Below are 115,343 nucleotides of genomic sequence, written 5' to 3' on the forward strand. Positions count from 1 at the left end.
CCAAAATAAAAGTGGACTATGAAAGTGCAGAGAACAGTGATAGCTATACAGGATATTTAAGCATTGCCAAAGACTCATTGATTTATATCAGAATCCGCGGCTCATTCCTGGGCATTTCTGCGGAGGGATTACAGGTAAAAATTACCAAAGACTCTGTGGTACTGGTGAAGAAAGTGGGAGAGAAATATGTACAATATCGCACCATCGATTACCTGAAGGAAGCTACTCAGATTCCCTTTGACTTTTCTACTTTACAAGACCTGTTGATTGGCAATCCCGTTTTCATGACCAACAATATTGTTTCCTACAGAGATGGTCCTACTACTTTGTCGGTATTGATGGTGGGTGAAATTTTTAAACACCTGATTTCTCTTTCGAACGAAGACTTTAAAGTGGTGCACAGCAAGCTCGACGACGTGGATATTCAGCGGAATCGTACTTGTGCCATCAGTTTCAGCAATTATCAGCCCATGGGAACGTATCAGTTTGCCACACAGCGTAAAATAGTGGTGGCTGAAAAGAGTAAACTCGATATCAACCTTGATTTTAAAGAGTTCTCCTTAAACGAACCGTTAAAATATGCTTTCGAAATTCCTAAAAATTACAAACGAAAGTAATTTAGGGATAGTTTTAACGTTTATTGTTTGAACTTGGGGCAGTGAGAATCTGGAATCATCAAAATCTTTACAAATCTTTTTTAATAAATAGCTATGTTGAAACAAGTCTTTTCTCTTTTGGTAGTGCTGCTGGTGAGTGGCTTTGCAGCCGTGGCGCAAAACAGAGAAGAATTGCAGAAACAAAAGCAGAGCATTGAAAGAGAACTGGCCGAACTCAACCAATTGTACCGCGAAACCCAGAAGAACACCAAATCTTCTGTGAAGCAACTGGCCATCATCAAAAGAAAAATCAATGCGCGTGAAGCCCTGATCAATGGTATCAACCGTGAAGTAAAGCAACTGGATGAAACCATTTATTTAAACGAGCGCGACATCTACAGACTCCGCAAGGAATTGGATACCCTGAAAGTGAAATACGCCAAGAGCATTGTATTCGCTTATAAAAACAGAAGTAGCTACGAATACCTGAATTTTCTTTTTTCTGCCAGCAATTTTAATGATGCTTTAAAGCGTGCTGCTTATTTGAAAAGTTATCGCCAGAACCGCGAAACCCAGGCCAGTGCCATTGTGCAGAGCGAGAAAATGTTGCAGGATAAAATTGGTGTATTGAGTGCCAATAAAAAAGAGCGTTTGAGCACGCTGGAAGTGCAGAACAAGCAATTGTTGGATCTGGAGCAGGATAAAAAAGAACAGGACCAGGTGGTTGCTCAATTAAAAGGAAAAGAGAAAGAACTGAATAAACAGATTCGCGATAAAGAGAACCAGCGTCAGAAAGTGGCCGTTGCCATCAATGCGGTGATCCGTCGTGAAATTGAAGAGGCTAAAAAGAGGGAAGAAGCCAAGCGTTTGAAAGCGTTGGAAGATGCCCGTAAATTAAAAGCGGCCCAGGATGCAGCAGCAGCGCAGGCTGCGGCCGATAAGAAAAGTGCTGCTGGCAAACCTGGGAGTGGCAATGCTGCTGGAAACAATGCCGCCAATACAGTGGCCGCCAACGGTTCAAGTGCAGGCAATAGCGGCAGTTCTAATCCCCCCAAACCAACTTTAAATGACGCTACTACAGGCGTTGCTTCTGCTTCCAAAGACAGAACCTATTCTCCGTTAGAATCTACGCCGGAGGGCATGGAGTTGTCGCTGAATTTTGAGAACAATAAAGGTCGCTTGCCCTGGCCGGTAAGCAATGGGGTTGTTACGGTTGGATTTGGAACGCAGAGTTATGCGGGCACCAAGTTGATGCAGAAATCGGATGGTTTAGAGATTGCCGTTCCAGTTGGTTCTGCGGTACGTTGTGTAGCTGACGGGGAAGTAGTTTATGCAGGAGAAGTGGCCGATGAAAATATTGTACTCGTTAAGCATGGTAAATATTTTACGGGCTATAAAAATTTATCTTCTGTTGCCGTATCCCGCGACCAGAAAGTAAAAGCGGGAACCGTATTGGGTAAGTCGGGTACTTCCATTGATGGAGAAGGCGGCATCTTATTCATGATCATGAACGATAAGAGTGTGGCACAGAATCCTGCGCCTTGGTTGCGGTCGAAGTAATTTCTGTATCTTGTTGCAAAGCTTTTTATGCAACAATATATTCTTTCTTTTGATCAGGGAACCACGAGTAGCCGTGCCATTTTATTTGATAAAAACGGTGCGATTTTTTCTACTGCACAAAAAGAATTTACGCAAATATTTCCGCAACCCGGTTGGGTAGAGCACGATGCCAATGAAATCTGGAGCACGCAAATTGGTGTGGCTGCGGAAGCCATTACCAAAGCGGGTTTGAGCATTCAGAATATCGCAGCCATTGGCATTACCAATCAGCGGGAGACCACTGTGGTTTGGAATAAAACAACAGGTGTGCCGGTGTACAATGCCATTGTGTGGCAGGACAGAAGAACAGCCAATTATTGTGATCAGCTCAAAGCAGCCGGACATGCGGCTACCATTCAGGAAAAAACAGGGTTGATTGTAGACGCCTATTTTTCTGCGACCAAAGTAAAATGGATTTTAGATAATGTAGTTGGTGCACGAGCCATGGCAGAGCAAGGCGAACTGATCATGGGTACGATTGATACCTGGCTGGTTTGGAAACTCACGAATGGTCAAGTGCATGTAACCGATGTGTCGAATGCATCACGCACCATGCTATACAATATTCATTCCCTGCAGTGGGATGCCGATTTGCTGAAGCTCTTCGATATTCCGGCAGCCATGCTCCCCCAGGTAAAAAGTTCCAGTGAAGTATACGGAGTTACCCAAAGCATTCTGACTTCGCATCCCGTACCCATTGCAGGCATTGCGGGCGATCAGCAGGCAGCTTTATTTGGTCAGCAATGCACCCAACCTGGTATGGTGAAGAATACTTACGGAACGGGTTGTTTTATGTTGATGAATACGGGAGAGAAGCCCGTTCGTTCCACCAATCAATTGCTTACGACCATTTCCTGGCAAGTGAATGGGGCGACGCAATACGCACTGGAAGGTTCGGTGTTTATTGCAGGGGCCGTGGTGCAATGGTTGCGCGATGGCTTACAGATTATTCGTTCTTCTTCGGAAGTGGAAACCCTTGCTTCGCAAGTATCTTCATCCGATGGCGTATATGTGGTTCCGGCTTTTGCGGGATTAGGAGCGCCCTATTGGAATCAACATGCACGCGGTACCATTGTGGGTATTACGCGTGGCACTACGCGTGCGCATATTGCCCGTGCTGCGGTGGATAGTATTGCTTATCAAACCATGGATGTGCTCAAAGCGATGGAAGCCGATGCAGGCATTTCAATTAAAGAATTACGTGTTGATGGCGGTGCTACGGTTAACAATAGCTTAATGCAGTTTCAAAGCGATTTATTGCAAACTTCGGTGGTGCGTCCTACTACGGTGGAAACCACTGCACTGGGTGCGGCTTATTTAGCCGGATTGGCTGTGGGCTACTGGGGCTCTGTTTCAGAGATTCAAAGCATCTGGGAGCGTGACCGTGTGTTTACGCCTGCCATGTCTTTGGCTTCACGCGACGAACTCGCGGCTGGCTGGGCCAAAGCGGTTGGGGCGGCGATGAATTATTGATAAATTATATGTAAATAGATATAAATTTGGATATTTTTATATAATTATATCTAAAAGCGTATAATTAAACTAAAATCACTAAATTTATATTCAAAAGCATATAGAATGAATCCCATTGCCGTATTTGTAAAGCAAAGAAGAAAGCAATTAAAACTGACACAGGAAGAATTTGCCTTGCGCGCAGGGGTGGCATTGGTGGTCATTAGAAAAATTGAACAAGGGAAGGATAACCTGAACTTATCTAAAGTAAATCAAGTATTGAAAATGTTTGGACATACTGTAGGTCCTGTAAGTGAGAAATAAATGAGACAAGCAATTATTAAATACAACGATGCTGAATGTGGTACACTAAAAGAGTTGGATAATGGTGAATACGAATTTACCTACAGTGAAATGCATGTAAAAAATCATCCAGATTTATTTGTCAGTTTTACTATGCCTGTTCGCAAACAACCCTATGTAAGTAAGAGGTTGTTCCCTTTTTTTGATGGACTGATTCCTGAGGGTTGGTTGTTGAATATTGCATCAGAAAGTTGGAAAATTAATAAGTTAGACCGCATGGGACTATTATTGGCCTGCTGTCAAAATACGATTGGTGCAGTGAGTGTTCATCCAATAAATGAATCAGTTGATGCGTAAATGTTTGTATTGTTATGCTGAATTAGAGGATACAGTAGTAGGCGATTATCATGCCGCCTGTAGTAAAAAATTTTACGGAATAGCTGTTGCGCCCAAGCTTCCATACCAATTAGATGAAATGGAAAAATTGGCAAAAGATATTGTTGATTTATCCATTACAGTTCCTGGGGTTCAGCCCAAATTGTCCTTGGGTTCATTAAAAGAGAAATTGGAAAATGGTCAGGTAAATCGGTTGACCATTTTGAATGCGTTGGATGGTAGCTATATTTTAAAACCTCCGAATACATTGTATAGTGAAATGCCAGAGAATGAACATCTGTCGATGAAACTGGCGGAGCTATTTAAAATAACTGTTGTTCCTTCAAGCTTAATCAGACTGGCTTCTGGCGAATTGTGTTATATCACCAAACGAATTGATCGGAAAGCCAATGGTGCAAAAGTGCATATGATTGACTTTTTGCAAATATTTGAATTAGAAGATAAATACCTGGGAACAATGGAAATGCTGGGTAAAAAAATTGGCGAATTATCCGTGAATACTTTAATGGATAAACTACGCTTTTTTGAACTGGCTGTTTTCAATTTTATCATTGGAAACAACGATATGCACTTGAAAAACTTTTCTATGATTTTAAGTGAGTATGGGTGGACCTTATCTCCAGCTTATGATTTGATCAATGTTAAAATAATACTACCTAAAGATCAAGAGGATACTGCTTTAAAATTGGGCGGTAAAAAGAAGAATTTCAACAGAGGTTATTTTGATCGATTGGGGAAAGTGCTAGAACTGAATGATAAACAGATTGGATCTGTTTATCAAAAATCACAAACCTGGTTGCCAGATGCTGTCCATTTAATTGAGCAATCATTTTTAGAGAAAGCTGCTAAGAAAGGATATATTGATTTGATTGAGAAAAGGGTTTTAACCTTCGAAGTATGAATTTGAAAATGGAGCTCCTAAGGGTGCTTAAGATTTACTCAATATGTTGAGTAATTTTACTCAGTACATTGAGTAAAAACGGTGGCCTGCTCCAACTATATGATAATCAATTTCTTATAAACATGCTTCTATTTTATCAATCAATAGAATTCAATTTATCGATCATAAAGAACTTCTATTGATTGATAAATGATAGTTTTATGAGCGATAAATTAGAATATTGGATACTATATATGATATTGTGATTATTGGCGGCGGCGCAACGGGTTGCGGCGCCGCGGTAGATGCAGCTTCGCGCGGATACAAAACTTTACTCGTTGAACAATACGACTTTGGGAAAGGCACTTCCAGCCGCTCCACTAAGTTGGTGCATGGGGGAGTGCGGTATTTGGCGCAGGGGAATATTAAATTGGTGCGCGAGGCGTTAGCCGAGCGCGGTAGGTTACTCAAAAATGCGCCGCATGTGACCGGTACACAACCCTTTGTGGTGCCGGTTTTCAGCCTCTGGGAAAAATTCTATTATAGTGTTGGATTAAAAGTGTACGATATTCTTTCGGGTAAATTATCGCTGGGCAAAACCCAATTGCTATCAAAGAAAAAAACTTTGGAACTATTGCCCGCGTTGAATCCTACAAAATTGGTGGGCGGTATTTTATATTACGATGGTCAATTCAACGATGCAGAACTTTGCATTGATTTGGTGCATACGGCCGTGCGTCATGGTGCGGAAGTAATCAATTATACCAAGGCCGTTGGGTTTGTTAAAGAGAAGGGCGTGATTGTAGGGGTGGAGTTGGAAGACACGCTGGGTGGGGCGCGACGGGTGGTGCGCTGTAAAACGGTGATTAACGCAACGGGTGTTTTTACTGATGCGGTTTTACAAATGGATGATCCGCATGCCGATACGCTTGTATATCCTTCGCAGGGCATTCACTTAGTAATTGATGCCAAACATTTTAAGGGAACCAATGCCCTCATGATTCCCAAGACCGATGATGGAAGAGTATTGTTCGCGGTTCCCTGGCAGGGCAAAGTGGTGGTGGGTACCACCGATACCCATGTAGATCATATTGACGCCGAGCCACTGCCGCTCGCAGAAGAAATTATTTTTTTACTCGATCATTTCAATCGCTATTGCAATGCACAACTCACCAAAGCAGATGTGCTTAGTGTTTTTGTGGGATTAAGACCGCTCGTAAAAGCAGCGGGCACAACGGTTTCGTCCATGCTCTCTCGCGATCATACTTTGGTGGTTTCTCCGAGTAAAATGGTGACCATCACGGGCGGCAAGTGGACCACCTACCGAAAAATGGCGGAAGATGCAGTGAACAATGCGGTGTTTGTGGGGAAACTCGATGGCGCCGGATGCGTGACCAAAGAGTTGCCGATTGGGGATATGGGTGCGGCAAAGAAATTGGCGGAGCAATTGGTGGCGGCGGATCCTGCGATGGACGTGCAACTAGCCTCCGCAATTCGTGTAGTGGATGTGGTGGTTGCGGCGCGCTGCAACTATGTTAAAACCGTGGAAGATTTTCTAGCGCGCCGCAATAGACTGCTCTTCCTAGATGCCAGAGCCGCCATTGAATTAGCTCCTGCTGTCGCCAAAATTTTACAGAAAGAATTGGGCTGGTCCGATGCACAAACAGAAGCACAGGTTCAATCCTTTATTCAATTGGCCCAACAGTATATCGTCCATTAAAATGCGACGCACCGCAATAGAATAATCGCTAAATTCAAACCATGAATGCATTCATCGCTGAACTTTTAGGAACGGCCATCATCATTGCTTTTGGTAATGGGGTGGTGGCCAATGTGGTTTTACAAAAAACCAAAGGAAACAATGGAGGGTTAATTGCCATTACTTTTGGCTGGAGCATGGCCGTTTTTATTGGGGTGTATATAGCAGCTGCTTCCAGCGGAGCACACTTGAATTCGGCTGTTACCATTGGGTTAGCGGCTTTGGGAAAATTTGAATGGTCCCTGGTGCCAACTTATTTGTTGGCGCAATTGTTGGGTGCTATGCTCGGCCAGTTAGTGGTCTTCATTATGTACAAAGATCATTTTAATAGCAGCGAAGGATTGGCTCAAAGAGTTTGCTTCTGCACCGATCCTGCGATTCGCAATCCAACCCAAAATTTTATCACCGAATTTTTAGCTACGATGATTTTCATGATCGCCGTTTTGTTTATCACAAAAGGAGAACATGCACTGGGGTCTTTTGATGCACTGCCCGTTGCGTTGGTGGTATTGGGAATCGGCTTAAGTTTTGGCGGCCCTACGGGTTATGCCATCAATCCCGCCAGAGACCTGGGTCCTCGTATCATGCACGCCATTTTGCCCATGAAAAATAAAGCAGACACCGATTGGGGCTATGCTTGGGTTCCTATAGCGGGCCCTATTCTTGGCGCATTGGCAGCAGGTTTTATTTTTAGTGCTATTTAATGAAAGGCAACTTAAACTGCATCTTGCTCACTTTCTTTTTCTTGATTACGGTTGGATGGTGTTGAAATTCCTGGTAATAGATTTTCAATAGTATCAGAAAGTAAGAAATAATTAAGGGGCCGAAGATTAATCCCGTTATGCCAAAATATTGCAAGCCCATGATTACCCCCAACAGGGTAACCAATGGATGAACGTCTGCCATTTTTTTAGCCAGTACAAATCTTACTACATTGTCCATTACGCCCATTACCAGTGAACCCCAGGCGATTAATCCAATGCCCAATCCTAGATCGATATTGGCCATGATATATATACTTACCGGTACCCAAATTACACCCGCACCTACAATGGGAATTACCGATGCCAAGCCAGTGAGTACACCCCAGAAACCAGGCTCTGGTAATCCCACCCATAAATAATACAACCAGGCTAAACCTCCTTGTATCAAAGCAATAAGCGGAACTCCAATGGCATTGCTCACGGTCTGCGCCCTGAGTTCGTTGGCAAACAACATGATTTTCTCGCGCTTGAAGGGCAAATAAAATACAATGGCGGCTTCCATTCTGTTCAGATTCGTAATCATAAAGAACAAAATAAAATACATCATGCCCATGGCACTTAACAAGTGCAGCCCCTGATTTAAAATACTACTAATAAAATCGGTAAAATAGTTTTGGATTCCACTTAGGTTTTTTTCGGACAAGAGTTCAAATTGGTATTCTACTTTTAGTTTTTCATCCAGCTGTTTCAAAGGAGCTAAAAATGCATCGGTATTTCCCACAATCAACAATGCTTTTTGATACAACATGCCCGCTAAAAAAGACAATGGGAGTAGGATGATAAAAAAGGAGATCACAATGACTAAAATGGCGGCAGCTGTTTTGCTCCAGTTTCTTTTCTTCACCAAAATTTCTACACTGGGCTTACTCAATACGTAGAAAATAACAGCAGCAAGGAATGCAGTGAAAAATTGCTTCAGCGTATAAAACAAAAACGCAGCGAACAACAACATGACGCCGAGAAAAATATAGCGGTTTATTTTATGGTCTTGGAGCATTTTTCGTAACTTGTATCAAATGTATTATTTATGAGCGAGAACAATAAATTCATTTCTGGTTTATTACTGGGAGTGTTGGCGGGTTCAGCATTGGCTTTGTACCTGAGTTCCGATAAAGGAAAAGAGTTATTGGCGAATATGAATATTGATACGGACGAAATAAAAGAAGATATGCAGGAAACCTATGGTAAAGCCAAGGAGAATGTGGAAGAGCTGCTGGCCAAAGCCAAACAGCTGGTGAAAGAATTAGAAAATAAAGTTTCAGAAGCCTAATCTTTTATATGTCCGACAATCAAAATTTTTTTAACGAAGCCAAACAGGAACTGGAAGATTATATTCAGAACCGGATCCTGCTTGCGAAAATGCAGGTGGCCGATAAAGTCAGTGATAAAGTGGCGGCTGGCGCCCTCATGACCATTCTGGGTGTTTTGCTTGTCTTTGCCCTTATTTTCGGGGGGATCATGACTGCCTACTATCTAACGGACCTTACGGGCAGCCTGGTGAAGGGCTTCGGGTATGTGGCTGCTTTTTTCCTGGGATTGGCCTTATTAGTGCTGATTTTCCGGAAAGCCATTGCTGGAGGGGTCCGCAATTCCATCATCAAGAATCTTTTTAAGTAACCAACCTCATTGCAATAACATGCCTGTTTTTACGCCTCCGACCATCAGCAACCAGGAAGAACTCCGGAAAGCCATCGCCCAGCTAAAAGGGCACCTGGCCAGTCAGGAGAAGGACCTGGGTGAGCGGGCAGCTAAAATCCCTCAGCAACTCTTTAAAAAAGCTGCCGGAGCCATTGTTCCTGCGGTTTTAACCACTGCCAGCCTGGCCGGGGCATGGAATATTTTAAAACTGGTTCCTGTGGCCCAGTCCATCTTTTCAATTTTCAAGAAAAAAAGGGCTAGTTCCTTCGCCTTTTTTGTGGCTTACCCTTACCTTTGCGGCCAAATCAACCATTTATGGCAACAACAGGGAAGATTAAACAAATCATTGGTGCGGTTGTAGACGTTCATTTTCAGGACAGTACATTGCCTGAAATCTACAATGCCTTAGAGATAACCAAGGAAAACGGTGATAAGCTGGTACTTGAGGTACAGCAGCACCTTGGAGAAGATAGTGTACGTACCATTGCGATGGACGGTACCGAAGGTTTAGTAAGAGGTATGGCTGTAGTGGATACAGGAAAAGCCATTGCTATGCCAATTGGAGAAGGCATCAACGGTCGTTTGTTTAATGTAACTGGAGATGCTATCGATGGTCTTCCTCAATTGGATAAGAGCAACGGTCGTCCAATCCACGCTAAGCCTCCAACCTTTGAAAACCTAAGTACGGCAACAGAAGTGTTGTTTACCGGTATTAAAGTAATCGACCTTATTGAACCTTATGCAAAGGGTGGTAAGATTGGTTTGTTCGGTGGTGCGGGTGTAGGTAAAACCGTATTGATTCAGGAATTGATCAACAATATCGCGAAAGGTCACGGTGGTCTTTCTGTATTCGCTGGTGTGGGTGAGCGTACTCGTGAGGGTAACGACTTATTGCGTGAGATGATTGAAGCGGGTATCATGAAATATGGTGATAGCTTTAAGCATAGCATGGAAGAAGGTGGATGGGATCTTTCTAAGGTTGACTTAGAAGGATTGAAAGATTCAAAAGCTACTTTCGTATTCGGTCAGATGAACGAACCTCCAGGAGCTCGTGCTCGTGTGGCTTTAAGTGGTTTAACTATTGCGGAATACTTCCGTGATGGAGATGGTACAGGAAAAGGTAAGGACATCTTGTTCTTCGTTGATAATATCTTCCGTTTCACTCAGGCAGGATCTGAAGTATCTGCGTTGTTAGGTCGTATGCCTTCAGCGGTAGGTTACCAGCCAACCCTTGCAACTGAAATGGGATTGATGCAAGAGCGTATCACTTCTACTAAGAATGGTTCTATCACTTCTGTACAGGCGGTTTACGTACCTGCGGATGACTTGACTGACCCTGCTCCTGCAACTACTTTTGCTCACCTGGATGCAACTACGGTATTAAGCCGTAAGATTGCCGACTTAGGTATCTATCCTGCGGTGGATCCATTGGATTCTACTTCTCGTATCCTTACACCTGCGATCGTGGGTGAAGCGCACTACGAGTGTGCCAACCGTGTGAAGTTGATTCTTCAGCGTTACAAGGAACTACAGGATATCATTGCCATCCTTGGTATGGATGAATTGAGCGAAGAAGATAAAATGACCGTACAGCGTGCTCGTAAAGTACAGCGTTTCTTATCTCAGCCTTTCCACGTAGCTGAACAGTTCACTGGTTTGAAAGGTGTATTCGTAAGCATCGATGATACCATCAAAGGTTTCAACGCCATCATGGACGGTGAAGTAGATGAGTATCCTGAAGCAGCCTTCAACTTAGTAGGTACTTTGGATGATGCTATTGAGAAGGGTAAGAAAATGATCGAAGCAGCAAAAGGATAATTTATGATTCTAGAAATATTAACGCCTGAAAAAAAATTATACAGTGGTGAAGTGTACGGTGTACAGTTGCCAGGTATAAGTGGTTTATTCGAAATCCTTGATAAGCACGCGCCATTGGTGAGTGCCTTGGGTAAGGGTAACCTGAAAATTTTAAAGGATAAGAAAGAAATAGAGAAGTATTCTATCCAAAGCGGTTTTGTTGAGGTTTTGAACAACAAAGTAACCGTGCTGGTAGAAGGTGCAGTGGCCATATAATTGCTGCGGCCCTCATTGCTGAAACACAGTAAGTTTTCTAATAAAGTTTGAACAGTCCCGAATTTATTCGGGACTGTTTTTTTGTGGGGTACTTTCTGTGGCGGGGAGAGTGGGTTTGCCAGTTTGAAAATGGCGAAAAAATGTACTGAAAATGTTTTTACGATTTATTGTACAAAATAACGTACATTTGAGTGTACAATATCAAAACCATGCAAGCAGTTTCAATATCTCAGCTAAGAAATAACATGAAGAAGTATTTAGATGAAGTCACTAATTCTTCAGATACCCTTATCGTGTCTAGAACTGTTGAAGAAGAGGCGGTTGTAATCATTTCTTTAAAAGAATACAATGCACTTACAGAAACAGGCCACTTATTGTCTACTGCAGCAAATAGAAACAGGCTTAGAGAATCAATAGATCAATTAGAAAGTGGACGTACAGGAAAATTTGATTTATAGAGTATGAATTTTGAGTTTACTGATAATGGATGGGATGATTTTCAATTCTGGATTGAGACAGATAATGATGTTGTGCTAAAAATTACAGACCTACTTCAAGAGATTAAAAAAACACCATTCAAAGGAACTGGAAAACCAGAGCCTCTTAGATACGACTTAAAAGGATATTGGTCCAGACGAATTACTGGAGAACATCGGCTTGTGTATAAAGTGGAAGGTAAAAAAGGGGTTGATCAGAAATGTATAATCATTCAATGTCGCTTCCACTACGATTAAGTTTTCGCGTAACAGTATTTTAAGCTGCTTCTTTCATGACTATTCCGGGTGTTAATGAAAGAATGGCTTTGTTAATTAAGTTATTAAAAGATGATCCTGAAAGACTTCTTATGGTTAAAGAAGTCGAGTCAAGATTTAGCATATCTAATTTTACTGCCAGGTCTGATTTGAAAGCATTAGTGCAGTTAGGACTACTTAATGTTATTCAGGTTAACAAAAAAATCAAAGTTTTATCAGGTCAAATAATTTCGAGACAGTTTTGAAAAAACTCTCCGTTAATAAACTATAATTCATCTACCGTGAAATAACGATGTAAATTCAGTATAAACACGCTTTGAAATCTCTGTAATTTTTTATTTATTGGCTCTAAGTATCTATCCTATGAGTCAAGTAGCACCGTTAAATAACCCCTTTTTTAGGTTACAACTGCCTTTTCGTTTGTTGGATCTTATGGGTTCCTTCGTACTGTTCAGAACAAAACCTTGTTGCAACAAGTACAAAACCCGAGTTCACGGTAGCGGGACTTCTGCGTGACGCTGAAATTACCATGGCGAAAGACAGGTCTACTAAATTTTATAAAAATGAAAAAAGTATCATTAGACCAACTTGGACTAAAGAGTCTAAGTATGGAGGAATCACTGGAGATTAATGGTGGAGATTTTTCAGCCTTCCTGAAGAAAGCAGGTTTAGCTGGACTAGTGTATGATGTGATTGACAATTGGAGTACCATTAAGAAAGGTTTTTCCAATGGATGGAATTCATTAAAATAACCAAGAAAACTTTCAACTATGAAATCAAATGCTATCGACCTTTCAAACTTTAAAGGTCTTCAGGAATTGTCAATTGATCAAATGCAATCAATTGATGGTGGCGGTGAATTTTGGGATATAGTTTCCTATGCTGCTGGAGTAACTGCAAAAGTTATTTACACATTTGCTAAGGATGCAATTACCTATCAACAATCCTTACCTCCGAATTTGAAAAAATAGAATAATGGGGAGGGATTTAACCTTCCCCATTATTTGAAGTACTCAATTTGTTTTTTGAAAATTAATTAAAAACATATGAAATGCTTTATCAGTTAAATCGCCTGAATAATTTGTATGAGAATTGGTTAATTCAATTTTCTAAATTGAGTATTAGTAAGCTTATTATATTGACTGTCGTAGTTGAAATTACGGTAACACTAATTTTCTCACATTTGCTTTTCCCAAATCATTCGGCAGGTCCATCATTCGAAAATAAAATAGAAGAATTCTTTACAGCTGTTGTCTTTGCCCCTTTAATAGAAACTTTAATTTTTCAATATGCATTTATATCATACATACTTGGTAAATGGTCAAATGCATATTTGGTTAGCTGTTTCGTAACAGCTTCTCTTTTTGGATTATCACATTTCTATTCGCCAGAATATGTATTTAAAACATTTATCTCTGGGTTGTTATTTGGAACACTTTACTTGGTGATAGTTAAAAAGAATCGAAATGCATTTATCGTCGTTGCGATTGCACATTCTCTTTATAATTTCATCGGATTTTGTATTCGAAATTTATTATAATCCCATGCTCCCCCCAATAGATCATATTATATACTTCCGCCAAAGGCCATTACTTTACTGGATTATTATGACTATGGTTATAGGCGCTGTTTTAGCTTTGCCATTTATAAAAACCACTGTTTCAATCAGGGCATCTGGACTTATTCGTCCAGCTAATGAGCGAACGGAAGTGAAATCTGTAATGAGTGGTTATATTCATTATTTGTATGTTAAGGAAGGCGACACCGTTAAACAAGGACAGTTGATTGCAGCTATCAGAGACAATACGAATCAGCCTAAAGCCGACCTCAATCAAATTGAATACCAACAAAAAAATGCTTTTGTAAAAGATCTTCTTTTACTTACTAAATCTGATACTTCAAGTATAAAATCTTCATTAGGAATTGATGATTTATCTACGCCACTTTACAAAGAGCAATTAAGTAAATATCAATACCAGTTAGCCGATCAGAAAGCGTCATTAAGAAAAGTGGCAAATGAGCTTAAAACCTATACTTCGCTTTTTAAAGACAAAGTAATTTCAAGTAAGGAATTCTTTGATAAGGAAATTGAATTTGAAAAGTTACAAGCTTCTTTCAATGCTTTTAAAAATAATCAGTTGGTTTCATGGCAGCATGATTTGCAGGAATTTCAGTTGAATATTTCTCAATTCAATGCTCAAAGAAGGCAAATTGAAGCAGATCAGTCGAATCATTTTATTCATGCACCTGTTTCGGGTGTTATTCAGAATGTGAGTGCAAGATATAAAGGGAATATCCTTTCAGCTGGTGAATCTGTCTGTTTAATTTCTCCGCTCACTGAATTATTGGCCGAGTGTTATCTTTCTACAAAAGATGTTGGTTTGCTCACAGTGGGTCATTCTGTTAAGTTTCAGATTGATGCTTTTGATTACCAGTATTTTGGTGTACTTACTGGTAAAGTCAATCGCATCGATAATGATTATTCTATAATTGACAATAAGCCTGTTTTTAAAGTACAATGTTATTTTGACCGAGCTCAGTTGTCTCTCAAAAATGGATTCAAAGGGTCATTGAAAAAAGGGTTAAGCCTTCAAGCCCGTTTTGTAGTGGCTGAAAGAACACTCTGGAACTTGCTTTACGATACCATGGATGATTGGTTTAATCCAAATGCGCATGTTAAAAGCTAAACTAAAGGTTAAACAAAGAGATATTACGGATTGTGGTGCTGCCTGCCTCGCATCAGTGGCATTGCATTTTAATTTATCAATTCCGGTTAGCCGAATCAGACAATATGCAGGTACAGATAAAAAGGGAACCAATGTTTTGGGTTTGATTGAAGCTGCTGAGAAATTGGGTTTCCAGGCTAAGGGCGCCAGAGGCTCGATTCAAAGCCTTTCTAATATTCCAATCCCAGCTATTGTTCATCTGGTTCTAAAGAATGGTCTCCATCATTATGTGGTGCTTTATAAAGTTAAATCTAAAGCTATTGTTTATATGGATCCTGGTGATGGGCAGTTTCATTCCATATCCAATAAAGAATTTACAGATCGTTGGTCAGGTGTAATTGTTTTATTGTTACCAGGGGATAGTTTTGTAACTGGTTCTCAAAAAACATCCAATTTGCTAAGATTCTGGCAATTGATGTTACCCCATTCTTCTTTTTTACTGCAGGCTTTATTGGGGGCCTTGGTCTATACCATTTTAGGCCTTTCTACTTCTATTTACATGCAAAAGTTAATTGATTTTGTTCTGGTAGAAGGGAACCTACAACTCTTGAACCTGATGAGCATTGGAATGATTTTTATACTAATTTTTCAAATGGTTATTGGAGCCTACAAATCGGTGTTGGGTATGCAAACCGGGCAAATGATTGATGCCCGATTAATTCTTGGGTATTACAAACATTTATTGCAGTTGCCGCAAAGATTTTTCGATACTATGAGAGTAGGCGAAATAATGAGTAGAATAAATGATGCGGTTAAAATCAGGGAATTTATCAATACAGTTGCCCTGAATTTAGTAGTCAATTTATTTATCGTCCTTTTTAGTATTGGTGTTATGTTTCTTTACTATTGGAAGCTAGCAATCATTATGCTTTGCTTAATTCCAATTTATGTTTTATTGTATTGGATTAGTAATAGAATCAATCAAAAGTGGCAGCGTAAATTAATGGAAGAAAGTGCTGATTTAGAAAGCCATTTAGTGGAAAGTCTGAATGCGGTTGGTACAGTTAAACGATTTGGATTAGAATCCTATTCAAATGAAAAAACAGAATCCAGGTTTGTTCATTTATTGCGAACAATTTACAGAACCAGTATTTATGCATTGTCAATTGGAAACAGTGTTGAATTTTTTACACGCCTCTTTACTATTTTGTTATTATGGTTGGGAGCTTATTTTGTAATTCAACGGGAACTTACTCCTGGTGAATTATTGTCTTTTTATGCGTTGGTTGGTTATTTTACAGGTCCTGCTTCTTCACTAATCGGTGCCAATAAATCTATTCAGGAAGCCTTGATTGCCGCAGACCGTTTGTTTGAAATTATAGATTTAGAAACCGAAACCAATACTGATTCAAAAGTTGAGCTCACAACTGAATTAGTAGGAGATATACTATTGCAGAATATACATTTTAGATATGGAACCAGAGCTACTGTTTTCGAGAACCTGAATTTATTAATTGAGAAAGGTAAGAGTACTGCACTGGTGGGGGAGAGCGGTAGTGGAAAGTCAACGCTTCTTTCTCTTTTGCAGAACCTTTACCCTTTAAACAAAGGTAATATCACCATAGGTGGGTTAGATTTACAATACATCTGCAATAAAAGTTTGCGTAAGAGAATTAGCGTAGTGCCTCAGCAAATTGATTTGTTTTCCGGAACGGTTATTGAAAATATTGCATTGGGCGACTATCAACCTGATATGCAGAGAATCTTATTTCTGTCAAAACTATTGGGTATTGATGAGTTTATTGAACAGTTGCCCAATTCTTATCATAGTATTGTAAATGAGCAGGGCTCTAATTTTTCTGGTGGACAGAAACAACGAATTGCAATTGCCCGAGCTTTATACAGAGATCCCGATATTTTAATATTAGACGAAGCAACCAGCAGTTTAGATCCTGCCAATGAGAAAAAAGTGAAAGAAGCTCTCGACTGGTTTAAGCATCAAATTAAAACCATTATCATCATTGCTCATAGATTAACAACTATTCAATATTGTGATAATATAGTTGTGTTGAATAAAGGGCAATTAATAGAGCAGGGTTCTCATGCGCATTTATTAAGCTTAAATGGTCACTATGCCAATCTTTGGAATTATAATCGTTCATCAATTTAAACAGTATTAATGTCTAACAGTAAAAATCCTATTGTAATCCTCCTTATGCTCCAGGGCATTGTATTTAATTTAATACTACTTCCCATAGCTATCCTATTCCCTGATTTAACTTCTTCAATATTTGTTTCGAAGCAATTTTATTTTCAGGATTGGGTTAATTCAGTTTGCATCAATTTATTAGCTTGGCAGCTTTTATATACAGTTTTTAAAAGCAAGTTATTCTTTAAAACACCCAGACGTTTAAGAGACGAATTAAAAAAGTTTGATTGGATCGTACGAATTGAAAGTTGGCTCTATAAACAAATCAAAGATTTTCCAGCAAAGAATAAAGCACTCCTTTATTTAATTGGGCTTGTAATTCTTGTAAATATTATTGTTCCAATCATTTTCAGCACCATATTCGGACATAAACTTGCCTATCGTTCACTCGGATTATCCTTTATTAGCATTCAGTTCATCTCTTTTATTGCATTTTATTGTTACAATAAATTTCCTGAGGAAACAATTGGAAAAGATGAACCCATTCCGTCACCATGGTTACTAGAAATCCTTTTTAGTAAAAATCAGAAAAAAGCCAAGCCTAATTCAACTGCGGATCAATAGGGTAGTTGGTCATTTGCGCATATTCGCCGCCCAGCTGTTGTAGGCTGCGCTTCCATATTTGATGTGGCTCGTCTATAAAGAGTATGCCTGGATCTGCCTGTGTTAGAATCCAGCTTTTCTCCTCAATCTCTTCCTGTAGTTGACCACTGCTCCATCCGCTATAGCCGATGAAAAAGCGAATCTGGTTTTCTGTGATTTCTTTATTGTGTAGTGCAGCTACAGCTACATCAAAATCGCCACCCCAATAAATACCTTTGGTGATTTCTATCCCTTCATGAATAATATCGGGTCTGCGATGAATAAAGTGCAGGGTATGTTGTTCTACCGGACCGCCTTCGAATACCGGCAATGCTATTCCCTCTGCCATTTCTACCAGATCTCCCAGGTATTGATTGGTTTTTTTGTTGAGAATAAATCCAACATCGCCCTCTTCATTGTGTTCACAGATTAACACGGCGGTTCTGATAAAATTTGGATCCTTTAAAAATGGGTCCGACAATAATAGTATTCCTTTGTTTAATTCCATAGGTATACAAAAGATAAGAATTTTATTTATTTTTCGGAGCAATTGTTAAAAATTCTCGTTAAAAAAGTCTGCCTTTGGATAGATAGCCCCGGGTCTGGTCTTTTTCAATTTATATTTGCTCCGCATGAAGAGAACCTTCCCCATAATCGTTATACTCATTTCACTTTCGCTCTGCGGCTTGTTTCTGTTACAGGCTTCCTGGTTTGATAACCTGATGGAAGTAACAAAGAATCAGTTGGTTGAGAAAATAAATATGGTAGGAGTGAATGTAGCTACAGATATTGGGAAGTCGACCCGATCATCTCAGCCGCTGCGTTTAAACAGACGGGGTGGCCTTTTACTGGGTACAGAATTACAAATCAAACTCTTTCGTCAGCCTACTGTTGAAGAGCGCTTCACCATGGAAGAAGTACGGGAGAAAATTTCCAAGGAATTCCAGCGGGTTAAACTAAGTAACCTGAAGTTTGAATTTGCCATCTCAGATGTGGAAGGAGACTATGAATTTTATTCTAACGGCTATGAGCAGGAGTTCTGGGATACGGTTAACAACAAGCGAAATTATTATCCGATTCTGCGGGAAACAGATAACCTGGCTTTGAATGAAACCAACGAGTTGTTGATTATTATTGTTCCTGATGTTGATAAGCAGGTTTGGTATTCGCTTCGCTGGATCCTGGTTGGCGCCATTACTTTCTTCCTGATTATTTTGGCCGCTTTCTATGTAACGGTAAAGACCTTATTGAATCAGAAAAGATTATCACAAATTAAAAGTGATTTCATCAACAATATGACCCATGAGTTCAAGACGCCGCTGGCAACTATTTCGCTGGCAGTGGATGCACTCAGGAGTCCTAAAGTGCAATCCAATCCTGAAAAGGGGGCCTACTTTACCAATATTATTAAGGAAGAAAACATCCGCATGAACAAACATGTGGAGACCATTCTGCAGGCTGCATTTTTAGAGAAGCAAGAACTGAATCTGAATCTTTCTAAAGTATCTGTTCATGAAATGGTGCAAGAAGTGGCTGGTACTTTTGAACTGCAATTGCAGGATAAAAATGGTCAGATTGATTTTCTGCTGAATGCTTCCAATGATAGCATCAGTGCCGATGATACGCATTTCAGAAACATGCTTTCTAATTTGATTGACAATGCTATTAAATATTCTCAGGATCCGGTTCGCATTGTGATCTCTTCGCATAGCACCCGTAATCATTTTGTTATGCGCATTCAGGACAATGGAATTGGCATGAACAAAGAATCTGTGAAAAGGATTTTTGAGAAATTCTATCGCGCACATACCGGTAACCTGCACAATGTAAAAGGATTTGGTCTAGGCATGAGTTATGTGAAAACAGTGATTGATGCCCACAAGGGAAAAATCAAAGTGGACAGTGCAGTAGGAAAGGGAACTTCCTTTACCATTGAAGTGCCGCTCATGCAGGATTAATATTGTAAGCAGTAAATTTTCTTTTACTTGTTAACCCAAAGAATGGATCCATCCCCATAAGAAAGGAAACGATAGTCATGTGTTAATGCATACTCGTAGATTCTTCTCCAATCGTCTCCCACAATAGCTGAAATCAATAACAGCAATGTGCTTTGTGGTTGATGAAAATTAGTTACCAATGCACGGATCATTCTGAATGTATATCCTGGAGCAATGATGATTTGTGTTTTCGTAATGATGCGTTCTGCATTGTTTTTGTCCATCCATTGCAAAAGTGCAGTCAGCGATTCTTCGGCAGAATATTCTTTTTTCTTACCAGAATTTTCTGCAGCATTTTCATAAGGCTCCCACTGTGAAACAGCTAAGTCTGCGGATGCCAAAGAAGGATTATGAATGGTCTTAACGCCAATCCAGTAAAGGCTTTCCAGTGTACGCAGCGATGTTGTTCCCACCGCTATAATGCCTTTGGATACATGCGCAAGCAACTGTTCTATGGTTGATTTTTTTACATCAATAAATTCTGCATGCATTTCATGATCCTTCATCTGCGCTGCTTTCACGGGTTTGAATGTGCCGGCACCTACATGCAACGTAACGTATCCTTTTTGAATTTGCTTTTGCTCTAATTGCGCAAACACGTTTTCTGTAAAATGCAGACCCGCTGTGGGTGCTGCAACAGAGCCATCGTGCTTTGCATAAATGGTCTGGTATCTTTCCTTATCCGCTTCTTCTGTTTCTCTGTTTAAATAGGGAGGAAGTGGAATGTCTCCTGCCATATGCAATACCTCCGCGAAGCTTAACCCAGCTGGCTCCCAGCTGAATTCAATTAAGAAACAATCGGGCAGTATTTCTACTTTATTCGCAAGAATTTTTAACCCTTCTACCTCGAGAACAACCGCCCCTTCCTTCCACTTTTTTGCTCCCCCTACCAAACACTTCCATTGCACAGAACCCTTTTGCAGCATGGCTGAAGTGATATCTGCATACTGGTCTGCGGGCTCTAAACAAAAGAGTTCAATAGCTCCACCCGTAGGTTTCTGAAACAACAATCTGGCTTCTACCACTTTGGTATCATTGAATACCAGCAGGCTACCCTGGGGGAGTTCATCCGCTATGTTCGCATAGATCGACTCCCGGATTGGGGTTTGATTGGTTGAATTAAGACCGGAATCTGACGTTTGCGGTTCCAATCCCCCCGAAAAACCTGGTCCCCCGTAGATCAGGAGCTTGCTCTGATCCCGCTGTTCCAGCGGATATTTGGCAATTTTCTCGTTCGGGAGCTCGTAATTGAAATCTTCTATATGCAGGTTTGACGGGTGTTTCATGCGATTTTCATTGTTATTCACGGCTTATCCACAGCAATTCACAGGTTATACAGTGCCTTTAATGCCATTTCTTCTGGAACGCAAGATAGGAAAGGATTGTAGCCGCTTTAATCTTGTGGATAAATACAAGACCCCCATTTTTGGGTTAAAAGTGGGAAAAAGTGTTATTTTGTGTCAACAAGTGGTAAACTTGGAAATATTTATTCACTTATGATCGGATTTCACGGAGAATATGAAGCAACGGTAGACGCCAAAGGGCGTTTCCTCCTTCCGGGCGGGCTGAGAAAGCAATTGCCTGAAGGAGAGTCGCGCTTTATTCTGGGTCGTGGGTTCGAAAAATGTCTCACGCTGTATCCGATCAAAAGTTGGGAACTCATTATTTCTAAGATTAGCCAGTTAAATGATTTTGATCCAAAAGTACGTCAATTCAGACGTCAGTTTTTGGGAGGTGCTACCGAGATTGAACTGGATGCGGCCGGCAGAATGTTATTGCCTGCTTCATTAAAAGAATTCGCGGGCCTTTCCAAAGACATTGTACTTGCTGCCGCCATGGACCGTTTTGAAATCTGGGATGCAGCGAAGTACAAACAGCTCTTTGAGGATTTCTCAGCGGAGGCTTTTAGTAGCCTGGCGCAGGAAGTGATGGCAGAGGCAGATAAAAAACAAGATAAATAATAGCATGGAAAAAATACCTGCTAACGATTATCATGTTCCGGTGCTCTACCACGAAACCCTGGATGCGTTGCATATTGTTCCGGATGGAATTTATGTTGACTGCACTTTTGGTGGGGGTGGTCATAGCAGGGGGATTCTGGAAAAGCTGGGGCCCAATGGCAGACTGATTGCATTTGATCAGGATGCAGATGCGCAACAGAATATTCAGAACGAACCTCGTCTCTTATTCATTCCGCAAAACTTTCGTCACCTGCATCGCTTTCTGCGTTTGCATGGAATAGATCAGGTAGATGGCGTATTGGCGGATCTGGGTGTAAGTTCTCACCAGTTTGATGAAGGGGAGCGTGGTTTTTCTATTCGCTTCGAAGGTCCGATGGACATGCGGATGGATAGAAGACAAACCCTTACAGCTGCCGACATTATTAAAACCTATTCTGAACAACAGTTGCACAAATTGTTTGAACAGTATGGGGAAGTAACCAACGCCAAAACCCTTGCTGCGCATATTGTTCAGCAGAGAGTCCGCTTACCGTTTGCAACGATTGATCAATTCAAAGCATTGATTAGTGCAGTGGTAAAAGGAAATCCCAATAAATATTTAGCCCAAGTTTTTCAGGCGCTCAGGATTGAAGTGAACGATGAGATGGGAGCGCTGAAAGAAATGTTGGAGCAGCTAACCAAAGTGTTGAAACCCGGAGGAATTGCTGCCATCATTACTTTCCATTCACTGGAAGACAGATTGGTGAAAAACTTTTTCAAGCAGGGAACTTTTGAAGAAGTAGTTGATCATCCACTCTTGTCGATTGAGAAACCAAAGCATTTTCAACTGGTGAATAAGAAGCCAATTACGGCTGGTGCTGAAGAGTTGAAAAGAAATAGCAGAAGTAGAAGCGCAAAGCTGAGAGCAGCAGCGCGCTTGTAATATATATACCGTGCCCGAAAACAAAACAAACCCTAAGAACCCAATTAAGGGGTTGCTCAACTATGAGTGGATAGTGAAGAACATTGGTTTCTTCCTTTTTCTATCCCTTTTAGCAGTACTGTATATAGCCAACGGACATATGGCTGATAAAACCATACGTCGTATCAATAGCATCAATAACGAATTAAAAGAATTGCAGTTTACCTACAAGACTTTAAAGAGTGAGTTGATGTACAAAACCGAAGAGTCGCAGATTGTGAAACTGGTAGAACCCATGGGGTTAAAAATAAGTAAGGAAATGCCTGAGCGCATTCAGAAATAATGGAAGTAAAACGCGACATACTATGGAGAGTGTACCTCAGTTATATACTGATGGTAGCTGCCTGTATCGCCATCTTTGGCAAAGCGGTTTACATTCAACAGGTAGAGGGTGCCAAGTGGAGAAGCATGAGTGATAGTTTGCATCAGCGCATTGATGAAATTGAAGCAGAGCGTGGTACCATCTATTCCGAAGACGGTCAGATGTTAAGTACTTCTATTCCGCAGTTTGATATTTTCATTGATTTCCGCGTTGCGGGATTAAGAGAGAAGAACGGACAGCGGTTCAGAGAGAATATAGATTCTTTGAGTTATTGTTTGGCACAACTCTTCAAGGATATGAGTCCGGTGGAATACAAAAGAGTATTGCAGCAGGCGTACAAAGCGCAGGAAGGATATTTTCCACTGAAGAAAAAAATCAGTTTTACGCAGTACGATTCTTTACGCAAATTTCCTTTGTTTAAACTGGGTCGTTACAAAAGCGGTATGATTGCCAATGAGCGCACGGTTCGCCTGAATCCTTATCAGATGCTGGCTTTCAGAACCATTGGTCTGGCCCGTGATTCTAATAAAGTGGGTTTGGAAAAAACCTACGATGCAGTTTTAAAAGGAAGAAACGGTAAGCAGACTGTTCGTTCCATTGCAGGTGGAGTTGGCGTTCCTGTGGATGATACTTACCTGGTAGAACCAGAGACGGGTAAAGATATTGTGAGCACCATTGATGTATTTATTCAGGACATTGCTGAAGCAGCTTTGATGAAAATGATGGTGAAGAACGAAGCGGAAAATGGTTGTGTAATTGTAATGGAAACCAAGACCGGAAAAGTAAAAGCCATTGCCAATCTGGGCAGAATGCCCGATGGCTCTTACTGGGAAAATTTAAACCATGCGATTACACCCAGCGAACCCGGATCTACTTTTAAGCTGGCCACATTAATGGCTTTGCTGGAAGACAAGAAAGTAAACCTGAATCAAACCATTAACCTGGAGAACGGTGCATGGAGAATTGCAGGTCAAACCGTGTATGATTCTGAAAGACATGCTGAGAATATTGTAACCGTAAAGCAGGCTTTTGAATTGAGTTCGAATGTAGCCATGGCTAAAATGGCGGTTACGCATTACCTGAATAATCCGCAGCAGTACCTGAAGCATTTGCGTAAGATGCGCATGGATACCATTACAGGAATTGATTTGGTAGGAGAGCGCAGGCCGGTGATTCATCGTCCGGGTTCTAAATTATATGGTCCTACCACTTTGCCCTGGATGAGCTTTGGATATAACCTTGCCATCAGTCCATTGCATACGGCTATGTTATACAATGCGGTTGCGAATAACGGAGTAATGATGCGTCCTTATTTGGTTAGCAGCATTAAAGAAGAAGGGGTGTTGTTGAAAGAAATTCCACCAGTGGTTTTAGATACGCAAATCTGCAGCCCAACAACACTTGCAATGTTGAAAGCCAGTCTGGAAGGGGTTTGTATTTCAGGTACGGCCAAGTCTTTGTTTGCTGGCACACCTTATAAAGTAGCGGGTAAAACAGGAACGGCGTTGGTGGCAGATGGCAACAGAGGATACAGCAGTAAAATTTATCAGAGTTCATTTGCCGGATATTTTCCTGCTGATAATCCGCAATACACTTGTGTAGTAGTAATTAAGAACAAACCTTTTGCTCCTGTATTCTATGGCGCTGCTGTGGCAGGGCCGGTGTTCAAGGAAATTTCGGATCGTTTGTATGGCACTTATATCAAGACCAATAAAACCCTGATTGCAGGATCCAATAAAAAGGACAGCAGCTTCTTTGCCTATAACGGATACAAGGCAGATTTGATGTACCTGACTGAAAAATTAAAAATTGGTTTTTCAGATTCTACCGGAAGAGCAGATGAGTGGACCCGTGTAAATAAGAACAGTGCGAAAGCAGTACTACAAAAAATGCCGGTGAATAAAAATGCCATGCCTCCGTTGAAAGGCCTGGGATTAAAAGACGCTATTTATCTCTGCGAAGAAATGGGATTGATGGTGCAGGTGAAAGGAAGAGGAAAAGTAACAGAGCAGTCGATTGTTCCAGGACAGCCGATTGCAAAAGGACAACTGGTGCAACTTTACCTGAATTAGACAAAGAAAATAATACGCGACACAAACAAAACAAACTAACTGAAATAAAACAAACCCAATGAAAACGCTACAGCAACTTCTTATTCAAACCAAAACGCAGCAGGTAACTGGTGCCTTGAATAAGGACATTACTGCCATTGAGATCGACTCAAGGAAAGTGAAAGCTGGTGCTGTATTTGTTGCCATTACAGGAGCACAGAGCGATGGCCATGCTTTTATTGGTAAAGCTATTGAGTTGGGTGCGGTTGCCATTGTTTGCGAAAGCCTTCCTGCTGAGCTTGATGCTGCGGTTACTTATATTAAAGTGGCCAGCAGTGGAGAAGCAGCTGCGCGCATGGCAGTTGAGTTTTATAATCATCCTTCTGCAGAAGTAAAGCTGGTGGGTGTTACGGGTACCAACGGTAAAACCACCATTGCTACTTTATTATTCAAGTTGTTCCGTCAGTTAGGGTATAGTTGTGGCTTAATCAGTACGGTTCAGAATCAGATTGATGATACTATTATTCCGGCTACGCATACCACACCCGATGCCATCAGCCTGAATGCCTTGTTGCGCAAAATGGTGGACGAGGGTTGCTCTTATGTTTTTATGGAGTGCAGCAGTCATGCCATTCATCAGCACCGCATTACCGGATTGCAGTTCAACGGTGCTTTGTTCAGTAATATCACACACGATCATTTAGACTATCACAAAACTTTTGATGAGTATATCCGTGTAAAGAAAAAATTCTTTGATGATTTATCTGCTGATGCATTTGCCATCTCTAATGCTGATGATAAACGCGGAGAAGTGATGTTGCAGAATACCAACGCTACTAAATACTTGTACAGCCTTAAAACCATGGCTGCTTTCAAGGGAAAAATATTAGAAAATGCATTGACAGGTTTGGTGATGACCATCAATGACCAGGAAGTGCATTTTCGTCTAATTGGAACATTCAATGCCTACAACTTACTGGCGGTGTATGGTGCGGCCGTTTGTTTGGGTGTTGAAAGTTCAGAAGTACTAACTGCATTAAGCATGCTTACCGGTGCAGAAGGCCGCTTCGATTATATCATCAGTGCCAACAATATCATTGGTATTGTAGACTATGCACATACCCCCGATGCATTGGAAAATGTATTGAGCACCATTAAAAAATTGCGCAAGGGCTACGAGCAAATCATCACAGTGGTAGGTTGTGGTGGAGACAGAGACAAAACAAAACGTCCTGTAATGGCGCAGGCAGCCTGCGACTGGAGCGACCGCGTGATTTTAACCAGTGATAATCCCCGCACGGAAGACCCTGAAGCTATTCTGCGCGATATGGAAGAAGGACTGAGCAGTGCGGCAAAAAGAAAGTATATCACCCTGGTAGATCGCAAGCAGGCAATTGAAGAAGCAGTAAGAATGGCCAAGCCGGAAGACATTATTCTGGTGGCCGGAAAAGGACACGAGAAATACCAGGACATCAATGGAGTGAAACATCCTTTTGACGATAAAGAAGTTTTACAAAAAGCATTTACCACCATTACCCAATAAACCCATACTATGTTATATCAATTATTTAACTGGCTAAAACAAAGCTTCGATATTCCCGGAGCCGGGCTGTTTCAGTTCCTGACTTTCAGGATTGCAATGGCGATTGTATTGAGCTTGGTAATTGCAACAGTGTATGGAAAACGCATCATTCTGTTTTTACAGAAAAAGCAAATTGGGGAGTCGGTAAGAGATTTAGGATTGGCGGGTCAGGAGCAGAAGAAAGGAACTCCTACCATGGGCGGTATCATTATTTTGCTGAGCATTCTTATTCCAACCTTATTGTTTGCCAATTTAGATAAAGTATATGTGCGACTGATGGTACTTTGTACGGTTTGGTTGGGTATCATTGGCTTTCTGGACGACCTGTTTAAAATTCGCGCCAGAAAAGCAGCACAACAAAAAGGCGAAACCTATAAGAAAAAAGATTCTGATGGATTGGCCGGTATCTCTAAAATTATTGGTCAGGTAGGATTGGGAATCATCATTGGTACTACCCTTTATTTCAGCAATGCCGTAACGGTAGAAAGAGAAATTATTGGTTCTGCGCGTAAAGTTTCTATGTTGCAGGAAGGAGAAAGATTTGCGAAAGATTCAACCATTATTGTTCGTCAAATAAATGGATTGGAAAGAAAATTCGTGAAAGTAAAAACGCCCATCACTACCATTCCTTTTGTAAAGAACCATGAGTTCAATTACAGCAAGCTGATCAGCTGGATGGGAGAGGGTGCAGAGAAATATACCTGGATTGTGTACATCCTGATTGTGACCCTGATTATTACTGCTGTTAGTAACGGTGCCAACCTTACAGATGGATTGGATGGATTGGCTGCCGGTGTGAGTGCCATTATTGGTGCGGGTTTGCTGGTATTCATCTATGTAAGTTCCAACTACATTTTTGCCGATTACCTGAACATCATGTATATCCCGAACCTGGGTGAGCTCACCATTTTTGTGGGTGCATTCGTAGGGGCTTGTATTGGATTCTTATGGTACAATGCATTTCCTGCTCAGGTATTCATGGGCGATACGGGCAGCCTTGCACTGGGTGGCATTATTGCTTCCTTAGCCATCATTGTAAGAAAAGAATGGTTGATTCCTATTTTCTGTGGCGTGTTCCTGGTAGAAAATTTAAGTGTGATGATTCAGGTAGGATACTTTAAGTACACTAAGAAGAAATACGGTGAAGGAAGAAGAGTGTTTTTAATGAGTCCATTGCATCATCACTATCAGAAGAAAGGATTTCATGAAAGCAAGATTGCGGTTCGTTTCTGGATTGTAACCATCATGCTGGTGGTAATGAGTGTAGTATCCTTAAAAATCAGATAAAAGAAAGTGAGTAATAATATTATCATATTAGGCGGAGGCGAAAGCGGAGTAGGTGCGGCTGTATTGGCCAAGCACAAGGGGCTGAACGTATTCCTGTCCGACGGTGGCTCACTCAAGGAAATTTACAAAGCGGAACTGCGCGCGAACGGAATTGAATTTGAGGAAGGCGGTCATAGCGAAGAGAGAATTTTAGCGGCAGACGAAGTGGTTAAGAGTCCAGGCATTCCGGAAAAGAATGAATTGGTGAAATCCATTCGTGCCAAAGGTATTCCGGTGATCAGTGAAATTGAATTGGCTTATCGTTACAAAGGGGATAGCAAAATTATTGCCATCACTGGCAGCAATGGCAAAAGCACCACTACGGCTTTAATTTATCATATCTGCAGAACGGCAGAACTGGATTGTGCCATGGTGGGGAATATTGGTTATTCATTTGCCCGTCAGGTGGCAGAAGACCCCAAACCGCTCTACATTATTGAAATCAGTTCTTTTCAATTAGATGATATTAAAACCTTCCGACCCAATGTAAGCGTATTGCTCAATATTACGGAAGACCATTTAGACCGTTACAATTATGTGTTCGACAATTATATACGGTCTAAGTTTCGCATCATCGAAAACCAGACCGATGAGGATTTCTTCATCTTCTGTTTAGACGACGAAGTGATTCAGCAAAAACTCCCATTACTAACTATCCATACTAACCCACTACCATTCTCTATGAAACAAGAAGTAAAAAAAGGCGGCTACATCAAGGGCGACCAGATGATGCTGCGCATCCAGGAAGAAAGAGTAAGCATGAGCATTTATGATTTTGCCCTGAAGGGTAAGCACAACCAGTACAACACAATGGCAGCGGGTATTGCAGCAGCAACCATTGGCATCCGAAAAGAAAAGATCAGGGATGCTGTAAAGAACTTCCATAGCCTGGAGCATCGCATGGAGTTTGTTGCAATGGTTCGCGGCGTTGAATTTATCAACGACAGCAAAGCCACCAATGTAAACAGTACCTGGTACGCGTTGGAGAGTATGAATAAGCCAACGGTTTTAATTCTGGGTGGTGTTGACAAAGGAAACGACTACACATTAATAGAAGAACTGGTAAAGGAAAAAGTGAAAGCCATTGTTTGTATGGGAACAGACAACAGCAAAATCATTGAAGCTTTTAAAGATATTGTTCCAACCATCATTGAAGCAGACAGTGCCAAGAAAGCGGTGAATGCTGCCTTCAGAGCTGCCGGTAAAGACGAAGTGGTTTTGTTAAGCCCTGCCTGCGCCAGCTTTGATTTATTCAAGAACTACGAAGACAGAGGAACCCAATTTAAAGAAGCTGTTAAGGAATTATAATGTCTGAAATAAAAGATACCCTTTTTTCTCAAATCCCCTCGGTAGATGGGGTACGCAAGCAATTGCTTACCCGTACCCGTGGTGATAAGTACATCTGGGGTATTGTATTGATATTGTCCCTTATTTCAATTCTGGTAGTGTATAGTGCCACGGGATCTCTGGCATATAAAACATACAAGGGCAATACCAATATCTATTTATTTAAGCAGCTGTCTTTCTCTATGCTGGGGTTAATCATCATGTATTTTTTGCATCGGGTTAACTATACTTTTTTCTCGCGGGTAGCCACTATCTTGTTTATGTTATCTATTCCTTTATTGTTGTACACATTGTTTTTTGGTGCAAGAATTAATGAGGGAAGCCGCTGGATTAAATTACCCATCATCAACCTTACTATTCAGACCAGTGACTTTGCCAAGCTGGCTTTGTTCATGTACATTTCTAAAATGCTGAGCAAAAAGCAGGAAGTAATTAAGGATTTTAAAAAAGGATTCCTTCCTGTGGTGTTACCGGTAATTATTATTTGCGCATTAATTATGCCTGCTAACTTATCGAATGCCTTGTTAACGGGTGCAACTTCTTTGTTGCTGATGTTTATTGGCAGGGTAAGCTTTAAACATATTTTACTCACCATTATGGTAGCCCTGATTCCTGTGGCTATTATTGTTTCGGTGGCCGTGCTTTCCTATGATGGTAAAAAATCGGAAGATATTGCAAAGCCTGCAGTGGCTGAGAAAATGAAATCGATGGGTCGTGTCGGTACCTGGGTTAAAAGGGTACAGGACTTTATGTACGCCAAAGACAGTGAAGTGCCTTATCAGGTGCAGCAGGCCAAGATTGCCATTTCGAATGGAAGTGTATTAATTGGATTAGGACCAGGCAATAGTCAGCAGCGTAACTTTTTGCCACAAGCCTATAACGACTTTATTTATTCTATCATCATTGAAGAATATGGTTTGCTGGGCGGGGCTTTCATGATATTTATTTATCTGGTCTTTCTGTTCCGGTGCATTAGTATTTTCCGGCGATGCCCTTATGCATTTGGTGCATTTCTGGCGCTGGGACTAAGCTTTACCCTGGTGATACAGGCGGTGGCTAATATGGCCGTGAATGTGAACCTGGTTCCTGTTACCGGGGTTACGCTTCCGTTGGTGAGTATGGGAGGATCTTCCTTTCTGTTTACCTGTGCGGCCATTGGCATTGTGTTGAGTGTGGGCCGAAACGTAGAACAACTGGAAGGAAAAGCTCCGATAGAAACAGGAGTGGCTCCTGTGGATACAACACCGGTAAGTGTTGCTGCTGTTGCAGCAAGCGGTGCAGTTACCAACTCTTTTCAAAATCAAAATCCTCGCGCGAATGGCTAATCGATTTATTATAGCAGGTGGAGGTACAGGTGGACATATATTTCCCGCCATTGCCATTGCCAATGCAATTAAACATGTGCAGCCCAGCTCTCAGATTTTATTTATTGGGGCCAAGGGAAAAATGGAAATGGAGAAAGTACCACAAGCGGGTTACGAAATCAATGGCCTGGACATTGCAGGTTTTAACAGAAGCTCTTTACTTAAAAATATTTCCCTGCCCTGGAAACTCGTCAAAAGTTTTGTACAGGTCAGAAGCATTTTTGCCTCCTTTCAACCCGATGCGGTAATAGGGGTGGGTGGTTATTCTACTTTCCCGGTTTTAAAATATGCACAGAGCAAAGGTATTCCCACATTTATTCATGAAGCCAACTCCTTTGCGGGAAAGAGCAATATGATGCTGGGAAAAAAAGCCACGAAAATTTTTGTTGCTACGCCTGGCATGGAGCGTTTTTTTCCGGCAGAAAAAATACTGGTGTCTGGCAATCCGGTTCGTGATATTATTGTGCGCAACGCTATTCAAAGAGAAGAGGCGCTTCGCTTCTTTAAACTGGATCCTGATAAAACAACCGTATTGGCTGTGGGTGGTAGTCTGGGTGCGGCCAGCATCAACAATGCCTTGATGGAACAGCTGGATGAATTTGGCAAAAACGATTTGCAATTGATTTGGCAAACGGGCAAAACCAATAGTGAAGTATATAAAAATGCGGCTGCTAAATACAACAATGTATGGGTTGGCGAATTCATTAACCAGATGGAATATGGCTATGCAGCTGCCGATATGGTTATCAGCCGTGCGGGAGCAATGGCCGTTACCGAATTGTGCATCACAGGTAAAGTGGCCATCCTGGTTCCTTATCCGCATGCAGCAGAAGATCACCAAACGGCCAATGCCATGCAATTGGTGAATAATAGTGCTGCCATTTTAGTGAAAGATGAAAAAGCAAAAGCGGATCTGGTAAAAGAAGTAGTGGCCATTTCCAAAGAAGTAATGAAACAGGAAGAAATGAAAGCGGCCATTCGCAAACAGGCTTTGCGCAACGCTGCTGATTTTATAGCTAAAGAAATTTTACAATCCTTGTAATGAGCAAATTAACTACCATACAAACCATTTACTTCATAGGAGTCGGAGGCATTGGTATGAGTGCCATTGCGCGTTATTTTTTGTCGAGGGGCGCCAATGTGAGTGGTTACGATAAAACACCTACGGTGCTTACGAATCAACTGGAGAAGGAAGGAATACAAATTCACTATACCGATGATATCACATTGGCGCCACAGCAGCCCGATGTGGTGGTGTACACACCTGCTATTCCGAAAGACCACAAAGAGTTGAATCATTTTATTAATAACGGTTTCACGGTGATGAAGCGCAGTGATATTCTGCAATGGATTACCGAAAACAGTTTCAATATCTGTGTGGCAGGTACACACGGTAAAACAACGGTTACCTCAATGGTGGCCCATTTGTTGCGCCATACCGGTTATGGTTGCAATGCTTTTCTGGGTGGCATTTCCGCTAACTATCATACCAATTTCTGGAGCCACGAACGCAATGTGGTGGTGGTGGAAGCCGATGAATACGATCGTAGTTTTTTAAAGCTGGCACCGAATGTAGAAGTGATTACTTCCATGGATCCAGATCACCTGGATATTTATGGTACTGCTGAAGAAGTAGAAAATGCCTTTGTTCAGTTTGCAGGAAAATTAAAACCGGGTGGAACCATCGTTGCCAAACATGGGTTGAGCAGAGCCGCCGAGTTACGCGCTAATCACTTGTTTACCTATGATCACCAAAACGAGGCGGCGGATATTTTTGTAAAAGACCTGAAAGTGGTAAATGGTGTTTATCATTTTTCTGTTCAGGCCCCTGACTGGTCTATTGATAACCTGGTATTGCATATGGGTGGCCTGCACAATATCGATAACATGATTGCAGCCATTACAGTTGCCAAACAGTTGGGTATTGATGCGGATAAAATTGTTGCGGCGGTTGCCGATTACAAGGGTGTCCGCAGAAGATTTGAATATGCATTGAATACACCGGCACATGTGTTGATTGACGACTATGCGCATCACCCCGATGAGCTGAAAGCTTTGTTGTCTGGTGTTAGAAGCATTTTCCCCAATAAGAAATTAACCCTGGTTTTTCAACCGCATTTGTATAGCAGAACCAAGGATCAGGCCGCAGGGTTCTCTGCTACACTTGACCTGGCAGATGAAGTGATTTTATTGCCCATTTATCCGGCAAGAGAATTACCCATGGAAGGAGTAAACAGTGAAATGTTGCTGAACAATATGCAGTTGAATCAGAAGCAGGTATTAGAGAAGGCCGCTTTTCTGGATTGGGTAAAAACCACTCAACCGGAACTATTGGTAATGGCGGGTGCCGGCGATATTGATACCCTCGTGAATCCTGCGAAAGAACTATTAATGAATCATCCGCTTTTATAACCCATGAAAAAGTTGAACTGGAAAAATATATTCATCCTTACTGCCTGGGCACTGGCTGCTGTGGGCGTAGTGGTGTTATTGGGTGCTTCCATCCGCCAGAAAAACAACAGAAAATTAAAAGGGGTAGTGGTAGAAATTAAGGGTGCAGAAAAACATATGTTTATTGACGAACAGGATGTACTGCAATTGGTGAACAGTCCTGCTTCGGTTACAGGCCGTCCTATGCGGGCAGTTCCTTTGCGCAAACTGGAAATGCAGGTAAAGCAAAATCCCTGGGTGAACAATGCCGAAATGTTTTTTGATAACCAGCAGGTATTGCAGGTAAGTATTGTTGAAAGAGAACCCATTGCCAGAATATTCGAAACCAATGGTCAGTCTTATTATATAGATACTGCCATGAATCGTATGCCGCTGAGTACAAAGCTTACAGCCAGAGTGCCTGTATTTACGGGTTATCCAATAAGTAAAAAGACCGATACCACTTTAATGCAGTCTGTTATTTTACTTTCCCGATTAATGAATGCGGATTCATTCCTTACCGCACAGATTGCGCAGGTGGATATTGTTGCCAACAAAAAGTTTGAAATGATTCCTGTGTTGGGAGAGCACCTGATTGCTTTTGGAGACTCTTCTCTGGCGGCGGATAAACTCAACCGTTTAAAAGCCTTCTACCAGAAAGCCTGGTTGCAACATGGCATTAATACCTATAAAATAATCAGCTTAGAATATAAGGGTCAGGTGGTAGCCATAAAAGAATCACCAAAAAATGTAGTTGAAGAAAACAATATATCGATTCAAATTCCGTTAACAAGTAAAAGAAATACTCTATGAATCACAATGAAGCACCTATCATTGTTGGACTGGACATTGGTACCACCAAGATTGCTGCAATTGCCGGCCGCAAAAACGAATTTGGCAAGCTGGAAATTCTTGGATTTGGTCGCGCCAACAGCAGTGGTGTATTACACGGTCAGGTGTTGAATATTGACCAGACCATCAAAGCCATTCAGGCCGCTTTGGAAAATTGTGCACAGAGCAACCCCGATTTAGAAATCAACGAAGTATATGTGGGTATAGCAGGGCATCATATTAAGAGCCTGCAAACCAGAGGTGATATTGTGCGTCAGGATGCTGATATTGAAATCAGCAGAGCGGAAGTGGAACAACTCATCAACAACCAGCGCAAAACTTTTATTCCTGCCGGTGATCAGATCATTGATGTAATTGCTCAGGATTTTCACGTAGATAGCAACCAGAATATTAAAGACCCGGTTGGATACAACGGGGTTAAAATGGGTGCCAACTTCCATATTATTACCGGTGACAGAAATGCCATCCGCAATATTAATCGTGCAGTAACCAGAAGTGGTTTGCAAACCAAAGACCTGGTATTACAGCCCTTGGCTTCTGCCAGTGCCGTAATGAGCGAACTGGATATGGAAGCAGGTGTTGCCATCCTGGATATTGGAGGTGGTACTTCTGATTTGGCTGTTTTTTATGATGGCATTTTAAAACACACTGCCGTAATTCCTTTCGGCGGAGAAAATATTACCAATGATATCCGCTTGGGTCTGGGTGTATTAAAAACACAGGCTGAAGCCATGAAGGTTCAGTTTGGTTCTGCTTTGGCCGACGAAGCAAAAACCAATTCCTTCATTACCATCCCTGGCTTAAAGGGAATGCCTGCAAAGGAAATCAGCGTGAAAAGTCTTGCACAGATTATTCAGGCAAGAATGAGCGAAATTCTTGATTTTGTTACCTATCATTTAAAGCAGGTGGGATTGGATTCCCGTGCATTGAACGGGGGTATTATTTTAACTGGTGGTGGATCTCAATTGAAACACCTGATTCAGTTAACGGAATATGCTACCGGACTAAATGCCCGTATAGGTATTCCTAATGAGCACCTTGCGCCAAATCATATTGATGAATTAAATAAACCCATGTATGCTACCTGTATTGGTTTAATCCTGAAAGGATATAACGACTACGATCAGCATCACAAGGAATTTAAAGAGCGTTTTGTTAAACTGGAAGTACCTGCGAATCTGAAGAAGAAAGCAGAAGCTGCTACTGAAGCACCGGTTGCAGCCACTCCGGTAAATGAAACTCCGGCTGAAGCGCCTAAGAAAACCGTTGATATGGGCCCGCGAATTAAATTCTGGGACAAATTCAAAAACAACCTGATTGAATTGTTCAAAGAAGAAGAAGACCAAGTAATAAGATAAAACCCGAACCTTAATCCCTACTAACCCAAACCGTCCACTATGATTCATTTTGATCTTCCTAAGCAAAAATCATCCATCATCAAAGTACTGGGTGTCGGTGGTGGTGGAAGCAACGCCGTAAACTTCATGTTTGAACAAAACATTGAGGGGGTTGACTTCATCATTTGTAATACCGATGCCAAAGCAATTGAGCAAAGCAAAGTGCCTAACAAAATTCAACTGGGACCGCATTTAACCCAGGGTTTGGGTGCGGGTGCCAATCCTGAAGTAGGTAAACGGGCTACTGAAGAATCTTTGGAAGAAATTAAACGCATTCTGGAAGTGAATACCAAAATGGCATTCATTACAGTGGGTATGGGGGGTGGAACCGGAACAGGTGGTGCCCCAATTATTGCACAAATTTGTAAGGACTTAGGAATCTTAACCGTTGGGATTGTAACCACTCCTTTTGGTTTTGAAGGTCCGCGCAGACAATTGCAGGCAGAAGAAGGAATTAAGGCACTAAAGCCTTATGTAGATACATTGCTGGTAATCAGCAATGATAAATTGCGCATGCAGTATGGCAATTTGAAAATGAAGGAAGCATTTTCTAAAGCCGACAATGTATTGGCTACTGCAGCCAAATGTATTACCGATGTAATTAATAGCCGTGGACATATTATTGTAGACTTTGCGGATGTATGTACCGTAATGAAGAATGGCGGTGTGGCTATTTTGGGTAAGGCAGAAGTAGAAGGAGAGAACCGTGCACAGCTGGCAATTGAAGAAGCATTGTCTTCTCCATTGCTGAACGACAGCGATATTAGAGGAGCGAAGTGGATATTGATTAATATCAACAGTACCGAAGGTGAACACGAGTGCACCATGGATGAACTGGAAATCATCAATAACCACTTGCGTTTACAGGCCGGAGAAGATGCGGATGTAATTGTGGGTATGGGTTATGATGAAAGCCTCGATAAAAAAATTGGTATCACTTTGGTTGCTACCGGATTTGAACACAAAGATCCATTTGCCAAACCAGCTGCTGTTAAACAAGAAGAAGCCAAGCCTGAGAAAATTGTGATGACTTTAAAAGTAGATCATCCTGCAGTTTCTACCGGCGTAATTACAGCTACAGCGCCTGCTGTGGAAGCAACTCCAGCACCTGTTGTAGAAGCGGTGAAAGAAGAAGCTCCTTCATTTGCAGAAAGCCTGATTCCGTTTGTTGCAGAAGAGCCCGTAACACCAGCAGCACCTGCAACCCCTGCGGAAACTACCCCTGCTCCGGAAAAAATTTACGAAACACTGGAAATGCCCTCAACCGCTTCTCCTGTTATCGTATTCGATTTAGCACCAGCAGAGGCTGAGCCTGTTATGCAGACACCTCCTGCAGTGCACACTTTTGAAGAAGAAGTGGAAGCGTCATTGCCTCCAATTCCAACCGCCATTCATTCCAGTTTTTCAGGTTCTGCTTTAAGCAAGCCTGCTAATATTTATGCTACTGAAGCACCAGCACCCGTTGTTAGCACTACTCCTGAAGTGGCTGCTCCGCAAGTGCCTCAAGTAGAAGAAGAAGCGAATCTGTTCGATATGCAACTGGTAGAAAAACCAGAAGGCTATAGTGCTCCTCAGCCAACCATGAGTGCAACTCCTTCCAATGAGTCTGCTGATAATGGTGGTGATTATTTTGATGATGTGGAAGAGCAAAAAAGAAGAGCTGCAGAAAGAATTCAAAAGTTGCGTAATCTTTCTTTTAACATGAATAATACTTCTGACTTAAATGGAGAGTTTGATGCTGTTCCGGCTTATGTTAGAAGAAATATGGAATTATTCGGAAACACTTTAACTTCTGTAGAAAACTTTTATAGTAAGTACACCGTAGGAAAAGACGAAAATAACCAGACGCAGATCAATACCATCAACACTTTCCTGGATGGTAAAAAACCAGACTAGTATATGGCAACGGTTTTAATTACCGGTGGAACGGGAACAGTAGGTACTCGTTTAACTGAATTGTTGATGCACAAAGGATATTCGGTTATCATTGTGGGTAGAGGGGGCAATCAAAAAAGAGTGGTGGACACTACCGGTAATGACAATACTTATTTGCGTTATGCAAAATGGAATATAGTCAATCAAACCATTGATGAATGGGCCATTCGGGAAGCTGATTTCATTGTTCACCTGGCAGGAGCAGGAGTGGCCGATCAACGTTGGTCTGCTGCCAGGAAAAAAGAAATTGCAGACAGTCGCATTGAATCCGGCAATTTACTGGTGAAAGCTTTAAAGGAAATTCCCAACCAGGTCAAGGCTGTAATTAGTTCTTCTGCCATTGGCTGGTACGGCCCTGATCCCCGCAACAACCCTGGTTTTTCTGAAGATGCGCCTGCCCATTCAGATTTTCTGGGTACTACCTGCAAAGAGTGGGAAGTGAGCATTGCACCTGTTCAGGAAATAGATAAAAGACTGGTGATTTTACGAACAGGCATTGTACTCAGCAATGCAGGTGGGGCATTGCTTGAATTTAAAAAACCCCTGATGGCCAGAACCGCTGCTATATTAGGAAACGGAAAGCAGATGATTAGCTGGATTCATATTGACGACCTTTGTTATCAATTCATTTATGCCATTGAAAATTCAGCTTTACAGGGCGTTTACAATGCAGTAGCACCTAATCCGGTAAACAACAAAACACTTACGCTAACCCTTGCCAAAAAATATTGCGGATCCTTTTATCTGCCTATTTATGTTCCCGCTTTTGCACTTAAAATAGTGTTGGGAGAAATGAGCATTGAAGTGCTAAAAAGTGCAACCGTCAGCAGCAAGAAAATACTGCAGGCTGGATTCAAGTTTCAATATCCTACTATTGAAAAAGCACTCGACAATCTAATTAAGTCTGGAGCCAGATAAAACGGGTCTTAGTTCAAATCTCTTTTACTGTGTACTTTAAAACAGATCAGCCAGATAATAACGGTATACAGTATCGTTAGTATAACCTGTTCATTCACCAATGAAATCGAAAGCAGGTAAGCATCTTTTGAATCTTTACCAAAGTTGCCTGTGAATGCTGGTGCTACCAATATATTATCGGATACTTCAATGGGCAGAAAACGGGTAATAGGGATCTTTTTGTATTTCAGATAAGCCACCAGAATATTTTCTACTACCAGATAATAAAACACAAAAATGCCCAATGCAATGAAGGCTTTTTTTACCAGATAGCCCAACAGGAATGCAATGGATAATTGCGCAAATGTTTGTAAATAAAACATAGGGATATAATGCAGTTGCTCTGCAATTCTTCCCAGATTATCCGGATCGGTATAAACTCCGAAAGCCATTGCCACGAACATGAATACCGTCATTACTACAAATGATATAATGGCCACATCAATTAGCTTTCCCGCCATAAAATCTTTTCGGCTCCATCCGTCAATGATGTTTTGTTTATGCGTACGGTAGTTGTATTCATTTGTAATTAACATGATAACCAGAATGCCCGGTAGTATTACAAAGAAGGAAGAAAAATAGGCAACCGTATGAAAGGTTTCCGGAAAAGCAAATGGATTACCCAATAACATTTTTGCAATATTATTGGTCATTTCCTTTCCCTGTGTTACCTGCTGGTAAACATTGTAGAACATGTAATTAATGCTTGGGTAAGTAAGCATTACTATGGCCAGCATCCACCAAAATGCAGGATACTTTTTAATTTTCAGCCATTCTATTTTTAAAAGTGCGCCCATTGTATTTGTTATTAGTCGTTGGTAAGTTCAAAGAACTTGGTTTCTAAACTCTTTTTCTTATTCAGTAACAGGTTCAGTGTAATTCCTTTGTTAAAGCAGAATTGATTCACTGCTTCCATATTCGCAGTTCCGGCCGGAAAATGAACCTGCAAGCGGTTATTGTCTTCTTTGATGGATAAAACATTTTCCATGCCAGACAAACATTCTTTTAAACTACTTAAGTCGGCAGATCCAATTTCAACAATGTCTTCGTTGCTTAATACTTCGTCTACCGGACCACTGGTTAATAAGGTTCCTCTTTTTAAGATGGCCACATGCGTACAGATTTTTTCTACTTCATCCAGCAAGTGGCTGGCGATAATGATGGTAATACCTTCGTTTGCCAGTCGTTTAATTAATTCTCTTATTTCCAGTATACCTACGGGATCAAGACCGTTGGTGGGCTCATCCAGCAGCAATACTTCGGGGTTGCCAAGCAGGGCAGCAGCAATGGCCAGCCTTTGTTTCATGCCCAGGCTATAGGTACTGAATTTTGATTTTTTTCTTTCGGTAAGTTTAACAATCTCCAGCACCGCATCTATATCGGCATCGGTTCCCCTGCCACTGATGGCAGATGTGATTTTTAAATTGTCTACAGCCGACAGGTAATGATAAAAATTGGGTGTCTCCAGTAAGGAGCCAATCCTTTTTCTGGCATTGGCACTATGTGGTAAATTGAACCACTGATAGGTTCCTGAGTCTGCACCCAATACATCCAGCACAATACTCATCAGTGTGGTTTTTCCACTACCGTTTGGACCTAATATGCCAAATACACTCCCCTTGGGTATGGTTAAGGAAACATCCTTTAATGCTTTTACGGAACCGTAAGACTTGCTTACATCCGTTAATTGCAAAACTTTTTCCATCATTATTAATTTTTAAGCCAGTTCCGAAGCTGCTTGATTACTTTTTCTTCTTTGAATATACCAAACTTATCATTGTAATCCCATAGCATGGTTGGTATATCAAACTGCTCCATCAGGCCCGTGATATCTCTAAGATAGGTAGATTTTGACTTGGCATTGGCTAAATTGATAACCCCCGTTTCTGTACAGATAAGCGGCAAATTCAGCTTATCGGCATCTGCCTTTATTTTTTTGATTCTACTGTATAAATAGTTGTAATTAGATTCTCTGGGGAATCTTTCAAATTCCTTAATTACTTCCGAGTCGGGTGCCGCGTCTTTTAGTTCGGGCATTTTTCTTTTTCGGAAAGGATAGGGCAGGCCGGTCATATAGGTTTTCTCCTTGGTCCACTCTGCCCCCTGATGCGTGAATACATAGGGTTCGTAAAAATGAAAAGTGTACAGGATTTTTTCATCATCCACGGGAAGTTTGCCCATGGCCAGCAGCTCATTAATGCCGTTGTAGTTGGTTCCCCCAATAATGAAAATACGGTCATGGTCTTCTTTTCTAAGGGCTTTTACAATGGTATTGGCTGTTTGTTTCCAGGTCTCGGCACTGGTTACCGGCTCGTTGTACAGTTCAAAAAATAATTTTTCGCTCGAGAATTCCCTTAAGTATTGCATTACCTGCTTCCAGATCCCGACAATTCTGTCGGCCTCTGTTTCCCTGTTCTGGTCGGTTAGCTTGCCATAATGGTAAACAATTACCAGTTTTAGGTTCAATCTGCGGCAGTTCATATAGGTGTCATGCAATTTTTGGAGAATTGCTTCGTTTAATTGGGTGGATCCTTCCCTCATGAAGTAATCGAAAGCCACCGGCAAACGAACTGTTTCGAACCCGGCAGCGGCAATTGATTCCAGCATCGGGCGAATATCAGTTGTTAAAAGCTGTTGCTGACTAACCCAGTATTGTTCTAACAATGAAATGTTCACCCCCTGACCCATAGAGCGGGCGATCTTGCGGAGTGCTTCCTGATTTTGAGCGGAAACCGGGGCTGCTTCCAGTAGGAAAAAGCAACTGATGAGTACTAAAGTTCTTCGCAACACGTTTTACAGTTAAATGATTAATATTTTATCAGTAGCAGATAAGAAGTACCCATGATTGATTACCATCGGATTCCTTATGTAAATATAGACCGCGCCAAGCTAAATAATGAGCTGGTGAAGCGGGGTGCTTTCTATTCGAATGTGGCTGTGTGGACTTTGATGTTTTCACTTCCATTGTTTTGGCTGTTAGATGTTTTGTTCATGAAGGAAGACTGGATGTTTTTATTGGTCATCCGCATCATCTTCTTTTCCATCTCTTATTTCTTTTACATTTTCGGCACCAAAAAACGTTGGGGCCATGAACTGATATTAAACTTAGTGGTTGGGATAAATATTGCATTGGTCTCCATGATTTGTGGAATTGTTCCTGTTGCTACTGGTTTGCCTTACTATTTGCTGGCTTCTATTATGATGTTGCTTCTGAATACCATTTTATTCTGGAGGCCTTTGTTTGCGCAGTTACATGCGGCTATTTCCTTTACTATTATTCTGTTCATGTACTCGCTCAACAACGAAACAGCCAGCTATGCCAGCTTGATTTCGAATGGGGGAGGCGTATATTTTCTGGTAGCTATTTTCTCTATTGTTATTGCCTATAACCGCTACCAGATTGTAAAGCGTGAGACAGAGAAAAACCTGATTATTGAAGAATCCAACAGAAGATTGCTGGAACAGAACGAAAAAATAAACGACCAGCACCATATTATTGAAGAGAAGAACCGTCGCCTGAAAGAATTGAGTGATTATCGTCAGAATACCCTCAATATTATGATTCATGACCTGAAAAACTTTATCGGGTCTAACCAGATTTCCATTGATCTCATCAATCGCAAGAGCAGTAACCTGACTTCTGACCAGAAGGAAATTCTGAGTTATATCACCATGGGGAACGAAAAATTGCATTATCTGAGCCAGAAACTGGCAGAGTCAGCAGAAGCCGATTCTGGTAAAATTACTTACCGGATGGAACAATTCGATATTATTCCTGAGGTGGAAAAAGCAGCGATTACCCTGGTGGATGCGGCCAGTATTAAGCAGGTAAACCTTCAGGTTCACCTTTCTCCGTCCGAAGTAATGGTAAATATTGATAAAATATTTTTACGTCATATATTATTTAAGCTACTTTCTAACGTTATTAGGTTTATCCAAAAGGGTTCTTCTGTTAGTATTCATGCCAATGACCTGGATGGGTCTTGTATTATTGAGATCATCAATAAGACCAATAACCCCATCGGAATGGAAAAACTGGATGAATATTTTAGCCGATTAACCAATCCTAACCAGTCTGAATTGGCCATCAACCACTCAGGCATGGGATTTTCTATTGCCAAGCAGCTAACCGAAGACATGGGAGGTTCGCTAACTTATGAAAGCAATGTGACTGTTGGAAACTATTTTAAACTCAAATTCAAACTGGCTTAGTTTAAATACCCCGAAATCATGAAAACAAAATCATCCCTGCTCGTACTCTTCCTGCTGATAGCTGGTAGCATTATTGCCCAGGACTTCAAGACCCGCTCCCTGGAAGCAATGGGTTACCGGAATGAATCCATCATGGGTATTAATGGTGCAATCTCTTATTTCCTGAAACTACAGCCAAGAGACGATGTAGACCGTACCAACCTGGTGCTACAGGTAAAGCCTTCTCAGGTTTTAAGAGAAGACATGTCTACCATCACGGTTTCTTTAAAAGATGAGCCAGTATATACCACCCGTTTGGTGGCAGATGCCATTGACTCTGTAATGACGATTGTAATCCCCCTGAATAAAAGATATGTTCAGGAAGATGGTCGTTTTATTAAGTTGAGAATTGACGCTAAAATGGCAATGTCCGATGAATATTGCAAGGACGTTGACAATCCGGCCATCTGGGTAACCATCCGTAACTCTTCTTACTTAGAAGTGATTAAACAAGAACGTTCAACTTATTATCATAGTTTAAAAGAAACCATTTCTGAATACAATTCAGTAGCAACACCGGTAAATGCAGACCTGGACGATTTAACGAGCGGTTCTATTCTTTTTGCCTTATTGAAGCAGAAAGGCGGTTTGGAAGATATTGTTACCACCAATTACAGAAATACTGATTCTTCTGTTGGAAATACTATCGTAACAGGATTGTACAACAAACTTCCTGCTTATATTCAGGCGCAATTGCCTGAATTTAAAAACGGTCAGGGCTTAATTAAAAACCTGATATTTCCCAATGGAGATTATGTATTAGTCATTACCGGTAAGGATCCGGAAGGGTATAGAAAAGCCATTTACACCCTGACAAATTACAAAATCATCAATGGTAGTTTCTCTTATACCATGTTAGTAGATCAGGGTCAGCCAGCTTACTTTGACAAGAATCAGTTACCTGTTGTGTTCTCGCTGGAAGAGCTGGGTGGTACGCCTAAGCTGATGGAAGGTATTGGTGCTTTGAAAACCAACTACGCCTTTTCTTTGGCCGATTACAATGCCATTCCTAAAAAACTTACGTTCCACTTGGAAGCCATGCTTTCTATGTTGAAGGAAGGCGACCGTGGTTTCTTAAACGTATACCTGAACGATAATCTGGTATTCAGTACCGACTTACACGATAAAACCAGTTTCAATGGAGACATTGAACTTAAGCCCTACTTACTTACTAAGAATAACTCATTGGTAGTGGAAATGCGTTTTCATGGTGCAGGTGGTATTTGTAAGGAAGGGTTCTCTAACTTCTTCGGATTCATTGATACCAAAACTTCTAACCTGGTGTTCTCTGGCGAAAAAGTAAATGAGTTCTATAACTTCTTTAACTATCCTGGAGAGTTTAGAAAGAAAGCTTTGCGTTGTATTGTTACTCCAAGCCTGATGCCTTATTTGGCAGCTTCTCTGGGCGAACTGGTGTTTCAGTTGAATACAGCTACTTTGGCAGCGAACTATCTGTTTATTCCTGAACTGGTAACTTCTGATAAAGCCAATATGAACGATATGGCAAACATGAATGCCATTGCCTTATTGCACAGAAACGATCCGTTGATTAAGAACTTTGAAAAGAACCTACCAGTACAATTCAACAGAGACTTCCAGTTGTATAAAGATATTAGTGGGGAAACCTCTTACTCTATAAATGACTTCTCTAATTCCGGTATCGCACAGATTTTCAGACAGGGTAGTTCTACCTTCCTGCTTGTGAGTGCGCTAGGTGATTCCAGTATCAGCGATGCCTTCGAAGGAGTAATCAAGAGCTTTGGATCGCAGTACTCTGCTATTGAAAGTAACGTGTGTATTGCCAACAGTAAAGGAAAGAGTAATTTCTTCTTTAAACTGCCCGATAATGCTGGACTGGTTACCTATAGAGGCGATAAGAATAATTTGGCATTGCTTTGGAATAAATACAAATATTTCATGCTGGCTGGTTTAGGTATCCTATTGGTACTTGGTTTCTTCTTCATTAGAAAGCGTGTGAAAAAATCACAGGAGATTGTTTAATTGATTCCTTAAAAATCCGTAGCATCTATGCCTGTTTGTGCCTTGAATAATATGATTAGTGTGGGCTTGTTTTCCACGGCCAAACTGGATGAGATTGATGTAATTGCTGATGAGTTCGACTATGCGCAAATAAAAGCAGCACTGAATTTCGGGTACCTTACCCGTAAAGCCTATGTTGCTTTTCTGGAGCGTTCAGGTTTTCCGCTGGTGGATGTTCGTACCGAAGTATTAGATGAAAGCTTTGTGGAACAATGCGACCTGCTGCACCTGAACGCTTTTTTATATTTACCCATGCGGAACGATGGCAGAGGTAATTTACTGGTGGCTGCTGCCGACCCAATGGATGAAAGACTGCAAGGCTATCTGGAAATGAAGTTCAATACCAAAGTAAAATTGGTAGCTGCTTCGGATTTGGATATTACCTGGATGGTACATAAGCTTAGAGGAGAATACTATGTAAAGGAATCTGTATTCAGCCTGATGCGTAAGGATCCCGATAGTTCGGGACTAACTACTTTTACGGATGCACAATTGGTGTTTATTTTTGTTGCCATTGCTATTGCCTTTATTTTACTGACAATCAATTTTGTCAATAGTTTTATTTTCTTCAACCTGTTCTTCAGTTTCGTCTTTTTATTTTCCATTGTATTTAAATTATATATTGCCTTAAAGGGCTCTAAGTACGAACTGGTAGAAGTGGTAACTAAGGATGAAGTAAAAGCGGTTGACAATAGTACGCTTCCCGTATACACCATATTGCTGCCGGTTTATAAGGAGGATAAACTAATTCGTAAATTAATCTGGAACCTGAGAAGTCTGGATTATCCAAGAGGGAAACTAGACGTTAAACTATTAATTGAGGAAGATGATGATAAAACCCTGAACGCAGTTCGTAACCTCGATTTCCCGGCCAACTTTGAAACCATTGTGGTTCCATTCCACATGCCTAAAACCAAGCCCAAAGCTTGTAACTACGGTTTGTTCTTTTGTAAGGGAACTTATTTAACCATCTATGATGCAGAAGACGTTCCAGATTCTGACCAGTTGAAAAAGGTAGTGAGTTTGTTCAGAAAACTTCCTAAAGATTATGTGGTGTTGCAGGGAGCACTTAATTATTTTAATAAGAATGAGAACCTGTTAACCCGCATGTTTACTTTAGAATATTCTTATTGGTTCGATTATATGTTACCTGGTCTTCAGTCACTGGATGTGCCCATTCCTTTAGGAGGCACTTCCAATCACTTTAAACTGGACAAGCTAAAAGAACTGGGTGGTTGGGATCCGTTCAATGTTACGGAAGACGCCGATTTGGGAGTGCGGGTATTTGAAAAGAGATACAAGGTAGGGGTAGTAAACAGTACTACACTGGAAGAAGCCAACAACGAACCCTTTAACTGGATTCGTCAGCGTTCCCGCTGGATCAAGGGATATATGCAAACCCTGCTGGTGCATATGCGCAATCCTCCAAAACTGGTTGGTAAAATTGGATGGAGGGGATTTTTCGGATTCAACTTCTTCGTTGGATTTACTCCGATTACCTTTTTATTGTATCCGGTGTTGTTGGGCTTTTATATTGTTTATCTGGTTTTTGATTTGCAAACCGTTCGTGTGCTGTTCCCGGACTGGGTATTGTATATATCCATTTTTAACTTTGTGGCGGGTAATACGCTCATGATTTATGTTAATATGCTGGCGGTTTTTAAACGCAGATTTTATGAGTTGATTTTGTTTGCGCTGGTGAATCCTTTCTACTGGTTAATGCATTCCATTGCAGCCTATAAGGGATTGTGGCAGCTGATTTATAAACCCTTTTATTGGGAAAAGACCAATCACGGGTTAACCAAAGTTTCACATTCTTCCGCTGCAGCATCAGTGGTAGGCAATGCCAAAGAAAATTAATGAAGTTCAGTAGTCAACAAATACGTATCATTTCATTGCTGCTGGTCATTTATTATGTGATCCTGGCCTGGCTGTTCAATAGAATTGGGTTTGAACACTCAGAACGATTGTTCTATGCAGAAAAATTAAAGTTGCTTTTTGAATACAGCGAGAATACCCTGTTAACACTTGGTACTACTTTTCCTACTACCTCATTTTTAATCAATATTATTTTTACGCCCTTCGGATATTTATTTGCACCGGTTGCTTCTTCCATTGTACTAATGTCTTTTCTATTTTTCTTTATGGCAAAAGACATTAATAGTTCTGAATTGCCTGCCCGTACTTTAATGTTGGCCTTGCTGGCTTTGTTCTTGATACATCCCCAGTTTATTTTTGCTGCCACTAGTGGAAGGAATATCGCAGCCATCATGCTTTTTGCTTACATGTTGTTCCGGAGTTTGTTCTTTTACTATAAAAACCAAACAACCTACTACCTGTCACTGGCCAGCTTGTATTTAGGCGCATTGATATTTTCTGAAGTAAAATTTCTCTGGTTGATTTTGGGTTTCCTTCCCTTTGTTGTTTTGGTAAGTATTGAGGGGATTAAAACCGCCAAGGGAGAACCTGTGGTGTTTCAATATTTTCAGGCGCTGAACAATCGCTCACTTCGTCGTAAACTGGTAAACCGAACAGTTTCTTTGTATTTTATTTTGTATCTGTTGCCGCTGGCTGCTATTTTCCTTTTCCGCGTTCTGAATCAGTCACATGCGGGTGATCCAACCTATTTTTTAAGTTCTCAGTATTCTAACTGGAGGGTTACCGGTGTATCAACCATTACCAATATTTTGGAAAGGGGATCTGGTGCCAACCTGAATAAGCAGACTCAAATTATTTTTCCTTTGTTCACTATTTTTCTGGCTCCCATTTTTATTTCAGCCTTGTTGTTGTTTAAGGGCAAATTATATGAATTATTAACGCTTTTTACGCCATTGATTTTTCTGTCAATCATTCTGATTGATATTCAGTATTATTTAACGGTGGAGTATTATATACTGTTGCCTGTTATGGCTTTTGTGGCTTTCAATTTTGCCAGTCAGGTCAAACTCAATCGATTCATGTCTTCTATCATTATTACGGCAGGGACATTTCTTACTTTACTAGGGGGCTATTATTATTTTAGTGAAACTTCCGATTTTGAAGAACAAAGATTTGTAAGAATGGTAAAGGAAACCAACAAATGGTTTTCGCCCAAAAAAGATTCAGAAGAGAAACAGATAGCCGATTATATTGCTTCCGTTAAATCGCCGTCAAGACCTGTTTTAATTGACGATGCTGCAGCTTATGGAGTGGTTGCCTATCTGCCTACCTTAGACGGACTGGTGATGCCTTTGCAAAAGAATTTCATTACGGTAATTGAAAATCCTGTCTTGTCAGTGGAATACATTCTAATTGCGAAACGACACAATCTCAAACACAATTACACGGCAATGAATGCTTACAATATGTTTGTAATGAAAGAACGGTTGAAACTGAGGTCCAACCGTGTCTTTGAAACAGAAAACTGGATTGTTTATTCTATTCGCTAAGCCGTTTTTATTACTGCTATACTTTGATTAATTCCTAATAGGTCTGCCACTTTTCAATACACTCTGAATTCTTTCGAGTGATTTCTTTTCGCCACACAAACTTAAGAAAGCTTCTCTTTCTAAATCTAGCAGGTATTGTTCGCTTACCAGTGTTTGCGCACTTAAGTCCCCGCCACACATAACATACGCTAATTTGCGCGCCACTAAAGCATCGTGATCGGTTGCATATCCACCTCTCCACATACCATTGATACCGGCCAACATGGCTCCCAGACCGGATTTTCCCAATACTTTAATATCGGTTCTTTGTACCGGAATATTGTATCCTGCTTCGTGTAATTCCAAAACAGATTTTTTGGCTTCTGCAATTCTTCTGCCTATATTCATCACCACTTCGTCCTGACCTTGTCTTAGGATGCCCATTTCAAAAGCTTCCTGTGCAGAGGTAGCCACTTTGGCTGTTGCAATGGAGAAGAATCTTTTCTTTAATGTATTGGTCTCTGGTTCGTCTTCGTGTAATTCGTCGCTGGCTCTTAATGCAAACTCTTTGGTTCCGCCGCCGCCAGGAATTAAACCAACCCCTAATTCAACTAAACCTATATAAGTTTCTGCTGCTGCACAAACCTTGTCTGCGTGTAAATTCATTTCGCAACCACCACCTAAAGTAAGTCCATGCGGAGCCGTAACAACCGGTACGCTGGAATAACGCAAACGCATCATGGAGTTCTGGAACATGCGGATGGCCATATCCAGTTCATCGTATTCCTGCTCAATGGCCAGCATAAAGATCATGCCTACATTGGCACCTGCACTAAAGTTGGGGCCTTCATTGGCAATAACCAATCCTTTAAAACTTTCTTCTGCTTTGCTGATGGCTTTGTTAACTCCTTCCAGTACTTCGCCACCCATGCTGTTCATCTTGGTGCTCCATTCTAATCCTGCTACACCATCTCCAATATCGTACATTCGGCAGGCACTGTTCTTCCAAATAAGTTTATCACTGTGGTTCTTAAGAATCAGGAAGGACTCTCCACCTGGAATGGCTTTATAGGTTTTGCTGGCTACATCATAACATAGGCGTTTCCCGTTTTCTACTTTGTAGAAATGGGTGGCACCTGTTGCCAACATTTCTGTAACCCAGGGTGCTACGCTATAACCCTTGGCCTGCATGGCTTCTACGGTCTTGCTCACCCCAACAGTATCCCAGGATTCAAAAGCTCCGATCTCCCATCCAAAGCCCGCCATCATGGCATCGTCTACGCGATACAATTCATCACTGATTTCTGGAATTCTGTAAGAGATATAAGAGAACAGAGAAAAATGAAATGCTCTGTAAAACTCGCCTGCTTTATCCGGAGCAGCACTTAACATTTTTATTCTTTGCTTTAAATCTTCAACAGGCTTGGCTGCCTCCAGGCTTGCGAATTTGGGTTTTGTTCTTGCCCCATATTCCATGGTTTGCAAGTTGAGTGTTAAAATTTCCTTGCCCGCTGCTGACTTGGTTTTCTTGAAAAATCCCTGACCGGTTTTATCGCCCAGCCAATTATTGGACGTTATTTTTTCTAACCAGGAAGGAATGGTAAATATAGATTTGGCTTCGTCTGCAGGACAATTGTCTGCAACGCCTTTGGCCACTTTTACCAATGTATCTATCCCTACTACATCCGCGGTTCTGAATGTAGCAGACTTGGGTCTTCCGATAATAGGTCCGGTCAATGCATCAATTTCATCTATGGTTAAACCCTGTTTCTCCATAATATGGAAAATGCTCATGATGCTGAACACCCCAATTCTATTGGCAATAAAGGCTGGTGTATCCTTACACAAAACCGTGGTTTTGCCCAGATGTACATCACCGTAGTGCATTAAGAAATCTACTACTTCAGGATCAGTAAAAGGAGTAGGAATAATTTCCAGTAATCTTAAATAGCGCGGAGGATTAAAGAAATGCGTTCCGCAGAAATGCTTTTTAAAATCATCTGATCTGCCTTCCGCCATCATATGAATGGGAATGCCTGAAGTATTGGAAGTGATAAGAGTTCCTGGCTTTCTGAATTTTTCTACTTTTTCATAAATCAATTGCTTAATGTCAAGTCTTTCTACCACCACTTCAATAATCCAGTCGCAACTAGCAATATCTTTCAGGTTATCATCAAAGTTGCCCGTCTTGATTCGGTTTACCACAGACTTGGTAAACACAGGAGAGGGATTACTCTTTACAGCCGCTGCCAATGCATCATTTACCAGCTTGTTTCTTTCTGCTGGTTTAGTGCTTTCTGCTGCCACTGCAGGAACCATGTCCAGCAATAATACAGGCAGTCCTATTCCTGCGAAATGACAGGCAATTCTGGATCCCATTACACCACTTCCGAGTACGGCAACTTTTTTGATAGAACGTTTCATTGTTGAAATATTTATGGCGAAATTAGTTAGTTATGCAACTATTTTCGAAGATAAGGTAAATTTTAACCGAAGGGACTTTAATAGGAAAAAAAATATCGTTAAAGCCTGTGACCCTTATGAGCAAAAAAAATATCAAATCTTTCGGTCTGAAAAATTTGATATTAATACGCTGGTTTCTTTTAGAATTTACTCTTCTGATACGGCGGCACCTTTGTAAGCAAAATACAAGCAAACAAGGTAAACCGCTAATAGTACGTATACTAGCATAATCGGGGGGATTTTGATTACTAATTTATATAGAATTTCTATTCAAAATGAAAATTTATTGTTAACATCTGTGGAAAATGGTAAAAATGTTAAACAAACGATTTATAGACCGCTGTTTGGGGAATTTTACCACTCAAAACTTTGCAATCGGCTTTCATTGGGTTACACGTATTTTTGAAGAATGGAGATTAATGCAAAAACCATTGCCCATTTGGCCAACCTGAGCAGGTTGCATATTGCCGATTCGCAGATGGAGCAATACCAGCAAGACCTTCAGAAGATGGTGGCTTTCATTGAACAACTAAACAAGCTGAATACCGAAGGGGTTGCTCCGCTTAGAATGATGTCTGCTGCTGCTGAACAAAGAGAAGATAGGGTTCAGGGAAGTCTTTCTTTGGAAGAAGCCATGAACAACGCTCCTGCTTCGCATCCTCCTTATTTTACAGTACCCAAGGTTATTAATAAATAATTGCAGCTTATGTCTACCGAATCTATCATACATCTGGAAGGAATTGAAAAAAGTTATTTCATGGGCAATCAGGCCATTCCTGTTTTAAAAGGAATTAACCTGGATATTTTTAAGAATGAATACGTTGCACTCATGGGACCTTCCGGTAGTGGTAAAAGTACCCTGATGAATATTCTGGGATGTTTGGATTCTCCAACAGGAGGCAAGTATATCCTGAACGGGAAAGATGTAAGTAAAATGGCAGATGATGATTTGGCTGAAGTTAGAAATACAGAAATTGGTTTCGTGTTTCAGCAGTTCAACTTATTGCCACGTTTAACAGCAGCCGAAAACGTAGCACTGCCGTTGATTTACGCAGGGGTGTCCAAAAAGGAAAGACATGAAAGAGCCATGGCGGCTTTGGAAAAAGTGGGCCTGGCTGAAAGATCTCATCACAAATCGAATGAGCTTAGCGGGGGACAAATTCAACGTGTGGCCATTGCACGCGCTTTGGTGAATAATCCCTCCATATTGTTAGCGGATGAACCTACTGGTAACCTTGACTCCAAAACATCTGTAGAAGTCATGCATATTTTTGGAAAACTGCAGGAAGCAGGAAATACAGTGGTATTGGTAACCCATGAAGAAGATATTGCTGCGTATGCCCGAAGAGTAGTAAGGCTTAGAGATGGATTGGTGGAGAGCGATACCACAAAATCGTAACATTGACAATTCTGCAAAATTGTATATTGCCGAACATTTGGGCATTTCCTTTGTAATCAATGCTCAGTGTACATATTATGGCTATTAAGATTTATACAAAAACCGGCGATCAGGGCAAGACTTCATTGATAGGGGGAACCAAAGTACCCAAAAGTCATATTAGAATTGATACATACGGAACCGTGGATGAATTGAATTCCTGGATTGGAGTGGTGAGCGACCTTACCCCTGATGAACATATTAAAGTAGTGCTGAAAGAAATACAGGACCGTTTATTTACTGTTGGTTCTTCTCTGGCTTGTGATCCGGAGAAAGAACCCTTAATGAAAATTCCTGACCTGAAAGAATCGGATATTGTTTTTCTGGAAAATGAAATTGACCAGATGAATGAAACCCTTCCGGCGATGAAATTCTTTGTATTGCCTGGCGGACATCCTGCCATATCCCAAACCCATGTGGCTCGTTGTGTTTGCAGAAGAGCAGAACGTTGCTGCGTAAACATGCAGGAGCAGGACATTTTTGTGGAACCCCTTGTAATAAAATACCTGAATAGATTAAGCGATTATTTATTCGTTTTGTCCAGATATATAGGACATCAGATGGGCGTAGCAGAAATTCCCTGGAAGCCGAGAGTTTAAACGTTTCTGCCCTTGATTTTTTAGGGGCCGCCTTTGGCTAAATTTATTGTGGCAAGATTACCCCATCCTTCATATGAAGTGTTCTATGGCTTAAGCCTGCCAGTTCTTCGTTGTGCGTTACAATTAAAAAGCTGGTACCCATTTCCCTGTTGATACGGGTAAACAACTGGTGCAATTCCCTTGCATTGGTACTGTCCAGATTGCCCGTTGGCTCATCTGCAAATACAATCAGGGGCTCATTAATCAGAGCCCTGGCTACGGCCACGCGCTGCTGTTCGCCCCCGGAGAGCTCATTGGGTTTGTGGTGGGTTCTATCCTTCAGTCCTAATAAATCGAGTAATTGAACTGCTCTTTCTTTTACAACTGCATTGTTTTTATTGGCAATCCAGCCCGGTATACTTACGTTTTCCAGGGCATCAAATTCAGGTAACAAATGGTGAAACTGGAAAATGAATCCCATGTTTTCATTTCTGAATTTAGCCAGGTCCCGGGTGTTCATACTGAGTAAATCCTGGTTATTCACCCGTATGCTTCCACTGTCCGGACGATCCAGGGTGCCCAGAATATGCAGCAATGTGCTCTTACCTGCCCCTGAAGAGCCAACAATGCTAACCATTTCCCCTTGGTTAATGGTAATATCCACCCCTTTTAAAACAGGAAGGGTTCCAAATTTTCTGGTAATAGCCGTGGCTTTCAGCATGTAATGGGCGTTTATATACTGCAAATTAACCTTTTCTGCAGAGATGGGTAAAACTCACATTTGGTGGTATCGTTTATACGGTTACTTTTGCAAAAATAATCGAGACTATGTTTTGGACACTAGAATTAGCAAGTTATTTAGAAGAAGCTCCCTGGCCTGCTACCAAGGATGAGTTAATCGATTATTCTATCCGCAGTGGTGCGCCATTGGAAGTGGTAGAAAATCTACAGGAATTGGAAGACGAAGGAGAAGTGTATGAGAGCATTGAAGATATCTGGCCTGATTACCCAAGTCAGGAAGACTTCATGTTTAATGAAGACGAATATTAATTAATACACTACACAAATAAAAAGATGGCTAACTGATTCTTCAGATAGCCATCTTTTGCTTGTATTCAACCGTGTTCACGGCTGTAATTTTATTTGTTTATTGCTTGGGTTTTGCAGGGAATGTCATTTTAAAATAGAACAACATCAATGCCAGTGCCAGTACAATCATATTGGCTGCCAGCACTGGACCACTTTTTACATTCACGGCATAAATTAACCATACTACACAACTGGTTATTACAATCAGTATCATCCAGATACTCAAGTCGCCTACGCTTTTACTTTTCCATGCCAGCCATACCTGTGGCATGAAAGTGATGGCACTTAAAAAAGCTCCGAAATAACCTAACAGATCTACCAAATTCATACACTTTAATTTTATTCCTGATTAGCAATACCTAATTTCTCCATTACTTCCATGCTAACTCCAGTGGTAGAGTATCCACCATCGTGGAACAGATTCTGCATGGTTACCATTTTGGTTAAATCGGAGAACAATGTGATACAGTAGTTGGCACAATCTTCTGCACTTGCATTGCCCAGCGGAGCAACGGCTTCAGCAAAATCATAAAAATCGCCAAACCCTTTAATACCTGTACCTGCAGTGGTTTTGGTGGGAGATTGTGAAACAGTATTGATACGTACTTTTTTCTCTAATCCATAATGATAACCAAAGCTTCTGGCAATGGATTCCAGCATAGCTTTAATATCGGCCATATCGGTATAGAACGGGAAGGTTCTTTGTGCTGCCATATACGTTAATGCAACTACAGATCCCCATTCATTAATGGCATCCAGTTTTTTGGCAACAGCCAGCATTTTGTGAAATGACATTGCAGATACATCAATGCCTTTCATGAAATAATCGTAGTTAGATTCGGTATAAGGAATCTTCTTGCGAATATTTACACTCATTCCAATGGAGTGCAATACAAAATCTATTTTGCCACCCAGGATTTCCTGAGACTGTGTAAATAAATTGGTTAGTTCTTCTGTACTGGTTGCATCGGCAGGAATAATCTGTGAACCGGTTTTTTCTGCCAGTTTATTGATTTCGCCCATGCGCATGGCAATAGGAGCATTGGTAAGTACAAATGTGGCACCTTCTTCATGTGCTTTCTCTGCTACTTTCCAGGCAATTGAGTTTTCATCCAGCGCTCCGGTAATGATACCACGCTTACCTTTTAATAAATTGTAGGCCATACAAGTTTAATTTAAGTGCCGAATATACGAATCATTTCTTTGGCATTCTCCAGGGCAGCGGCAGTAGGCTTTTCGCCGCTTAGCATCTGTGCAATGGCATGGATACGTTCATCGGTACTGAGTAATTTAATATTGGTCTTGATTTGGTTGTCTTTGTTTTCCTTGTACACAAAATAATGTGCGTTGGCTTTACCCGCAATCTGCGGTTGATGGGTAATGCAGATGATTTGTCTGTTCCCGGCCAGTTCCTGCATAATGATGCCTACCTGTTTAGCCGCTTCCCCGGAAATACCGGTGTCTATCTCGTCGAATATAAGGGTTGGTAAATCTATTTTCTGCGCTACCAGTGATTTTATGCAAAGCATGAGTCTGCTTAATTCACCGCCACTGGCCACTTTTCGGATGGGTTCGAATCGGTTGCTTTTATTGGCATCAAACAAGAGTTCTACATTCTCTACTCCGTAAGCTGATAACGGAATCGTTTGCAGGTTCACTTTAATTTGTGCATTCGGCATACCTACCTGTTTCAATAAGGCATTCACTGACTTTTCAAAACCTTCTGTTACCGCTTTTCTGGAAGCCGTTATTTGTTTGGAAGTCTGTTTTAACTGATGCATTAAATCATTGGCAGCTACCTGCTTAGCCAATATGGCTTCATCAATAGCAACCGCTTCAAATAGTTTAGTCGACAAATCGGTCTGAATCTGCAGCAACTCCGCTGTGGTAGTTACGCCATGTTTTTTCAACAGTTTATATCCCTCACTAAGCCGCTGATTTACCCAATCAATTTTTGCTGCATCAAAATGAACATGGTCGTTGATTCTTTCCAGTTCATCAGCAATATCCTGCAGCTCAATCTGACTGGCTTTTAATCTGGCCGACAGGGCAGGAACTTCAGCTATCAGTGCTTCCAGCGATTGCAGGCTATTGTTCAATTGTTTAATGCGGGCAACAATGGGTTCCTCCGAATTGGCAATTTCGTAGGAGACTTTTTCCAATACTGTTTTAATTTCTTCGGCATTGGTCAGCAACTTTAACTCTTCTTCCAGTTGCTCCAGTTCATTTTCTTTAAGAGATAATGATTCCAGTTCATTGCACAGGTATTGATTGTAATCGGCTTCTTTTTGTAGTGCCGCTTTCTGTTCCTGCAGAGCATTGTAATCGGCCAAAACCTGCGTCCATTCCCTGAAGTATTGCTGATGTGTTTGAAGGATGGCTTCGTTGCCTGCAAGCGCATCAATGACCATTCTTTGAAAATCGCTGTCTCCTAATTCCAGCGTATCAAACTGCTGGTGTAAGTCTACGAGCAATCCAGCCAACACTTTTAATTGTTGAAGCGTAGCAGGCGTATCATTAATGAAAGCCCGGGACTTGCCATTGCTGGCAATTTCTCTGCGTATGGTAATGATAGCTGTATTGCCGTCTTCAAAATCATTGGCCTGTAAAAATGCATGAACCGCTTTTTTCTGACCTGCCAGAAACTGTCCCTCAATAATGCATTTGCGCTCTTTGTTCACCAACACACTGGTATCGGCTCTTTCACCAAGGATTAAACTCAATGCGCCCATCAGAATACTTTTACCCGCACCTGTTTCACCGGTGATGATGTTCAGCTGTTCGTTAAACTGAATGCTCAGTTCGTCGATGATGGCATAATTGTGTATCGTTAATTCCTGCAGCAATTTTCTACATTTTTTCTGGGGCAAGTTAATGAAGCTTACCCAAATTACAGTGTTCCTAGTTGCCTTTGCAACGTTCAATTCCTGATTTGGCTTTCTGATCCAGTGAGTCCTTGAATTCATGTCCCTCCATATTCATGCACTGCTGGTAGAATTTAATGGCATTGGCTTTGTCGCCTCTTTCTTCATAAATTAAACCAATTTGCAAAGCAGCTCTTGCTGCATAATGTTCTCTTCTGTTTTCTCCCAGCTTAATGGCAACCAGGTAATTCCGGATGGCATCGTCTTTGCGACCCAGGTCATCATAAATTCGGGCTGCCCGATAAGCAAAATCCAGTTTGTCTTCTGTACTGCTGAAATCGTTGGAGGTTTTGCCCTGTAACAATTTGTATGCTTCTGTATGATAGCCCCCATCGCTAAGCAATCGGGCTTTTAATAATAGGGGATTGGGCCAGTTGTTTTCCTTGGCATCCCGGTTGGCTTTTTTATCAGCATCAGACAGCGTTGATCCTTTTGCCAGCGTCTGCTTCCTGAATGCTTCCGCCTGTTGCTGATTGCCCAGTAAATAATAGGCCCAGCTAACTTTCTGATAACTGTCTTTTAGATAAAACTTCCCTTTGAATGCTTGGGTAAATGCTTCAAAATGTTGGATGGCCTCTTTTAGTTCCAGGTGATAGAGATGGGCATAACCCAGTTGAAAATCCCAGACAGGTGTGCTCAGGTATTCGGGTGATTTGTTCCGATGCTGTATAATTGATTTGCACTGTGCGGATTCTTTGTTGTTCAGTGAAAGATTCGCCGCCATGAAAGCATGCAAATGATTATTGACCAGGTCTAACTTTTTATTTTCTACAAATTCCAGCGCTTCCTTTCTTTCATTGGCAATATGAAATAACAAATAGGGATAAATAAAACTTGCTTCACTGGAAAACTGCCTGGCCCAATATTCATTGCTATTGGTAAAGTCTTTCATCTTTTTCATCCCTTCAGAAATTGAACCGCGCATGCCCAGTAAATTGGTTAGCCATTTATATCCTTTGGGAATAGTACCCATCACCGACTCTAAAGCGCCATATAACATTTCATTGGGGCTGAACTTGGGGAATTTTTTTCTGTTTTCCTTTATGAGGATATAGGCTTTGCGTATATCCCAGCCCGCATCCCAAAAGTTGCCAAATTTAATTTGTACAGCACCCCGCTGAATGCGAAGCATCGACTGACTGTACAAATAAAATGGGCTTGCTTTATCTCCTTTTTGCAATAGCTCCAGCCGGTTTTGCATAATCCCCATTTGCCTGGTATAATAACCAGGATCTTCGTTAAAGAACAAAGTATAAAAATCAATATAGTTGTCCAGTAAAACGGGAACAAGATTGTCGGGTTGCTGAAGGCGAATTTTTTGGAGCTGCCCTTCTGCGGTTTCAAATTTGAGTTTATTGATTTCCTGATAAGCCTGCAGACAGGCTGCATTAAAATCAAATTTTTGCTGAGCCGCAGCCGTAATCAGCGATGCAAAAAAGAATAGCAGAAGAAATAGGGGTTGCCTCACCCCCTAAAAATAAGAAAGGGCAGCCAATTGACTGCCCTTGAATATGTTAAATGCAATATTTTATTTTGCTTCTACGCTGTCATTTAAATCAGCGTCTACCAGAATACGTCCGCAGTTTTCGCAAACGATGATTTTCTTGTGCAAACGAATTTCGCTCTGACGTTGAGGAGGAATAGAGTTGAAACAACCACCACAAGCATCACGCTCAACCGCTACTACGGCCAATCCGTTTCTATAGCTGTTTCTGATTCTGTCGTAGCTGTAAATTAAACGCTCGTCAATATGGGCTCTTGCATCGGCACTGAATGCATTCAATTCAGTTTCTTCCTTTACCGTATCTGCAATAATTTTTTCTAATTCACCTTTCTTGTGATTCAAAACGCCTTCTTTAACAGAAACCAGTTTCTTAGCGTTTTCTAATTGCTTTACTTTCTCCGCTAATTCTTCGTTGGCATCGCGGATATGTTTTTCGCAAAGCTTTACTTCTAATTGCTGCATTTCAACTTCTTTGTTGATTGCTTCAAATTCACGGTTGTTCTTTACGTTCTCGCTTTGCTTTTCGTATTTGGCAACCAGGGCTTCGCTTTCCTTGATAGCATTTTTCTTGCCTTCAATAAATTCGCTGATACCGTTGATTTCTTCTTCAATACGAGTTTGACGGGCAGTTAAGCCTTGTATTTCATCTTCAAGGTCGCTTACTTCCATAGGAAGCTCGCCTTTTAATACCTGAATTTCATCTAGTTTGCTGTCAATCTTTTGTAAACGTAATAGGTTTACTAGTTTTTCTTCAACGGAGAAATCTTTTACAGATGCCATATCGTGTTGGTAGTTATAAAGTTTATCCTAAAAAATAACGTACAGGATTTGTCTGGACGCTGGTTTTAAGGACGGCAAAGTTAGGGAATTTAGCGGTTATTAGCGAAAAAAGCAGGTCAATCGTATATTGTTCGCTTTCCCAGTGTCCAATATCGGCTAGAACCAGCTTTTTGTCAGCGTCAAAAAACTCATGGTACTTGATGTCCGCGCTAATATAACAGTCGGCTCCGGCAGCAATGGCGTCCCGTATCAGGAAGCTGCCTGCTCCACCGCAAAGGGCGATTTTTTGGACCTTTTTGCCCAAAAATGGGGTGTGTTTGATGATTTTTAGGCCAAAAACCTGTGAAATATGGCTAAAAAAGGCTTTTTCTTCCATGGGGGATTCAAGCTGTCCAATGATGCCAGACCCCACTCTTTGGTTGGCATTTCTAAGTGGAATCAGGTCGTATGCCACTTCTTCATAGGGGTGGGCGGCTTTCATGGCTGCGACCACCTGAGACTCCAGGTAGCTGGGTAAAATAACTTCAAGTCGGGTTTCTGCCACCGATTCGCGGATACCCGGAGTGCCAATGGTAGGATTCGAAAGTTCTGATCCGCGGAAAGTCCCCATCCCCTCAGACCCAAAACTGGTTTCCGAGTACTCCCCAATATGGCCAGCTCCGGCAGCAAACAAAGCTTCCTGCACCTGCGCCAGTTGCGGAGTGGGTACAAATGTGATGAGTTTGGTAAGGATGGAAGTTTTTGGCTGCAGGATTCGGCAATGGGTGAGTTCTATTTTTTCAGCCATCACTGAATTCACACCACCCCAAACATTGTCTAAATTGGTGTGGATGGCGTAGATGGCGATGTCATTTTTGATGGCATAAATTATGGCTTCTTCTACATAATTTTTTCCCGTGATTTTGGTTAAACCCTTGAACACGATAGGATGATGGGCCACTACCAGATTCATATTTTTCTCTTTGGCTTCCATCAGCACTTCAACTGTTGCGTCAAGCGTGCAGAGTGCACCTGTGCATTCCCATTGCGCATTTCCCGTGATGAGTCCGGCATTATCGTAAGACTCCTGATAAGCGAGCGGGGCAAAGCTTTCGAGTTCCTTTATAATCTGCAGAATTTTCATTTGACGAATTTAGTTAGTTTCACACTATGGCAGATGCGCATTTTCTTTTTAGTGATGGTAAGGTTTTGAAACAGGATAAGCTCCTGATTTCGCCAAACAATCGTTCATTCCGCTATGGAGATGGTTTTTTTGAAACCATGAAATGGTGCAGGGGCAAGGTTTTGCTAGAGTCCTTGCACCGGGAACGTTTAATGACAACCCTGGAAAAGCTAAGGTTTAAACCCCCTTCTTTTTTTTCTGCGGACTATATTTTTGAAGCGATTCAGGAGCTGGTAAAAAAAAATCAGCACCACGCTTTGGCCAGAATCCGGGTAACGATTTACAGAGGGGATGGAGGTGTTTACGATCCGCAAAATCATTTTCCGCATTTGTTAATTCAGAGTTGGGACTTGAATGAATCGAATAATAAGCTAAATGAAAACGGCTTGACCATTGGAATTTTTAAAGAAGCCGTTAAACAGGCCGATCATTTTTCTTTGTTAAAAACGAATAATTATTTAGGATATGCCATGGCTGCTTTATGGGCAAAAGAGCAGCATTTGAATGATGCATTATTATTGAATCCGCAGGGTAATATTGCCGACGCAACCATTGCCAATATTTTTTTGGTACAAAAAGGGTTGATTACAACCCCTGCTTTATCGGAGGGTCCGGTAGGAGGCATAATGCGTAAATATATTTTGAGTCAGCTGCGCGAAAAAGGATATGAAGTAAAAGAGGGGATCGTTACACTTGAAGACCTGGCCAATGCTTCTGAAGTTTTTTTAACCAATGCCATTTATGGCATCCGCTGGGTAAAACAATGCGGTAACAATGCCTACGATTACCAGTTGGTGCCGGTATTGTACAGAGAGATTGTGAAGCCGCTGTTTAATTTTTGATGAATATTTTTATTTGGAGAGTGTTCCCATTTATCTGTATAGCTTTTACAGCATTCCTCTTTGTTTTTGAACTTTTTTAAGTGCTTTCTGTTGAATGACAAACTGTTTTGATGAAGCCTTCCGTAAACATCGTCTGGTTTAGAAGAGACCTGAGACTTTCCGACAATGCCGCTTTATTCCATGCCCTTAAAGCCGGTACGCCTGTATTGCCCGTTTTTATTTTTGATACACAGATCTTGGATCAGCTGGAAGATAAGAAAGACAAGCGTGTGGCATTTATTCATGGGGCTATTTCCGAAATGCAGGCGCAACTGTTTAGCATGGGGTCTAGCATGCAGGTGTTTTACGGTAAGCCAATGGATGTATTTGCCATATTGGCTGATCAATATATCATTGGTACCGTTTTTACCAATCACGATTATGAGCCTTATGCATTAGAGAGGGATGCTTCGGTAGAATCTTTTTTAGCAGAAAAGTCCATTGGTTTTAAAACTTTTAAAGACCAGGTAATATTTGAGAAAGACGAAGTGGTAAAAGACGATGGAAAACCTTACACCGTTTTTACGCCTTATTCGCGCAAATGGAAAGCAAAACTGAATGCTTTTTATTTAAAGTCTTATCCTACCGAAAAATATTTTAAGCATTTTTATCGGCAGTCACCCTTACCAATTCCCAGATTGTCTTCTATGGGTTTTGAATCGGTGGAAGCCGTATTTCCTTCTAAGGAATTGAATCAGGAGATTGTAAAAAAATATAGTCAGAACAGAGACTTCCCTGCATTGGATAATGGTACTTCTAAAATGGGGGTTCATTTGCGTTTTGGAACGGTGAGTATTCGTAAGATTGCCACCCTTGCTGCCGGATTAAACGAAACCTATTTGAATGAATTGATCTGGAGAGATTTTTATCAGATGATACTCTGGCATTTTCCGAAAGTGGGGAAGGGGCATGCTTTCAAAGCTGAGTACGACAAAATTAAATGGCGCAATAACGAAGATGAATTTCAGAAATGGTGCGAGGGTAAAACAGGCTATCCCATTGTGGATGCGGGCATGAGAGAATTGAACGCAACAGGGTTTATGCATAACCGCGTTCGTATGATTGTTGCTTCCTTTTTAACCAAGCACTTACTCATTGATTGGCGTTGGGGAGAAGCCTATTTTGCTTCCAAGCTCTTAGATTTTGATTTGTCTGCCAATAACGGCGGATGGCAATGGGCAGCCAGCAGTGGTTGTGATGCCGCGCCATATTTCAGGGTCTTCAATCCTTATTTACAAACTGAAAAGTTTGACAAGGATTTCAAATACATTAAAAAGTGGGTGCCGGAGTTTCAGGAGTTCACTTATCCTAAGCCGATTGTGGTGCATGAAGTGGCGCGCAAACGCGTCCTTGAAACTTATGCTGCTGCGTTGAAGCCTGCTTAATGAAGTTTGGGCTGATATATATAATCTCCTCTGCAATCCTGCTTCGCAGTCTTAAATGAGAAGATTATATATATCAGCCCAAAATCAAATAAATCTTTCTTCAATGCAACTGTCAGTTCTGATTCTATTATTGCTGTAACTTTAAAAAAACATCAGGCTTGAAAATCTATATCAAAAATATGGTTTGTGGTCGCTGCAAGCTGATTGTTCGCACTGAATTGGAAAAGCTTGGACTTTCTGTTAAAGTAATTGAATTAGGCGAAATTGAACTTGCTGAGTCAATAAATGAAGAGCAGAAGAAGGAGGTTGCTGATCATTTAAAAAGTTTCGGATTTGAATTAATTAATGACAAAAAGAGTAAGACGATTGAGCAGATAAAGAACCTCATTAGGGAACTCGTACATGATAAAAACAATGAATTAGGAATGAATTTGTCTGACTACCTACGACAAAAAATAAATTCAGATTACAATACATTGAGTAACCTTTTTTCTGAAGTAGAAGGTGTCACTATTGAAAAGTATTTTATTCTGCAGAAAATTGAGAGGGTAAAGGAATTGCTCATGTATGATGAAATGAGTCTAAGTGAAATAGCCTATGCACTCAATTATAGCAGCGTAGGGTATTTGAGCAATCAATTCAAAAAAATTACTGGGTTAACTCCTTCTCATTTTAAAAATTTGAAGAGCAATATGAGAAAGCATATTGATGAACTATAGTTTCTTACTATAAAACTTACAAATCTTATCTATAATTCTACAACGCAGACAGGCATTGTTCAGCTGAAATTTGTATCCTAAAATTTACTACTATGATACATGAATATCAGGTGACGGGTATGACCTGTTCCAGCTGTGTGGCAAAAGTGCAGTCAGCAATATTGAAAGTTCCTCATATCTCTTCTGTTGTTATTTCTAAAGAAGAAAAAAAGGCAACAATAACCATGTCGGAGCATGTTGCACTGGAATCGCTGCAAACTGCATTAGACGCTCGCTATTCAATTACAGAATTAAAGCCTGCCATATTTGCTAATCCCGTTTCAACCTATCCCATTGATTCATTAACAGAGGAAAAGAAAAGTTGGTGGGAAACCTATAAGCCGGTTTTAATGGTGTTTTTTTATATAACTGCTATTACTTTATTAGTACAGTTTTCAAATGGTTCTTTTAGCTGGATGCAAGGGATGCAACATTTTATGGCGGGATTTTTTCTGGTGTTCTCCTTTTTTAAATTATTGAATCTGGAAGGTTTTGCTGATAGTTATCGCATGTATGATTTGATTGCCAAAAAGTTCAAACAATGGCCTTACTGGTACGCGTTTATTGAATTAGGGCTGGGGCTTGCTTTTTTAGTTAATTTTAATCCGTTAATGACCAATCTGATCACATTGATTGTAATGTCTGTTAGTGTAGTGGGTGTTTTACAATCTGTATTGAATAAGCGCAAAATAAAATGTGCTTGTTTAGGTGCAGTGTTCAATTTGCCCATGAGTACCATTACTATTATTGAAGACTTGTTAATGATAGGAATGAGTGCTATTATGATCTTTATTCATTTTGTTAACTAATAACATGCTGAGTTCAACCGATAAGTGCAATTTTTAAACAAAAGGCAAAAAAGCTTTTGAGGGCTTTTTGCCTTTTGACCAAGTAGTGCGACCTTTTGGTTGCTTATGACAAAAAATTACACTCAACTCAGTTTGATACAAAGATATCAGATTGAAGCCTTTATTAAGGCTGGGATGAAACAAAAAAAGATTGCTGAACATTTGGGAGTTAATCCCTCGACTATTAGTAGAGAACTGAAGAGGAATACTGCTCAACGCGGTAGGACTGCTGGAACTTATTTGGCCAGCAATGCACAACGTAGAACGGAACAGAGACACCAGTTTAAACCCAAATTGGTGAAGTTTAATCTGGCTATGAAAAAGCAGGCTGTTCGATGGTTGTCTAACGAAAAGTGGAGCCCTGAGTTGATTAGTGTTAAGGGTAAAGAGACGGGTAAGTGTCCTTTGAGTATTGAATGGCTTTATCAATGGATTTGGCAATCGAAGCATGGTAATAAAGCGGCTGATAAACCATACAAAAGGATTTATCTGCATCTTAAACATGCTAGACGAAGAAAAAAGCGGACTAATCAGAAGGATAATCGTGGTATTATTCCTAATCGAGTGCCAATTGAGAAACGACCTAAAATTGTCAACAAACGAATTAGGCCAGGTGATATTGAAGTTGATTTTATGATGGGTAAGAACCATAAAGGAGCATTATTAGTAATGACAGATAGGGCTACTTTGCATACCAGTCTTCACAAGCTTAGCAATAGGCGAAGTGAAACAGTAAGTAAAGCCATTATTAAAAAACTTGAGCAAGCAGACTATCCAATTCATACGGTGACTTTTGATAATGATTTAGGATTTGCAAATCACAATGAAGTTGCAGAAGCATTAAATGTTGATACTTATTTCACCAGACCTTATACCAGTCAAGATAAAGGAACGGTTGAAAACAGAATCGGACAGATCAGAAGGTTTTTCCCTAAAAAGACTGACCTTAGTATGGTGACAGATTATCAAGTAAAACGTGTTGAACAATTATTAAACAATAGACCAGTAAGAAAATTTAATTACTTAACCCCTAATCAAGTGCTACAACAAAAAATTGCACTTATTACTTGAACTTAGACATATATTAATATGAAAGCTTTACTTATTTCAGTTTATGTCCTTTTGTTTTCTATTGTAGCTTCTGCACAGCATGAGAATCATCAAACGCCAGCAGCAAATGCAGCGCAATCAAAAAGTCCGAGAAAAACGGCTATGGCGCTGGTTGGGAAAAATCATGTTCATATTGATTATGGTTCTCCAAGTGTAAGAGGTAGAAATATTTGGAATGGACTGGTTGCCTATGATCAGGTTTGGGCTACCGGAGCACATAAGGCAACCTGGGTTGAATTCTCCAGTGATGTGCAAATTGCAGGAAAGCAGATATCAAAAGGAAAGTATGGTTTCTTTACAATTCCCGGAAAAGAAGAATGGGTCTTAATCTTAAGCAAAGATTGGGATATGCATCTTGCGGATGCGTATAATGTGGAAAATGATGTAATCAGGGTTGTGGTGAAACCTACCCTAAACAAAGAACTGACAGAGGCGCTTACCTATAAAGTAGTCAGAAGCTCAGGAGATAGAGGAAAAATTGAAATGAGCTGGGAATATATAACCGTTGCGCTGGATTTTCTGAATCTTAAATAATAAGTGATGTTTTATAGGCTTTTTTTGACGCTTTTTTTTGTAGGTATACTGAATGTAGTATTCACACAAAACAGTTTTGCCCAGAAGGTTGTGCGGTATGATTTATGGGTTAAAGACACTCTTGTTACTTTCGCAGGCAAAGCTAAAAGGGCAATTGCTGTAAATGGTCAAATTCCCATGCCTACCTTAACTTTCACCGAAGGAGACACAGCTGAAATTATGGTGTACAACCAACTAAAAGAAGCTACTTCACTCCATTGGCATGGTCTATTTTTACCCAACAAAGAAGATGGGGTTCCCTTTTTAACCCAAATGCCTATTGAGCCTGGACAAACCCATTTGTATCGTTTCCCGATTATACAAAATGGAACCCATTGGTATCATAGTCATAGTGGATTACAAGAGCAAATTGGGATGTATGGCTCAATGGTTTTAAAGAAGCGGAGCACTGATTCCACTTTCAGAAAAGGAATTGATGATTTGCCTGCAATTCCTGTTATTTTAAGTGAATGGACAAATTATAAGCCTGAAAATGTTCATCGAATGTTGCACAATGCTTCGGATTGGTTTGCCATTAAAAAAGGAACTACACAAAGCTATGCAGAAGCTATCCGCGAAGGACATTTTAAAACCAAAATTAATAATGAGTGGAAACGTATGCTGGCGATGGATGTTTCTGATATTTATTATGATGCTGTTTTGATAAATGGGGAAAGAATAGCCAGCTTTCCACAATTTAAAGCGGGAGATAAAGTGCGTCTTAGGATTTCAAATGGAGGGGCATCCTCCTACTTTTGGATTTCCTATGCTGGTGGCCCCTTTACTGTAGTAGCCAATGATGGTAACGATGTGGTGCCAGTAGAAGTGGATAGGTTAATCATTAGTGTTTCTGAAACCTATGATATTGTAGTTACCATTCCCGAAAATGGGTTTTCCTATGAATTATTGGCTACAGCAGAAGATCGTATTCAGACTGCATCTGCTTTTTTGGGTGCGGGTACAAAGAAAAATGCCAAACCACTTTCTAAGTTGAAATACTTTGAAGGTATGCAGATGATGAATGATATGATGAAAATGAATGGTGATATGGATTTGATGGGAATGGATATGGGCATGCAAAAAATGGATATGAATTCCGTAATGTATGCGGACGAAAGCGATTTAAATACACTGAATTATACAAAGCTGAAGTCTCCTGTTAAAACCAATTTCCCTCAAAATGCAGCTGTAAGAGAACTGAAATTTGAACTAACAGGGAATATGAATCGCTATGTATGGAGCATGGACAACAAAGTACTTTCTGAATCAGATAAGATTTTAATTAAGAAGGGGGAAGTGGTTCGTATAACGCTATACAATAATTCAATGATGCGACATCCTATGCATTTGCATGGACATGATTTTAGAATTCTGAACGGACAGGGGGATTATGCTCCGCTCAAAAATGTGTTGGATATTATGCCCATGGAGACCGATACCATCGAGTTTGCAGCAAACGTAGAGGGTGATTGGTTTTTTCATTGCCATATTTTATATCATATGATGGCAGGGATGAACCGTGTTTTGAGTTATGAAAAACAATCCGATAATCCTTTGTTGCCCAATAAAAATTGGGCCTACAAGGAATTGCAAAAAGAAAGTAATCCCTTTCATTGGATGGCACAAAACGATTTTGCTAACAATGGGAATGACGGCATGATCATGGTTCAGAACACAAGATGGAGTATTGGGTCAGAGTGGCGATTGGGCTACAATGATATGCATGGATACGAATCTGAAACGCATATTGGAAGGTATATCGGAAGAATGCAGTGGCTGATGCCTTTTATTGGATTTGACTGGCGATACAGAAAGTTGGGAATACACCCTTCTGAGAAAAATATATTTGGGCAAAAGAATACCAAGGACAATCGGGTACAATTAAGTGTGGGCCTTTCGTATACATTACCTATGTTGGTAACCTTACAAACTGAAGTATATCACGATGGTAACTTACGGGTTCAATTGCGCAGAGAAGATATACCCGTATCAAAAAGAATTCGTTCTGCTTTTATGATTAACTCTGATAAAGAGTATATGGTTTCAACCAGCTATATCCTGAGTAAAAATGCTGGTTTGCGGATTCACTACGACAGCGATATGGGGTTTGGTTTGGGCTTGACGCTCAACTATTAAAATATTCTGGGGATGTAAAATGATTTTAGCACATAGTAATTACAACTGATTTTCTGTTAGAATATGCACCGCAGCAAGCCCGTCTTCTCCAAGATCCAGCGAATAATTATTCACGTACAAATCTATATGCTGCCGCATGACTTCTTCACTCATTTCCTGCGCGTGTGCTACTACATAGTCTGACACGGCGGGATATTTGCTGAATGCGTATTCTATGCTTTTCCTGATTAAACGGTCTACGGTTTTTACAATTTCAGGATCCAGGGTCTTCTTTGCAATAATGCCACCCAGGGGAATGGGCAATCGCTTGGTTTGTTCCCAGTAATTTCCCAAATCAATGATTTTTCTTAACCCCTTTTCCTGATAAGTGAATCTGTTTTCGTGTATAATCACACCTGCATCTACCTCTCCGCTTAATACTGCATTTTCTATTTCATGAAATACTTTATATACTTTCTTTTTAGCTTTTGGGTAGGCCAGGCTGAATAATAAATTCGCAGTGGTGTTTTCCCCGGGAATGGCGATTGTCATTTCATTGATGGCTTCTGGGCTATAGTCCAGCAATTTGGCGGGCTTAATTATCAGCAATGGCCCAACTCCCTTGCCCAATGCTCCTCCACTATTAAGTAAACTGTAGTTGTCTTTTACTTTTCCCCATACCCCATAACTGATTTTTGAAAAATCCATTTTGCCGGCAATGGCCCACTCATTCAGGGTTTGAACGTCTTCGAGATTTACATCAAATTGAATTCCCTCTGTGTCTATTTTCTGATTAACCAGTGCATCAAAAATAAAGGTGTCATTGGGGCAGGGCGAAAATGCCAGACTAAATTTCATAGGTTCGGATGGTTTGGAAGTCTATTCGGTTCAGATTTATTTCAGCTGATATAATTTATCAACGTATTGCAGCAGGGTTTTGTTGAGTAGTTCAATACTCTCTTTCATTAACCACTTGCTCTTGTCCCTTTCTCCTACATAATTAGAGATGGCTCTGATTTGTATAAAGGGAATACCGGTTTCTCTTCCTACATAATGCAGGGCTGCACCTTCCATACTCTCTGTTACCGGGCTGTATTTTTTTTCCAATTTTTTTATCAGGGTGCTGTCGGTACTGATCTGGTTCACGGTTATTGCATCTACTTCGGGCAGTCCAAGTAAGTTGTAAGTTTTTAACCAGGGGTTGGGTAGTTTTCTTTTTTCAAAGGGATGATAGCTGCTTTTTTCCAACTTTAAATCGAAGATGTCTTTCCAATGCCCTTTTTCCATTACACCGGTGTCTCCCAACTGTTCGTTGTTAATAACCACAAGCTTTCCCGGGGTTGTTTTTTTCTGAAAACTTCCTGCAATGCCCGCCTGGATAATTAAGTCGGGGCGTTCTTCTATGGCGAGTCGGGTGAGGGCTACAGCAGAGGCTAATAATCCCACCCCGGACTGATAAAACTGCACTTTGATGCGCTGACTTTTGCCTGTGTAGAGATCGTTGATCCCCACAAATGCCGGCATCCATTCTCCTGTGGTTGCTGATGTAATAACGACTCTCATAAACGTAAAGTTGACGAAAAACACGCAACTTTCTTCATTTTTGTACCTTTGCAAAAAATTTGAGCGAATGGTGTACCTGACCAGACAAGAACATTTTAATGCTGCCCATAAATTATTCAATCCTGCCTGGAGTAAAGAGCGCAATGAGCAGGTGTTTGGGGTATGTGCAAATGAGAACTGGCACGGTCACAATTATGACCTTTATGTTACCATTAAGGGTACACCAGATCCTGATACCGGCTTTTTGTTCGACGTAAAAGCCCTCAGCAAGCTCATTAAAACCCATGTGATTGACCATTTAGATCATAAGAACCTGAATATGGATGTGCCATTTATGGCTGGAAAAATGTGCAGTACAGAGAACCTGGCAATGGCTATCTGGGAGCAATTAGCCCCCCATTTGCCCGCTCCTGTTCAGTTGCATTGCATTAAATTGTACGAAACTCCCCGTATTTACGTGGAATATTTTGGGTAACTGTTAAACTGTCAGGGCTGATTTCGGGCGTTTGTTTAATCATTTTAAATAATGTTTAAACAAATAATCCCCGGCAGCGTTATTATACCGTATTCCTGCCTTTTATGGTTGATTTGGTTTATGGTACGTAATTGGATAGGTTTACAGAACAATTCGTTTGGACACTTGATCAGCACACTTCTGAAACAGTACCAAACTTATATAAGTTCAGCGTAGCACAAGAAGGATTAAATATGAACAAGAACAGAATCACTGTCTTCCGCAAGGAACATTTTAATGCTGCCCACAGGTTGCATAATCCCGCCTGGTCGGCCGAGCGGAACAAGGCAGTATTCGGTTTGTGTAACAACGAAAACTTTCACGGTCATAATTATGAATTGATTGTGCAGGTGAGTGGAGAGATTGATCCGGAGACTGGCTACCTGATTGACCTGAAATTATTAAGCGATTTAATTAAAGAAGAGGTGTTAAACCGATTCGATCATAAAAATTTAAACCTGGATACGCAGGAATTTAAAAACCTGAATCCTACAGCGGAGAACATTGCAGTGGTTATTTACCAACTGTTAAGAGCGAAGCTGGAAGAGAAATATACCTTAAAAATCAGATTGTATGAAACAGAACGAAATTTTGTCGAATATCCGACTGAATGGTGATAAAATCGTTTTTAACGATGATGACCTGATTGATGAAATGGGAGACAATCATGTGAGTACTTCTATAGATACGCCAATGGTGGCGAATGCTTTTGAAAAATCCGATGCCGAGAAAATCGCCATCATTCAGGAGCACTTTAAAGCCATCATGGAAACCCTTGGATTGGATTTAACCGATGATAGCCTGAAAGGAACCCCTAAGCGCGTGGCTAAAATGTACGTGCAGGAAATTTTCAGCGGTTTAAATCCTGCCAACAAACCTGCTGTTGCTTTATTTGATAATAAATACAAGTACAATGAAATGCTGGTTGAAAAGAATATTTCTTTCTACAGCAATTGCGAACACCATTTTGTTCCCATCATTGGTAAAGCACACCTGGCTTATATTAGCAATGGTAAAGTAATTGGCTTAAGCAAGTTGAACCGTCTGGTTGAATTTTTTGCCAAGCGTCCGCAAGTGCAGGAGCGTTTAACCGTACAAATTGCCAAAGAATTACAGAAAGAACTGGGTACAGAAGATGTTGCCATTGTAATTGATGCGAAGCACTTATGTGTTGCGAGCAGAGGCGTGGAAGACGACACTTCTTCTACCATTACTTCTTTCTACGGTGGTAAGTTTAAAGAAGAAAAACGCAAAGAAGAATTCCTTCGTTATTTAGAATTGAAGACTGAGTTTTAAAAAATCGTTTACTTTGCCATAAATTTTTAATTCATGGCAAAGCACGCTTTTGTTTTCCCTGGTCAGGGAGCTCAGTTTTCCGGAATGGGAAAGAACCTGTATGATGCACATAGTTCTGTGAAAGATTTATTTGAACAGGCTAATGAAATCCTTGGTTTCCGCATCAGTGATATTATGTTCACAGGTTCCGACGAAGCGTTGAAGCAAACCAATATTACCCAACCTGCTATTTTTATTCACTCTGTTGCCGCTTTCAAAACCATTGAGGGAGCTAAGCCCGATATGGTGGCCGGTCACTCTTTAGGTGAATTCTCTGCATTGGTTGCCAATGGCGTTTTGTCTTTTGATAAGGCTTTGCAACTGGTTAGCATTCGTGCACAGGCCATGCAGAAAGCCTGTGAAGCCAATCCTTCTACCATGGCGGCTGTGCTGAATTTGCCCGACGAAAAAGTAGAAGAAATTTGTGCGGCTGTACAAGCGGAAACCGGTGAAGTAGTGGTTGCTGCCAATTACAATTGTCCGGGTCAGCTGGTGATCAGCGGATCAGTTGTTGCTATTGATCTGGCCTGTATCCGAATGAAAGAAGCCGGTGCCAAGAGAGCATTGGTATTGCCAGTTGGAGGGGCTTTTCATTCTCCTTTAATGGAACCTGCAAAAGCAGAATTGGCTGCTGCCATTGAATCTGCCGTATTCAATGCCCCTTCTTGCCCTGTTTATCAGAACACGGTTGCCAAAGCGGTTAGCGATCCATTGGAAATTAAAAACAATCTGATTAATCAGTTAACCGGTGCGGTTAAATGGACACAGGGAGTTCAGGCAATGGTTGCAGATGGTGCTTCCCGTTTTACGGAGTGTGGTCCTGGTAAAGTATTGCAAGGTCTGGTAGGTAAGATTGCCGGTGCCGCCGTTACTACAGATGGGGTTAGTTAATGAAAGACTTTTGTTCCCTACTTAATTTTTAATGCATTGAGTACGCCGTTGTCCCATACAGGAGGAACGGCCCTGGTTCCGGTTGTATAGGAGGCAAGACCAAAAGTGTCATCGTAATCCCATACAGCCCATCCAATACCAAATTTATTGAGGTAGGTGCTTACGTCTGATAAATAGTTGATAATGCTTTCGGGCGGGGCTACTTTTTTATGCACTCCGAACTCGTTGCAGATTACGTCTACTTTTTTCTGAACACTCCAGTTATATACCAGTTGCATTACTTTGTTGATGGAATCGGCCGCATACTGTTGTCTGCCATACCATTCAATTTGTGATCGGGCTGAAGGATTGCTGGCATTGGCTGCCAGTGTGCTCACATTACTGGGTGTTGCAGGATAGGGTAGAAAGCGTAACAGGGAATAAGGTCCGCTGATCCAATCGGCTCCCTGATGCGTAAATGTAAAAGGATCGTAAAAATGAAAATTGTAAATGATTTTTTTCTGATTGATGATGGGCAGTTGCAATAACTCGCTCCAACTTCCATAATCCTCTGCTGTTACAATGATATAATGGTTGGGAGCAGCTTCTCTGATGGAAGTAACAATCTGTTCCTGAAAAGGTGCCCACCAGTTTTTATCAATTCCTGATACCAGTCTTTCAGCGCCAATATTGGGTTCGTTCCAGATTTCAAAAAACAGTTTGCTGGTATCGTATCCTTTAAAATGATTCGCCAGGTTTTTCCAGAACTGTCTAAAAGATTGTCTGGCCAAAGGATCAATGGCAAGTCTTGCTTCAAAATTATCACCAAAGGGATGCATTTCAATGGTGACTGCCAGCCCTGCTGCCTGAATATTTTTTACGGCATTTTCAACATGTACCAGATTGGCGGTTTGTATGTCTTCTATTTTTGAAGTTCCGCATAATACAGAAGGTCCAATCGGAAGACGCACATACGTGAATCCGGCGTCTTTAATTTGTTTGAAATTTGCATTGCCAAAGCGGTTGCTGAACTGAGAAGGATCTGAATAATCATTGAACCAGTTAGACAAATTGATACCTCGGGCCAGGTTGTCTACTGCTGTTCCCTTAGGTCCGATAACAGGATCAGGACTGGACCCCGTTTTGGTACAGGCCGTGAGCCAGATGGCGCTCATTAATAAAATGGTTGCAAAAAATTTATTCATTCTCTTTAGTTGATGCTGCAATTGATCCATTCCGGATCAAAATGGGCATTGTATTTTTTATAAAAATTAATGGCGGGTTCGTTCCATTCCAGCACTTGCCAAACCATACCTTTGAACCCTTTTTCTTTACACTCTTCTATTAAACGATCAAAGAGAAGCTTACCAATATGTTGGCCCCTCATTTTTTCAGTTACCAGAATATCTTCCAGATACATTCTTTGACCTTTCCAGGTACTGTAACGTATATAGTAGAGTGCAAAACCATGAATTTCGTTGCTTCCGTCTGCCTGGGTTTCTTCTGCTACAAATGCCCACCATACCGGCTTTTCACCAAATCCACTCTCTATAAAATGATCCAGCGTTACCGTTACTTCATCCGGTGCTTTTTCATAAACAGCCAGTTCCTTAATTAATTCTAGAATGCGCGCGCAGTCTCTGGCTTCGGCTCTTCTGATTTGAATATTCATAGTTGGTTCAGTGCTTGATCAAAATCTGCAATAATGTCTTCGATATTTTCAATGCCAACACTCAGCCGAATTAAACCATCGGTGATATCGAATTGTAATCTTTCTTCTTTGGTTAAACCCATATGACTCATGCTGGCCGGGTGCGACAAAAGCGTATCTGGTGTTCCAAACGAAATAGCTTTCACGGCCATCTGTAACGCATCGATGAATTTTTTTCCTGCTTCCAATCCACCCTTTAATTCAAAACTCATTAATGCACCTGCCTGTTTCATTTGTTTACGAGCTATGGCATAATCAGGATGAGTAGGTAATCCGCAAAAATTTACCTTGGCTACAGCAGGATGTTGTGCAAGATAATTGGCTACCTGCACTGCATTGCTACAGTGTCGCTCCATCCTTAACTCCAATGTCTTTAATCCATTCGTTAGTAAAAAGGCATCAAATGCATTGCTGTTACCCCCTAATAATACATGCCATTTCCAGATGGGGCCATTCATCAATGTCAGGTCTTTGCCTATTAAAATGCCACCAATGGCTGTACCATGTCCATTCAAAAATTTCGTAGTGCTGTGCATGACAAAATCGGCCCCCCATTTAAAGGGTTGCTGCAAGTAAGGAGTAGCTGCGGTATTGTCCACAGATACTTTGATTCCCTTTGATTTTGCCAGCTCACATACTTTCTGAATATCAATGCAACGTAGTGTTGGATTGGAGGGAGTTTCAATATGTATCAGCTGAATGTTCGGATGATTTTGTAATGCAGCAGCTATGGCTTCTTCATCATTCAGATTTACGAGTATGGTTTCCACGCCTGTGTCTGCCAGTACTTTGTGCAATAATTCATGTGTGCCACCGTACAACGCATGATGCGATAAAACCGCATCTCCTTTTTTTAACAGACCTAAAAATAAAGTAGTTAAAGCTGCCTGACCGCTAGAATGCAACAATGCTTTTACGGGCAAGGGTTCTCCGGCTTCGTTCTTTGTTCCAAAACTTTCCAAAGCGGCAATGGTTTCTTCTGCTACCGTAAAACTTGGGTTGCCCCAACGGCTATAGATCTTTGTTTTATCGCTTCCTGCAAATCTTTCACTTCCTTCAGTGGCTGTTTCAAAAGTAAAAGTAGAGCTGGCATGAATAGGCGTTAAATGGGCATGATTGCCATTGTTATGGCCCGATGCATGGATAGCAGTAGTACCAACTCCTTTGTATTTTTTGTTCATTTGTAAAAAATGTTTTTTAGTAAAAATCATTGGAATTATTGGGAGTCGTAGGCCCATTTAATCCAGGTGGCTCCCCAGGTAAATCCTCCTCCAAATGCAGCCAAAACGATGTTGTCTCCTTTCTTCAATTGCTTTTCCCAATCCCATAAACATAGTGGAAGTGTTGCTGCAGTTGTGTTGCCGTATTTCTGAATATTGATCATCACTTTTTCTTTGGGAAGCCCCATTCTGTTGGCAGTTGCATCAATGATTCTAAGGTTGGCCTGGTGTGGTACCAGCCAGGCAATATCATCAGCGGTTAAATTATTTCTTTCCAGCAATTCTGCACTTACATCTGCCATTCCTTTCACGGCAAATTTAAAAACAGCCTGTCCTTCCTGATACGCATAGTGTTCTTTGGCCATAACCGTTTCAACAGATGCCGGCTTTAAGGATCCACCTGCTTTCATGTGAAGGTATTGTCTGCCACTGCCATCGCTTCTTAAAATACTATCTTTTACGCCAAGGTCTTCCGTAGTGGGTTGCAGCAAAATAGCACCAGCTCCATCTCCAAAAATGATACAGGTGGCTCGGTCTGTATAGTCTATGATGGCACTCATTTTATCTACACCAACTACTATTACATTTTTGTATCGTCCACTTTCAATGAACATGGTTCCAGTGGTTACCGCATATAAGAAACCACTGCAGGCTGCGCTCATGTCAAAGCCCCAGGCATTGGTTGCGCCTATTTTATCGGCAATGATATTGGCGGTTGCCGGAAAAACCATGTCGGGTGTTACGGTTGCACAGATAATACAATCAATATCGGTGGGGGCCATATTTTTCTTACGCAACACTTCTTCAATAGCTTTCACTGCCATATCGCTACTGGCTTTTCCCGGTTCTTTCAATATTCTTCTTTCTTCAATGCCGGTTCTGGTTCTGATCCATTCGTCGTTGGTGTCTACCATTTTTTCCAGATCGAAATTGGTCAGTTTTGTTTCGGGAACATAGCCGCCTACCGCGGTAATTGCTGCACTTAATTTATTCATGTACTATGAGGGTTATATAAAAGGTTGAAGGTACAGCTAATTGCTTTCTTTTTGTTATTTTCGTCTTCATTTATGATAGCATTTGTAAGAGGTCATTTTGCCGTTAAAACACCCGCTCGTGTGGTGGTAGACGTGAATGGAGTTGGGTACGATCTTCAGATTAGCCTGAATACTTTTTCTGCTATCAGTAATCAGGAGAGCGGTCAGCTCTTTACCTACCTGCATATTACCGAGAATGCACATACCCTTTTTGGCTTTGCCGACCTGTTAGAAAAAGACCTGTTTTTGCAGTTGATCAGTGTTTCAGGTGTTGGTGCTTCTACTGCCCGAATGATGTTATCTGGCATGAAACCCGAAGAAATTACCCGCGCCATTGTGCAGGGCAATACCAAACAGCTGGAAGGCATCAAGGGTATTGGCAAGAAATCGGCCGAAAGACTGATTGTTGAATTAAGAGATAAGCTGGCCAAACAGCACAATGAAAATATTTTACCCGGATTTGTTACCCCCCAAATGGACGCGGATGCCATAAATGCCTTAATTTCATTAGGAATTGGACGTGTAATGGCCGAACAAGCCGTTAAAAAGACCATGCAAAACACCCCCGAAAACAGTTCATTAGAAGAAATTATTAAACAAGCACTCAAAAACCTCTAGCCATCGAATTGAGCTTTACCTAACCAAGCGGGACTGTTGTTGAATTATTGCGGAAGACTTCTGACTGTATTACTGACCATTTTGTGGTACCTGCCCTCTTATGCCCAATCGAAAGATACTTTGCGGTTTCCAATTTCAGATCGTCGGGGTGATATGTTCAGCAACCCAAGCAAAAATCCTTTTGATATTCGTGATACCGGATTAATTAAAAGGAAAACAGAATACGATCCCAAAACAAAATCCTTTTATGTTTCTGAAAAAATCGGAAACAGTTGGTACCGAAAGCCGACGGTACTGGGAATGGATGAGTTGATGAAACTGGAAAGCAGGAAATCGGAGAGTGATTATTTTAAGAAAAGAGCGGATGCTTTGTTTCTTTTAAATCAAAAATCCAAAAGACCTGCGTTTCAGACTTATCCCAAATTATTCGACCGCATATTTGGACTGACCGGACAAAATTTAAAAGTAGACATCCGGCCTGCAGGAGAAGTGAATGTGATGGCAGGCTACCAGGGGCAGAATATCAAAAACCCCACTTTACCTGAAAGAGCCAGAAAGAATGGTGGTTTTGATTTTGACATGAATGCCAATCTGAACCTGAATGCGAATATTGGTGACAAGCTTCGGTTTCCTATCAACTATAATACTTTAACGAATCTGGGTTTCGACAATCAGTTGAAACTAGATTATAAGGGGATGGACGATGAAATCATCAAGAGCATTGAAGCGGGTAATATTTCTTTTCAATCAAAGGGTACATTAATTCCGAGTACGCAGAATTTATTCGGGGTAAAAGCGCAATTGCAATTTGGTAAATTATTTGTGACCGGTGCTTTGGCCAATCAACGCTCTGCCCGTCAGAGTCTGAACTTGCAGGGTGGCGCAGCATTGCAGTCTTTCCAGAAAAAACTGGATGACTACGAAGAGAACCGTCACTTTTTATTAGGTAAATATTTCCGCGACAATTTCAATAAGACCATGCGCAATTTACCTTTGGTGAATTCACAGGTGCAGATTCAGCGGATGGAAGTTTGGGTTACCAATAGAACCGGTGCAACTACCGATGCGCGTGACATTGTGGGTTTGATGGATCTGGCAGAACCTCGTCCCTTTAATCCCTCTGTTCAATCACTTACCAATACTGATTTACCAGCGAATGGAGCCAACAATTTATACGCATCTTTAGCTGGGGATCCCAATGCCAGAAACCCTGCTTTCATCAATAGCTTGTTGTTGAGTAAAGGCCTCCGCCCGGTAGATGATTTTGAAAAAACATTTGCCAGAAAATTATCACCGAATGAATATTATTTTAATCCGCAGGCGGGATTTATTTCGGTAAATACACAGTTGCAGGCCGATGAAGTATTGGCCGTTGCCTATCAATACACGTATAACGGAAGGGTATTTCAGGTAGGTGAATTTTCACAGGATATTTCGCTGGATTCTAACAGAGGAGTGCAGAAAGTATTGTTCCTGAAATTATTGAAAGCTACTTCGCAAAGAACCAATTTACCTATCTGGCAATGGATGATGAAGAATGTGTATTCACTTGATTTGTTTGGTGGTATTGAAAGGACAGATTTTAAACTGAACGTTTTATACGAAGAACCCAGTGGTGGTTTAAAAAGATTTTTACCAGAAACATCCCCTGCTGTTGAAGGACAACCTTTGCTTCGCATTTTAAATTTAGACCGACTCAATAACCGAAACGACCCGCAACCCGATGGGGTATTTGACTATATAGAAGGCTTTACCATTTTGCCACAAATGGGCAGAGTGGTATTTCCTGTGCTGGAACCTTTTGGTAGAGACCTGGATACCCTTGCATTCAGTGGACTGCCTGCTGCCACCAAGGAAAAATACATTTATTATCAATTGTACGATTCCATTAAAGCCATTGCTCAAACATTTGCCAATGTGAATCGATTTGTGATGCAGGGACAGGTAAAAGGAGCTGGTGGTAGTTCAGAAATTTATCTGAACACGTTTAATATTCCGCCCGGCTCTGTTTCTGTAACTGCAGGAGGACAGGTGCTAAGAGAAGGCGCAGATTTTATTGTTGACTATAATCTGGGTACGGTGAAAATATTGAACCAGGGTATCCTGAGTGCCAATATTCCCGTGAAAGTAAACTTTGAAAACAATATTGGCTTTGGTATGCAGCAACGCGGCTTTGCCGGGTTAAGGGTAGATTATCTGGCGAGCAAGAAATTATCTGTGGGAGCTTCCATGGTGAAACTGGGTGAACGTCCCTTCTTTACTAAAATGGGATATGGAGATGATCCTATTCGCAATACCATGTATGGAATTGATTTTAGTTATCGTTCCGAATTACCGGGATTAACACGCTTACTCGATAAACTTCCTTTCTATACCACTCAGGCAAAATCTTCCATTAATGCATACGGGGAAGCCGCCATGTTACAACCCGGACATCCGCCTCAAATTGGAAGAGGAGATCAGGGATTAATCTTCATTGATGATTTTGAAGGCACCCGTGCATCAATTGATTTGCGTTTTCCTTTTGTATCCTGGGCATTGGCTTCTACTCCACAGGGCAATCCGAAATTCCCGGAGTCTACTTTAACGGATTCCATCAATTACAATTTCAACAGAGCCAAACTGGCCTGGTATAATATTGAACCGAATTTACAAGACAAGAACAGTCCGAATAATCCGCTGCGCAGAAACCTTACTGAGTTAAGTGATCCGCGGGTACGTCAGGTATTTACCAATGAATTATTCCCACAAAGAACAACCAATATCACCGATGTACAGGCCGCTACTTTTGACCTGGCATTTTACCCAACGGAAAAAGGTCCTTATAATTTTGAAACCCGTCCCGGACAAATCAATGCCACTGGACGATTGAGCAATCCTGCTTCTCGCTGGGGTGGTATTATGCGGGCCATTGATCAAACCGATTTCGAAACCAATAATATTGAGTTTGTTGAATTCTGGATGCAGAATCCGTTTATACTAAATCCTACGAGCAGGGGAGGTAAGTTGTTTTTAAACTTCGGTAATATCAGTGAAGATATTTTAAAAGATGGCCGCAGATTTTATGAGAATGGTATGAATACACCAACGGTACCTGCGTCAGTGGATAGCAGCAATACCTGGGGTAAAACGCCAGTGAATCCCATACAAATTACTCAGGCTTTCAGCAATGTTCCAAACGACCGACCTTTTCAGGATGTGGGTTTTGATGGTATTGATGATATAGCTGAACGCCGTAAGAAAAGTTATATCCTGAATCAGCTGGCGAATAATTTTGGTCCGGCATCTGCTGTGTATCTGCGAGCTTTGCAAGATCCTTCGAATGATAACTATCAATGGTATCGCGATCCTGCCTATGATGCAACAGGTACGGGCATTCTGGGTCGCTACAAAAATTTCAATAATCCCCAGGGGAACTCACCTGTAGCAACCACTGGCGGACAGTTTACTTCAGCCGCCACTTTGTTTCCGGACAATGAAGATTTAAACAGAGACAATACCCTGAATGAAAGTGAATCGTATTATGAATACGAGTTAGGATTAACTCCGGGTATGGACGTAGGCAGAACGCCATATATCACCGATAAAAAGCGTGTTACTGTAAATTCTGCTGATGGAATTACCAGAACAGAAGACTGGTATCTTTTCAGAGTTCCTATTAAGAACTACACCAGAAAAATTGGGAACATTCCCGATTTTAAGTCCATTCGTTTTGTGCGTTTGTACATGACCGATTTTGAAGATTCTGTGGTTGTGAGATTGGCCAGATTAGATCTGGTTAGAAATCAGTGGCGTCAGTTTATTTATAATCTGGATACTACGGGATCATACACGCCTATTAACAACACTGCTGGTACTGCTTTTAACACGTTGGCTGTAAATCTGGAAGAAAACAGCAGCAGAACCCCTGTGAATTATCTCATGCCTCCGAATGTGGAAAGGGTGCAGTTGTTAAGTAATAACGGCGTGAACCTGCAGCAAAATGAGCAAGCCATTGCCATGCGGGTAAATAATTTACAGCCGGGTGATGCAAGGGGTATTTTTAAAACCCTGAATCTGGATGTTCGCAGGTATTCCAAAATGTCTATGTATCTGCACGCGGAATCTATTACGGGTCAGCGTCCTGTTGCCGACAACGAAATAAGGGCGGTTATCCGTATTGGTCAGGACTTCCTGAACAACTATTACGAAATCAAGATTCCACTGAAAATTACGCCACCAGGTTTATATCCAAGAGGACAGGAAGCCCGTGTTTGGCCGGTTGATAACAATATTGATTTTCTCTTGCGTGACTTAATAGATCTGAAACTGGAAAGAAATAATTCCGGAGCATCATTGGCAACCATCTATCGGAAAATAATTGGCAATAAAACTTTTTCCATCATGGGTAACCCCAACCTGGGAGAAGTAAGAGGCATATTGGTAGCTGTAGAGAATCCGGTAAGACCGAATGGTACGGCCATTAGTGCAGAAGTTTGGGCCAATGAGTTAAGACTATCGGGTCTGGATGAACGAGGTGGATATGCTGCTTTAGGTAGGGTAGATCTTGTTTTAGCCGATTTAGGAACCCTATCTGTATCTGCCAATAAATACACACAGGGCTTTGGTTCACTGGAACAAAGAGTGAATGAAAGAGCAAAAGACAATTTGATGCAATTTGATATTGCAGCCAATATTGATGCAGGTAAACTGGTCCCTAAAAAAGCCAGACTCTCTGTACCTATTTATGCAAGTATCAATCGCTCTACTTTAACACCCGAGTTTGATCCCTACGATCTGGATGTGAATTATAAACAGAAATTGAATGCAGCTGCACCCGATAAAAGAGATTCCATTAAAAGAGCGGCTGTTGATATTACTACTATTAAGACACTCAACTTTAATAATGTAAGAGTGATGCAGGGATCAGGCAGGCCCAGATTACTCAGTCTTAGCAATTTCGACATCAGTTATTCCTTTACACAAACAGAACATACAAGTCCTGTTATTACACAGAATAAAGTTACCCGACATCGCGGTGGCTTTGGATACACGTATATTGGACAGAATAGTTTTATAGAGCCCTTTAAAAAAGTAATTAAAGGAAAGAGTCCCTGGTTGGCTTTTGTGAGAGATGCTAATTTTAATTTGAAACCTTCCTTCATCAGCTTCAGGGCAGATATCAACCGTCAGTTCGGAGAATTTATTCCGCGCATGGTAAATACCTTCAGCAGTAAAGTGGATAGGGTAGATACTACTTATGACAAGTACTTTACGTTTGATCGCTTTTATAATTTACGGTGGGATTTAACACGCTCAGTTAATCTGGACTTTAACGCAACCAATAACGCTAGAATTGACGAGCCTTTTGGAAGAATTGATACCAAAGAGAAAAAGGATACGGTAAGAAGTAATTTCTTAAAGGGAGGAAGAAATACCTTGTATCAACAGAAAGCCATTATGAATTACAATCTTCCGTTGAATAAGTTTCCATTTGCAGACTGGATAACGGCAAGATATAGTTACGGAACTTCTTATAGCTGGATCGGTGCCAGCCGAATTGCAGTGAACCTGGGTAATACTATTGAGAACTCACAGGAAAATAATTTAAATGCCCAGTTTAATTTTGGCAACTTATATGCCAAGTCAAGATGGATGCGTGCATTGGATAATATACCACCGCCAAGGGCAAAGGGCGACACAAAGAATGCCCGTAATGCTCCTCCAGGATCGAATCCGCTGGGTTCTGTATTTCCTTCCAAGGAAGAAGTGATTGCAGGATTAACCGGACAGAAGCGGACAGACGCTTTGAAAAAATGGAGACAGCAACGTCGCGATATCCGTAACGCAGAAAAAATGTTGCGTCAGGCTACTACCCCTGAACTAGGCGCATTGGAAAGATCTGCTGGTAAGTTCCTGACCATGTTCAAAAATATTTCGGTAAACTACAGTGAAAATTACAGAAGCCGTTTGCCGGGTTATATGGATAGTACCCGTTTTATAGGACAGAACTTTAAGAGCATGGCTCCGGGGCTAGATTATGTATTTGGTAAACAACCCGACGCCAATTGGATCAATGATAAAATTGGAAGGGGCTTATTAACCAAAGACAGTACTTTCAACTTTTTATACAGACAGAGCTTTGAACAAAGTTTAAAAATAACGGCACAGCTGGAACCTATCCGTGAATTGATTATTGATTTGAATCTTGATAAAACCTTTAGTAAGGATTATACAGCATTGATTAAAGACACTACCGGAACAGGAAATAATTTCGGGCAATTGAATCCTTTATTCAGTGGAGGATTCAGTGTATCCTATATTGCATTCAATACTTTGTTTGGGAAAAGTAATCCGAATGAACTGTCGGCTACATTCAAGGAATTTGAAGCCAACCGTTTAATTGTTTCAAGAAGGGTAGCATCGTTAAATCCTTACTGGCAGCAGCTTCCAGCCAACCAACAGTTTACCAGTGACGGATATGCGCGTGGTTACGGACGTTATTCTCAGGATGTATTGATTCCGTCCTTCCTTGCGGCATACACAGGAAAAGACCCCAATACCATAGCATTAATTAAAGAGGGTTCCAGTAAAATCAGTGCCAATCCATTCCGTGGTATTATGCCTAAACCCAACTGGAGAGTAACCTATACTGGCTTAACGAAAATACCCGCATTGGCTGCAGTCTTTAGTAATTTTACCATCAGTCATGGTTACAATGGACAACTGAGCATGAACAGTTTTAGCAGTGCATTATTGTATCAGGATCCTTTTAGATTGAATGCGCCAGGCTTTATTGATTCTACCAGCGGTAATTTTATTCCTTTCTTCCTGGTACCCAACATCAGTATGGCTGAGCGTTTTGAGCCACTCTTGAAAATTGATTTTACTACTATTAGTCAGTTTAACTTTAATCTGGAATTCAGAAAGAGCAGACAGCTTAGTTTAAGTTTGATTGATTATCAGTTGAGTGAAAGCCGAAGTACAGAATGGATTGTAGGATTGAATTGGAGAAAGCGTGGATTTAAATTACCCTTTGGTATTGTAGGGAAGGGATTGCAAAACGACCTGAATTTAAAACTGGATGTATCTGTTCGTGATGTGTCTATCAGTAATAGCCGTTTGGATCAGACGAATGCTTACGGTACGGGTGGACAAAAAGAAATTACCATTCAGCCTGCCATTGATTATGTAATTAATAGCAGAATCAATCTTAAGTTTTTCTTTGACCAGCGAAGAGTAACACCGTATATCTCTACCTCTGCACCTATCACGAATACGCGTGCAGGAATTAACGTGAGGATTTCACTGGCGCAATAAAAAAGGCGAGGAAATTTCCTCACCTTTTTATATCAGTATAGTATTCTTAGTTTTTTCGGAAAGCCCATTTCCCAATTTCTTTCCAGCCTACTTTTTTACCGTACATTAAAATACCGGTTCGGTAAACCTTTCCACTCAACCAGGTGGTTAGTAAGAAGCTTCCAATAAGGGTTGCCATACTCGCTATTAACTGCCAGTAAGGAACGGTTCCGGGAACTCCGTATGCAATTCTAGCCATCATCACCATGGGTGAGCTGAATGGAACAATACTTGCCCAGGTAGCCAAACCAGTACTGGGATCTTCAACTGCGCGGCTCATGATAATGAAAGAGAAAATGATCGGCATGGTGATGGGCAACATTAAACTTTGCGCATCCTGTGGATCTTCATTAACTACAGATCCTACCGCGGCAAACAAAGAAGCATAGAATAAATAGCCACCCAGGAAGTAAAAAATAAAACATCCGATAATCAGTGGCCAATTGGCTGTGCTCATGGTATTCTGAAACTTGTAAATATTCTGTGCCGTTTCACTTGCCTGTGCCATGGACGCACCTGGGCCCATTTGGGCATTGGCTTTTTGCAGTTCAGCCACCTGTTCTAACACATCCTGTGGAATAAAGAATTGAGATGCAGCGATGAATCCGAATATCAATAGAATCCAAACAAAGAATTGTGTTAAACCTACCGCGCCAATCCCAATGATTTTTCCCATCATTAGCTGGAATGGCTTGGCACTGCTGATCATTACTTCTGCAATACGATTGGTCTTTTCTTCCATAACACCGCGCATCACCATGGCACCATAGATAAACATGGTAATATAAATCAGCATACCTGATCCAAACCCAATTCCATAGGATAGGGCAGCACTGCTTTCTTTTACTGTATCACCGGTTTCTTCCAATGATTTCATTTCAGCAAATTGGGAAGAAGACTTTATAGAATCTAATTGTGCTCTGTTTATTCCCGCATCCTGTAACATCTGGTCTTCTATGGCATCGTTGATTCGGTCTTCAATTTTAGATTGAAGCATGAGTCCAATTCTTTTCTTGGAGCGAATGATATAGGTTGTTTTATTGGTGCCTTCGAACTTAGGAATCAGAATGATATCCGTATAACCCTTGCTTACATAGTTGGAAGTGTCTACATTGGCTGGAAATTCAAATTTGATATCACTGGCATCTCTCAAATTGCCTTTGAAAAATCCATTCTCATCAATAACAGCAATTTTGTGGTTTTCTTTACCGCTGGAGGATATAAGGGCAGCTCCTGCTATAAAACCCACCATGATCAATGGGGTTAATATGGTGGTCAGCAGAAAACGTTTATTCATTACTCTGCTGAGGTATTCTCTTTGTATAATAATTAATATCTTATTCATAGGTTTAGTTGTCTAATTTTTGAAATGCTCTTGCGGTTGCGTGTGTGCCTTCAACCTGACTAATGAATATCTCGTTTAAGGTTGGCAATATTTCATTGAAGGATTCAATGGTACAAGAAGTTTGCAGAAAGTGATTTAAGATATCATTGCTCTTATATCCCTGATTAATCTGTAGTATCAGTTCATGGTCATTTACTTTTACCACATTAAATGCAGGAGAACTTAAATTACCCGAAACATCCGACAAGCGAATACTGAATTTGTTTTCTTTAAACTGCTGCTTAATACCATGTACGGTACCATCCAGTATTTTCTTGCCCAGGTTTACCAGCACAATATGATCACAGATTTCTTCTACCTGTTCCATGCGGTGCGTACTGAAAATAACTGTACTGCCGTTTTTGGCCAGGGCAAATATTTCTTCCTTAATTAAATTGGCATTCAAAGGATCAAGTCCACTGAATGGTTCATCCAGAATAATCAGTTTAGGCTCGTGCAAAATGGTGGTTACAAACTGGAGCTTCTGACTCATTCCTTTACTGAGGTCTTCCACTTTTTTATTCCACCAGCTTTCCATTTCCAGCTTCTTGAACCAGTACTTGATTTTATGCATCGCCTCAGCTCTGCTCAATCCCTTTAATTGCGCGAGGTACATGGCCTGTTCTCCAATTTTCATTTTTTTGTACAGGCCCCTCTCTTCCGGCATGTATCCGATTTTGATAATATCGTTCAAGGGATCAAAAGTTCTTCCGTCCAGCTTTATTTCACCACTATCCGGATAAAAAATGCCGGTAATCATTCTTAAAAGGGTGGTTTTGCCGGCACCGTTGGGACCTAACAAGCCAAAAATACTTCCCTGTTCTATGCTGAAACTAATATCATCCACTGCTTTCTGGGTGGCATAATATTTTTTCAGGTTGTTTAATTCTAAGATTGCACTCATACGCTTAATTATTTGCTGAATGTAAGAATTAGTACGCCCATTCAACATAATATTACAGGAGTGGGCAGGTTTTTTGAGTAAATTTGTCCGATTACATAAATACAGAGAAATGAAGGGTTTTAAGAAGTGGGGAGTTGCAGGATTGATGCTTGTTTGCTTCGTTGGTTTATCGAGTTGGGGTTTCCTGGTGCACCGTACCATTCACCAGTTGGCTATTTATCAATTGCCTGCAGAGATGAATGGTTTTTTTCACAACAATATGTCTAAGCTGGTATATGATGCTCCAAGGGCAGATACCAGAAGAAATTCAGATAGTACAGAAGCGCCCAAACATTTCATGGACCTTGAGCCCTATAAAGTAAAGACTGCTTTTCAGTTGCCATCTAGTTTTGAAAAAGCCATTGACCGATATAGTTGGGATACTTTAAAAAAATACGGCTATGTTCCTTATCAGATTATTGTGATGAAAGACAGGCTTACAACCGCTTTTAAAAATCAGAATAAAGACTCCATCCTTTTTTATGCGGCAGATCTGGGCCACTATATTAGCGATGCGAATGTGCCCTTGCATACGACCCTAAACTATGATGGTCAGTTAACCAATCAGACTGGATTACACAGTTTATGGGAATCGATGATTCCGGAACTGGAGATGGAAACCTATAACCTGTTCAACGGTCATAAAGCACAATATTTACGCAATCCGATGCGGGAGGTTCAGAAAGCCATGCAACGTGCACATAAATTGCTGCCGGATATACTGGAAATGGAAAAGAAAGTCACGCTTTCTTTTACAGACTCTACCAAGTACAGATACCAAATGCGCAATGGAAGACAATCCCGTTCCTATACCAGTGGATTTGCCAAAGCTTATGCGAATCAATTAAAACCAACCATTAATCAACAATTGCTGCATTCTGCTTCTATGATTGCTGATTTCTGGTATACGGCATGGGTGGATGCAGGGAAACCCGATTTGAGTAATTTGTTCAAGAACAGCACTGAAAAACAAGCAGCATTTGCCTCAGAAATGGAAGCCTACAAAAGCAACCGTCTGATTACCGATAATTTGTTAGAGGCTAAGAAAAAACAATAGAGGCCAGAAAATATACTTCAAATTCATTAGAAGTTTATTAAGCAAAGACTTTTGCAATCTGGTGTGCCAGCTTTTGTCCGTCCATAGCAGCGCTTACAATCCCTCCTGCATAACCTGCACCTTCTCCGCATGGGTACAAATTTTGTAATTGCGGATGGGTTAATTTTTCCGGATCCCTGGGGATTCTTACGGGTGAAGAAGTTCTGCTTTCTGTTGCCACCAACACTGCTTCATTGGTATAGTATCCTTTCATTTTTGCACCAAACATTTTTAGTGCCCCTTGTAAGGATTGATAAATAAAATCGGGTAAAACCTGTTGCAGATTTGCAGCCTGTAACCCAGGCAGGTAGCTGCAATCGGGTAAATTCTGTGAAATTTTATTGTTACAGAAATCCACCATTCTTTGCGCGGGTGCTACAAAGTTTCCGCCTCCGGCAGTAAAAGCTTTCTGCTCTACAGATTGCTGAAAATCCATGAGTAGTAGAGGATTGATTTCTTTCTTCTTAAAATATTTCAATGCATCCTGTTCAGCAACCTGTACCACCATTCCGCTATTGGCAAATGGGTTGTTTCGTTTGCTTGGGCTCCAGCCGTTTACAACCAATTCGCCGGGATCTGTGGAAGCGGTGGCTATAATCCCCCCGGGACACATACAGAAACTAAAAACACCTCTCTGCTTTACCTGTTCTACCAAACTATACGAAGCAGGGGGCAAGAATTCGCCCCTTGTGTTGCAATGGTATTGCGCGGAATCTATAATGCTTTGCGGATGTTCAATTCTTACACCCAATGCAAAGGGCTTGGCTTCTATTTCAATATTTTTCTGATGGAGTAATCTGAAAATATCTCTGGCCGAGTGTCCGGTTGCCAAAATAAAAGCATCTGCAGCAAAACTGCCGCCATTCGCTGTTTTCAGTGAAATGATTTTATTGGTTCTTACTTCAAAGTTGATGAGTTTGGTTTCAAAATGCACTTCACCACCCGCAGCAATAATTTGTTCGCGCATGGCAGCAATAATTTGCGGCAACTTATTGGTTCCAATATGTGGATGCGATTGATAGAGAATTTTTTCTTCTGCTCCAAACTGATAAAACAATTGCAACACTTTATCAATGCTTCCTCTCTTGCTGCTTCTGGTATACAATTTGCCATCGCTGTAAGTTCCGGCTCCACCCTCGCCAAAACAATAATTGCTATCCGGATTAATAATGCCTTCTTTGTTTAAAACCGCCAGGTCTCTTCTTCTGGCTTTTACATCTTTACCCCTCTCAATAATTATGGGCTGAATGCCTAACTGTAAAAGCTCCAATGCGGCAAAAAGCCCTGCGGGACCAGCCCCCACAATAATTACTTTTCTGGCATTTTTAGGCAATGATTCAAATGTGAACAGAGATTTATTCCTTTCGATGAAGGGCTCATTTACAAAAGCGTTCAAGGTTAGGTTGATCCAGACCTGTTGACGACTTCTGGCGTCTATGGATTGTTTGAGGGTGCTGTAACCCGAAATATTTTCAGCCGATATCCCCAATGCTGCAGCCAGCATGGATTGCACCATTATTGGATTGGCCGCTTCTTCGGGCTTTAATTTAAGCGAGACATTTTTTTGCATACTGTCAGGTATTGATCCTAAAAAGTAAAAAGCGTTAGAATGGAAGATCGTCTACCACTTCGTCGCTGGGTGGCATATCGTTGTAAGAAGCAGGTGGTGGCATATCACTTTCAGCTGCTAATTTCACTGTTTCCATTCTCCACGCATCCAAGTTGGTGATATAATTTTCTCTTCCGTCTTTTACCCATTTGGTTCCTTTAATATTGAAAAGCACTTTTACGTCTTCCCCAATATTGAATCTGTCGGGCATGGCCGTTTTATCCTGCACACACTGAAACTTCACATAATTCGTGATGGTTCTTCCGTTTATGTCTTCAGATTTTTCAATGACAAATTCTCTGGTTTTAAAACTTTCTGTACGTTGAACAATATCAAATTTGGCCACCAGCTTGCCTACAATTTCATAACTCATGGGTAAGGTTTATTTTGAACAAAAGTAGGTGTATTTTTACCAATTAAAATTGTACCTTTCTTCGTTCACAACTGATTTCTATGAAGCGATTATTTTTTCCGCTTGTTTTCTTCTTTTTTGTTGCTATATCCTGTGGTACCATACAGGTTCCAAATGCCGTGAATTATCAGGGTTTATCTGTATCGGGCAAGCAAAAGCAAGACACGGCGCTATTGAATCTGATTCAACCTTATTCGGTTGAAATAAACAGTACCATGAATAAGGTGATAGGGTTTACGCCTGCTACATTGTCCAAACGGTTACCCGAGAGCGGCTTGGGTAATTTTATGGCAGACTGTATGAAGGATATGGCAGCCCGGAAATTTGAAGTTGCAGTAGATATTGCTTTCATGAATTCAGGAGGAATCAGAACTACGCTGAACAAAGGCAATATTACTGTAGGAAATATTTATGAGTTGATGCCCTTTGACAATTTGCTAGTGATTCAGGAGTTGAAGGGATCGGTGCTGGAAGCCTTGTTTCAGCATGTTGCAGCAGATGGAGGCTGGCCCATATCCAAAGGGTCTTCTTTTAAAATTCAGAATAAGAAAGCCGTTGACATTGTCGTGAATGGAAAACCACTGGATAGAAACGCCACATATATTGTTGCCAATTCCGATTATGTTGCTCAGGGAGGCAGTGATGCCGCCATGTTAAAACCTTTTCCCTTTCAGAATAAGGGTTATTTAATACGGGATGCGTTAATTAGTTATGTTTCTGAAATTACTGCCAGTGGTAAACCCCTGGATCCTAAAATTGAAAACCGTGTAACCAGCAATAACAATGAATAGAAGACATTTTATAAAACAGACCGCATTCACAGGTGCAGCGTTGGCAACCAGCGCCATTGCTGGTAAGGGAGTTTTACAGGCACAGGCCCTTTCTTCAAATGGTGGAATTTTGGGTGTTGAATCCATACCTGAGCAATCCCTTTTAACCATTTTGCATACCAATGATGTGCATAGCAGACTGGAACCTTTTCCCATGGATGGGGGCAGGAACCAGGGATTGGGTGGAGTAGCGGCAAGAGCGTCCATTATTCAATCTATTCGCGAAGAAAATGCTTCCACCTTATTGCTGGATGCCGGCGACATATTTCAGGGAACGCCTTACTTTAATTTGTACAAAGGTGAACCTGAAATAAAGGCCATGGCCAAAATGGGGTATGATGCCGTCACGATGGGAAATCATGACTTTGATGCAGGGATCGAAAACTTTGCCAATCAATTGCAGCACGCCAATTTTCCGGTAGTAATTTCCAATTATGATTTCAAGGGAACTCCCATGGAGTTTTTGTATAAGCCCTATACTATCATTCAGAAAGGAAAACAACGGATTGGTATTTTAGGTGTGGGCATTGAACTGGAAGGACTGGTTCCTAAAAATTTGTACGGGAATACCGTGTACAATGATCCGATTGTAGCAGCTAACCAAACAGCTGATTTGTTGAAGCAGAAAAAATGTGATTTGATTGTTTGTCTTTCTCATTTGGGAGACAAATACAACGACAATAAAGTGAGCGATGAAATCCTGGCCAAAGAGAGTCGCAACATTGATTTAATTATCGGTGGTCATACACACCGCTTTTTTGATCAACCCAGAAAATATAAAAACAGGGATGGCGGGGATATTTTGGTGAACCAAGTGGGGTGGGGGGGCATACAAATGGGGCGTCTGGATTATAATTTTTCGGAAGTAAAAAGAAATAAATCGCCGAAAGCCCATACTGTTGTTGTGATGAGAAAAACAAGCGAATAAAAAAATTTTTTTTTCAACATAAAGTCTACATATTCGCAACCCGGTTTTTATTTTCGAAACATATCCACATATGGGGAAAATAAGATAACTTGTAAGCAAAGACAAAACTTAACTGATTATATAAAATTGTTCACTTTATTGTATGGCTAAGAACGCTGAAAATGTTTGGATCAATTGTTTAAAAATTATCAAAGACATTGTTGAATGGCAACATTACAAAACATGGTTTGAGCCAATTACTCCAGTAGAGTTGAAAGGGAATGTATTATTAATTCAGGTTCCTTCTCAATTCTTCTACGAATACCTGGAAGAGCATTATGTTACGTTGCTTGCGAAAACTTTGAAACGTGAATTAGGAAAAGAAGCAAGATTAGAATACCGCATCATGGTAGACAGCGGCAACACCAATAGTCGCGGTTCTGTTGATTTGCCGGCAAGAGGTCCAAAATCTATCAACAACAATGAAATGAACTTTCCATTGGTGATAGACAATCCTGTAAAGAATCCATTTGTGATTCCGGGATTGAAAAAAATGCAGATTGATCCGCAGCTGAATCAGGGATATATTTTTGATTCTTTTATAGAGGGAGATTGTAACCGCGTTGCGCGCAGAGCCGGTAAAACAGTTGCTGAGAAGCCTGGTGCTAACTCATTTAATCCTTTGGTAATTTATGGAGGTGTTGGATTGGGTAAAACCCACCTTGCTCAGGCAATTGGAAATGAAGTAAAAAGATTGCATCCTTCCAAAGTGGTTTTATATGTGAGCAGTGAAAAATTTATTAATCAGTTTGTAGATCATAGTCGTAACAATGCCATCAATGATTTTATACATTTCTATCAGTTGATTGATGTATTGATTATTGACGATGTTCAGTTCTTCAGCCGCGCAGAGAAAAGTCAGGATGCCTTTTTTGCCATCTTCAATCATTTGCACCAGAGCGGTAAGCAATTGGTGTTGACTTCTGATAAAGCACCCAAAGACCTTGACGGAATGCAGGAACGTTTGCTGAGTCGTTTCAGATGGGGATTAAGTGCCGACCTTCAGGTGCCTGATTATGAAACAAGAATTGAGATTTTGGAGAAGAAAATGAAGAACGATGGTTTGGATATGCCAAAGGAAGTAATAAAATACGTGGCATACAATATCAATACCAACGTTCGTGAGTTGGAAGGCGCTTTGATTTCATTACTGGCTCAATCTTCTTTAAATAAGAAAGAAATTGATGTAGAACTGGCTAAAAAAGTACTACGCAATTTCGTTAAAACCAGCAGCAAGGAAATCACGATTGACGCTATTCAGAAAATGGTCTGCGAATACTTTGATGTACCGTACGATCGCCTGTTACACAAAACCCGTAAACGCGAAATAGTGCAGGCGCGTCAGATTACCATGTACCTGGCCAAGGCTTTCACCAAGAACTCCTTAAAAACCATTGGAGAGCATTTTGGAGGTAGAGACCATACCACTGTAATCCATTCCTGTCAAACTGTTAAAGACCTGATGGATACCGACTCTATTTTCAGAGAGAATGTGATGGAGCTAACTCAGAAGGTGCAGCTCGCAGCTATGTAATTCATTTTTATTTTTGGATTTTTGCCTCAATTTTTGGCAGTTATCCTCAGGAAACTTACTTTTGCATCCCTCTCCGAAAGGAGTAAGGACGGTGAGGTGGATGAGTGGCTGAAATCAGTAGTTTGCTAAACTGCCGTACGGGTTAAACTGTACCGCGGGTTCGAATCCCGCCCTCACCGCAGATTATCTTTCAATAATCTGCGAGCAAACTAAAAAGATTGATTTTCTCCGGCGAAAATCATGAACGGTTCACGGGAAGTAGCGCAGGCCGGTAGCGCACCTGGTTTGGGACCAGGGGGTCGCAGGTTCGAATCCTGTCTTCCCGACGAAACAAAAAAACCCTTCGACGAAGTCGAGGGGTTTTTTATTTGGAGCACGTCGCGAACTCGTTCGTGTAAGGGCGAGAAATAAAAAACCACACAGCGCGAAGCGCTGAAGGGTTTTATTTGTTTAGTACACCCCCATTAGGATCACGGAGCACAGCGACGTGAATCCTAATGGAACAGCGAACGGAGTGAGCTAATCCTTTGGGCACAGAGTGAAACGACGTGAATCCTAATGGGATCAGCGAACGGAGTGAGCTAATCTAATATCGCCGGTATTTCAAATCTTGTCCATTTTGATTTTTCTGTATCCGTTCCAATAGTAAATGGAATATAGGTAGGGTTAATGATTTGATTATGTTCATTTACTTCCTGAATGATTACTTCACATAGTAAATCATTTATCTTTTTATGATTATTTATAAATACCTCAATGAACAGTTTCCTTCATTTAACTATGTGAATGGTTTTAGTCCAGTTTCCAGATAAGCATTCTCCTATTTTCGGAGTATGATCTTTTTGCGGATACTTTATTAGGAATTGAGCGTTTGTATTTACAGTAACAATGAAACGCTGATTTATTGTAAAAAATCAAGAAAAGTGATTTATTGGCTTGTAATTTTTATCTTTAGTTCAGCATGTTTTTTATGAAAAAGATATTTTGGTTATTACTCCTCATTTTTTCAGCATTTTGGTTGCAACCTTGCTATGCACAATCTTCCTCTAATCCCACTTATGTTATTGTACATGGTGCCTGGGGGGGAAGCTGGGCATTTAAAAAAGTAGATTCTCTGCTTACTGCCAAAGGTGCGCTTGTTTATCGCCCATCCTTAACGGGTCAGGGAGAGCGGGTTCACCTGGCCACTCCTGAAGTAGGTTTGTACACACATATCAAAGATGTAGTCAACATGATTCTTTTTGAAGACTTGAAAAATATTGTGCTGGTAGGACATAGTTATGGTGGGATGGTAATAACGGGTGTGGCAGATAGTGTACCCGAAAGAATAACCCAGATGATTTACCTGGATGCATTTGTTCCAGAGGATGGAGAAAGCGTTTTTGCACAGGGCAAAACACCGGAAGCCATGAAGCCCTTGATTGAAAATGGATTTCTGGTTCCCAAATGGGTTAGGCCTGATCAGGCGCCTCCTAAAGATGTACCCCATTCTGTTAAAACATTCACAGATAAAATCAGTCTGAAGAATCCAAAGCGAATGACAATACCTACCCATTATATCCTTACCGTAGACAAAGGAAAAGATCCAACCAAAGACGATTTTTCTACCCAGGCAGATAAGGCAAGAAAATACAAATGGCCGGTGTCTGTGTTGGAAGCCGATCATAATCCCCAATGGTCTGCTCCTGTTCCATTTGTTAATCTGTTACAGGATATTGTAAAAAAAAGATTCCTTAATAGGTTCTATCACGCCTGAAAGAGCCTGGTGGAATTTGCTGCACTACGATTTAACTGTTCAACCAGATTGGGTAAATAAACGACTTAATGGAGTTAATACAATAACTTATGGTATTGCCCATAATAGGCTCATATCGGAGATGCAGATTGATTTGGTATTTCCATTGGGAATTGACAGTGTAATACAGGATGGGAAAAAAGTTCCATTTAGACAAGTTGGTGATTTCTGGTATCTGCAGGTAAACAGACAAAAGCAGGTTTCAAAAAAGCAAATCAGTATTTATTATTCAGGTAAACCTGTTGAATCTCTTCATGCTCCCTGGGATGGCGGTATGGTCTGGTCTAGTGATTCACTTGGCAGACCTTGGATTTCAGTTGCCTGTCAATACAAAGGTGCCAGTCTCTGGTTTCCCTGTAAGAATCATTTAGCGGATGAACCTGAAAATGGAGCAACAGTATCTGTAATTGTTCCGGATAGTTTAATGGCGGTAAGTAATGGGAGATTAATGCTGGAGCAAAAAATGGCTGTAGGTAAAACCTTGTACCGTTGGCAGGTAAAGAGTCCAATCAATCATTATGGCATTTCTTTTTATATTGGTAAGTATGTTCAATTGTCTGGAAAGTTTAAAGGTATAAAGGGAGAATTAAGTACGGATTTCTGGGTGCTGGATTACAATCGCCAAAAGGCAATTGAACATTTGATGCCCCAGACCGATAGTACACTTGTTGCGTTGGAACATAGTTTTGGTCCGTATCCTTTTTATCAGGATGGATTTAAAATGGTTGATGCACCATATATAGGCATGGAACATCAGAGTGCCATTGCGTATGGAAGTTCTTACCGAAAAGGAACCAACTTGAAAGGAGGGGATATATCCAATACAGGATGGGGAAAAAAAACGGATCGCATTCTGGTTCATGAAACTGCCCATGAATGGTTTGGTAATAGTATAACAGCCAGTGATATTGCCGATAGATGGATTCAGGAAGGTTTTGTTGGTTTGGCAGAAGAACTGGTGATTGCCCATTATTGGGGAGCAGATGCGGGAAATGCCTTCATGCAGGGAAGGTTCAGGACAATTGAAAATGACAAACCGATAATTGGTCGCTATGGGATTAATGAAGATGGTGGTCAGGATAACTATGTAAAGGGATGGGCCGTATTGCATATGATAAAAACTATGTTGTCTGATGATGCCCGCTTTATAACAATATTAAAAAAGCTGAACAAGCAGTTTTATCATCAGGTAACTTCCTCCAATGCTATCGAGAATTATTTTATCCGGGAAACCCGGTTGCAACTGAAACCATTTTTTGATCAATATTTAAGAACTACAGAAGTTCCTGTACTTCAATATGCAATCAAAGGGAATCAGATTCGATACAGGTTTATCAATTGCAATACTGATTTTACAATGCCAGTTAAAACCAATTTATCAGGACGGGAATGGATTTACCCTGCTGTTTCATGGAAAACCTCGGTATTTAACGGGTTCAAAAAAGATAACCAATTTGAAGTTGATTCTAATTTTTATCTAAAGGCAGAGCGGGTTGACTAACACTTGAATCTCTCTACTGTTGCCCGTTCCAGTTCTTCCCGATGATCCGGATGTGCAATGCTGATTAGTGCTTTGGCTCTTTGTGCCATATTCATACCGAATAAATTGATAGCACCGTATTCAGTTACTACCCAATGAATATGACCCCGTGTGGTAACAACGCCAGCCCCCTGTTTTAGGTAAGGTACAATTCTTGAAATGCCTTTGTTGGTAACTGAAGGAAGGGCAATGATTGGTTTTCCTCCCTCTGATAAAGCAGCCCCTCTAATAAAATCCATCTGTCCTCCAATCCCCGAATATTGATACATGCCTATTGAATCTGAACATACTTGACCAGTTAGGTCTATTTCAATGGCACTGTTGATGGCAGTTACTTTCTTATTCAGACTTAAAACCCTTGGGTCGTTTACATAGTCTATATCGAGTGCCTTAATAATTGGATTGTCATCGGCAAAGTCATAGAGTGCTTTGGTTCCCAACATAAAGGAAGTAACACAATATCCTTTTACAATTTTCTTTCTGCTGTTATTAATGGTGCCATTCTGAATTAGCGGTATGGCACCATCGGAAAACATTTCTGTATGCAATCCCAGGTTTTTATGATTGGTTAAATTTTTTAAAACCGCATCCGGAATACTTCCGATCCCCAACTGAAGGGTTGCCTCGTCTTCTACTAATTCAGCTACGATTTTTCCTATTTTTTCATGTACATCTGTCAACCCTTTTGCATAGCTAACTTCCGGAAGTGGATCATCTGTCCATACGGCAAAATCTATTTTTGAGAAAGGAATAAATCCATCTCCGTGCACTCTTGGCATATTTGGATTTACCTGTGCAATTACTGTTTTTGCTGAGCGTAAAGCAGATTTTACAATATCTACTGAAGTGCCAAGTGAACAGTAGCCGTGTTTGTCAGGCGGGGACACTGTTACTATTGCTACATCAACCTGTAAAATATTTCTATTGAACAACAAAGGAATTTCACTTAGGAAAACAGGCGTATAATCCCCCATACCCATGCTGATGGCTTTTCGGTTGCTTTCAGAAACAAAAAGCGAATTCATGTAAAAATGTCCTTTCAGCGAAGGGTCATTCAAGTCTACACCCTGTTGGGTTATACTTATTAATTCTACATTATACAATCGGTCTTTTTGTGCAATCAGTTCATTGATTAACCTGATTGGAGTAGCCGCACTTCCGTGCAGGAATACTTTTTGGTCGGTATTGATTTTTTGAATGGCTTCTGAAGCAGAAATGTACATGAGACTATTTTATGATTTGATTGCGAATGGCAAAATTAAAAGATTAATAAAGTCTTAATTACCGTTTTTACATGATAAAACTCATATTTGACTGTTAAATTTTTCTCAATATTATTATTTAATTTGTAGCTTCATTACTCAATTGCTTTCGTGCTGTCCAATGTAGAAATTAATGAATTGCTTGAAGCCATCTCTGCAAGAGATTGCGAAAAGTCTTATAAGGCGCTGTTTGTGTCATTGCATGAAAGCCTTTATGGGTTTGCTTTTGCCATACTTAAGTCTTCTGAAGATACAGAAGAAGTGGTTTCTGATCTTTTTATTAATTTATGGATGAAAAGAAAAAATTTAAAGCGGTTAGAAAACCCCAGGCTTTATCTGCTGATTGGAACGAAAAACTTTGCTTTGAACCGCTTGAAAATAAATAAGCGGAAGGCATCGCTTCAAATAGATGATTTTTCAATGCAACTGGAAAGTGTATTTTTTAATCCGGAGGAATTGGCCATCTCTGCTGAGCTGACTCAAAAAATTATGGATGCAGTGAATGCCTTACCTCCAAAATGCAAAATCATCTTTAAACTAATAAAGGAAGACGGATTAAAATACCAGGAAGTTTCCGAGCTGCTGGATGTATCTGTTAAAACCGTTGAGTCTCAAATGGCAATTGCGCTACGAAGAATTCGTCAATGTTTGGAGTTTAAACATGAATTCCCTGAGATCCACTCTATTTTAGCCAAAAAATAATTTTTTATCCCTTTTAGGGGTATTTCTGCTTTTGGCTTGTCCTTATTCTGACCATATACTTGCCATGAAAGAAGAACGATTTTGGATTCTGCTTACGAAAAAGATTTTCGGCGAAGCTTCTGAGGAGGAATTGAAGCAATTGCAGGATTATATAAGTTCAAATCAAGATTTTCTGGCTTCTCATGACAGACTAACCGATTTTTTCGCATCCAATACACCTAAAACTTCTAGCTCCAATAAGCAAAATCAGGAAGACCATTACCTCAATCATGTGAACAGACTTAAAGCACAGGTTCAGGATTTTGATATGGTAGATGATGAGATTGCCAACGATTTTATTCATATTGAAACTAAGCAACCAAAAATTGCCAGGTGGATCAAGGTAGCCTTTTCAATTGCTGCAGTAAGTATTGGTGCATTCTTTCTTTTCAATACTCTTTTCAGCAAATCAGAGCTTCCTGCCCTTGCTAAAAGCAAGCCTCAGAATGAAGTGATTGTTAGTAAGGGGTCTAAGTCAAAAATTGTATTACCTGATGGAACCCAGGTTTGGATTAATTCAGGAAGCAAGTTGACTTATGATGAAAATTTAAATGGAAAATACAGAGAGGTGATGTTGGATGGCGAGGCTTACTTTGACGTCGTTCATAATCCCTCCAGACCCTTTATTGTACATACTTCAGACATAGATATTCATGTATTGGGAACTGTTTTTAATGTGAAAGCATATTCAGTGGATGAAACCATTGAAGCTACACTGATTCAGGGCTCCATTGAAGTGATCAACAGAAATCAAAAAGATGCTCCTAAGTTAATGTTGAAGCCTCATGAAAAAATTATTTTCAATAAGGAGAGCACTGTTAATGCGAAGAAAGAGGTGATAGCGGGAGCAGAGATAAAAGAAATTCGGGAAACCTCTTTTAATGTGCAGGTAGTTCCTATCTCTAAAACATTAGCTGATTCCAGTATACATGAAACATCATGGGTGTATAACAAAATACTTTTTGAAGAAGAAAAGGTAAAAGACATTGTAAAAAAACTTGAACGTTGGTATAATGTTCAAATTAATCTGGCTAACGAAGACATTGAAAATATTCGACTAAGCGGATCATTTGTAGACGAAACAATTGATGAGGCTTTGCGTGACCTTCAATTATTAATCCCTTTTAATTATGAAATCAAAAACAATATTATAACTATCAGTAAAAAATAATAAAAACGGGAAATGTTGCAGCATTTCCCGCTAAAAGCACAGCAATCTTATGGATAAAATCCATAGGCGTTGCATTCTTTTATAACCAAAATCAAAATTATGCAAAAAAGTGTAGTTCTTGGCCACAAAAAGTGGCGCAGGACGCTTCTCAAAACCTTGCTCATTATGAAGCTTGCCATTGTAATTACCTTGGTATCAATTATGCAGGTAAGTGCAACTACCTCTCTAGGACAAAAAGTCAGTGTAAAAACAAACAAAACAGAGATCAAAAAGGTCTTAAAGCAAATTGAAAATGAAGGGTATTTTCGATTTTTGTATAATTCTGACTTAAAGGACCTTAAGAATAAAGTAAACTTTAACGCTATTAACTGGACCATTGGACAGTCTCTTAACGATTTGTTTGCAGGAACCAACCTGACATACAAACAACTGGGAGGAAATTTATTTGCCATTATTTCGACCAATGAAGTTGAAAATGATAAAATTGCTATTACCGGTAAAATTGTAGGGGATAACAAAGAAACCTTATCGGGTGCTTCTATTTTGGAAAAAGGAACCAATAATGGAACATTTGCAGACAACAATGGTAATTTTAAAATTACTGTTGATAAAAATGCTACCCTGGTTATCAGTAGTATTGGTTATGAAACAACCGAAGTGAAAGTTGCAGGAAAAGCTATCATTGATGTGCAACTGTCACTTGCTGTTAAGAAAATGGACGAAGTGGTTGTAATTGGTTATGGATCTGCCAGCAAAAGAGATTTAACTGGTTCTATTGTGAAAATTTCAGGAAAGGAAGTTGCTGATAAACCTAACACCAATCCCGTTGCTTCTTTGCAAGGTAAAGTAGCAGGTTTGTCCGTTGTAAATAATGGTACTCCTGGTGCAGCTCCAGATATCAGAATCAGAGGTACTATCAGTATCGGATCTGTTCGACCTTTATATGTTGTGGATGGAGTGTTCAATGACAATATTGATTATATCAACCCGAATGATATTGAGTCAATTGAAATTTTAAAAGACCCTTCATCTCTTGCTATTTTCGGGGTAAGAGGTGCAGCAGGGGTTATTGCAATCACAACTAAAAGAGCGAAAGCAGGTCAGGTAGTGATTAATTTCAATTCTACTTATGGGTTTAAAAAACTGGTAAATAAAATTGCATTAGTTAGCGGTGAGCAGTTTAAAACCCTGTACGAAGAAGAAAAAGCAAATATTGGTGTTACTTCTCCTTTCGATTACAGTAACTGGACTGCCAATACAGATTGGATTGATGCAGTTACGCGCACAGGGACATTCAGTAGTAGTAATCTGAGCTTAGCTTCTAGTACTGAAAAGAATAAGTTCAATTTTGGAATTGGTTATACAGGTGACGAAGGATTAATCAAGCATGAAAAACTGGAAAGATTTCAACTTTCTTTTAATGATGAGGTTAAATTGAATAAAGCCATTAAGCTTGGAGTAAACTTTAATGCTACCAGACAGGTTAATCCTTATAATGCAACTTATATTCTGGATCAGGCAAGAAAAGTAATTCCTTTGGTTAGTGATGGAACTATTGCTGTAAAAGCGAAGAACCCATACGGGTTAGATAGTACTGTTCAGAATTTGTATTACGAATTACCTTCTATTCAGAACTCAGGTGTTGTGAATCCTTTAATTCAACTTGAAAATGAATGGGACAAAACCAAGAGTGTTGAATACAGAACAGTGGGTAGTGTTTTTGGAGAAGTGAACTTCTTGAGAGATTTTACTTTCAGAGCAAGTTTTTATGCTGATATCAGTAATGTAAATACTCGTCAGTATACACCTATGTACAATGCTTACGACGCTGCAATTAAGAGGCCATTTTTGTATAGCCGTACTACAACTATTTCTGAATCGGATCAGTCTTATAAGAAATTCCAGCAAGATTTTATTCTTAATTACAGAAGGAGTTTCGGAGATCATAGTTTAACTGCAATGGCTGGATGGACTACTTATTACTACGGTAATTTCAACAGGTCAGCGGCTGCCAGACAAAGTGCTACTGGTGCTGCAATACCGGATGATAATCGTTTTTGGTTCATAAATAATGGATTTACGGATCCAACTACCAAGATTTCCAATTCTGACCAGCGAGAAAGAACAACTGCTTCTGCTTTGTTAAGAGTGTTGTATAATTATCAGGGTAAATATTACCTGAATGCATCAATCAGAAGAGATGGTTCTTCTCAGATTTCACCAAACAACCGCTGGCAGAATTTCTGGGCTATTGGGGGTGCATGGGAAATTAGTAGAGAAAATTTCTTCAAGAATCAGAATGTTTTTGACTATGTAAAATTAAAAGCCTCAATCGGGGTTTTGGGTAACCAGAATACCTATGGGTATGATTATCCTTTTTATCCAGGCTTAGTTGCAGGTAATGCTGCAGTTTTTGGCAACCTGGTTTACAACGCATTCTCACAATCCTATTTGCCTAATCCAAATTTGAAATGGGAAACTGTACACGCTAAAGAAGTGGGTGTAGAATTCAATGCCTTAAAGAATAAGTTACACGTTGAAATTAATTACTTCAATAAACTTACTAAAGATTTAATGACATTTATTCCTGGTAGTCAGGGTGTGTCTAATGGATTGGATAATATCGGTAGTATCAGAAACAGCGGTATTGAATTGTCTGCAAGCTATACTAAGGATATCAACAAAGACCTTTCTATCACTGTAAATGGTAATTTCACTACTTATAAGAATAAGGTTGAATCACTTGCTACCAAGGAGTTCTCTATTGTAAATGGCGTAAACAGAACAACAGTAGGATTGCCAATTGGTTATTTCTATGGTTATATAGTAGAAGGCATTTATCAATCTTATGCTGATAAGCTGGCTTCTCCGGTTAATACTGAGTTCTCTTATGGTCCCGGCGACTTAAAATACAAAGATATTAACGGTGATGGTAAAATAAATACAGCTGACAGAACCATGATTGGGAATCCAACTCCTGACTTTGCCTATGGAGGTAGCATTTCTGTAAAGTATAAGAATCTGGATTTCGGTATTGATTTGGGAGGTGTTTATGGTAATGAAATTTTCAGAAACTGGGGTGGTACAGAATCACCTTTCCAACGAGTGAATTATGCTTCGTTTAAGATGAACAGATGGCATGGTGAGGGTACTTCCAACTGGGATCCTATTTTGGCTCAGGACCACAGAGTTAATTATGAAGCATCTACTTACAATATTGAAGATGGTAGCTATTTCAGAATCAGAAATATCCAGCTTGGATACAACGTAGTTTCTTCATTCCTGAACAGAGCTAAAATAAAATCATTAAGAGCATTTGTGAATGTTCAAAACTTTAATACCTGGAAAAGAAATTCTGGTTATACACCTGAATTTGGTGGAAGCGCCATTTCATTTGGCGTAGACAATGCCGGCGGTGCCATTCCGTTGACTACCACTTTTGGAATTAATGTAACATTCTAAGTCTTTTAAATTATTATAATTTATGAAAAAGCATATTAAAATATTATTCTCCCTGCTAACTATATCATCAATGTTATTGGTGCTTGCAGGTTGCAGTAAATTTCTTGATCGTAAACCGCTAACTGCAACCCTTGATGATTTGAATCAAGGTGGTTTGGAAGGACAGGTTTATGGATTGTACAGTAACTTACGTAACAGTGCAGGTTTTACCACCATTCCATGGTTGGCTATGCACGATTTCAGATCGGACGATTCTGAAAAAGGATCAGATCCTTCTGATGGAGCTGAATGGGTTGCTCCTTTTGACAGATACCAGTATGTAAAAGATCTTTGGGCTACCAATACCTACTGGGATGATCATTATGCACTAATTAATCTGGCAAATACTGCCATTCAAACTGCTGATTCACTTAAATTGACTGATCCAGCCTCTGCTAATAATATTGCAGAAGCAAGATTTTTCAGAGCGTTCGCTTATTTTGATTTGGTTAGAAGTTTCGGAGACGTTCCTAAAATTGATTTCCGCGTTTATACTGCTTCTCAGGCCAATATTGCTAAATCACCGGCTTCTGCTATTTATGCACTGATAGATGCTGACCTTACTTATGCAGCTGCTAATCTACCAACTGTTTGGGGTAATCAATATCCGGGCAGACTTACCAGTGGTGCGGCAAAAACGCTGCATGCAAAAGCACATTTGTTCAGAGGAAACTGGTCTCAGGCATTGAGTTTGTCTCAACAGGTTATTTCTTCTGGCGTTTATTCTTTATATAGCAGTTACTATGGTATATTCAAGGATGCCGGAGAAAATAGTAGTGAGTCTATATTTGAAATTCAGGCATATGTAAGTCCAAATGGGTCTATTAATAATGGATGTCAGTATGCTACTACACAGGGTGTTCGTGGTTCCAATGCAAGCGGATGGAATTTAGGCTGGGGATGGAATACGCCTACCGATAATTTAGTAGGTGCTTATGAAGCTGGAGATGTTAGAAAAGGATCTACCATTTTATTCTCTGGTCAGTCTGATGATCCATCAACGGGTGGTTATGGGAGAGTACTTCCCGGCTCTACTTTTGATGTGCCTGCTGGTCCTTTACCAAGAAAATACTGGAATAAAAAGATTTATGCAGATCCTGCCTACAGAGCATCTACTGGTCAGTCCGATAATCCTAGCTGGATCAATAAGCGGGTATTTCGTTATGCGGATGTATTGCTTATGGCAGCAGAATGTATGAATGAAATGGGTAATGGTGCACAATCTGCTCCTTTAGTTAATGCAGTTAGAAACAGAGCAGGGTTGACGGATATCAGTTTTACCACACAATTGGCAATGCGTAATATTATTAAACAAGAGAGAAGAGTTGAGTTTGGTGTTGAAGGTGAGAGATTTTTTGATCTTGTAAGATGGGGTGATGCACTTACTGTTCTTGGACCTTTGGGCTATACCAATAAATGTAGGTTCTATCCAATTCCTCAGCCTGCAATAGATAAATCAGGTGGTTTGCTGGTACAAAATCCAGAATGGTAATTGTATTTTTTTAATGTTCACTCACAAAAAAAATGTAATGAAAAATAATTTTAAAATATTTATCGCCGCTGCTATCGCATTGAACACATTTGTTTTAACAGGTTGTCAAAAAATGGATCGCCCGGCATTAGGAAACTATGTTAAAGATGCCAATCCCCCCGGTGGCCCATTAAAGTTTTATACGGCATTTGACGGAAGTACATCCAATCCATTGATGAATGCAGTAGATAGTATTAGAGCCACATTTGCTTCAGCCAATCCTTTGGCGTCTATTTCTGGTATTTCAGGAAAGGCAGTTCAGGGTGCTGATGGGAAAGCACTATTGTATCCATCTGCCAATGATTTTAAATCAACAAGCAGCTTCAGTATTGCTTTATGGCTAAAAAATGCTGCCCAGGCCGGACGTACTGAGTTTCTGTTTTCATTGGTAGATGACACATATGGCTGGCATCACAGTGCGGCATTTGTTTTAGTAGAAAACCAGACAGCTACTAAGGCAACTATGAAATTTGGTTTAATGGATCAGTGGCTGGAAGGTGATTTTGTAAAACCAATGTTCGATGGTAATTGGCATCATATTGTATATGCTTATGACCATACTACCTCAAAAATGAATTATTATTTTGATGGTGCATTGGTAACTGGACTTACTCCAACACAAACTGATGCAAAGAATGCAGGCAATCCAAGAGGAGCTGTAAACTTTTCTCAGGCAACCAATTTGGTAATTGGTGGATGGAACAAGCATGCAAATATTACCGGACCAACTGATGGATGGATTAGTTCATTCACAGGGGCTATGGATCAGTTTAGATTATATGGCAAAGCATTGACTGCAACGGAAGTTGCTTCATTGTATGCAGCTAAACAATAGTTATTGGCAGTTTAATGATAAGGTAAAGGGCTGGTCATATTTGAATCAGTCCTTTACTGTTTAATATAGAGATAGTATGAGAATAGGTAAATTTAGTTTAACATCTGCCTTTTCGGTAGTGATTAGCATGCTAATCTTATTGCTTTCCTGTAAAAATGGTAATCAAAAGTTTACTCAGGTTTCTTCTTCTGTTTCCAATATAGATTTTACAAATGAGATAAAAGAAAGAGATGGGCTAAGCATCCTGTATTATCTTTATTTCTATAATGGCGGAGGCGTAGCTACGGGAGATATTAATAATGATGGTTTGATTGATATTTATTTTACGGCTAATAGTAAAGGCAGCAATAAATTATACCTGAATAAGGGAAATTTTGTATTTGAAGACATTACGAAGCAGGCAGGAGTGGCTGGAATTTCTGATTGGTGTTCTGGTGTTACGATGGCTGATGTGAATGCCGATGGATTGTTGGATATCTATGTTTCAACAGTGAGCAATAAATATGGTCTTAAAGGACATAACGAGTTATACATAAATAAAGGGGAAAATGTATTTGAAGAACAGTCTGAAAAGTACAATTTAAATACAGCTTGTTTTAGTACTCAATCTGTTTTCTTTGATTATGATCGCGACGGTGATTTAGATTGTTTTATTCTTAATCAATCTCATAAGCCACATTCCAATGTAATAAATGTTGTTAATAGAAATGTATATGATTCTTTATCCGGAGATAGACTGTATAGAAACGATTTGAATGCGACCGGAAAGTTTACGGATGTATCTGCTAATGCAGGTATATTTCAGAGTAATCTGGGTTATGGTCTGGGTGTAGCTATTGCAGATCTTAATAATGATGGATGGGATGATATTTATGTTGGAAACGACTTTCATGAGAACGACTATTATTATGTGAACAATCAAAATGGTACATTTTCCGAAATGGGGTCTAATCATTTCAGACACTACAGCAGGTTCAGTATGGGGAATGATGTTGCTGATTATAATAATGATGGTCAATTGGATTTGATTACAGTAGATATGTTGCCAAAGGATGAAAAAATTCTCAAGACATATGGTAGCGATGAAAATATGGACATCTACAATTTTAAAATTGATAGAAATGGCTATCAAAAGCAATTTTCAAAAAATGTTCTGCAAACCAACAATGGTAATGGGATTTCATTTACCGACAATAGCATTTTGAGTGGGGTGTCAGCAACTGACTGGAGCTGGGCTCCTCTATTTGCAGATTTTGATAATGATGGTAAGAAGGATTTGTTTATTTCAAGTGGAATTGTAAAAAGACCAGTAGACCTGGATTATGTTCAATTTGTAAGTGATATGAAGTCTAATAAGGGGCTAGATATTACTGATAAATTTGATCAGGAAGTTATTGATAAAATGCCTGATGGGGCAAGTCATCCCTTTCTTTTTAAGGGAGATGGTAAAATGGAATTTACAGATGTTAGTGAAGATTGGGGAATAGCCAAATTGAAAGGATACTTTACCGGTTCGTCCTACGCTGATTTAAACAATGATGGATTACTCGATCTTGTGATTAATCCAATAAATGCACCGGCTGTTATTTTGAAGAATATTCATGCCAATACCAATCATCTTGCTTTTTCATTTAAAGGAAACAATGCAAATACTTTTGGAATTGGGGCAAAAGTATATTTGTTTCAGGGTGCTGAATTGCAGTATCAGCAACTAATGTTGACAAGGGGGTTTCAATCTTCTAGTACACCTTTTTTACACTTTGGTTTAGCCGATGGAAAACTGCCTGACAGTATTCTGGTGATTTGGCCCAATCAGCAATATCAAGTGATTAAATCTAATATCAAATCTGGTTTGATGAAAGTGGATCAGATCAACGCCAAAGGGAATTTTGTGTACAACGAATTCTTTAAGAAACAACCATCTGATTTAACCAATATTACCAATCAGGTAAACCTGAACTGGCAACATAAAGAGAATGATTTTATTGACCAGAACAGGCAATATTTAATACCTCACAAACAATCTACCAGAGGACCTAAGTTGACCGTTGCCGATATTAATAAGGATGGGCTGGATGATTTTTTTGTTTGTGGAGCTTCAGAGCAACCCAACGTAATAATGATTCAAAAAAAAGATGGGGGTTTTTCACAACTGATATTGCCGAATGCGGGAATGTCTTTGCATGCTGAAAAAGTAGATGCAAATTTCTTTGATGCCAATAAGGATGGATACCCCGACTTATATATTGTAAGTGGTGGGAATCAGTACGATGATGGTAACCCTGCATTGCTCGACCACTTTTATTTGAATGATAAAAAAGGGGGATTTATGGTGGCTGACAGTCTTATTCCTTCCTTGGCTTATAATAAGTCTTCTCTTACTCATGCTGATTATGATAAAGATGGGGATATTGATCTTTTTGTTACTGGTTTGGCCAATGCCAAAATGTTTGGTATTCCACAGTCCTCCTATTTATTGTTGAATGACGGGAATGGAAAGTTTTCATTAGCGAATAAAAACACAATTGATGCAACGGCTTTGGGCATTGCAACCAGTTCAACTACAATCGATTTTAATAAAGACGGATGGCAAGATATTGTAGTAACAGGGGAGTGGATGAATATTACATTGTTTGAAAATGCCAAAGGAAAATTTATTAAAAAAGAGATTGCAGGAACAAGCGGATTGTGGCAATCTGTCTTTTCTGCTGATATTAACGGAGACGGGTATATAGATTTTTTTGCAGGAAACTGGGGCGAAAACAGTAAGCTCAATGTTTCAAAAAATAATCCGCTAAAGTTATACATCAAAGATTTTGATTCTAATGGATCTGTTGAGCAAATATTATGCTATACGAGAGAAGGGAAGGAATACACTTTTTTGGCAAAAGATGAGTTGGAAAGGGCCCTGCCTGTTTTAAAAAAAGCTTATTTAAAATACAGTGAGGTAGCAGGGAAAACAGTTCAGTATATGTTCTATGATTTATTCAAGGATTATCAGGAGTTAAAAGTGGAAACACTGAGTACTTCCTATTTTATTAACGATACAAAGGGAGGGTTTATTCAACATTCCTTGCCAAAACAATTACAGCTTGCGCCTGTTTTTTCATTTACCTCTTTATCAAATGGGAAGCTGCCATTGTATTTAGCCTGTGGGAATTTTTATGGTGTTATACCTTACGAGGGACAATATGATGGATTGTATCCTACGGCTTTTTCCATAGATAAGCAATTGGTTTCTGTTTCTAAAGAAAATTCTTTCAATGAATTGGTTGGTGAATTTCGGGATGCCAAATGGATTATGGGTAAAGATGGCAAGAAAATATTGGTGATATCCAGGAATAACAATTCGTTATTATTCTTTCAATAAATATAATTATCGTGAATCTGAATTTTATCCTTATGAAGCAAATGTCTTTTTTGGGAATAGCCATATTCTCTTTTTTCTGTGCAAAGAAACAGGAAGTGAATATTGACGCACCGGCCACGGAAACTGTTTTTTATTGGGTTACAAATGCTGATCAATCTGTACTTTTAAAGAAGCAGACTATTGCTTTGTTCACAGGGAATGTAAATAATGCGCATCCTGTTATTGATATTGATAGCTCTCAACGCTTTCAGGAGATAGACGGATTTGGGTATACTTTAACTGGAGGAAGTGCTTACCTTATTAACCAAATGGATGCAGGGACCAGATTGAGTTTACTGAAAGAATTGTTTGGGAACTCAGAAGATGCTATTGGTATTTCTTATCTCAGAATCAGTATTGGAGCTTCTGATCTTAGTCAGACTGTTTTTAGTTACAATGACCTTCCAGCTGGTCAAACGGACACCATGTTGAATCAATTTTCTCTTTCCATGGATACAATAGATCTTATACCAATAATAAAACAAATACAAGCGATTAATCCTACAATTAAGTTCATGGGCTCACCCTGGAGTCCACCCGTATGGATGAAAAGTAATCAAAGCAGTATTGGTGGTTTTTTACTACCTAAATATTATAGTGTTTATGCCAACTATTTTGTTAAATATCTGCAGACAATGAAACAAAGAGGTATTGAGGTTGATGCCATCACTATTCAGAATGAACCTCAGCACGGAGGTAATAACCCCAGCCTTTTAATGTCTGCTTCTGAACAGGCAGATTTTATCAAGAATCATTTAGGGCCAGCTTTCAAGAAGAATAAGATAACTACAAAAGTTATTATCTGGGACCATAATTGTGACAATCCAAACTATCCTATTTCAATATTGAATGACCCTGAAGCCAAGCAGTATATAGATGGATCTGCCTTTCATTTGTATAGTGGAGATATCAGTGCTTTATCAGTAGTTAAAGCGGCTCATCCAGATAAGGCAATTTATTTTACAGAACAGTGGACTGGTAAAAACGGTCAATTTGGAGGAGATTTAATGTGGCATATTAAAAACGTTATCATTGGTTCTGTACGTAATCATAGTAAAGTTGCGTTGGAATGGAATTTAGCAAATACCCCTGATTTATCTATGCATACCCCTGGCGGTTGTACTGAGTGTAAGGGCGCACTGAACATTTTTGGTTCTACCGTAACCAGAAATGTGAGTTATTATATTATTGCCCATGCCTCTAAATTTGTTCCAGCTGGTTCTGTTAGAATTGCATCTAGTTTTGCCGGTGACTTCTATTCAGCCGCTTTCATTACTCCTACCGGAAAGAAAGTAGTTATTGTACTAAACAGTGGATCTAAAACAGCTAGCTTCAATATTCGGCATGCTCAGAAATGGCTGAGCGCAGAATTAAACGCAGGGGCAGTTGCTACTTTTGTAATTTAACTATCTGGAATAATGAGATTTTTCTTATTTAATTTTATTGGTCTTTTTTGTAGTGTTGCATTTTTTACATCTTGTAAAAAAGCTGCAAGTAACCAATCAAATGAGGTGGTAAATAATACGCCATTTCTTTTAGCAGGCAGTAGTATAAATGGCGAGAGTTTTTCAAAAGACCTTATCAGTTATGATGTGAATACAACACCGAATATTGTATTACGGTTTAATAAGAAAATAAACAGAACAATTGCTGCCAATGCCATAGTATTACTGAAGAATGGTAATGAATCGGTAAAGCTTAACTACAGTTTTCTTCAAAATGATAGTGCAGTTTCCATTGTTGCTCAGGCATCGCTGGCTTATTTAACTAAGTATATTCTTTCTATAGATAATAGTTTGCAATCTGAAAGTAAACAGACGCTTTCTATACCAGTTTCAATGGGTTTTATCACCACTATGGATTCTACTGATAAATTTCCTGTTCTTACAGAAGCAGCTTTACTAGACACTGCTCAAAAAGCAACATTTAATTATTTCTGGAATTTTGGTCATCCAATATCAGGAATGGCAAGGGAAAGAAATACTTCAGGTGATATTGTTACATCGGGGGGGACGGGTTTTGGTATTATGGCATTGGTAGTGGCTGTTGAGCGAAATTTCATTTCACGTTCAGAGGGTCTCGCAAGAATGAAGACCATTGTATCTTTTCTTCAAAATAAAGCAAAACGTTTTCATGGTGCTTTTCCTCATTGGTTAAACGGGATTACCGGAGATGTTGTTCCGTTTAGTATAAAAGATAATGGAGCAGACCTTGTTGAAACTTCTTTTCTAATTGCAGGACTCTTAAGCGCAAGAATGTATTTTTCAGGTTTAAATACAGAAGAATCCACTCTTCGAAACAATATTAATTTAATCTGGGATGCAGTAGACTGGAATTGGTTCCGCCAGAACAATCAGCAAACTTTATATTGGCACTGGAGTCCAGATTATCAATGGGATTTGAATCTGAAAATATCAGGTTGGAATGAATGTCTCATAACCTATGTGCTTGCTGCCTCTTCCAATACCAATGCAATTCCACGTGAGACCTATCTGAATGGTTTTGCCAGAAATGGTTCAATGAAGAACAATGCAGTTTATTATAATTACAAATTGCCACTTGGTCCGGAGCTGGGAGGTCCTTTATTTTTATCTCAATACAGTTTTCTTGGGATTGATCCCCGTGGACTTTCTGACCCCTTTGCTGATTATCAGGAACAAGTGGTGAACCATAGTTTAATCAATTATAATTATTGTATTAACAATCCCAAAATGTATTGGGGTTATAGCCAGAACTGTTGGGGATTAAGCGCTTCGGATATACCCAATGGTTATTCCGCCAGTTCACCTACGAATGATCTGGGTGTAATAGCACCTACAGCCGCTTTGTCAGCATTCCCGTTTACACCTAAGGAAAGTATGCAGGCCTTGAAATTTTTTTATTATAAGCTAGGCGATAAGTTGTGGACAGAATACGGTTTTGTCGATGCTTTTAAATTACAGGATTTGTGGTTTTCTACTTCTACCTTAGCTATTGATCAGGGTCCTTCTATTATTATGATTGAGAATTATCGATCAGGATTAATTTGGAAACTATTTACGGCTTGCCCGGAAATTAAAAACGGTTTGAAAAAATTAGGCTTTACTGCCCCCTATTTATAATAAATGAAATTGAATAATGGTGAGAAATCTTATTGCGATCTTATTTTTTTTCCTTGCCTGTTTTTCAGGTAAAAATGTATTGGCTCAGCAAAAGACCTATTGCAATCCTATAAATATCGATTACGGCTTTACGCCTATCCCCAATTTTTCTGAGTGGGGAAGACATCGCGCAACAGCAGATCCTGTAATCGTTAATTATAAGAATGATTACTATCTGTTTAGTACCAACCAGTGGGGCTATTGGTGGAGTAATGATATGTTGAACTGGAATTTCGTTTCCAGAAAATTTCTACGACCCTGGAATGAAGGGTACGATGAATTATGCGCACCAGCAGTTGGTATAGTGGGCGACACAATGCTTGTATTTGGCTCAACCTATACCAGTAAATTTACTTTGTGGATGAGTACAAATCCTAAGGCGAATGATTGGAAACCATTGGTAGATTCTTTTGAAATTGGTGGATGGGATCCTGCATTTTTTACCGATGATGATGGACGATTCTATATGTACAACGGCAGTAGTAATGTATATCCATTATATGGGATAGAGTTAAATAGGAAAACATTTCAACCAATTGGAACCAGAAAAGAAATTCATTCTTTAAAAGCCTGGAGATATGGATGGCAAAGATTTGGGGAACATATGGATAACACATTCCTGGATCCTTTTATGGAAGGTGCATGGATAACTAAATACAAGAACAAGTATTATTTACAATATGGGGCACCCGGTACAGAGTTCAGCGGATATGCAGATGGAGTAGCAGTGGCAGACAGCCCACTTGGATATTTTACAGAACAGTCGGATCCATTGAGTATGAAGCTAGGTGGTTTTGCAAGAGGTGCAGGACATGGTGCAACATTCTCAGATATTTACAACCGATATTGGCATGTGAGTACCATCATGTTGTCAGTTAAAAATAATTTTGAACGAAGAATTGGAATATGGCCTGCTGGTTTTGATGCTCAGGATATGATGTGGACCAGCACTGCATTTGGCGATTATCCGCATTATTTACCTGCCTTTAGGAAAACAGAAATACAACCTCGCGAATTAAATCCTGCTTTTACCGGATGGATGTTGCTGAATTATCAAAAACCAGTAATGGCTTCCTCTTCATTGGGTGGACATACACCCAATCTGGCAGTAGATGAACAAATGAAAACTTATTGGAGTGCATCAACCGGTAATAGTGGTGAGTGGTTCCAGTCCGATTTGGGTTCCATATCTACCGTTCATGCTATTCAAATTAATTATGCTGATCAGGATGCTGATATATTAGGTAAGAGAACCAATTTATTTCATCAGTATAAACTTTATTCTTCAATGGATGGTAAAAAGTGGACACTGCTGAAAGATAAAAGCAATAATCAAACAGATGTTCCTCATGATTACATTGAACTTGAAAAACCAATTTCTACCAGATTCATAAAGATTGAAAATGTACATATGGCTAGTGGTAAGTTTGCCTTAAGCGGGTTAAGGGTTTTTGGAAATGGAAATGGTCAGCTTCCAGATTCCGTAAAACAGTTTATGGTTCTGCGAACCGAGAAGGATAAACGAAGTGCCTGGATAAAATGGTCTCCCGTTGATAATGCATATGCTTACAATATTTATTATGGTACCCATCCCGATCAATTGTATAATTGTATTATGGTTCATGATACCAATGAGTATTGGTTTAAAGGGATGGATCTTAAAAAAACCTATTATTATACCATTGAATCAATCAACGAAAATGGAGTTTCTGTTAAATCTAAAATTTTAAAAGTAGACTAATGAAAAGTTTTATTAAGCGCCTGGTTTTAGCTTTTGCATTTTTATGTGTTAATACTTTATATGCGCAGCATTCAAAGATGGATCTATTTATTAATCAGTTAATGGCAAAAATGACACTAGAAGAAAAGCTGGGACAACTCAACTTGCCAAGTTCAGGTGATATCGTTACCGGGTCAGCTGAAAGCTCTGATATTGCTAAAAAAATTGTAGCTGGGAAAGTAGGTGGGCTGTTTAATATTAAATCTGTTGCCAAGATTAAAGAAGTGCAAAAACTGGCTGTAGAAAAAAGCAGACTCAAAATTCCCTTAATGTTTGGAATGGATGTTATTCATGGCTATGAAACCTTATTTCCCATTCCTTTGGGAATGAGTGCCACCTGGGATATGCATCTAATAGAAAGATCAGCCAGAATTGCAGCTAATGAAGCCACTGCGGATGGTATCAATTGGACTTTTTCTCCGATGGTGGATGTATCTAGAGATCCCAGATGGGGCAGAATTTCTGAAGGTAATGGGGAAGATGCTTTTTTGGGAGCGCAAATTGCAAAAGCAATGGTTAAAGGATACCAGGGAGATGATTTGTCTAAAAATAATACATTGCTTTCCTGTGTAAAACACTATGCATTGTATGGTGCTTCAGAAGCGGGTCGGGATTACGGAACAACCGATATGAGCAGGGTTAGAATGTTCAACGAGTATATGCTACCCTATAAAGCTGCTGTTGAAGCAGGTGTAGGATCTGTAATGGCTTCCTTTAATGAAATTGACGGATTGCCTGCACATGGCAACAAATGGTTATTGACCGATGTGTTGAAGAAACAATGGGGTTTTAAAGGATTGTTGGTTTCGGATTATACAGGGGTTAACGAAATGATTGCACATGGAGTAGGAGATCTTAAAACAGTTTCAGCCTTGTCTATGAATGCCGGATTAGACATGGATATGGTTGGGGAAGGATTTTTAACCACTTTGGGGGAGTCTGTAAAAGATAAAAAAGTTTCGATTGCCAGAATCAATGAAGCTTGTAGAAAAGTATTGGAAGCCAAATATAAACTGGGTTTATTTGATGATCCGTTTAGGTACATAAATGAAAACCGTGCAAAGACAGAAATATTTTCTGAAACCAATAGAAAAGAAGCCAGATCTATTGCAGCTCAGAGTTTTGTTTTATTGAAAAATGCCAATAAAACGCTTCCTTTAAAAAAGTCAGGATCAATTGCATTGATTGGACCTTTGGCCGACAATAAAGAAAATATGGGAGGTACCTGGAGTGTTGCCGCAAATCTGAGTAAAGCCACATCATTGTTGCAGGCATTTAGAGAGACCATTGGCGATAAGGTTGCCATTCATTATGCTAAGGGATCTAATTTACATGAAGATGCTAAATTTGAGGAGCGCGCAGGTATGTTCGGAAAATCATTAAAGCGTGACAATAGAACGGATGAGCAACTGTTAAATGAAGCGCTGGAAGCTGCGGCTAAATCAGACGTTATTGTTGTAGCTGGCGGAGAAAGTGCTGAAATGACTGGTGAAGCCAGCAGTCGTGCTCAAATTGATATACCATCTGTACAAAAAAATTTAATAAAAGCCCTTTTAAAAACTGGTAAGCCAGTTGTTTTGGTTTTATTCACGGGAAGACCTTTAACCCTAAACTGGGAAAATGAAAATATTCCGGCAATTTTAAATGTCTGGTTCCCTGGTTCTGAAGGACCTTATGCTATTGCTGATGTATTATTCGGAGATGTTAATCCTTCGGGAAAACTAACGGCTACTTTTCCACAGCATGTAGGTCAGGTTCCATTATTTTACAATCACAAGAATACCGGCAGGCCTTTGAGAGGGCCCTGGTTTCAAAAATTTCAGAGCAATTATTTAGATGTTAGTAATGAGCCCTTATATCCATTTGGATACGGACTGAGCTATACTAATTTCAGTTATGGAAATGTGGAATTAAGTACCACAAAGGCAAAGGGAAATCAAACAGTTACTGCCAGTGTTATGTTAACCAATTCTGGCTTATATCAAGGTAAAGAAACGGTTCAGCTATATATACGAGATTTGGTTGGGTCCAGCACCAGGCCTGTACTTGAGTTAAAGGGTTTTCAGAAAGTAAGTTTAGCCCCGGGTGAATCTAAAAAAGTTAGTTTCACTATTACTCCTGAAGACTTAAAGTTTTATAATTATGATCTAAAGTTTGATTGGGAGTCTGGCGACTTTGACATTTTTATTGGAACAGATGCTCA

Annotated in this window: 99 protein-coding genes and 2 tRNA genes (2 of these 101 cut by a window edge); 76 read left to right on the forward strand and 25 right to left on the reverse strand. The window is 40.3% G+C overall.

Annotated elements, in window-relative coordinates; translation table 11 throughout:
• The 8 genes from F777_RS0106035 to F777_RS0106070 form a co-directional block, all read left to right on the forward strand.
• Positions 1 to 617, forward strand: the 3' portion of a protein-coding gene (locus F777_RS0106035; protein ID WP_026751249.1) for a lipoprotein insertase outer membrane protein LolB1. It extends 211 nt beyond the left edge of the window; only the last 617 of its 828 coding nucleotides appear in the window; its start codon lies off the left edge, out of view; the stop codon is at positions 615 to 617.
• 93 nt (positions 618 to 710) lie between these two features.
• Positions 711 to 2,156 (forward strand): murein hydrolase activator EnvC family protein, encoded by a 1,446-nt coding sequence (locus F777_RS0106040; RefSeq protein ID WP_026751250.1) that lies wholly within the window; start codon positions 711 to 713, stop codon positions 2,154 to 2,156.
• A 27-nt stretch (positions 2,157 to 2,183) separates the two neighbouring features.
• Positions 2,184 to 3,668 (forward strand): glycerol kinase GlpK, encoded by a 1,485-nt coding sequence (gene glpK / locus F777_RS0106045; RefSeq protein ID WP_026751251.1) that lies wholly within the window; start codon positions 2,184 to 2,186, stop codon positions 3,666 to 3,668.
• Positions 3,669 to 3,773: 105 nt separating this feature from the next.
• Complete coding sequence (locus tag F777_RS0106050; RefSeq protein ID WP_026751252.1) at positions 3,774 to 3,971, forward strand: helix-turn-helix domain-containing protein; 198 nt, start codon at positions 3,774 to 3,776, stop codon at positions 3,969 to 3,971.
• Complete coding sequence (locus tag F777_RS0106055) at positions 3,972 to 4,307, forward strand: HipA N-terminal domain-containing protein (protein ID WP_026751253.1); 336 nt, start codon at positions 3,972 to 3,974, stop codon at positions 4,305 to 4,307. It begins immediately after the preceding gene.
• Positions 4,300 to 5,247: a HipA domain-containing protein gene (locus tag F777_RS15925; protein ID WP_173399628.1), complete on the forward strand. Its 948-nt coding sequence runs from the start codon at positions 4,300 to 4,302 to the stop codon at positions 5,245 to 5,247. The genes F777_RS0106055 and F777_RS15925 overlap by 8 nt, the downstream gene beginning before the upstream one ends.
• Positions 5,248 to 5,467: 220 nt before the next feature.
• Entirely contained in the window at positions 5,468 to 6,946 is a 1,479-nt protein-coding gene (locus F777_RS0106065; protein WP_201767578.1) for a glycerol-3-phosphate dehydrogenase/oxidase, read from the forward strand.
• 41 nt (positions 6,947 to 6,987) lie between these two features.
• Complete coding sequence (locus F777_RS0106070) at positions 6,988 to 7,689, forward strand: MIP/aquaporin family protein (RefSeq protein ID WP_026751256.1); 702 nt, start codon at positions 6,988 to 6,990, stop codon at positions 7,687 to 7,689.
• Here F777_RS0106070 and F777_RS0106075 read toward each other — a convergent pair.
• Positions 7,682 to 8,746 (reverse strand): AI-2E family transporter, encoded by a 1,065-nt coding sequence (locus F777_RS0106075; RefSeq protein WP_081720474.1) that lies wholly within the window; start codon positions 8,744 to 8,746, stop codon positions 7,682 to 7,684. The two genes, F777_RS0106070 and F777_RS0106075, sit on opposite strands and share 8 nt — an antisense overlap.
• 30 nt (positions 8,747 to 8,776) lie before the next feature.
• Here F777_RS0106075 and F777_RS15930 point away from each other — a divergent pair, with 30 nt between their 5' ends.
• The 14 genes from F777_RS15930 to F777_RS0106145 all read left to right on the forward strand — a co-directional run bounded on the left by F777_RS15930 (position 8,777) and on the right by F777_RS0106145 (position 17,651).
• Positions 8,777 to 9,019, forward strand: coding sequence for a YtxH domain-containing protein (locus F777_RS15930; RefSeq protein ID WP_026764024.1), 243 nt, complete (start codon positions 8,777 to 8,779; stop codon positions 9,017 to 9,019).
• Between the two features lie 8 nt (positions 9,020 to 9,027).
• Positions 9,028 to 9,366 (forward strand): phage holin family protein, encoded by a 339-nt coding sequence (locus F777_RS0106085; protein WP_026751258.1) that lies wholly within the window; start codon positions 9,028 to 9,030, stop codon positions 9,364 to 9,366.
• A gap of 19 nt (positions 9,367 to 9,385) precedes the next feature.
• Positions 9,386 to 9,748: a hypothetical protein gene (locus F777_RS0106090; protein ID WP_026751259.1), complete on the forward strand. Its 363-nt coding sequence runs from the start codon at positions 9,386 to 9,388 to the stop codon at positions 9,746 to 9,748.
• Positions 9,703 to 11,205 (forward strand): F0F1 ATP synthase subunit beta, encoded by a 1,503-nt coding sequence (gene atpD, locus F777_RS0106095; RefSeq protein WP_026751260.1) that lies wholly within the window; start codon positions 9,703 to 9,705, stop codon positions 11,203 to 11,205. The genes F777_RS0106090 and atpD overlap by 46 nt, the downstream gene beginning before the upstream one ends.
• 3 nt (positions 11,206 to 11,208) lie before the next feature.
• A complete protein-coding gene (atpC, locus tag F777_RS0106100) occupies positions 11,209 to 11,460 on the forward strand; it encodes an ATP synthase F1 subunit epsilon (protein WP_026751261.1) in 252 nt (83 codons plus the stop codon).
• A gap of 209 nt (positions 11,461 to 11,669) precedes the next feature.
• Complete coding sequence (locus F777_RS0106105) at positions 11,670 to 11,918, forward strand: type II toxin-antitoxin system Phd/YefM family antitoxin (RefSeq protein ID WP_026751262.1); 249 nt, start codon at positions 11,670 to 11,672, stop codon at positions 11,916 to 11,918.
• A gap of 3 nt (positions 11,919 to 11,921) precedes the next feature.
• A complete protein-coding gene (locus tag F777_RS0106110) occupies positions 11,922 to 12,194 on the forward strand; it encodes a Txe/YoeB family addiction module toxin (RefSeq protein WP_026751263.1) in 273 nt (90 codons plus the stop codon).
• Positions 12,195 to 12,229: 35 nt separating this feature from the next.
• Positions 12,230 to 12,457, forward strand: a complete 228-nt coding sequence (locus F777_RS0106115) for a DeoR family transcriptional regulator (protein ID WP_026751264.1) — start codon at positions 12,230 to 12,232, stop codon at positions 12,455 to 12,457.
• A 318-nt stretch (positions 12,458 to 12,775) separates the two neighbouring features.
• Positions 12,776 to 12,964 carry a hypothetical protein gene (locus tag F777_RS0106120; protein WP_026751265.1) on the forward strand — a complete coding sequence of 63 codons (189 nt, stop codon included), beginning with the start codon at positions 12,776 to 12,778 and terminating at the stop codon, positions 12,962 to 12,964.
• A gap of 18 nt (positions 12,965 to 12,982) precedes the next feature.
• Positions 12,983 to 13,183 (forward strand): hypothetical protein, encoded by a 201-nt coding sequence (locus F777_RS0106125; protein ID WP_026751266.1) that lies wholly within the window; start codon positions 12,983 to 12,985, stop codon positions 13,181 to 13,183.
• Positions 13,184 to 13,263: 80 nt separating this feature from the next.
• Positions 13,264 to 13,752 carry a CPBP family intramembrane glutamic endopeptidase gene (locus tag F777_RS0106130; protein WP_026751267.1) on the forward strand — a complete coding sequence of 163 codons (489 nt, stop codon included), beginning with the start codon at positions 13,264 to 13,266 and terminating at the stop codon, positions 13,750 to 13,752.
• 67 nt (positions 13,753 to 13,819) lie between these two features.
• The gene (locus F777_RS0106135) at positions 13,820 to 14,899 is read left to right on the forward strand and encodes an HlyD family secretion protein (protein ID WP_161631492.1); all 1,080 of its coding nucleotides are present in this window, start codon (positions 13,820 to 13,822) and stop codon (positions 14,897 to 14,899) included.
• The gene (locus F777_RS0106140) at positions 14,886 to 17,048 is read left to right on the forward strand and encodes a peptidase domain-containing ABC transporter (protein WP_037369173.1); all 2,163 of its coding nucleotides are present in this window, start codon (positions 14,886 to 14,888) and stop codon (positions 17,046 to 17,048) included. The genes F777_RS0106135 and F777_RS0106140 overlap by 14 nt, the downstream gene beginning before the upstream one ends.
• A 9-nt stretch (positions 17,049 to 17,057) precedes the next feature.
• Positions 17,058 to 17,651: a hypothetical protein gene (locus tag F777_RS0106145; RefSeq protein WP_026751270.1), complete on the forward strand. Its 594-nt coding sequence runs from the start codon at positions 17,058 to 17,060 to the stop codon at positions 17,649 to 17,651.
• On the opposite strand, the gene F777_RS0106150 is transcribed toward F777_RS0106145, so the two are convergent.
• On the reverse strand, positions 17,629 to 18,177 hold the full coding sequence (locus F777_RS0106150; protein ID WP_051408469.1) for a YqgE/AlgH family protein: 549 nt from the start codon (positions 18,175 to 18,177) through the stop codon (positions 17,629 to 17,631). The two genes, F777_RS0106145 and F777_RS0106150, sit on opposite strands and share 23 nt — an antisense overlap.
• 124 nt (positions 18,178 to 18,301) lie before the next feature.
• On the opposite strand from F777_RS0106150, the gene F777_RS0106155 reads away from it, so the two are divergent.
• Positions 18,302 to 19,627: a sensor histidine kinase gene (locus tag F777_RS0106155; RefSeq protein ID WP_026751272.1), complete on the forward strand. Its 1,326-nt coding sequence runs from the start codon at positions 18,302 to 18,304 to the stop codon at positions 19,625 to 19,627.
• Positions 19,628 to 19,650: 23 nt separating this feature from the next.
• Here F777_RS0106155 and F777_RS0106160 read toward each other — a convergent pair whose 3' ends face one another.
• Complete coding sequence (locus F777_RS0106160; protein WP_026751273.1) at positions 19,651 to 20,952, reverse strand: S-adenosylmethionine:tRNA ribosyltransferase-isomerase; 1,302 nt, start codon at positions 20,950 to 20,952, stop codon at positions 19,651 to 19,653.
• Between the two features lie 210 nt (positions 20,953 to 21,162).
• On the opposite strand from F777_RS0106160, the gene mraZ reads away from it, so the two are divergent.
• From mraZ to F777_RS0106230, 14 genes are read left to right on the forward strand one after another with little or no spacing between them, the layout of a single operon-like run.
• Complete coding sequence (gene mraZ, locus F777_RS0106165) at positions 21,163 to 21,627, forward strand: division/cell wall cluster transcriptional repressor MraZ (RefSeq protein WP_026764008.1); 465 nt, start codon at positions 21,163 to 21,165, stop codon at positions 21,625 to 21,627.
• A gap of 4 nt (positions 21,628 to 21,631) precedes the next feature.
• Positions 21,632 to 22,549 (forward strand): 16S rRNA (cytosine(1402)-N(4))-methyltransferase RsmH, encoded by a 918-nt coding sequence (gene rsmH / locus F777_RS0106170; RefSeq protein WP_026751275.1) that lies wholly within the window; start codon positions 21,632 to 21,634, stop codon positions 22,547 to 22,549.
• Between the two features lie 10 nt (positions 22,550 to 22,559).
• Positions 22,560 to 22,871, forward strand: coding sequence for an FtsL-like putative cell division protein (locus tag F777_RS15940; protein WP_051408470.1), 312 nt, complete (start codon positions 22,560 to 22,562; stop codon positions 22,869 to 22,871).
• A complete protein-coding gene (locus F777_RS0106180; RefSeq protein WP_026751276.1) occupies positions 22,871 to 24,982 on the forward strand; it encodes a penicillin-binding protein in 2,112 nt (703 codons plus the stop codon). Before F777_RS15940 ends, F777_RS0106180 begins: the two co-directional genes overlap by 1 nt.
• A gap of 58 nt (positions 24,983 to 25,040) precedes the next feature.
• Positions 25,041 to 26,504 carry a UDP-N-acetylmuramoyl-L-alanyl-D-glutamate--2,6-diaminopimelate ligase gene (locus F777_RS0106185; protein WP_026751277.1) on the forward strand — a complete coding sequence of 488 codons (1,464 nt, stop codon included), beginning with the start codon at positions 25,041 to 25,043 and terminating at the stop codon, positions 26,502 to 26,504.
• Positions 26,505 to 26,513: 9 nt separating this feature from the next.
• Positions 26,514 to 27,830 (forward strand): phospho-N-acetylmuramoyl-pentapeptide-transferase, encoded by a 1,317-nt coding sequence (mraY, locus tag F777_RS0106190; protein WP_026751278.1) that lies wholly within the window; start codon positions 26,514 to 26,516, stop codon positions 27,828 to 27,830.
• 6 nt (positions 27,831 to 27,836) lie between these two features.
• The gene (murD, locus tag F777_RS0106195; protein ID WP_026751279.1) at positions 27,837 to 29,177 is read left to right on the forward strand and encodes a UDP-N-acetylmuramoyl-L-alanine--D-glutamate ligase; all 1,341 of its coding nucleotides are present in this window, start codon (positions 27,837 to 27,839) and stop codon (positions 29,175 to 29,177) included.
• The gene (locus F777_RS15945; RefSeq protein ID WP_071790310.1) at positions 29,177 to 30,541 is read left to right on the forward strand and encodes an FtsW/RodA/SpoVE family cell cycle protein; all 1,365 of its coding nucleotides are present in this window, start codon (positions 29,177 to 29,179) and stop codon (positions 30,539 to 30,541) included. Before murD ends, F777_RS15945 begins: the two co-directional genes overlap by 1 nt.
• A complete protein-coding gene (gene murG, locus F777_RS0106205) occupies positions 30,534 to 31,622 on the forward strand; it encodes an undecaprenyldiphospho-muramoylpentapeptide beta-N-acetylglucosaminyltransferase (RefSeq protein ID WP_026751280.1) in 1,089 nt (362 codons plus the stop codon). Before F777_RS15945 ends, murG begins: the two co-directional genes overlap by 8 nt.
• A complete protein-coding gene (gene murC, locus F777_RS0106210; RefSeq protein ID WP_026751281.1) occupies positions 31,622 to 32,992 on the forward strand; it encodes a UDP-N-acetylmuramate--L-alanine ligase in 1,371 nt (456 codons plus the stop codon). The genes murG and murC overlap by 1 nt, the downstream gene beginning before the upstream one ends.
• A gap of 3 nt (positions 32,993 to 32,995) precedes the next feature.
• The gene (locus F777_RS0106215; protein ID WP_026751282.1) at positions 32,996 to 33,823 is read left to right on the forward strand and encodes a cell division protein FtsQ/DivIB; all 828 of its coding nucleotides are present in this window, start codon (positions 32,996 to 32,998) and stop codon (positions 33,821 to 33,823) included.
• Positions 33,820 to 35,220, forward strand: coding sequence for a cell division protein FtsA (gene ftsA / locus F777_RS0106220; RefSeq protein WP_026751283.1), 1,401 nt, complete (start codon positions 33,820 to 33,822; stop codon positions 35,218 to 35,220). Before F777_RS0106215 ends, ftsA begins: the two co-directional genes overlap by 4 nt.
• 39 nt (positions 35,221 to 35,259) lie before the next feature.
• Positions 35,260 to 37,155: a cell division protein FtsZ gene (ftsZ, locus tag F777_RS0106225; protein WP_026751284.1), complete on the forward strand. Its 1,896-nt coding sequence runs from the start codon at positions 35,260 to 35,262 to the stop codon at positions 37,153 to 37,155.
• A gap of 3 nt (positions 37,156 to 37,158) precedes the next feature.
• A complete protein-coding gene (locus F777_RS0106230; RefSeq protein WP_026751285.1) occupies positions 37,159 to 38,112 on the forward strand; it encodes a TIGR01777 family oxidoreductase in 954 nt (317 codons plus the stop codon).
• A gap of 8 nt (positions 38,113 to 38,120) precedes the next feature.
• Here F777_RS0106230 and F777_RS0106235 read toward each other — a convergent pair whose 3' ends face one another.
• The 3 genes from F777_RS0106235 to F777_RS0106245 are packed head-to-tail and all read right to left on the reverse strand — an operon-like array spanning position 38,121 to position 40,941.
• Positions 38,121 to 38,948, reverse strand: a complete 828-nt coding sequence (locus F777_RS0106235; protein ID WP_026751286.1) for an ABC transporter permease — start codon at positions 38,946 to 38,948, stop codon at positions 38,121 to 38,123.
• An 11-nt stretch (positions 38,949 to 38,959) separates the two neighbouring features.
• Positions 38,960 to 39,856 carry an ABC transporter ATP-binding protein gene (locus F777_RS0106240; RefSeq protein ID WP_026751287.1) on the reverse strand — a complete coding sequence of 299 codons (897 nt, stop codon included), beginning with the start codon at positions 39,854 to 39,856 and terminating at the stop codon, positions 38,960 to 38,962.
• A 5-nt stretch (positions 39,857 to 39,861) separates the two neighbouring features.
• Entirely contained in the window at positions 39,862 to 40,941 is a 1,080-nt protein-coding gene (locus F777_RS0106245) for a glycoside hydrolase family 5 protein (RefSeq protein WP_026763998.1), read from the reverse strand.
• Between the two features lie 51 nt (positions 40,942 to 40,992).
• On the opposite strand from F777_RS0106245, the gene F777_RS0106250 reads away from it, so the two are divergent.
• The 4 genes from F777_RS0106250 to F777_RS0106265 are packed head-to-tail and all read left to right on the forward strand — an operon-like array spanning position 40,993 to position 47,870.
• Positions 40,993 to 42,363: a sensor histidine kinase gene (locus F777_RS0106250; RefSeq protein ID WP_026751289.1), complete on the forward strand. Its 1,371-nt coding sequence runs from the start codon at positions 40,993 to 40,995 to the stop codon at positions 42,361 to 42,363.
• Between the two features lie 18 nt (positions 42,364 to 42,381).
• Entirely contained in the window at positions 42,382 to 44,403 is a 2,022-nt protein-coding gene (locus tag F777_RS0106255; RefSeq protein WP_026751290.1) for a cellulose biosynthesis cyclic di-GMP-binding regulatory protein BcsB, read from the forward strand.
• Between the two features lie 27 nt (positions 44,404 to 44,430).
• Positions 44,431 to 46,302, forward strand: a complete 1,872-nt coding sequence (locus tag F777_RS15950) for a glycosyltransferase family 2 protein (RefSeq protein WP_051408471.1) — start codon at positions 44,431 to 44,433, stop codon at positions 46,300 to 46,302.
• Entirely contained in the window at positions 46,302 to 47,870 is a 1,569-nt protein-coding gene (locus F777_RS0106265; RefSeq protein ID WP_152530875.1) for a hypothetical protein, read from the forward strand. Before F777_RS15950 ends, F777_RS0106265 begins: the two co-directional genes overlap by 1 nt.
• Positions 47,871 to 47,897: 27 nt before the next feature.
• On the opposite strand, the gene F777_RS0106270 is transcribed toward F777_RS0106265, so the two are convergent.
• The gene (locus tag F777_RS0106270; protein WP_026751292.1) at positions 47,898 to 50,273 is read right to left on the reverse strand and encodes a 3-hydroxyacyl-CoA dehydrogenase/enoyl-CoA hydratase family protein; all 2,376 of its coding nucleotides are present in this window, start codon (positions 50,271 to 50,273) and stop codon (positions 47,898 to 47,900) included.
• A 448-nt stretch (positions 50,274 to 50,721) separates the two neighbouring features.
• Between F777_RS0106270 and gatC the strand changes: the two genes are divergently transcribed.
• From gatC to F777_RS0106290, 3 genes are all read left to right on the forward strand, one after another.
• Positions 50,722 to 51,009, forward strand: coding sequence for an Asp-tRNA(Asn)/Glu-tRNA(Gln) amidotransferase subunit GatC (gene gatC, locus F777_RS0106280; protein ID WP_026751294.1), 288 nt, complete (start codon positions 50,722 to 50,724; stop codon positions 51,007 to 51,009).
• A 9-nt stretch (positions 51,010 to 51,018) separates the two neighbouring features.
• Entirely contained in the window at positions 51,019 to 51,711 is a 693-nt protein-coding gene (locus tag F777_RS0106285) for an ABC transporter ATP-binding protein (protein WP_026751295.1), read from the forward strand.
• A gap of 77 nt (positions 51,712 to 51,788) precedes the next feature.
• Positions 51,789 to 52,349: a cob(I)yrinic acid a,c-diamide adenosyltransferase gene (locus F777_RS0106290; protein ID WP_173399629.1), complete on the forward strand. Its 561-nt coding sequence runs from the start codon at positions 51,789 to 51,791 to the stop codon at positions 52,347 to 52,349.
• Between the two features lie 43 nt (positions 52,350 to 52,392).
• Here F777_RS0106290 and F777_RS0106295 read toward each other — a convergent pair whose 3' ends face one another.
• Positions 52,393 to 53,049 (reverse strand): ABC transporter ATP-binding protein, encoded by a 657-nt coding sequence (locus F777_RS0106295; RefSeq protein ID WP_026751297.1) that lies wholly within the window; start codon positions 53,047 to 53,049, stop codon positions 52,393 to 52,395.
• A 107-nt stretch (positions 53,050 to 53,156) separates the two neighbouring features.
• Here F777_RS0106295 and F777_RS0106300 point away from each other — a divergent pair, with 107 nt between their 5' ends.
• Entirely contained in the window at positions 53,157 to 53,378 is a 222-nt protein-coding gene (locus tag F777_RS0106300; RefSeq protein WP_026751298.1) for a DUF2795 domain-containing protein, read from the forward strand.
• A 97-nt stretch (positions 53,379 to 53,475) separates the two neighbouring features.
• Here F777_RS0106300 and F777_RS0106305 read toward each other — a convergent pair whose 3' ends face one another.
• From F777_RS0106305 to F777_RS0106330, 6 genes are read right to left on the reverse strand one after another with little or no spacing between them, the layout of a single operon-like run.
• Positions 53,476 to 53,745, reverse strand: coding sequence for a SemiSWEET family sugar transporter (locus F777_RS0106305; protein ID WP_026751299.1), 270 nt, complete (start codon positions 53,743 to 53,745; stop codon positions 53,476 to 53,478).
• A gap of 11 nt (positions 53,746 to 53,756) precedes the next feature.
• The gene (locus F777_RS0106310; protein WP_026751300.1) at positions 53,757 to 54,581 is read right to left on the reverse strand and encodes an enoyl-ACP reductase FabI; all 825 of its coding nucleotides are present in this window, start codon (positions 54,579 to 54,581) and stop codon (positions 53,757 to 53,759) included.
• Positions 54,582 to 54,592: 11 nt separating this feature from the next.
• Positions 54,593 to 56,287 carry a DNA repair protein RecN gene (gene recN, locus F777_RS0106315; RefSeq protein WP_235785893.1) on the reverse strand — a complete coding sequence of 565 codons (1,695 nt, stop codon included), beginning with the start codon at positions 56,285 to 56,287 and terminating at the stop codon, positions 54,593 to 54,595.
• Positions 56,288 to 56,318: 31 nt separating this feature from the next.
• Positions 56,319 to 57,809 carry a tetratricopeptide repeat protein gene (locus tag F777_RS0106320; RefSeq protein WP_026751302.1) on the reverse strand — a complete coding sequence of 497 codons (1,491 nt, stop codon included), beginning with the start codon at positions 57,807 to 57,809 and terminating at the stop codon, positions 56,319 to 56,321.
• 60 nt (positions 57,810 to 57,869) lie between these two features.
• Complete coding sequence (locus F777_RS0106325; RefSeq protein WP_026751303.1) at positions 57,870 to 58,625, reverse strand: zinc ribbon domain-containing protein; 756 nt, start codon at positions 58,623 to 58,625, stop codon at positions 57,870 to 57,872.
• Between the two features lie 22 nt (positions 58,626 to 58,647).
• A complete protein-coding gene (locus F777_RS0106330; RefSeq protein WP_026751304.1) occupies positions 58,648 to 59,748 on the reverse strand; it encodes a Nif3-like dinuclear metal center hexameric protein in 1,101 nt (366 codons plus the stop codon).
• Between the two features lie 26 nt (positions 59,749 to 59,774).
• Here F777_RS0106330 and F777_RS0106335 point away from each other — a divergent pair, with 26 nt between their 5' ends.
• From F777_RS0106335 to F777_RS0106365, 7 genes are all read left to right on the forward strand, one after another.
• Positions 59,775 to 60,629, forward strand: a complete 855-nt coding sequence (locus tag F777_RS0106335) for an aminotransferase class IV (protein WP_026751305.1) — start codon at positions 59,775 to 59,777, stop codon at positions 60,627 to 60,629.
• Positions 60,630 to 60,739: 110 nt separating this feature from the next.
• Positions 60,740 to 62,053: a cryptochrome/photolyase family protein gene (locus F777_RS0106340; RefSeq protein WP_037369178.1), complete on the forward strand. Its 1,314-nt coding sequence runs from the start codon at positions 60,740 to 60,742 to the stop codon at positions 62,051 to 62,053.
• A 158-nt stretch (positions 62,054 to 62,211) separates the two neighbouring features.
• Complete coding sequence (locus F777_RS0106345; protein ID WP_026751307.1) at positions 62,212 to 62,772, forward strand: helix-turn-helix domain-containing protein; 561 nt, start codon at positions 62,212 to 62,214, stop codon at positions 62,770 to 62,772.
• A 92-nt stretch (positions 62,773 to 62,864) separates the two neighbouring features.
• Complete coding sequence (locus F777_RS0106350; RefSeq protein ID WP_026751308.1) at positions 62,865 to 63,620, forward strand: heavy-metal-associated domain-containing protein; 756 nt, start codon at positions 62,865 to 62,867, stop codon at positions 63,618 to 63,620.
• 105 nt (positions 63,621 to 63,725) lie between these two features.
• Positions 63,726 to 64,730 carry an IS30 family transposase gene (locus tag F777_RS0106355; RefSeq protein ID WP_026751309.1) on the forward strand — a complete coding sequence of 335 codons (1,005 nt, stop codon included), beginning with the start codon at positions 63,726 to 63,728 and terminating at the stop codon, positions 64,728 to 64,730.
• A gap of 18 nt (positions 64,731 to 64,748) precedes the next feature.
• The gene (locus F777_RS0106360; protein ID WP_026751310.1) at positions 64,749 to 65,303 is read left to right on the forward strand and encodes a DUF2911 domain-containing protein; all 555 of its coding nucleotides are present in this window, start codon (positions 64,749 to 64,751) and stop codon (positions 65,301 to 65,303) included.
• Positions 65,304 to 65,309: 6 nt separating this feature from the next.
• Positions 65,310 to 67,478: a multicopper oxidase family protein gene (locus tag F777_RS0106365; RefSeq protein WP_051408472.1), complete on the forward strand. Its 2,169-nt coding sequence runs from the start codon at positions 65,310 to 65,312 to the stop codon at positions 67,476 to 67,478.
• 39 nt (positions 67,479 to 67,517) lie between these two features.
• On the opposite strand, the gene F777_RS15955 is transcribed toward F777_RS0106365, so the two are convergent.
• Positions 67,518 to 68,315: a 1,4-dihydroxy-6-naphthoate synthase gene (locus F777_RS15955; RefSeq protein WP_037369180.1), complete on the reverse strand. Its 798-nt coding sequence runs from the start codon at positions 68,313 to 68,315 to the stop codon at positions 67,518 to 67,520.
• Between the two features lie 36 nt (positions 68,316 to 68,351).
• Complete coding sequence (gene mqnB, locus F777_RS0106375; protein WP_026751312.1) at positions 68,352 to 69,020, reverse strand: futalosine hydrolase; 669 nt, start codon at positions 69,018 to 69,020, stop codon at positions 68,352 to 68,354.
• Between the two features lie 67 nt (positions 69,021 to 69,087).
• On the opposite strand from mqnB, the gene F777_RS0106380 reads away from it, so the two are divergent.
• From F777_RS0106380 to fabD, 4 genes are all read left to right on the forward strand, one after another.
• Positions 69,088 to 69,495 carry a 6-pyruvoyl trahydropterin synthase family protein gene (locus tag F777_RS0106380; RefSeq protein ID WP_026751313.1) on the forward strand — a complete coding sequence of 136 codons (408 nt, stop codon included), beginning with the start codon at positions 69,088 to 69,090 and terminating at the stop codon, positions 69,493 to 69,495.
• 233 nt (positions 69,496 to 69,728) lie between these two features.
• Positions 69,729 to 70,151, forward strand: a complete 423-nt coding sequence (locus F777_RS0106385) for a 6-pyruvoyl trahydropterin synthase family protein (RefSeq protein ID WP_026751314.1) — start codon at positions 69,729 to 69,731, stop codon at positions 70,149 to 70,151.
• Positions 70,108 to 70,830, forward strand: coding sequence for a GTP cyclohydrolase I FolE (folE, locus tag F777_RS0106390; protein ID WP_026751315.1), 723 nt, complete (start codon positions 70,108 to 70,110; stop codon positions 70,828 to 70,830). The genes F777_RS0106385 and folE overlap by 44 nt, the downstream gene beginning before the upstream one ends.
• A 33-nt stretch (positions 70,831 to 70,863) precedes the next feature.
• The gene (gene fabD, locus F777_RS0106395) at positions 70,864 to 71,760 is read left to right on the forward strand and encodes an ACP S-malonyltransferase (RefSeq protein ID WP_026751316.1); all 897 of its coding nucleotides are present in this window, start codon (positions 70,864 to 70,866) and stop codon (positions 71,758 to 71,760) included.
• A gap of 17 nt (positions 71,761 to 71,777) precedes the next feature.
• Here fabD and F777_RS0106400 read toward each other — a convergent pair whose 3' ends face one another.
• From F777_RS0106400 to F777_RS0106415, 4 genes are read right to left on the reverse strand one after another with little or no spacing between them, the layout of a single operon-like run.
• Positions 71,778 to 72,944 (reverse strand): glycoside hydrolase family 5 protein, encoded by a 1,167-nt coding sequence (locus F777_RS0106400; RefSeq protein WP_161631493.1) that lies wholly within the window; start codon positions 72,942 to 72,944, stop codon positions 71,778 to 71,780.
• 5 nt (positions 72,945 to 72,949) lie between these two features.
• Positions 72,950 to 73,411: a GNAT family N-acetyltransferase gene (locus tag F777_RS0106405; RefSeq protein ID WP_026751318.1), complete on the reverse strand. Its 462-nt coding sequence runs from the start codon at positions 73,409 to 73,411 to the stop codon at positions 72,950 to 72,952.
• A complete protein-coding gene (locus tag F777_RS0106410) occupies positions 73,408 to 74,661 on the reverse strand; it encodes a trans-sulfuration enzyme family protein (RefSeq protein ID WP_235785894.1) in 1,254 nt (417 codons plus the stop codon). The genes F777_RS0106405 and F777_RS0106410 overlap by 4 nt, the downstream gene beginning before the upstream one ends.
• Positions 74,662 to 74,666: 5 nt before the next feature.
• Positions 74,667 to 75,665, reverse strand: coding sequence for a beta-ketoacyl-ACP synthase III (locus F777_RS0106415; RefSeq protein ID WP_026751320.1), 999 nt, complete (start codon positions 75,663 to 75,665; stop codon positions 74,667 to 74,669).
• Between the two features lie 72 nt (positions 75,666 to 75,737).
• On the opposite strand from F777_RS0106415, the gene ruvA reads away from it, so the two are divergent.
• Both ruvA and sprA read left to right on the forward strand, forming a co-directional pair.
• The gene (ruvA, locus tag F777_RS0106420) at positions 75,738 to 76,322 is read left to right on the forward strand and encodes a Holliday junction branch migration protein RuvA (protein ID WP_026751321.1); all 585 of its coding nucleotides are present in this window, start codon (positions 75,738 to 75,740) and stop codon (positions 76,320 to 76,322) included.
• Between the two features lie 153 nt (positions 76,323 to 76,475).
• Positions 76,476 to 83,621: a T9SS outer membrane translocon Sov/SprA gene (sprA, locus tag F777_RS0106425; RefSeq protein ID WP_081720476.1), complete on the forward strand. Its 7,146-nt coding sequence runs from the start codon at positions 76,476 to 76,478 to the stop codon at positions 83,619 to 83,621.
• Positions 83,622 to 83,667: 46 nt separating this feature from the next.
• On the opposite strand, the gene F777_RS0106430 is transcribed toward sprA, so the two are convergent.
• Both F777_RS0106430 and F777_RS0106435 read right to left on the reverse strand, forming a co-directional pair.
• Positions 83,668 to 85,005 carry an ABC transporter permease gene (locus F777_RS0106430; RefSeq protein ID WP_026751323.1) on the reverse strand — a complete coding sequence of 446 codons (1,338 nt, stop codon included), beginning with the start codon at positions 85,003 to 85,005 and terminating at the stop codon, positions 83,668 to 83,670.
• A 4-nt stretch (positions 85,006 to 85,009) separates the two neighbouring features.
• Entirely contained in the window at positions 85,010 to 85,948 is a 939-nt protein-coding gene (locus F777_RS0106435; RefSeq protein WP_037369939.1) for an ABC transporter ATP-binding protein, read from the reverse strand.
• Between the two features lie 109 nt (positions 85,949 to 86,057).
• Between F777_RS0106435 and F777_RS15960 the strand changes: the two genes are divergently transcribed.
• Positions 86,058 to 87,044 carry a zinc dependent phospholipase C family protein gene (locus tag F777_RS15960; RefSeq protein WP_051408473.1) on the forward strand — a complete coding sequence of 329 codons (987 nt, stop codon included), beginning with the start codon at positions 86,058 to 86,060 and terminating at the stop codon, positions 87,042 to 87,044.
• 37 nt (positions 87,045 to 87,081) lie between these two features.
• Here F777_RS15960 and F777_RS0106445 read toward each other — a convergent pair whose 3' ends face one another.
• Positions 87,082 to 88,653, reverse strand: coding sequence for an NAD(P)/FAD-dependent oxidoreductase (locus F777_RS0106445; RefSeq protein WP_026751325.1), 1,572 nt, complete (start codon positions 88,651 to 88,653; stop codon positions 87,082 to 87,084).
• Positions 88,654 to 88,687: 34 nt separating this feature from the next.
• Positions 88,688 to 89,065 (reverse strand): DUF3127 domain-containing protein, encoded by a 378-nt coding sequence (locus F777_RS0106450; RefSeq protein ID WP_026751326.1) that lies wholly within the window; start codon positions 89,063 to 89,065, stop codon positions 88,688 to 88,690.
• A gap of 80 nt (positions 89,066 to 89,145) precedes the next feature.
• On the opposite strand from F777_RS0106450, the gene F777_RS15965 reads away from it, so the two are divergent.
• The 7 genes from F777_RS15965 to F777_RS15980 all read left to right on the forward strand — a co-directional run bounded on the left by F777_RS15965 (position 89,146) and on the right by F777_RS15980 (position 95,731).
• On the forward strand, positions 89,146 to 89,895 hold the full coding sequence (locus F777_RS15965; RefSeq protein ID WP_051408474.1) for a 5'-nucleotidase C-terminal domain-containing protein: 750 nt from the start codon (positions 89,146 to 89,148) through the stop codon (positions 89,893 to 89,895).
• Positions 89,888 to 90,862, forward strand: a complete 975-nt coding sequence (locus F777_RS15970) for a bifunctional metallophosphatase/5'-nucleotidase (RefSeq protein WP_051408475.1) — start codon at positions 89,888 to 89,890, stop codon at positions 90,860 to 90,862. The genes F777_RS15965 and F777_RS15970 overlap by 8 nt, the downstream gene beginning before the upstream one ends.
• A 142-nt stretch (positions 90,863 to 91,004) precedes the next feature.
• Positions 91,005 to 92,435, forward strand: a complete 1,431-nt coding sequence (dnaA, locus tag F777_RS0106465) for a chromosomal replication initiator protein DnaA (RefSeq protein ID WP_026751327.1) — start codon at positions 91,005 to 91,007, stop codon at positions 92,433 to 92,435.
• A gap of 90 nt (positions 92,436 to 92,525) precedes the next feature.
• Positions 92,526 to 92,614, forward strand: a tRNA-Ser gene (locus F777_RS0106470).
• 73 nt (positions 92,615 to 92,687) lie between these two features.
• Positions 92,688 to 92,761, forward strand: a tRNA-Pro gene (locus tag F777_RS0106475).
• 644 nt (positions 92,762 to 93,405) lie between these two features.
• Positions 93,406 to 94,191: an alpha/beta fold hydrolase gene (locus F777_RS15975; protein WP_201767579.1), complete on the forward strand. Its 786-nt coding sequence runs from the start codon at positions 93,406 to 93,408 to the stop codon at positions 94,189 to 94,191.
• Between the two features lie 16 nt (positions 94,192 to 94,207).
• Positions 94,208 to 95,731, forward strand: coding sequence for a M1 family metallopeptidase (locus F777_RS15980; RefSeq protein WP_201767580.1), 1,524 nt, complete (start codon positions 94,208 to 94,210; stop codon positions 95,729 to 95,731).
• Here the strand turns inward: F777_RS15980 and F777_RS0106490 are convergent.
• Positions 95,728 to 96,993, reverse strand: coding sequence for an acetyl-CoA hydrolase/transferase family protein (locus tag F777_RS0106490; protein ID WP_026751328.1), 1,266 nt, complete (start codon positions 96,991 to 96,993; stop codon positions 95,728 to 95,730). The two genes, F777_RS15980 and F777_RS0106490, sit on opposite strands and share 4 nt — an antisense overlap.
• 150 nt (positions 96,994 to 97,143) lie before the next feature.
• On the opposite strand from F777_RS0106490, the gene F777_RS15985 reads away from it, so the two are divergent.
• From F777_RS15985 to bglX, 10 genes are all read left to right on the forward strand, one after another.
• Positions 97,144 to 97,734, forward strand: coding sequence for an RNA polymerase sigma factor (locus F777_RS15985; RefSeq protein WP_071790311.1), 591 nt, complete (start codon positions 97,144 to 97,146; stop codon positions 97,732 to 97,734).
• 64 nt (positions 97,735 to 97,798) lie between these two features.
• Positions 97,799 to 98,944 (forward strand): FecR family protein, encoded by a 1,146-nt coding sequence (locus tag F777_RS0106500; protein ID WP_026751329.1) that lies wholly within the window; start codon positions 97,799 to 97,801, stop codon positions 98,942 to 98,944.
• 99 nt (positions 98,945 to 99,043) lie between these two features.
• Positions 99,044 to 102,406, forward strand: a complete 3,363-nt coding sequence (locus tag F777_RS0106505; RefSeq protein ID WP_051408478.1) for a TonB-dependent receptor — start codon at positions 99,044 to 99,046, stop codon at positions 102,404 to 102,406.
• A gap of 22 nt (positions 102,407 to 102,428) precedes the next feature.
• On the forward strand, positions 102,429 to 103,937 hold the full coding sequence (locus F777_RS0106510; RefSeq protein WP_026751331.1) for a RagB/SusD family nutrient uptake outer membrane protein: 1,509 nt from the start codon (positions 102,429 to 102,431) through the stop codon (positions 103,935 to 103,937).
• A 37-nt stretch (positions 103,938 to 103,974) separates the two neighbouring features.
• Complete coding sequence (locus tag F777_RS0106515; protein WP_161631494.1) at positions 103,975 to 104,811, forward strand: LamG domain-containing protein; 837 nt, start codon at positions 103,975 to 103,977, stop codon at positions 104,809 to 104,811.
• 76 nt (positions 104,812 to 104,887) lie between these two features.
• Positions 104,888 to 108,181: an FG-GAP-like repeat-containing protein gene (locus tag F777_RS0106520; RefSeq protein ID WP_051408480.1), complete on the forward strand. Its 3,294-nt coding sequence runs from the start codon at positions 104,888 to 104,890 to the stop codon at positions 108,179 to 108,181.
• A gap of 32 nt (positions 108,182 to 108,213) precedes the next feature.
• Entirely contained in the window at positions 108,214 to 109,626 is a 1,413-nt protein-coding gene (locus F777_RS0106525) for a glycoside hydrolase family 30 protein (protein ID WP_037369184.1), read from the forward strand.
• 12 nt (positions 109,627 to 109,638) lie between these two features.
• On the forward strand, positions 109,639 to 111,321 hold the full coding sequence (locus tag F777_RS0106530; RefSeq protein ID WP_026751335.1) for a glucoamylase family protein: 1,683 nt from the start codon (positions 109,639 to 109,641) through the stop codon (positions 111,319 to 111,321).
• A gap of 16 nt (positions 111,322 to 111,337) precedes the next feature.
• Positions 111,338 to 113,101, forward strand: a complete 1,764-nt coding sequence (locus F777_RS0106535; protein ID WP_152530876.1) for a discoidin domain-containing protein — start codon at positions 111,338 to 111,340, stop codon at positions 113,099 to 113,101.
• Positions 113,101 to 115,343, forward strand: partial view of a beta-glucosidase BglX gene (gene bglX / locus F777_RS0106540; RefSeq protein WP_026751337.1) — the 5' portion only. It continues 37 nt past the right edge of the window; the window shows 2,243 of its 2,280 coding nt (coding positions 1-2,243); the start codon lies at positions 113,101 to 113,103; its stop codon lies beyond the right edge, outside the window. The genes F777_RS0106535 and bglX overlap by 1 nt, the downstream gene beginning before the upstream one ends.

Origin of the sequence: Sediminibacterium sp. C3, from assembly GCF_000508085.1 — a bacterium.
In the GTDB taxonomy this organism is placed as follows: domain Bacteria; phylum Bacteroidota; class Bacteroidia; order Chitinophagales; family Chitinophagaceae; genus Sediminibacterium.

Bases quoted from the DNA above. Each gene is read 5' to 3' on its own strand.
- F777_RS0106415 (WP_026751320.1), bottom strand. From the start codon at position 75,665: ATGAATAAATTAAGTGCAGCAATTACCGCGGTAGGCGGCTATGTTCCC.
- F777_RS0106130 (WP_026751267.1), top strand. From the start codon at position 13,264: ATGCTTTATCAGTTAAATCGCCTGAATAATTTGTATGAGAATTGGTTA.
- F777_RS0106400 (WP_161631493.1), bottom strand. From the start codon at position 72,944: ATGAATAAATTTTTTGCAACCATTTTATTAATGAGCGCCATCTGGCTC.
- sprA (WP_081720476.1), top strand. From the start codon at position 76,476: ATGTTCAGCAACCCAAGCAAAAATCCTTTTGATATTCGTGATACCGGA.
- F777_RS0106335 (WP_026751305.1), top strand. From the start codon at position 59,775: ATGGCAGATGCGCATTTTCTTTTTAGTGATGGTAAGGTTTTGAAACAG.
- F777_RS0106265 (WP_152530875.1), top strand. From the start codon at position 46,302: ATGAAGTTCAGTAGTCAACAAATACGTATCATTTCATTGCTGCTGGTC.
- F777_RS0106355 (WP_026751309.1), top strand. From the start codon at position 63,726: ATGACAAAAAATTACACTCAACTCAGTTTGATACAAAGATATCAGATT.
- F777_RS0106330 (WP_026751304.1), bottom strand. From the start codon at position 59,748: ATGAAAATTCTGCAGATTATAAAGGAACTCGAAAGCTTTGCCCCGCTC.
- F777_RS0106155 (WP_026751272.1), top strand. From the start codon at position 18,302: ATGAAGAGAACCTTCCCCATAATCGTTATACTCATTTCACTTTCGCTC.
- ruvA (WP_026751321.1), top strand. From the start codon at position 75,738: ATGATAGCATTTGTAAGAGGTCATTTTGCCGTTAAAACACCCGCTCGT.
- F777_RS0106325 (WP_026751303.1), bottom strand. From the start codon at position 58,625: ATGGCATCTGTAAAAGATTTCTCCGTTGAAGAAAAACTAGTAAACCTA.
- F777_RS0106530 (WP_026751335.1), top strand. From the start codon at position 109,639: ATGAGATTTTTCTTATTTAATTTTATTGGTCTTTTTTGTAGTGTTGCA.
- F777_RS15955 (WP_037369180.1), bottom strand. From the start codon at position 68,315: ATGAAATTTAGTCTGGCATTTTCGCCCTGCCCCAATGACACCTTTATT.
- F777_RS0106500 (WP_026751329.1), top strand. From the start codon at position 97,799: ATGAAAGAAGAACGATTTTGGATTCTGCTTACGAAAAAGATTTTCGGC.
- F777_RS0106235 (WP_026751286.1), bottom strand. From the start codon at position 38,948: ATGGGCGCACTTTTAAAAATAGAATGGCTGAAAATTAAAAAGTATCCT.
- fabD (WP_026751316.1), top strand. From the start codon at position 70,864: ATGGCAAAGCACGCTTTTGTTTTCCCTGGTCAGGGAGCTCAGTTTTCC.
- F777_RS15930 (WP_026764024.1), top strand. From the start codon at position 8,777: ATGAGCGAGAACAATAAATTCATTTCTGGTTTATTACTGGGAGTGTTG.
- F777_RS15925 (WP_173399628.1), top strand. From the start codon at position 4,300: ATGCGTAAATGTTTGTATTGTTATGCTGAATTAGAGGATACAGTAGTA.
- F777_RS0106505 (WP_051408478.1), top strand. From the start codon at position 99,044: ATGCAAAAAAGTGTAGTTCTTGGCCACAAAAAGTGGCGCAGGACGCTT.
- F777_RS0106090 (WP_026751259.1), top strand. From the start codon at position 9,386: ATGCCTGTTTTTACGCCTCCGACCATCAGCAACCAGGAAGAACTCCGG.
- F777_RS0106185 (WP_026751277.1), top strand. From the start codon at position 25,041: ATGAAAACGCTACAGCAACTTCTTATTCAAACCAAAACGCAGCAGGTA.
- F777_RS0106135 (WP_161631492.1), top strand. From the start codon at position 13,820: ATGACTATGGTTATAGGCGCTGTTTTAGCTTTGCCATTTATAAAAACC.
- F777_RS0106510 (WP_026751331.1), top strand. From the start codon at position 102,429: ATGAAAAAGCATATTAAAATATTATTCTCCCTGCTAACTATATCATCA.
- F777_RS0106515 (WP_161631494.1), top strand. From the start codon at position 103,975: ATGAAAAATAATTTTAAAATATTTATCGCCGCTGCTATCGCATTGAAC.
- ftsZ (WP_026751284.1), top strand. From the start codon at position 35,260: ATGATTCATTTTGATCTTCCTAAGCAAAAATCATCCATCATCAAAGTA.
- F777_RS0106125 (WP_026751266.1), top strand. From the start codon at position 12,983: ATGAAATCAAATGCTATCGACCTTTCAAACTTTAAAGGTCTTCAGGAA.
- F777_RS0106310 (WP_026751300.1), bottom strand. From the start codon at position 54,581: ATGGCCTACAATTTATTAAAAGGTAAGCGTGGTATCATTACCGGAGCG.
- murC (WP_026751281.1), top strand. From the start codon at position 31,622: ATGAGCAAATTAACTACCATACAAACCATTTACTTCATAGGAGTCGGA.
- glpK (WP_026751251.1), top strand. From the start codon at position 2,184: ATGCAACAATATATTCTTTCTTTTGATCAGGGAACCACGAGTAGCCGT.
- atpD (WP_026751260.1), top strand. From the start codon at position 9,703: ATGGCAACAACAGGGAAGATTAAACAAATCATTGGTGCGGTTGTAGAC.
- F777_RS0106520 (WP_051408480.1), top strand. From the start codon at position 104,888: ATGAGAATAGGTAAATTTAGTTTAACATCTGCCTTTTCGGTAGTGATT.
- F777_RS0106255 (WP_026751290.1), top strand. From the start codon at position 42,382: ATGAAAACAAAATCATCCCTGCTCGTACTCTTCCTGCTGATAGCTGGT.
- F777_RS0106070 (WP_026751256.1), top strand. From the start codon at position 6,988: ATGAATGCATTCATCGCTGAACTTTTAGGAACGGCCATCATCATTGCT.
- F777_RS0106535 (WP_152530876.1), top strand. From the start codon at position 111,338: ATGGTGAGAAATCTTATTGCGATCTTATTTTTTTTCCTTGCCTGTTTT.
- F777_RS0106105 (WP_026751262.1), top strand. From the start codon at position 11,670: ATGCAAGCAGTTTCAATATCTCAGCTAAGAAATAACATGAAGAAGTAT.
- F777_RS0106430 (WP_026751323.1), bottom strand. From the start codon at position 85,005: ATGAATAAGATATTAATTATTATACAAAGAGAATACCTCAGCAGAGTA.
- F777_RS0106230 (WP_026751285.1), top strand. From the start codon at position 37,159: ATGGCAACGGTTTTAATTACCGGTGGAACGGGAACAGTAGGTACTCGT.
- F777_RS0106385 (WP_026751314.1), top strand. From the start codon at position 69,729: ATGAACAAGAACAGAATCACTGTCTTCCGCAAGGAACATTTTAATGCT.
- murG (WP_026751280.1), top strand. From the start codon at position 30,534: ATGGCTAATCGATTTATTATAGCAGGTGGAGGTACAGGTGGACATATA.
- dnaA (WP_026751327.1), top strand. From the start codon at position 91,005: ATGGCTAAGAACGCTGAAAATGTTTGGATCAATTGTTTAAAAATTATC.
- F777_RS0106300 (WP_026751298.1), top strand. From the start codon at position 53,157: ATGTTTTGGACACTAGAATTAGCAAGTTATTTAGAAGAAGCTCCCTGG.
- F777_RS15950 (WP_051408471.1), top strand. From the start codon at position 44,431: ATGCCTGTTTGTGCCTTGAATAATATGATTAGTGTGGGCTTGTTTTCC.
- mraY (WP_026751278.1), top strand. From the start codon at position 26,514: ATGTTATATCAATTATTTAACTGGCTAAAACAAAGCTTCGATATTCCC.
- F777_RS0106450 (WP_026751326.1), bottom strand. From the start codon at position 89,065: ATGAGTTATGAAATTGTAGGCAAGCTGGTGGCCAAATTTGATATTGTT.
- F777_RS0106340 (WP_037369178.1), top strand. From the start codon at position 60,740: ATGAAGCCTTCCGTAAACATCGTCTGGTTTAGAAGAGACCTGAGACTT.
- F777_RS0106040 (WP_026751250.1), top strand. From the start codon at position 711: ATGTTGAAACAAGTCTTTTCTCTTTTGGTAGTGCTGCTGGTGAGTGGC.
- F777_RS0106445 (WP_026751325.1), bottom strand. From the start codon at position 88,653: ATGCAAAAAAATGTCTCGCTTAAATTAAAGCCCGAAGAAGCGGCCAAT.
- F777_RS15975 (WP_201767579.1), top strand. From the start codon at position 93,406: ATGAAAAAGATATTTTGGTTATTACTCCTCATTTTTTCAGCATTTTGG.
- F777_RS0106305 (WP_026751299.1), bottom strand. From the start codon at position 53,745: ATGAATTTGGTAGATCTGTTAGGTTATTTCGGAGCTTTTTTAAGTGCC.
- rsmH (WP_026751275.1), top strand. From the start codon at position 21,632: ATGGAAAAAATACCTGCTAACGATTATCATGTTCCGGTGCTCTACCAC.
- F777_RS0106115 (WP_026751264.1), top strand. From the start codon at position 12,230: ATGACTATTCCGGGTGTTAATGAAAGAATGGCTTTGTTAATTAAGTTA.
- F777_RS0106150 (WP_051408469.1), bottom strand. From the start codon at position 18,177: ATGGAATTAAACAAAGGAATACTATTATTGTCGGACCCATTTTTAAAG.
- F777_RS0106350 (WP_026751308.1), top strand. From the start codon at position 62,865: ATGATACATGAATATCAGGTGACGGGTATGACCTGTTCCAGCTGTGTG.
- mraZ (WP_026764008.1), top strand. From the start codon at position 21,163: ATGATCGGATTTCACGGAGAATATGAAGCAACGGTAGACGCCAAAGGG.
- F777_RS0106240 (WP_026751287.1), bottom strand. From the start codon at position 39,856: ATGGAAAAAGTTTTGCAATTAACGGATGTAAGCAAGTCTTACGGTTCC.
- F777_RS15945 (WP_071790310.1), top strand. From the start codon at position 29,177: ATGTCTGAAATAAAAGATACCCTTTTTTCTCAAATCCCCTCGGTAGAT.
- F777_RS15960 (WP_051408473.1), top strand. From the start codon at position 86,058: ATGAAGGGTTTTAAGAAGTGGGGAGTTGCAGGATTGATGCTTGTTTGC.
- atpC (WP_026751261.1), top strand. From the start codon at position 11,209: ATGATTCTAGAAATATTAACGCCTGAAAAAAAATTATACAGTGGTGAA.
- F777_RS0106140 (WP_037369173.1), top strand. From the start codon at position 14,886: ATGTTAAAAGCTAAACTAAAGGTTAAACAAAGAGATATTACGGATTGT.
- mqnB (WP_026751312.1), bottom strand. From the start codon at position 69,020: ATGAGAGTCGTTATTACATCAGCAACCACAGGAGAATGGATGCCGGCA.
- F777_RS0106180 (WP_026751276.1), top strand. From the start codon at position 22,871: ATGGAAGTAAAACGCGACATACTATGGAGAGTGTACCTCAGTTATATA.
- F777_RS0106525 (WP_037369184.1), top strand. From the start codon at position 108,214: ATGAAGCAAATGTCTTTTTTGGGAATAGCCATATTCTCTTTTTTCTGT.
- F777_RS0106285 (WP_026751295.1), top strand. From the start codon at position 51,019: ATGTCTACCGAATCTATCATACATCTGGAAGGAATTGAAAAAAGTTAT.
- F777_RS0106295 (WP_026751297.1), bottom strand. From the start codon at position 53,049: ATGCTGAAAGCCACGGCTATTACCAGAAAATTTGGAACCCTTCCTGTT.
- ftsA (WP_026751283.1), top strand. From the start codon at position 33,820: ATGAATCACAATGAAGCACCTATCATTGTTGGACTGGACATTGGTACC.
- F777_RS0106215 (WP_026751282.1), top strand. From the start codon at position 32,996: ATGAAAAAGTTGAACTGGAAAAATATATTCATCCTTACTGCCTGGGCA.
- F777_RS0106490 (WP_026751328.1), bottom strand. From the start codon at position 96,993: ATGTACATTTCTGCTTCAGAAGCCATTCAAAAAATCAATACCGACCAA.
- F777_RS0106365 (WP_051408472.1), top strand. From the start codon at position 65,310: ATGTTTTATAGGCTTTTTTTGACGCTTTTTTTTGTAGGTATACTGAAT.
- F777_RS15965 (WP_051408474.1), top strand. From the start codon at position 89,146: ATGAAGCGATTATTTTTTCCGCTTGTTTTCTTCTTTTTTGTTGCTATA.
- F777_RS0106075 (WP_081720474.1), bottom strand. From the start codon at position 8,746: ATGCTCCAAGACCATAAAATAAACCGCTATATTTTTCTCGGCGTCATG.
- F777_RS0106120 (WP_026751265.1), top strand. From the start codon at position 12,776: ATGAAAAAAGTATCATTAGACCAACTTGGACTAAAGAGTCTAAGTATG.
- F777_RS0106055 (WP_026751253.1), top strand. From the start codon at position 3,972: ATGAGACAAGCAATTATTAAATACAACGATGCTGAATGTGGTACACTA.
- F777_RS0106405 (WP_026751318.1), bottom strand. From the start codon at position 73,411: ATGAATATTCAAATCAGAAGAGCCGAAGCCAGAGACTGCGCGCGCATT.
- F777_RS0106085 (WP_026751258.1), top strand. From the start codon at position 9,028: ATGTCCGACAATCAAAATTTTTTTAACGAAGCCAAACAGGAACTGGAA.
- gatC (WP_026751294.1), top strand. From the start codon at position 50,722: ATGGAGATTAATGCAAAAACCATTGCCCATTTGGCCAACCTGAGCAGG.
- F777_RS0106360 (WP_026751310.1), top strand. From the start codon at position 64,749: ATGAAAGCTTTACTTATTTCAGTTTATGTCCTTTTGTTTTCTATTGTA.
- F777_RS0106110 (WP_026751263.1), top strand. From the start codon at position 11,922: ATGAATTTTGAGTTTACTGATAATGGATGGGATGATTTTCAATTCTGG.
- F777_RS0106410 (WP_235785894.1), bottom strand. From the start codon at position 74,661: ATGATTTTTACTAAAAAACATTTTTTACAAATGAACAAAAAATACAAA.
- F777_RS0106145 (WP_026751270.1), top strand. From the start codon at position 17,058: ATGTCTAACAGTAAAAATCCTATTGTAATCCTCCTTATGCTCCAGGGC.
- F777_RS0106290 (WP_173399629.1), top strand. From the start codon at position 51,789: ATGGCTATTAAGATTTATACAAAAACCGGCGATCAGGGCAAGACTTCA.
- F777_RS0106380 (WP_026751313.1), top strand. From the start codon at position 69,088: ATGGTGTACCTGACCAGACAAGAACATTTTAATGCTGCCCATAAATTA.
- F777_RS0106250 (WP_026751289.1), top strand. From the start codon at position 40,993: ATGATTGATTACCATCGGATTCCTTATGTAAATATAGACCGCGCCAAG.
- F777_RS0106435 (WP_037369939.1), bottom strand. From the start codon at position 85,948: ATGAGTGCAATCTTAGAATTAAACAACCTGAAAAAATATTATGCCACC.
- F777_RS0106270 (WP_026751292.1), bottom strand. From the start codon at position 50,273: ATGAAACGTTCTATCAAAAAAGTTGCCGTACTCGGAAGTGGTGTAATG.
- folE (WP_026751315.1), top strand. From the start codon at position 70,108: ATGAAACAGAACGAAATTTTGTCGAATATCCGACTGAATGGTGATAAA.
- F777_RS0106160 (WP_026751273.1), bottom strand. From the start codon at position 20,952: ATGAAACACCCGTCAAACCTGCATATAGAAGATTTCAATTACGAGCTC.
- F777_RS15970 (WP_051408475.1), top strand. From the start codon at position 89,888: ATGAATAGAAGACATTTTATAAAACAGACCGCATTCACAGGTGCAGCG.
- F777_RS0106050 (WP_026751252.1), top strand. From the start codon at position 3,774: ATGAATCCCATTGCCGTATTTGTAAAGCAAAGAAGAAAGCAATTAAAA.